We start from the raw sequence: 86,517 nt of genomic DNA, 5'->3' as shown, positions 1-86,517 counted from the left end.
CGAGGGCGAGCAAAGAACTCGCCCTCAGCCTGCGGCTTCGGAGCTCAGACAGCTTTGCTCGACCGCTTCGCGGCAACCCTCGGGCCGCGACGCTGCGCAGGCGGCACAGACGGGGCCCCGTTTTACGAAGTGACCGACGAGCCGGCCTAGGGGCCGGCTACTTCGCCGCATACCGACCCGTCCGTTCGCCCTGAGGTATCGAAGGGCTCCGGTGGTCTGAAGCAGCAGAGCGAGAGAGAGACGACTTGAACCAGCACGACAACACCTACGACTACATCGTCATCGGCGGCGGCACGGCCGGGGCGCTGATGTGCAACCGCCTCAGCCAGGACGCGAACCGGCGCGTCCTGCTGGTGGAGGCGGGCGGGCGCGACAGCCACCCCTGGATCCACGTGCCGGTGGGCTACCTCTACTGCATCGGCAACCCGCGCACCGACTGGCTCTACCAGACCGAGCCCGACGCCGGCCTGAACGGCCGTTCGCTGCGCTACCCGCGCGGCAAGACGCTGGGCGGCTGCTCCAGCATCAACGGCATGATCTACATGCGCGGCCAGGCGCGCGACTACGAGCAGTGGGCGCAGCTCACCGGCGACGACACCTGGCGCTGGAGCCACGTGCTGCCGGCCTTCAAGCAGCACGAGGACCACTACCTCGGGGCCGACGAGCTGCATGGCGCGGGCGGTGAATGGCGGGTGGAGAAGCAGCGCCTGCGCTGGGACATCCTCGACGCGTTCGCGCTGGCTGCGCAGCAGGCCGGCGTGCCGGCCAGCGCCGACTTCAACCGGGGCGACAACGAAGGCGTGGGCTACTTCCAGGTCAACCAGCGCGGCGGCTGGCGCTGGAACTCCGCCAAGGCCTTCCTGCGGCCGACCTGCTATGCGCGGCCGAACTTCACGCTGTGGGTGCATGCCCGCGTGACCCGGCTGCTGTTCGACAGCACCGGCAGCGGCGACGGCCGCCCGCGCTGCACCGGCGTGCGCGTCTGGGACGGCCGGCAGATGGTGGACGCGTTCGCCAGCCGCGAGGTGATCCTGTGCGCCGGCAGCATCGGCTCGCCGCAGATCCTGCAGCTGTCCGGCATCGGCCCCGCGGCGCTGCTGCGCCGCCACGGCATCGGCGTGGTGGCCGACCTGCCCGGCGTCGGCGAGAACCTGCAGGACCACCTGCAGATCCGCGCCGTCTACAAGGTGCAGGGGGCGCCCACGCTGAACGTGCTGGCGTCCTCGATGCTGGGCAAGGCCCGCATTGCGCTCGAATACCTGTGGCGCCGCAGCGGCCCGATGAGCATGGCGCCTTCGCAGCTGGGCGCCTTCACCCGCAGCTCGGCGCAATATGCCTGGCCCAACATCCAGTACCACGTGCAGCCGCTGTCGCTCGACGCCTTCGGCGAGCCGCTGCACCGCTTCCCGGCCTTCACCGCGAGCGTGTGCAACCTCAACCCGACCAGCCGCGGCACGGTGCGCATCCGCAGCCCGCGTTTCGAGGACGCGCCGGCCATCGCACCCAACTACCTGAGCACCGGCGAAGACCGCAAGGTCGCCGCCGACTCGCTGCGGGTGACGCGCCGCATCGCGGCCCAGCCGGCGCTGGCGAGATACCGGCCCGAGGAATGGAAGCCGGGGCCGCAGTACGAAAGCGACGAAGACCTGGCGCGCCTGGCCGGCGACATCGCCACGACCATCTTCCACCCGGTGGGCACCACCAAGATGGGCGCCGACGGCGACCCGATGGCGGTGCTCGATTCACGGCTGCGGGTGCGCGGCGTGTCGGCCTTGCGGGTGGTGGATGCGGGTGCGATGCCCACCATCACCAGCGGCAACACCAACAGCCCGACGCTGATGATGGCGGAGAAGGCCGCCGGCTGGGTGCGTGAGGAGGCCCGCTCAGCGCGCGCCGCGCCGGTTCGGGAACAGGCGTGACGCCTGCCAGACGTGGAACGTCAGCGGCTCGGACACGGCGAGCGTGCGGCCGTCGCGGTCGACCAGCCGGACCTGCAGCGTGTGTTCGCCGCGCTCGACGCCGCCGAGGCTGAAGTCGGTCTGCGCGCCGCGGGCGGCCAGCCGGCCGTCGAGCCAGACCTCGACCGACTCGCCGCGCGCCGGCTCTGGTGCCGCGGCCACCCGCACTTCGACGTTGCCGGCGTTGTCGTGCAGCGTCTCCTGCGCGCCGGGCGTGACGATGCCGATCTGCGCGGCGGCGGCCGCCCCCGCGACCAGCAGCGCCAGCGCGGCCAGCACTGCCGACGCCGCACGCAGAGTGCGTCTGCGACTCGTCGATCGGTGCAAGTGCCGGGCAAACATGGGCGCAAGCCTATGCCGCGCCGGATAGCCCCACCGGCATTGCGCACTTGAGGCGCGCGCTTCGCGGGCTCAGTCGAGCCAGGCCTTGATGCGGCCACCCAGGGCCGTGCGGCTGATGCCGTAGCGGTCGTGCAGCGTCGGCAGGGCGCCGGCATCGAGAAAGGCGTCGGGCAGCCCCGCGAGCTGGAAGCCGGCGGGCTGCACCCGGTGCCGCAGCAGCGTGCTCGCCACCGCCTCGCCCAGGCCGCCCACCACCGAGTGGTTTTCGGCCACCACCACCAGCCGGTGCCTGTAGCGCACCGCCTCGACGATGGCCACCTCGTCCAGCGGCTTGATGGTGGGGCAATGCAGCACGGCGACACCGATGTTGTCGGCCGCCAGGTCCTGCGCCACCTCCAGCGCCCGCATGGTGAGGATGCCGCTGGAAATCACGAGCACGTCGGCGTCGTCGCGCAGCAGCTTCGCCTTGCCGAGCTCGAAGCGGTAGTCGTATTCGTCGAGCACCAGCGGCACGTTGCCGCGCAGCAGGCGCATGTAGACCGGGCCCTTGTGCGCCGCGATCTGCGGCACGGCCTGCTCGGTGTCGAGCGCGTCGCACGGGTCCACGATGGTGAGGTCCGGAATGCCGCGCATCATCGCCAGGTCCTCGGTGGCCTGGTGGCTGGGGCCGTAGCCGGTGGTGAGGCCGGGCAGGGCGCAGCAGATCTTGACGTCGAGGTTCTCCTCGGCGATCACCTGGTGGATGAAGTCGTAGGCGCGGCGCGTGCCGAACACCGCATAGGTGGTGGCAAACGGCACCAGCCCTTCCTTGGCCAGGCCGCCGGCTGCGCCCATCAGCAGCTGCTCGGCCATGCCCATCTGGAAGAAGCGTTCTGGAAAGGCCTGCGCGAACAGGTGCAGGTCGGTGTACTTCGCCAGGTCGGCGGTGAGGCCCACCACCTCGGGGTGCGATGCGGCGTAGTCCACCAGCGCCTTGCCGAACGGCGCCGCCTTCACCCGCTGCCCTTCGGCGGCGATCGAGGCGATCATGGCCGAGGTCCTGAGGCGAGGCTTCTTGTGTGCGACGGCGGTGTTCATGCGTGTGCTCCTTCGGTCTGCCGGGCCCGGTCGAGCACCTCGATGGCCTGCTGCCATTCGGGCGGGTCGACCCGGATGAAGTGGTTCTTCTCGCGCTGCTCCAGGAAGGGCACGCCCTTGCCCATGAGCGTGTCGAACAGGATCACGCGCGGCCTGGCTTCAGGGAGCGAGCGTGCGGTGTCGAAGGCCTGCAGCACGGCCGGCAGGTCGTTGCCGTCCACCCGCTGCACATGCCAGCCGAAGGCGGCCCACTTTTCGGCCAGCGGCTCGAAGCCCAGCACCTTGCTCGAAGGGCCGTCGGCCTGCTGGTTGTTGACGTCCACCAGGCAGACAAGGTTGGAAAGGCCGTGGTGCGCGGCCGCCAGGGCCGCCTCCCAGGTGGAGCCCTCGTCGAGCTCGCCGTCGGACATGGAGTTGTAGACGAAGGCCGGGTTGCCCTTGTGCCGCAGGCCCAGTGCCATGCCCACCGCGATGGGCAGGCCCTGGCCCAGCGAGCCGCCCGAGATTTCCATGCCGGGCGTGTAGGTGGCCATGCCCGACATCGGCAGGCGCGAGTCGTCGCTGCCGTAGGTCTCGAGTTCGCTCTCCGGCACGATGCCCGCCTCGATGAGGGCGGCGTAGAAGGCGATGGCGTAGTGGCCGTGCGACAGCAGGAAGCGGTCGCGGCCTTCCCATGCCGGGTCGTCGGGCCGCAGCTTCAGCGCATGGCCGTAGGCCACGGCCAGCACGTCGGCATAGCCGAGCGCCTGGCCGACATAGCCCTGGCCCTGCACCTCGCCCATGCGCAGCGCCAGGCGCCGGATGCGGTAGGCGCACTGGGCCAGCTCGGCCAGCGCGGCGGGGGTGGTCGTCATGAAGGTTCTCCTGCAACGAAGGGGTTCGCGAGGCGTCAGCGCAGGATGCTGGCGGGCACGTAGGACACGAGTGCCAGCACGCCGAACGCGACGAGATAGAAGGGGCCGAGCTCACGCACCGTCTGCCCGACCTTGACCCGGGCGAGCGCGCTGGTGATGAACAGCGTGGTGCCCACCGGCGGCGTGTACAGGCCGATGGCGAGGTTCACCACCATCATGATCCCGAGCTGGGTCATGTCCATGCCGATGCTCTGGGCCAGCGGCACGAACACCGGCGTGAGCAGCAGCACGGCGGCAGGCAGGTCGATGAACATGCCGAGGAACAGCATCAGCAGGTTCATCAGCAGGATCACCAGCCAGGCGGCATGCACGTTGTCCTGCACCCATCGGGCGATGCCCTGCGGCATCTGGTCGTAGGTGAGCAGCCAGCCGATGGCGGCCGAGGCCATGATGACCAGCAGCACCACGCCGGTGGCGAGGCCAGCATGCTGGATTGCATCGTTCAGCCGCTTCCACGACAGGTCTCGGTACACCAGCGCCGACACCAGTCCGGCATAGAGCGTGGAGAGCACCGCCACCTCGGTCGGCGTGGCGATGCCGAACCGCAGGAACACGATGATGAGCACCGGCAGCAGCACCGCGGGCGACGCATACAGCAGGTGCCGGCGGAAGGCCGAGCCGTCGAACGCCGCCGTGTCGCGCGGGAAGTTGCGGCGCCGGCCGACCCACCAGCACATGGCCATGAAGCCGCCGCACATCAGGAAGCCCGGCAGCACGCCGGCCACGAACAACGACGCGATGGAGGCGTTGGACGTGAGCGCGAACAGGATCATCGGAATCGACGGCGGGATGAGGATGTCGATGGTGGCCGCGGCGGCCAGCGTGGCGGCGGAAAACGCCGCCGGGTAGCCCAGGCGCTTGTGCCAGGGGATGAGCAGCGAGCCGATGGCCGAGGCGTCCGCCACCGCGGAACCCGACACGCCGCCGAACAGGGTGGACGACAGCACGCCCACCTGGGCCGGCCCGCCGTGGAAGCGGCCGATCAGCGTCGACAGCACACCCACCAGCGCCTCGCCGAGCCGGCCGCCCATCATCAGCGTGCCGGTGAGCATGAAGAACGGAATGGCGATGAGCGGGAAGCTCTGCACCTGGGCCACCATCTGCTGCACCAGCAGGTCCAGCGGCACCCGGTCGGTGCTGGCGGCGGCGGCCAGGGCGGCCGCCAGCAGGGCATGGGCGATCGGCATGGCGATGACCGCCGCGCCGAGGAACACGAACAGGATGACGAGGCTCATGGCGATCTCCTGGGGGCGTGGCGTTGCATCACCAGTGGGCGACAGGTACGTGCGGCTCGCCCGGGTGTGTCTCGACCGCAGGCCGCGCGTGCCAGGCGGTCCAGGCCGACTGCAGCGCCAGCACCGCGAGCAGCGCCATGCCGGCCATCACGCAGCCGTAGGTGATGGAGCCGGGCACCTGCAGGATGGGCGACTTCTCGTCGTGCACGATGTCCAGCATGCGGAAGGTGGCCCATGACAGGGTGGCGTACAGGCCCGCCACCACCAGCCAGCCCAGCACCGCTGCGGCTCGACGCAATGCCGCGGGCAGCGCGTCCATCAGGAAGGTGGTGGTGATGTGGGCGCCGTGCGCGGCGGCGAGCACCACGCCGGCCATCACCAGCCAGGGGAACAGCAGCTCGGGCACCTCGTTGGCCCACTGCAGGCTGGTGCCGGTGGCATAGCGCAGCACGGTGTTGGCCGCCAGGATCACGAAGATCACCGCCGTGCTCAGCCACAGCACCATGCGGCACAGGCCGATGACGCAGCGTTCGACAACATTCATGGCAGTCTCCACAGGGCAGGGGCGAGGCAGGCGCTCCTACCTGGCGGCGCCGGCGCGGGCTGCGGCCACGACCTTCTTCACGTACGGGCCGATCGGCAGGGCCAGCCACTTCTCGGTCACCGGGGCGGTGGCCTTCTCGAAGGCGGCCTTGTCCACCGTCGTGACCTGCACCCCCTTGGCCTTGAGGTCGGCGAGCGTCTTGTCGTCCGACTCCTGCGACAGCCTGCGCTGCAGCGTGGTGGCTTCCGCGGCCGCTTCCGTGACCGCCTTGCGGTCGGCGTCGGACAGGCGGTCCCAGCTGCGCTTGCTCATCAGGAAGGGCGTCATCTGGAACATGTGGCTGGTGAGCGCCAGGTGCTTCTGCACCTCGTACAGCTTGCTGGCGTGGATGTTCATCAGCGGGTTCTCCTGCCCGTCGACCACCCCCTGCTGGAGCGCCACGTACAGCTCGGCGAACTTGATCTGCTGCGCCTCGGCGCCCAGCGCCTGCATGATGTCCACCAGCACCGCGTCGGGCGGGGTGCGCATCTTCAGGCCCTTCATGTCCTCCACCTTGGTGATCGGGCGCTTGCTGTTGGTCATGTGGCGGATGCCGTTGTCCCAGTAGCCCAGCACCACGAGGCCCTTGTCGGCCGACTTGTCGGCGAGCTCCTTGCCGAGCGGGCCGTCGAGCAGCCGGAAGGCCTGGGCCGAGTTCGCGAACAGGAAGGGCATGCCGTAGGCGGCGTATTCGGGCACGGCGGCCGACACCGCGCCCTGCGAATTGGCCGACAGGTCGAGTGCGCCGGTGCGCAAGGCGGTGAGCATGGCGGCGTCGTCGCCCAGCTGGGCGGACGGCGCCACCTGCACCTGGATGCGGCCGCCGCTCCTGGCCTTGGCCACCTCGGCGAACTTCAAGGCCGCCTCATGGCGCGGGTTGCCGGGCGCCGCGCCGTGGCCGAGCGTGAGCTTCACCGCCTGCGCCTGCACGGCCAGCGGTAAGAGGGCGCCGGCGGCGAGGGCCAGCACGGCATGGGTGAAGGTCTTGCGTTGCATGTCTCGTCTCCTCTTGGTGTGTGGGTGCGGTGCTCCGGCGGCAGCGGTCAGTGGATCAACATGCCGCCGTTCACGTCGAGCGTGATGCCGGTGCAGTAGGCCGACAGGTCGCTGGCCAGGAACAGGCAGGCGCCGGCCACGTCGCCGGCTTCGCCCAGGCGCGCCAGCGGAATGGTCTGGGCGATCTCGGCCTTGCGCTCCTCGGTGAGCTTGCCTTTGCTGATGTCGGTGGCGATCAGACCCGGCGTGACGGCATTGACGCGGATGGCATCGGCCCCCAGCTCGCGCGCCATGGCACGGGCCAGGCCCAGCACGCCGGCCTTGGCGGCCGAATAGTGCGGACCGCCCAGGATGCCGCCGCCTCTTTGCGCCGACACCGAGGAGATGCAGACGATGGAGCCGCCGCGCTGCGCCTGCATCACCGGGATGACGGCCTGCGACATGAGCAGCGTGCCGCGCAGGCTGACGTCGAGCACCGCGTCGTAGTCCTGCGCGGTGATCTCGACGGTCTTGCGCGGCTGGGTGATGCCGGCGTTGTTGACCAGCACGTCGAGGCGGCCGAAGGCTTTCAGCACCGCGGCGACGGCGGCCTCGCAGGAGGCCTTGTCGGTCACGTCGGCCTCGATCCCCAGGTGGCCGGCACCGAGCTGGGCGGCGGCCTGCGCCGGCTCGGCCCGCGGCAGGTCGAGCACCGCCACGCGCGCTCCGTGGGCCGCCATCAGGCGGGCGGTTGCGAATCCGAGGCCGTTGGGGCCGGCGGCGCCGGTGATCACGGCGACCTTGTCCTTGAGCAGCATGTGGCGGGCTCTCCTGGTGAACGCTTTGCGGCGTTGGGTTCGTGGGTTTCGTGGGGTGCGAGCAGATCTTCGGCGCCGCCCGCCATGACGACAAGCGAAGTCTTCTCAACCTAAGATGACGATCCGTCATCTGACGCGAGGGTTGTCCCCATGGCTTCCGTCCCGCCCATTGCCAACCTGCTGGCCTTCGAAGCGGTGGCACGCCGCCGCAGCTTTGCGCTGGCCGCAGCCGAGCTGCACCTCACCGCCTCGGCCATCAGCCACCAGGTGGCCCGGCTGGAGTCGCAGCTCGGCATGCGGCTGCTCGAGCGCAGCGCTCACGGCGTGAGGCTCAGCGCGGCCGGCGAGCAGTACCTGTCCCGCGTGGGCGGTGCGCTCGCGGCCATCACGGCCGCCACTGAAGACCTGCGCCAGGGCATGAGCAACAGCCTGTACGTGCATTCGGCGCCCAGCATCGCGAGCCTGTGGCTGATGCCGCGCCTGCGCGCGTTCGCCGAGGCCCACCCCGACATCGCGCTGAACCTGTCGGCGGCGCACACGCACAGCGACTTCGCGCTCGGCCAGGCCGACATCGACATCCGCTATGGCGTGCCGCAATGGCCGGACCTCGTGGTCGAGCCGCTGTTCGAGGAGCGCATCGTGCCGCTGGCGAGCCCGGCCTTCATCCGCGAGCACCGGCTGCGGCGCCCCGAACGCCTGCTCGAGGTGCCGCTCATCCAGAGCAACGTGAGCGTGGTGCAGTGGCCCGACTGGTTTGCCGCCTTTTCGGACAGGCGGGCTCCCGAGCGCTTCGCGGTGCGTTTCGACCGGGCGCAGATGTCGCTGGACGCGGCGACGCAGGGCCTGGGCGTGGCCCTCGAAAGCGCCACCATCGCGGGCCGGCACCTGGCCGAGGGCAAGCTCAAGCCGGTGTTCGGCCTCGATCGCGCCATCCGCCTGAAGGCCCACTTCGCGGTGTATCCGGCGCGGCATGCGAGGCGGCCGCCCGTGGAGGCTTTCCTCGCCTGGCTGCACCGAGAGGCGGCCAAGGGTAGCCGGTAAAGTGCGGCGCGCCATCCTTCACTCGAACACCATGCCGCTGTCGCCCTACCTGTCTGCACGCCCCGAAATCGATCCCAGCGTTTTCGTCCACCCCTCGGCCCAGGTCATCGGCGACGTCCACATCGGCGCCGACAGCTCGGTGTGGTGCAACACCGTCCTTCGCGGCGACGTGAATCGCATCGTGATCGGCGAGTGCACCAACATCCAGGACTTCGCGATGGGACACGTGTCCCACAAGCATCTGGGCAAGCCCGAAGGCAGCCCGCTCCTCATCGGCAGCCACGTGACCATCGGGCATTCGGCCATCCTGCACGGCTGCACCATCGGCGACGAATGCCTGATCGGCATGGGCACCATCGTGATGGACGACGTGGTGATCGACGCCCGCGTCATGGTCGGCGCGGGCAGCCTGGTCACGCCGGGCAAGCACCTGAAGAGCGGCTGGCTCTACATGGGCCGGCCGGCGGTCGCGGTGCGCGAACTCACGGCCGACGAGATCGCCTACCTGCGGTACTCGGCGGAACACTATGTGAGGGTGAAGGACAACCACGCGGCCGGCTGACCCATGGCGGCGGCGCAGCTACAAGCGGCTGGCGCCTTCGTCGAAGTTGACCGTGCTCGCATGCCGGTCGAGCAGCTCCGCGATGCGGCGCCGGTGCCGCCAGCCCCTGTATGTCTCGGAGGTGGCCACGGCCGCCAGGAGGGAGAGCGCCCCCGAGGCGAGCAGCCCCCAGGCTAGCCAGCGCACCATCGCGTACACACCGATTCGAGATGCACGGTGAGGGCCCCGAGGTGGGACACCGCCGCCGCGCTGTTGCCGTGTTCCGTGGCCAGCTCCGACAGGCGTGCCACCTGATAGAGCATGCCCACCGCGGCCTTCAGCTCGAGCGAGACGGCCAGGTCGTGTTTCGCCAGGCGCTGGACCACCTCGCGCAACTCGGCGGTGCTGTGCTCCATGACGCGCGTTTCATTGACCGGCCGTGGGGCGCGCGATCGGCGCCTGCCGATCGACGAATCGGCAGGGCGCCGGCGTGTGCGGATGATGGTCGAGCAAGGCATGGCTGTGATTGGGACCCGGGTGCAGCGGCGCCATGGGCGTCGATGCGAAAGCGGGTGCTGCATGACGAACAGCGGCAAATCTACAGAGGAAGCCGCTGCGTGACATGCTCGAGCGGTGACGAAAGCCTGACGCGAAACTCACGAAGCTCGCGCGGGCTTCAGCGAAGCCGTCGCCGCGGTCGCCGCTGCAGCGGGAGCCGAAGAGCCGTCAGGCGTTCGGCATCCGCTCGAAGGCCGGCACCGAGGGATCCATCGCGTCCCACTTCGGCCCGCGGATGCTGTAGGTGAGGGCCTGCGGCGCGAATAGGCCAGGGTCGTCCAGGCTGCCCGCATGCACCGCGATCAGATCGGGCGACGCGGCAAAGCTCAGCAACACCGGCGTGCCGCACACCGGGCAGAAGGCGTGGGACTTCACGTTGCCGCTGTCGGCCGCGATCTCCCAATGGGTGGTCTCGCCGGTGATCGCCATCTCGGCGCGCGCCGGAAAAGTGAGGTAGGAGCCGTGCCCGGTGCCGCTGCGCCGCTGGCAGTCGCGGCACTGGCAATGGTTCTGGAAGATGGGTGCATGCCGGGTGCTGTAGCGGACGGCGCCGCAGGCGCATCCGCCGCTGTAGGTGCGGGTCATGGCAGCTCCCTCAGGCTGCCTGCAAGGCCGACTTGGGCTTGGCGAAGACGTCAATGCCCCGGCCCGTTTCGAGCAGCGACTTCAGGCTCGACAGCACGATCGGCCAGCCCTGCTGGATGCCGCGCGCCATCGGGCTGCCGGCCTGCAGCTCGTCGTGCGTCACGGTAAGCCGCACCATCTCGTCGTAGGCGGTGATGTCGAAGCTCACCCGGCTGTAGCTGGCCGGGTCGTCCGCCTTGGACGGGCTGGCCCAGCTGATGACCAGGCGCGTGGGCGGCGACGACTCGACCACCTTGCCCACCACCTGCACGGTGCGCTGCTCGTCGGCGCGCACATGCTGCCAGGTCGATCCGGGCTGCCAGTCGGACACGTTCTCGTGGCCCCAATAGTGCCGCGCGATCTCGGGTCGGATGAGGGCCTCGAACACCTTCTCGGGCGTCGAGCGGATGTAGGTCACGTAGACGAAGCTGGTCTGCTCTGTGGTCATGGTCACTTTCCTTCCAGTTCCTTCTTCAGGTCGTGCAGCAGGCTGAGCCGCTGACGTTCGAACTTGCGCACCCACCGCTCGTAGACCTCGTGCAGCGGCACCGGGTTGATGAAGTGCAGCTTCTCGCGGCCGCGCCACACGGTGCTCACCAGGTTGGCCGCCTCGAGCAGCCCGAGGTGCTGCGTGGCCGATTGCCGCGCCATGTCGAGGTGCTCGCACAGCTCGCCCAGCGTCTGCCCGTTGCGCTCGTACAGCAGGTCGAGCAGCCGCCTGCGCGTGGGGTCGGCCAGTGCCTTGAAAACCTTGTCTTCGTCCATCTGTCCGGTGAATGCGTGAAGGCATGATATGCAGGCAAATGCCTGCATGTCAAATCGGCCGGCCCATCGAGGGGCCCGGTGTCAGGTCGTGGCCGTCAGGCCAGCCACTGCCGCAGCAGGCGGTACACCTCGGGGCTGGACAAGAGGTCGAGGTGGCCCGTGTCACGAACCACTGCCTGCCGCTGCGGCGCAAAGGCAAGGCGGCGGCCGGGGCTGCGATGGCGGCCCAGCGCACTGGCCACCGAGACCAATCCGTCACCCAGCAGCCGGGACTTCAGGTTGCCGGCCTGCGGGCCGAGGCTCGCCGCGATGGCGAAGCAGCGGGTGCCGGTTGGCAGGCCGACGTGCGGGCATGGATCGCGGCCGTCGTGCGTCGCCGGGCCGCTCACGATGTTGCCTTGCCGAAGGTCCTTGATGCCCGCGCTGCGCACCTTGCCCAGGCGCGCCAGCGGCGCTGCATAAGGCGCGGCGCCGAGCAGCAGGTCGATGCCGTGTCCGGCCCGTTCGAGGGCGGCGCCCTGGTGCGGCGTTCCGAGGCAGACCAGGTCGTTCACGCGGGCCGGCCAGCGCAGCCCGCCGCGCTGGAGCAATGCGCCATGGTGGATGGCGCTGCGTGCGACCAGGCCGCCCATGCTGTGGCCCACCATGACCAGACGCTCCACCTCGACCGGCCAGGCGTCGTACAGCCGCTCCATCAGCTGCGCCAGGATGCGGCCGTTGGTGGATACGCTCAGGCCGCTGTTGTAGTGGAGGTAGACCGGCGTGTAGCCCAGCTCGCGCGCCAGCGCCTCGCCATGGTCGTGGCCCGAGCGCTGCCACTGCAGGTCGTTCATGCACAGGCCGTGGAGCAGCACCAGCAGACGGGGGGATGCACCGCCCAGGCCGGAACGCAGCGCCGGGCGTTCGAGCGGCAAGGGCAGGCCGGCACGCCGGAACGCCATCGTGATGGCCAGCGGGTTGTCAGTGGCGGCGAGGTGGTCGCCCAGCACGCCATTGAGCGCTGCCACCACCGCTTCCCGCTCGGGGCGGGGCGCCTGGCGCGGGTCCGAAGCGAGCAGCACGGGCGCCAGCCAGCCGAGCAAGGCCTCGGCGCTGCCGCCCACCAGACGTGTGACGCCGCGCACCGTCTCGTACACCAGGCCGGTGAGGCCGCGGGTGCGTTCAGCCGCGGGTGCGGCGCCTGCGGAGCCCCGCGGTCGTGGAGGGTTGATGATGCCCGCATGCATCGCCTCGACCAGGCTGGCGAGGCCCGCCACTGCATCGGTGGTCAGGCGCGCGGCGCCTCGCAGATCGGCGGCTTGCAGGAGCGGTTGTGCCATGGGCCAGTGTGGCACAGGGCTGGTGGCAGTCATCCGGTGCGCTTCGCGCGCCCCTTGACCTCTCCGAACAGGTCGAACAGCTGCTGCGCCGCCGGTGACAGGGCGCGCCCCCGCCGGCGGATCAGCCCGACCATGCGGGTGACCACCGGGTCGACCAGCGGCACGCTCACCAGCAGCGGATGCTCCGGCCCGGGCATGGCCATCGCCGGCACGGCGGCCACGCCGAGGCCGGCCTCCACCAGGCCCAGCGTCGTGGTCACGTGCTGCGCCTCGTAGATCGCCTGCGGCCGCCCGGCCAGGCCGGCCAGTGCCTGGTCGAGCAGCACCCGGTTGCCCGACGTGCGGCCCACCGAGATGAAGTCGTGCTGGCTGAGCTGCGCCCAGCTCACCCGGCGCAGCTTCGCCACCGGGTGGTCTCGGCGGCAGGCGGCGACGAAACGCTCCTCGACCAGCGGCTTGAACTCCAGGTCGCCTTCCTGGGCGCCGATGAAGTTGAGCCCGAAGTCGGCCTCGCCGCGCGCCACCGACGCCAGCACCTCGTTGGCGCCGGCGTCGAGCACCTTGACCCGCACCTTCGGGCAGCGCTCGTGGTAGCGGCGGATCACCTCCGAGAGGTAGTAGTACACCGTCGAGGGCACGCAGGCCACCGTGACCTCGCCCATGCGGGTGGCGGCCACGCCGCGGATGCCCAGCAGGGTGGAGTCCAGTTCGTCGAGCAGTTCGCGCACCTTGCGCTCGAAGTCGCGGCCCACCGCGGTCAGCGTGACCCGTCGGGTGGTGCGCTCGAGCAGCCGCACGCCCAGCGCCTGTTCCAGCTTGTCGATGCGGCGGCTGAACGCCGGCTGCGACAGGTGCACCTGCTCGGCAGCCTTGCGGAAGTTGCTCAGCTCGGCCACCGCGCGAAAGGCCAGCAGGTCGTTCAGGTCGAAGTTGATGGCCATGGAGGGCTCCGGTCAATTGATGCTGAGTGTGGATCAATTGATATCAAAGATGCAATTCACAAAGGAAATGCCGGCGCCGAAGATGAAGCCATGACACAAGCCATCCCCTGCGTCCTGATGCGTGCCGGCACCTCCCGTGGCCCGTTCTTCCTGCGCGAATGGTTGCCGCAGGACGAAACCGAGCGGGACCAGGCGCTCATCGGCGCGATCGGCGCCTCCGACCTGCTGCAGGTGGACGGCCTGGGCGGCGGCAGCACGCTGACCAGCAAGGTCGCCATCGTCTCGAAGTCGTCGCAGCCCGGCTGCGATGTGGACTACCTGTTCGCGCAGGTCGGCGTCGGCCAGCAGTCGGTGGACACGCGGCCCAACTGCGGCAACATGCTCTCGGGCGTGGCGCCCTTTGCCATCGAGCAGGGGCTGGTGGCGGCCTGCGATGGCGAAACGACGGTGCGGGTCTTCAACGTCAACACCGGCTCGCGCATCGACGTGACGGTGCAGACGCCGGGCGGGCGCGTCGTGTACGACGGCGACACCGGCATCGACGGCGTTGCCGGCACGGCAGCCGCCATCCGCCTGAACTTCCTCGACGCCTGGGGGGCGGTCACCGGCTCGGTGTTCCCGACCGGGCGCCGCATCGACATCGTGGACGGGCTCGAGGTGACCTGCATCGACGCCGCCATGCCGCTGGTGATCCTGCGGGCGCGCGACCTCGGCCTGACCGGCCGCGAGGCCCCGGCGGCGCTGGACGCCGACCTGCCGCTGATGGCGCGCATCGAGGCCATTCGTTGTGCCGCCGGCCGCGCCATGGGCCTGGGCGACGTGTCCGGCAGCGTGATTCCCAAGCCGGTGATCGCCAGCGACGGCGACGACGACAACAGCATCACCTCCCGCTATTTCACGCCGCGCCGCTGCCATGCCTCGCATGCGGTGACCGGTGCGATCGGCGTGGCCACGGCCTTTGCGCTGCCGGGCACGGTGGTCAGCGGTGCCGAGGCCGCCGGCGGCACGCGTGCCATCTCGGTGCTGCATCCGCAAGGCCGCATCGACGTCGAAGTGACCATCGAAGGTGCCGGTGCCGACGCCCGCATCGAACGCGCCGCGCTGGTTCGCACCGCCCGCAAGATCCTGCAAGGCGAGCTGCACATCCCGCCTTACGTGTTCTCGAAACCGTTGCCGCCGAACCTCCCCGAGGCGACGACGCCCCCCCTGGAAGGAGACAAACCCATGAAGCGCCTGATCGCTCCCGCCGTGGCCGCGGCAATGGCCGCCAGCACTCCCCTGGCAATGGCCTACCCGGACAAGGCCATCACCGTGGTCGTGCCCACCGCCGCCGGCGGCGGCAACGACGCGATGGCACGCACCATTGCCCAGAAGCTGGGCCCGCTGCTCGGTCAGACGATCATCGTCGACAACCGGGCCGGCGCCAACGGAGCGATCGCCAGCGAGTTCGTCGCCCGTGCACCGGCCGACGGCCACACGCTGATGTTCGGCTACATCGCCACCCACGCCATGAATCCGGCGCTGCAGAAGCTGCGCTACGACCCGGTCAACGACTTCGCGCCCATCGGCCTGGTGGGCTATTCGCCGACGCTCATGGTGGCCAACGCGACCGTGCCGGTGAAGGACGTGAAGGACCTGGTGGCGCAGCTGAAGGCCAAGCCCGACAAGTACGCCTACGCCTCGGCCGGCAACGGCACGGCGCCGCACTACGCGGCCGAGCTGTTCAAGCTCAGTGCAGGCGTCGTGATGCTCGGGGCGCCGTACAAGGGCTCGGCGCCGGCCGTCACCGACACCATCAGCGGCCAGACGCAGTTCATGTTCCCGAGCCTGTTCACCGCCCTGCCGCACGTGAAGGCCGGCAAGCTGCGCGCGCTGGCGGTGGCCGGGCCGAAACGCTCGGCGCTGCTGCCCGACGTGCCGACCTTGAAGGAAGCCGGCGTGGAGGGTGTGGAGGTGCAGCAGTGGTATGGCTTCTTCGCGCCGGCCAAGACACCCAAGCCGATCATCGACCAGCTCAACAAGGCCCTGAACCAGGTGCTGGCCGACAAGGACATCGTCAAGCGCATCGAGGACCATGGGGCCGACGTGGAGACCAGCACCCCCGAGCAGTTCGGCGCGCTGGTGAAGAGCGAGATCGCGAAGTGGAAAGGGGTGGTGCAGCGTGCCAGGCTGACGGCCGATTGATCCACCCGGAGTGCGCTGATGAACACCTCCCTCGACGACCTGCAGGCCTGGATCGGCCGCAGCGAGACCGTGCAAGACCACATCGGCGCCACGCCGGTGAAGGCCCTGAACGCGACGCTCGACCATCCGGCCATCGAAGTGCCGGCCGGCACGCCGCTGCCGCCGCTGTGGCACTGGCTGTACTTCCTGCCGCTGCACCGGCAAAGCGACATTGGCGCCGACGGCCACGCCCGGCGCGGCGGTTTCCTGCCGCCGGTGCCCCTGCCGCGGCGCATGTGGGCCGGCAGCCAGTTCGAGTTCCGCGCGCCGGTGCGGGTGGGCGATGCGGTCGAGCGCAGGTCGTGCATCGACGACGTCACCCTCAAGCAGGGCCGCACCGGCCCCCTGGTGTTCGTGAAGGTGCGCCATGAAGTGCGGTGCAATGCAGCCGCGGAGCCGGCCATCGTGGAGTTCCACGACATCGTGTACCGGGAGGCCCGGCGGCCGGGCGACGTCGAGCCACCGCCGCAGCCGGCCGACACCGGCGCGCCCTGGCAGCGCGAGATCGTTCCCGACGACGTGCTGCTGTTCCGCTACTCGGCGCTCACCTTCAACGGCCATCGCATCCACTACGACCGCCGGTACGTGACCGAGGTCGAAGGCTACCCGGGCCTCATCGTGCACGGACCGCTGATTGCCACGCTGCTGATGGACCTGCTGCGCCGCCACCAGCCCGACGCCCAGGTGACGGGCTTCCGGTTCAAGGCGGTGCGGCCCACCTTCGACCTGCACCCGTTGCGTGTCAACGGCCGCCGCGAGGGCTCGCAGGTGAGGCTGTGGGCGCAGGACCATGAAGGCTGGCTGACCATGGACGCCACCGCCACCCTGAAGGACTGAGCCGATGAGACCGCTGCAGGGCATCACCGTCGTCACCCTCGAACATGCGATCGCCGCGCCGTTCTGCACGCGCCAGCTCGCCGACCTGGGCGCGCGCGTCATCAAGATCGAGCGCCCTGGCGTGGGCGACTTCGCGCGCGGCTACGACCAGCGCGTCCGGGGTCTCGCGTCGCATTTCGTGTGGACCAACCGCAGCAAGGAGAGCCTGACGCTGGACGTCAAGCATCCGCAGGCGGCCGAGCTGCTGGTGCGGCTGATCGTCGACAAGGCCGACGTGGTGGTGCAGAACCTCGCGCCGGGCGCGGCGGCGCGCCTCGGGGTTTCGTTCGAGGCGCTGAAGGCGCGCCGGCCCGACCTCATCGTGTGCGACATCTCGGGCTACGGCGACGACGCCGTGAACCCCGGCCCCTACCGCGACAAGAAGGCCTACGACCTGCTGATCCAGAGCGAGTCCGGTTTCGTGTCGATCACCGGCACGCCCGACGAGCCGTGCAAGGCCGGCCTGTCCATCGCCGACATCGCGGCCGGCATGTATGCCTACACCAACATCCTCGCCGCGCTCCTGCAACGCAATATCGACGGCCGCGGCCGCCGCATCGACATCTCGATGCTGGAGGCCATGGGCGAGTGGATGGGCTACCCCATGTACTACGCGTTGGACGGCGCGCCGCCGCCGCCCAGGGCAGGGGCTGCGCACGCCACCATCTACCCTTACGGCCCGTTCCCGGCGGGCGACGGCAAGACGGTGATGCTCGGGCTGCAGAACGAACGCGAATGGCTGCAGTTCTGCACCAAGGTGCTGCGGCGGCCCGAGCTGGCCGATGACGAACGCTTCGCCGGCAATGCGAAGCGCACGGCGCACCGCGAGGCCTTGCGCGCGCTGATCGTGGAGGCCTTTGCATCGCTGTCGGCCGAGCAGGTGCAGCAGCGCATCGAGGAGGCGCAGATCGCCAGCGCGCAGGTCAACGACATGGCGGGGCTCTGGGCGCATGAACAGCTGAAGGCCCGTGGCCGCTGGCGCGAGGTCGACTCGCCGGCCGGGCCGCTGCCGGCGCTGCTGCCGCCCGGCTCCTGGGACGACGGCGACCCGGTGCTCGAGCCGGTGCCGGCACTCGGCGCCCACACCGAGTCGATCCTGGCCGAGCTGGGCGTCGATGCGGCGGGCCTCGCCGCGCTGCGGGAGGCGCAAGCCATATGAACAACGCACCGCGCAGCTACCTGTTCGTGCCTGGCGACCGGCCAGAACGTTTCGGCAAGGCGCTGGAAAGCGGTGCCGACGCGGTGGTGGTCGACCTGGAAGATGCGGTGGCGCCGCCGGCCAAGCAGGCGGCACGCGAGGCGGTCGCGGCACTGCTCGCACAGGCGCAGCAGCCCGAAAGGATCGTGGTTCGCATCAACGACGAGGCGACGCCCTGGTTCGAGGCCGACCTCGCCATGCTGCGCGAAGGTGGCGCCCGGGCGGTGATGCTGCCCAAGGCCGAGCGCGCGGCCAGCCTCGACATCCTGCGTTCGGTTTGCCCCGGCATCGCGGTGCTGCCGCTCATCGAAAGCGCGCGCGGCGTGCTGGCGGCCGAAGCGCTGGCGGCGACGCAGGGCGTGGCGCGGCTGGTCTTCGGCACCGTCGACTTCGCGCTCGACATGGACCTCCAAGGCCCGCTCGCGGCCACCGTTGGCCTCGACTTCGCCGCCGCCAGGATCGCGCTCGCCTCGCGTGCCGCGGGCCTGCTGCCGCCGGTGGCCGGCGTCACGGTGGCCATCGACGACGAGGCCCGGCTGCGCGCCGACATGGAACGCGCCCGGGCGCATGGCTTTGGCGCCAAGTTGTGCATCCACCCGAAGCAGGTCGCGCCTGTGCATGCGCTGCTGGCGCCGAGCGCTGACGAGCTGGCCTGGGCGCACCGGGTGCTGGCCGCGGCCGAGGCGGCGGGCGCCGGGGTAGTGCAGGTCGACGGCCGCATGGTCGACAAGCCGGTCATCGAACGTGCCCGCCGCCTCGTGCTGCGCAGCGCCTGAGCCAGTACCACGCAACCCCGACACACGTCCCGCAAAGGAACAACCATGGCCGCTTCCATCATCGACTCGTCCATCTTCCAGGGCATCTTCACCACCGACGCGATGCGGCATGTGTGGAGCGACGAGAACCGCACCGCCAAGTACGTCGAGATCGAGCGGGCCCTCGCGATCGTGCAGGGGCGGCTCGGCATCATCCCGAAGGAGGCGGCCGAGGAGATCGTGAGCCACTGCCGCATCGAGGAGATCGACATGGCACGGCTGCGCCAGCAGACCGAGCGCATCGGCTACCCCATCCTCGGCGTGGTGACGCAGATCAACCAGCTGTGCCGCGACAAGCTCGGCGAGTTCGTCCACTGGGGCGCCACCACCCAGGACATCACCGACACCGCCACCGTGCTGCAGATCCGCGAGGCGCTGGCGCTGGTGGACGGCGAGCTGGAAGCCATTGCCCGTGCGATGGCCAGGCTGGCGAAGGAGCACCGTCTCACGCCGGTCATCGGCCGCAGCAACCTGCAGCAGGCCATCCCGGTCACCTTCGGCTACAAGATGGCCGGCCTGCTGTCGGCGATCCTGCGGCATCGCGAGCGCCTGGCGCAATTGAAGGAGCGGGTGCTGGTCGGCGAGTTCGCGGGCGCCGCCGGCACGCTGGCCTCGCTGCAAACCGGCGCGATGGAAACGCAGGCCGGCCTGTGCGCCGAACTGGGCCTCCAGCAGCCCACCATCGCCTGGCACACCATCCGCGACAACATCGCCGAGACCGGCGCGCTGCTGGGCCTCATCGGCGGCACGCTCGGCAAGCTCAGCATGGACGTCAAGCTGATGATGCAGACCGAAGTCGCCGAGGTGTTCGAGCCCTACCACCACGGCCGCGGCAGCAGCAGCACCATGCCGCAGAAGCGCAACCCGATCGCCAGCTGCTACATCCACGCCGCCATCAGCGTCGTGCGCCAGCATGCCGCCGCGCTGATGGACGCCATGGTCGCCGACCACGAGCGCTCGACCGGCCCGTGGGAGATCGAGTGGATCGTGCTGCCGGAAGCCTTCTGCCTGATCGCGGGGGCCCTGAAGCAGTCGCGCGCGGTGCTCGAAGGGCTGGAGGTGGATGCGGGCGCGATGATGCGCAACATCGAGATGACCGGCGGCCTGGTGATGAGCGAGGCGGTGATGATGGGCCTGGGCCCCTACATCGGCCGCGAATACGCGCACGACCTGGTGTACGACCTGTGCCGCGAATCGCTGGCGAAGCGCACGCCCCTGATCGACCTGCTGGAAGCGCACCCGGAGATCCGCCGCCACGTCGGCCGGGCCGAGCTCGAACGCATGCTCGACCCGGCCAACTACCTGGGGCAGTCGGGTGTCATGGTCGATCGGGTGCTCGAACGCATGGGCTGAGGCCGGAAGATCGTGCGCGCGCGCCTACGGCTGTGGCCTGCACGGCACGTCCACGTGCTTGCAGCCGATGTCGTAGAGCAGCGGTTCGTCGGCCATGTTCGTGTCGCCGTCGGCAAAGCGGGCCACCAGCCGCATGCGCCGTCCTGGTTCGTCGTAGCTGTACGGCGTGCCGCGCGGCGTGCTGGTCACGGGCTGTTGTTGCGGCGACAGGAAGGGCGACAGCCGCGCAGGCTGGCCGGCCGGCGCCGGGGCGATGTGGAATCCCTGCGTGCCGGTTTCACCTGCATGGCAGCCGGTGCAGCTGCCGAGCGCGAAGCTGTGGACCTGGGCTTCGCTCAGCGACCTTCTCGTGCGCCAGACGCTGGCCGCGGTGAACCGCGCGAACTTGGCCCGCAGCTGCGTGTCGCCGTTGTCGTCCACCTGGTCGTAGGGCAGCCTGCCGCAGATCGCCTTCAGCTCGGCGAGCTCGGCGTCTGCGAGGTTGCGCTCGCCCAGCGTGTAGCGCCATGCCATCGACTGGGTGCTGCTCCACCATTCCTCCGCGATGCGATCGGCGAGCGTGACCGACCGGCTGGCGCAGTCGAACGGTTCGCGCCTGAGCTTGCGGGTGCTCAGCATCCAGTTGTCGTTCAGGTAGAACTCGCGGTACTCGAATTCATCGGTCGGTCCGCCTTGCTGGTCGCCGCCGGCGCCCAGGCCGACGCGGACCCGCTCGCCGGTGCGGAATGCCAGGTTGTGCGAGGCATTGGTGCTGGCATTGATGAGGGCGCGGTCGAATCGCACGCCGTAGGCCGTCCAGCTCAGGATGTTGCGCAGCAGCGCGACGTACTCCGGCGAGTTCAGCGGGTGGGCCGACAGCTCCTGCCACACCTGGGCCCACAACTGGCGGCGCTGGCGCCAGTCCTCTTCATCGACCGGGCCGTTGGCAAACACGAAGCCGTTGTCCAGGGTGATCGCGCCGTTGGCGCCTCTCTTCAGGGCCGGCAGCCGGTATTCCGCCGAGATCGTCATCGGCACCGGCGAGCCGTCGGGCAGCGTGCGGTCCACCGCAAACACGAGGCGTGCCTCGCCGAACCACCGGCGTTCCGCGCCGCCGAGGATGCCGCCGCCGCGCATGTCGAAGTCGCCGGCCAGGTCCAGCCGGTTCACCACCGCGATCAGGCGGAACGGCTCGATGCCCCGGTCGGGGTCGAAGGCGCCGTCGGCCAGGATCATGTTCCGGAAGGTGTTGTAGATGACCGGCACGGTGCCGACCTTGGAGACGTCCGGGTCGTCCGCGCTCAGCGCGTTGTGCGTGTCCACGTCGCGCGCGCCTCCCTTGAACGGGTGCAGGGCGAAGAACTTCGGGTCGCGCTGCTCCTTGCCCCAGTCCGGGTGGTCCAGCGCCAGCTGGTTCAGGTTGCGGCTCACCGCATACAGCAAGGCACCCAGCTTGAAGTCGGGCGCGATCCTGTCGAGCACCTGCCGGTCGGTGATGACGAAGCTGCGCTCGTATGAAACGGCAGGGGCGGATGCGGCGAGCGACTCCTTGGCCTGCTGGGCGCCTGCGGCCTGCGCATGCTCGTCCGGCGATGACCCGCCGCATGCGGCGAGCATCAGGCATGGTGCTGCCCAGGCGCACAGCGCCGCCCTGAATCGCGAGATCCTTCCTGTGGTCATGGCTTCCTCCTGAAGTGCTGTTCGAACTTGGAGGCGACATGGTTGTCGAACCGCGCGGCGGGTGGTGCCGCCAGCCTGGCAGGCTGCAGTGCGGGCCGGTTGAACAGCGGTTTTTCAGGCTTGAACGGTGGCGGCGTTCAACCGCGTGGGGCCGGGCGGGACGGCGCCCGGCCCGCAGGAGCCGGCGTCTTGTGCTGCTCCCAGTCGATCAGCTTCAGCTCCCGCGCCCGCACCACCGCGCCCACGCGCGTGCTCGCGCCCAGCTTGCCGAAGATGTTCTTCACATGCCACTTCACCGTGGTGAGCGAGATCTGGGCGCGGGTGCTGATCTGCTGGTTGGTGAGGCCCTGGGCGAGCAGCATCAGCACTTCGAGTTCGCGCGCGGTCAGTGCGTCGGCCGCGCCGGCGGCGGCCCTGGCGTCGCCACGCCCCAGCGCCGCACCGAACACCCGCAGCACCCGCTCGGGCATGAGCCGCCGCATCTGCGGCACCTCCAGCGCGGCCACCAGCACCTGGTGGAAGCGCGGGTTGTCGTCGAACCAGCTGCGCGAGGGCGCATGCCCGCGCGCCCGCACCAGCGACTGGTGCAGGCAGCGCAGCGCCTCGTCCCGGGCTCCCGCATCCCACAGGCAGCTGGCCAGCGCCGCCTCCACCGCGTGCAGCCGCAGCATGTGGCCGGCGGCCTGGGCGCTGTCGCGCAACTGCTCGAGCACGGCACGCGCCTCGTTGTGCCGCCATTCGTGCGACAGGATGGCCGCCAGCGCCATGCCGCGCCGCTCCCAGGCTTCGTCGTAGGGGCGCGGCTCCGACCATTCCGAGGCGTCGTGCACGCCGAATTCCGCGGCGCAGCGGCGCGCCTGGGCGTGCTCACCCATCGCGAGCCACAGGCGCACCTTGTCGGCGCACACCTGCGCCGCAAAGCGCCGCTCGCGGCTGCCTTCGAGCACCCCATGCAGGAAATCGAGCAGGCGCATCGCGCCTTCATGGTCGCCGTCGGCCGCGCGCACGCGCGCCAGCGTGCGGGTGGCCGTGGCAAGCGTTTCGTAGGTGCCGCCGGCTTCCAGCAGCGGCAGCACCTCCTCGCAAAGGCTGCGGGCCTCGGCCAGGCGGTTGGTTTCGTAGCGCACCAGGGCCAGCGCGGTGGCGGCATTGGCCCAGGCGGCATTGCGCGGGCCGTTGCGGGCGCCGGCCCACAGCTGCTCGACCCGGCGCGCCGCCGAGCCGAAGTCGCCCTTGGCGCGCTCCACCAGGGCCAGCACGCTGCTGGCATAGCCCACCCCGTAGGGGCTCATCGGCGCAAGGATCTCCCTGGCGCGCATGGCCTGGCGCCATGCGGCGTCGAAGCGGTTGCGGCAGAACATGGCATAGGCCCGGCTCACCAGCTGCAGGCCGCGCAGGCCGGCCTCGGCGTCGCCGTCGTCTGCCATCGGGGCGTCCTCGGGCAGGGCGTCGGGGTCGCCGCTCAGCACCTGCAGGATCTGCTGCAGCGTGCGCAGCTGGAAGGCCGATGGCACGCCGGTGCGGCCATGCGCCTGCTCCAGCAGGCGCAGCATCGCGCGGGCCTGGTCGAAGCGGCGGCTCAGGGTCAGGCAGGTGGCATAGCTCAAGCCGAGTGCGGGCCGGGTCGCGAACTGCTCGCGCGGCAGCTTCTCGCACCAGCGCACCACCTCGGCGATGTCGCCCACCTCCTGCCAGCGTTGCGCGGCACGCTCCATCAGCTCGGCGCACCAGCCCGGCCGGCCGCCGGCGAAGGCATGCGGCAGCGCCTCGGCAAAGCGCTGCTGCCCCGCGTACCAGCGGCTCGCGCGCTCGTGCAGCACCCGCTTGCGCGCCGGGTCGGCGGCGAGGCGGCTGCGCAGGAAGTCGTGGAACAGCGGGTGGTAGCGGAAGGCGAGGCCGTGGTTGTCCTGCGCGGTCACGAACAGCTGGGCGCGCTCGAGCTGTTCCAGCACGGCCTGCGAGCCGTCGCGGGCCAGCAGCGCGTCGCACAGCTCGCCGGTCATGAGCTCGACCACGCTGGTGGCCACCAGGAAGTCCTGCAGCCGCGGCGGCTGCTCGCGCAGCACCTCGCCGTCCAGGTAGGTGGCCACCTCCACATGCGCTCCGTCGAAGTCGGCCTCGGGGGCCGCCGGCGCCCCGTGGCGGCGCGCCATCGCCAGCAGGCCGAGCTTCACGCCCGCCGCCCATCCGAGCGTGGTGTCGATCAGGTGCTCGGCCTGGGCCCGGCCGGGCGGCTCGTCCATCAGCTTGCGGCCCAGCTGGACCACCTGTGCGGCATCGAAGGCGAGGTCGCCGCCGTCGAGCACCTCCAGCTGGTCGCGCAGCCGCCATGCCGACAGGTGCAGACCCGGCAGGCAGCGCCCGGCCAGCACCCAGTGCACGCCAGGTGCCGAAGCGGCCAGCAGCGCATCCACCAGCCGCAGGCACTGCGGGTCCTGCACACGATGGAAGTCGTCGATGACGAACAGCAGGTCGCCGCCGCGCTGGGCGAGCAGGGCCGCCAGGGCCTGCTCCGGGCCGTCCTGTGCCGGCAAGCCCGGGGACTGCGGGTCGGCCTCTGCCAGGCCGGCGAGCAGCCGGGCGGCCAGGGCCCTCGGCCCCACCGGCGCTTCCGGCCCTTCCACTGAAAGCCACACCGCCAGCCGGCGCTGCCGGCTGTGGCGGAACCACTGGGTGAGCAGCGTCGTCTTGCCGGAGCCGGCCGGAGCGGCCACCACCACCAGCCGCAGCTTGGAGGCAGCGTCCAGCCGCGCCATCAGGGCAGGGCGCGTGACGCTCGAAAGGGCCAGCAGCGGTGGCTCGGTCTTCATCTCTGCGTCGCGGGCGAGCGGAAGTGCAACCGATCGTGTCCGAGCCGGGAGGCGCAGGGCCGCCGGCCGGGGTGGGGCGCGAGTGTAGCGGAGGCCTGCGGCGGCCACGGCCGCTTGCGCAGACGACCACCGCCGGGCTCGGGCGCACGCGCCGGGCCCCTCCCTTGGGAGGGGGCGCCGCCCGGGGCCCCTCCCTACGATGCCCGCCGGGCAGCCGAGGCGCCATGCGGGCGCCCCGGTCGCACCCCACCACAAGAGAGACAAGGAGACACCATGCACGCGCTACCCACGCCGCGGCGCCGGGGCTTCGCCTCGGTGAACCTGCTGCTGCTTCTGCTTCTGGCCCTGGCCGTTGCGCTCGGGCACGACCGGGCTGCCGCCCAGTCGCCTTCCTTCGTGCAGTTCGAAAGCGGGCCGGTGCGGCCGATGGCCCTGTCGCCCGACCGGAGCCGGCTGTTCGTGGCCAACACGCCCAACAACACGCTGGAGGTGTTCAACATCACAGAGGCCGGACTGCAGCTGGCCGCGCGGGTGCCGGTGGGGCTGGAGCCGGTGGCGGTGGCTGCGCGCAGCAACACCGAGGTGTGGGTGGTGAACCACCTGTCCGACAGCGTGAGCATCGTCGAGCTCGGCGGCACGCCGCGGGTGGTGCGCACGCTGCTGGTGGGCGACGAGCCGCGCGACGTGGTGTTTGCCGGCAGCCCGGAACGGGCCTTCATCACCACCGCGCACCGCGGGCAGCACCGCAGCGACGCGTCGATCGCCGGCGTGCCCGGCGCGGGCGACCCGCAGCTCACCACGCCCGGCGTCGGGCGGGCCGACGTGTGGGTGTTCAACCCGGCGAACCTGGGCGCCGCGGTGGGCGGCGTGCCGCAGCGCATCCTGAGTTTCTTTGCCGACACGCCACGGGCGCTGGCGGTGAGCCCCGACCGCTCGACCGTCTACGTGGCGGCGTTCAAGTCCGGCAACCAGACGACTTCCATCCTGCAGCCGCTGGTGTGCACAGGGTTCAACCCGAACCTGCCCTGCATCGGCGAGAACGGCAAGATCATGCCCGGCGGCAACCCCGGCCCGAAGACCAACTTCGAAGGCAGGAAGGCACCCGAGGTGGCCCTGATCGTCAAGTACAACAAGGCGAGCGGCAAGTGGGAAGACGAGCTGCGGCGCAACTGGAACAACGCGGTGCAGTTCCGCCTGCCCGACCTGGACGTGTTCGCGGTGGACGCCAACTCGCTGGCCACCAAGGCCGCCCACTCGGGCGTGGGCACGGTGCTCTTCAACATGGTGACCAACCCGGTGACCGGCAAGGTGTACGTGTCCAACACCGAGGCGGTGAACGAGGTGCGCTTCGAAGGCCCCGGCACCTATGCCGGCCACACGGTGCAGGGCAAGCTGGCCCAGACGCGCATCACGGTGATCTCGGGCAGCACGGTGGCGCCGCGGCACCTCAACAAGCACATCGACTATTCGAAGCTGCCGGGCAATCCGTCGTTCGACTGGACGATGAAGCAGCATTCGCTGGCCACGCCGCTGGACATGGCGGTCACCGCCGACGGCCGCACGCTTTACGTGGCGGCCTTCGGCTCCAGCCGGATCGGCGTGTTCGACACCGCCGAGCTCGAGAACGACAGCTTCAACCCGCGCACCGCGAGCGCCCGCTACATCGAGCTGGGCGGCGGCGGCCCGAGCGGCCTCGTGCTCGACGAAGCCCGCGGGCGGCTGTACGTGAGCACGCGGTTCGACAACGCGGTGAAGGTGGTGGACCTGGCTTCCCGCGGCACCCTGGCGTCGGTGGCGATGAAGAACCCGGAGCCTGCCTCGGTGGCCGCCGGCCGGCCGTTCCTCTATGACGCGCGGCGCTTCTCGGCCAACGGCGAGGCCTCGTGCGCGAGCTGCCACATCTTCGGCGACATGGACGACCTGGCCTGGGACCTGGGCAACCCGGACGACCGCGTCACCAACAACCCGATCACCAAGAACCTCGCGTCGCCCACCGAGATCGCGCTGGGCAAGATCCTGTTCGGCGTGAAGTCGCCCATCAACGGCAGCGACAACGCCAACGAGTTCCATCCGATGAAGGGGCCCATGACGACGCAGACGCTGCGCGGCATGCGCAACTCCGGCGCGATGCACTGGCGCGGCGACCGGGCCACCGGCCTGTTCGGCAGCAGCGGCACCGACAGCGTGCTGTCGTTCAAGAACTTCGCGGTGGCCTTCGAGGGGCTGCTGGGCGGCACGGCGCCGCTGTCCGAAGCCGAGATGCAGAAGTTCGCCGACTTCCAGATCCCGGTGATGATGCCGCCCAACCCGATCCGCGCGCTCGACAACTCGCTCACCGCGTCGCAGCAGCGGGGCCGCAATTTCTACGTCGGCTCACGGCCTTCGGACGGCATCGACCTCGGGCCGCTGGGCAGCTTCGTGTCGGGGCAGACCGCCTTCAACTGCGAGGGCTGCCACCGGCTCGACCCGGCCAGCGGCTTCTTCGGCACCGGCGGTCGGGCCAGCTTCGAGGGCATCACCCAGATCGTGAAGATCCCGCAGCTGCGCAACATGTACCAGAAGGTCGGCATGTTCGGCTCGCCGAAGGTGAACTTCTTCGGCGCACCCGACACCGGCTTCGTGGGCGACCAGGTGCGAGGCTTCGGCTTCGTGCACGACGGCGCGGTGGACACGCTGTTCCGCTTCTTCACCGCCAAGGTGTTCAACCCGCAGCTCACGGTGGGCTTTCCGATCATCAACCCCGACGGCACCCGGCGCGACGTGGTCGATTTCATGATGGCCTTCGACAGCGACCTGGCGCCCATCGTCGGCCAGCAGGTCACGCTGACGAGCAGCAATGCGGCGGCGGTGTCGGCCCGCATCGACCTGCTGATGCAGCGCGCGCGCACGCCGTTCACGTCGAAGGAGCTGGGCGGGGCGGTGACGGAATGCAGCCTGGTGGCGCGGGTGGTGGAAGGCGGGGTGTCGCGCGGCCTCGTGTACGACGGCGCGCGCCGCGTGTTCGTGGCGGCCGACGGCAGCCAGCGCAGTGAGGCGGCCGTGCGAGCAATGGCATCCACGCCCGGCCAGGAGGTCACCTACACCTGCACGCCGCCCGGCTCGGGTGCACGCATCGCCTTCGATTCCTGAAGGCCGGCATAGGCCCGGCTGCCGCCGTCGCCGCTGCGCGCGGCGGCCGGCCACAGGGCCATCCGCTCGTGATGCACCGGGGCAGCACCTTCCACCACACCGGGGAGGTGCTGCCTCGTTCGCACTTCCTGCAGACACTGTCGAAGAAAAGCCATGGTGCCTCCCACAAGAGCCCGGCTGGACCACGAGACAAACTTAGTCCACCGCTCGGGCGAAGGCTCCCTCCCATCAGGGGGGTGAGATGACTTTCGGTCAGCCGCTTCGAGCAATGCTCCACAGGTTGGCGTCGCGAGGCCCCGAGATGAGGGGCTTTCTGGGGATGCGCAAAACAGGCCGCGACCCCTACATTGGGGGCGGGCGAAGTTCGAAAGGATGACGCCCCCTGCTTTTCCTCCCTGAGCAGGTGCCTCAGCGTGATGACAGCGATGAGGCATTCAGCCTCGGCTTCCTCGTGAAGCCGGGGCTTTTTTGTCGCACCCGGCGGCCGTGCTCAGCGCGAGGCTGCGGCGCCGTTCAGCGCCGCGGCGCCGGCTTGCACCTGCTGCTCGAACCAGCGGGTGAACAGCGGATGCGGCGCGAAACCTTCGCCCAGCTCGAACGACAGTCCTTCGAGGAAACGACGCTCCGGGCCGGTGCCGTTGGTGCGCGCCGGGATCACGATCGCGCGGCCGCCGTCTTTGCCGGCTTCCTGCACCATGTCGCGCACCCGCTGGATCCACGGCGCCCGCTTGTCCGGCCAGTCCTCGCGCCAGGTGGCATGGCGGATGGCGCGGAAGGCCGGCGCGCCGGGGGCGGACTTCATCTGCGCCGCCAACTGCTCCAGGATGCCGACCCACTGCTGGTTGCGCTGGTCGCTGCCGGTGCCGTGAGCCACCAGGATCACGGTTTCCTTGCGCGGATCGCGCGACAGGGCGCGGGCGCGCTCCAGCAGGGTGGCGGCAAACAGCGGGGCGGCTTCCACGCCGCCGACGGTGGTGAGGGCCAGCGGGGTGCTGATGCGTGCGGGCGGGTAGGCGGCATCGTGTGCGCCATGACCATCATGGTCGCCGCCGTGGCCGCCGCCATGGCCGCCATGCCCACCATGGGAATGGCCGGCAGAAGGTGCGGCAGCCGACTCGACGTCGCTGCCGATCATGCGTTCCACGTCGCCCTTGAACGACGACTCGAGCCCGAACACCCGCACGATCACCGCGGCCCGCGCGCCGCGCTTCTCGAGGCGGCGCACGGCCCGCTCGACCAGGGGCTGGTCGGCCATCGAGAACACGTATTCCATCGGGTAGCGCGATTCGAGCGGTGCCACGGCCTGTCGCATCGTCTCGTTCCAGTGGTAGTCGGAGCCGTGCGCGAGCAGGATCACGCCCAGCTCGTTCGCTGCCAGCGTCGCGTGGCGGTTGGCCTCCCGGGCCATCCAGGTGGCGAGCCATTGCTCGGGCCCGCGGCGCGACTGCAGCAGCTCCGCGCCCTTGGGCAGCTCGCTCTTCAGCTCGGCATCGAAGGACATCATGCCGTCGAGCCGGCGGCCGAAGTGGAAGGGCACCACGACCACGCGGCCCGCGCCGCCGGCAGCCGCGGCGTCCTGCAGGGCCTTGCGCGAGGCGGCGCGCAGCGCTTCGCGCTCGCCGCCGCGAGCGTCGGTCCACACCACCGTCTGAACCTGCGCGAAGCCGAATCCTTCGCTGGCCTGCTGCGCAATGCGCTGCCAGTCCTGCGCGACGGCACGCCGGGCCGCGGCATTGGCTTCGGTGGTGTAGCCCACCACCACCACCCGGGCCTGTTGCGGGTGGTGCACGGCGCGCAGTTGTTCGGCCAGCGCCTCGACCGCGAAATAGCTGTCGCCGAAGGGCTGCGCCAGCTCGGCGGGCAGCGGGCCCTTCGCCAGCAGCGGCTTCACCTGCTGCCACTTCGCGTCGGCGCCCGACATGAACACCGGCAGCACCACCAGCCGCTTCGCGCCGCTGGCTGCCAGCCGACCGACGGCCGCGTCGAGCGTGCCCTTGGTGCGGTCGTCGGTGGCGATCACCAGTTCCGCAGGGCGGCCGGCCGCAAAACCGTCGAGCGCGTCGCGGATCTCTTCATTGCCCTGGAAGCCGCGGTCGGCCGCCACCGCGAGGTAGGCGGTGTCCGATGCCGCGGCGCGGGTCGTTGGCGAAGGCTGGGCGTTCACGCCGGCGGTCGCGGTGCACAGGCCGATCGCCAGTGCCGGCAGCCAGCGGGGCCAGCGCAAGGGAGAAGGCAGGTTCATGGGGTGGCTCCTTGTCGTCGTCCAGGGTCAGAAGGTTTGTTCGAGGCGCGCTGCCAGGTTGCGCCCGGGCTGTGAATAGAAGTCCACGCCGGCCGGGCTGCGCGCATCGGCCTGGCGGATGTCGCCCCACAGCCAGTACTTCCTGTCGAACAGGTTGTTCACCGACAGCGAGACGCGCGAGCCCTTCCAGGGCCGCCACCAGGCGCCCAGGTCCACCACGCCGTAGCCGGCCGGGCGGAACCAGGGGGAGGGCGTCGTGCCGCTGTTGTCGTTGACGCGCTTGACCCGTTCGGCCGCGCGCAGGCGCGCCTCGCTGCCCCAGGCAACCGCTTCGTGCGCAAGCCCGAGCGACAGGCGCGCCGGCTCGATGGTGTCCAGCGGCTGACCGGTCTGCTGGTCGCTGCCGCGTGCGATGGCCACCGCACCGTCCAGGCGCCAGCGCGGCGCGAAGTCCCAGGCCAGGCGGGCTTCGGCGCCGTGGATGCGCACCTTCGACAGGTTGACCGACATGAAGGTCGAGCCGAGCCCGGTGATGCAGTTCGGGTCGGCCGGGCAATCGAGGCGGGCGGTGGCGATGAAGTTGCGATACCGGTTGTCGAAGGCGGCCAACTGGCCGCGCAGGTTGTCGGTGCTGAAGCGCAGGCCGAGCTCGACGCTGGTGCTGGTCTCCGGCTCGAGCGCGGGGTTGGGGCTGGTGCCGTAGCTTTGCGCCGGGTTGCGGAAATGCCCGTTCACCTCCTCGTAGCTGGGCGCGCGAAAGCCGCGCACCAGCTGGCCGTAGCCGGCCAGCGCAGGAGTGAATTGCCAGCTGGCGGCGATCTTGGGCGACAGCGCGCTGTCGGTCTGCGACACCGCCTGCTTGCCGATGGCGCCCAGCACCGCCTGCGACAGCGCGTCGCCGATGTCGGGCCGCAGCGCGCGCCAGTCATAGCGCAGGCCCGGCGTGAGCGACAGCGCGCCGCCGGCCAGGCCGTCGATCTCGTCCTGCACGAACAGGCCCACCGTGTCGGTGTGGCCGGGGGCGAAGTCGCGCAGCGGAAAGCTGTCGCCGGCCAGCGTGCTGGTGGTGGTGCCGGTGGTCAGGTTGCGCACGGTGGCGCCGCGCTGCTCCTCGGTGCGCACCCGCATCGCGTCCACGCCCCAGGTGAGCAGCTGCCGCTCCCCCAGCCCGCTGTCGAACTGCAGGCTGGCGCCGGTGGAGCGCTGGCGGAACAGGAAGTCCTGCCCGATGAGGCAGTTGTTGCCGGTGCCGCTGGAAGCGGAGCAGCCGGCCGAGGTGTTGGTGCGGGTCTGCTCGTTGAGGTTGTAGGTCTTCGCGTCCTGCACGAAGAAGCGGGCGTCGAGCCGGTCGTACCAGCTGCCGGCGCCCGGCTTGTGTTCCCACTCGATGCTGGCGCGGGCGCGGCGCGCGCTGTCGGCGCCGGACATCGCGGTCACCTTGGGCAGCGAGGACGCGAGGCGCAGCACCTGGACGTCGGCGTCCTGGTCGCGCGCTTCGGCGGTGAGCACCACGCGGTGGCCGGTCGCCGGGCGCAGCACGAACTTCGCGATCGCTGCGCGGTCGCGCACGTCCTGCGGGTTCGGCGTCGTGCGGCCGGGCGACACGGTGTCGACGTTGCCCTGGTTCTCGAACCCGTGCGCTTCGGTCTGGGTGTAGCCGAGCAGCCATTCGGCCTGTTCGCCGCGCCCCGCGCCCAGCACGGTGCCGGTGCGGCCACGGTTGGCGCCGGTGTAGCCGGCGGCCAGCCTGCCGCCCAGCGAGGCGCCGGCGGCCAGCAGGTCGGTGGGGTCGAGGGTCAGGTAGCCCACCACGCCGCCGATGGCGTCGGAGCCGTAGAGGCTGGACGCCGGGCCGCGCAGCACCTCCACCCGCTTGAGGAACTCGGTCGACGTGCCCAGCGGGGCATTGAGGGTGAAGTTGGTGGGGCCGCCGCCGTTGAAGTAGCTGGGCAGGCGGATGCCGTCCACCAGCTGCAGCACCCGGTTGTCCTCGATGCCGCGGATGTTGGGCCGCGTGGCGCCGAAGCGGCGGGTGTCGCGGGCGAAGGCGAGGTCGGGTTCGTTCTCGAACAGCTCGGTCTCGTCGGCCGGTGCCCGGCGGTCGAGCGATTCGCGGGTGATGCGGGTGATGGTGGCGGGCACCTTGTGCGCATCGGCCTCGTTGCGGGTCGCGGTGACCACGGTCTCGGCCACCGCCTCGGCGGCCTCCACGGCAGGCGCCGGCTGCGCTTGCGCGAGCGCTGAGCCGCCGGCCAGCGCCGCGGCCAGCGCACTGGCATGCAAGGCGCGGCGCGAGGCACGGGCGCGGCGCTGCTGGGCAATGGACAGCGCCAGCCCTGGCTCCAGGTCGGCCAGCAGCAGGCGCAGCATGGCCTGCGGGATGTGCCGCTGCCAGCGGTAGCCGTCATGCGCGCAGCCGACGAAGGCCGGGGCTCCGGCGAGCAGCTGCTCGCGCAGCGAAGGCGCCAGCTCGAAGCGCAGGAAATGCACTGCGCTCGGGCGGCCGAGATGGCGGTCGGGCAGGTCCTCGTTCGCCTGCGCATGGCACCAGCTCTCGCCCTTGCAGCCGACGTACAGGCGGTGCGCCGCCTGGTTGAGCGCGGGCAGCTCGCTGGCACGCCGGGCGGCATCGGGCAGCTCGATGAGCAGCGTGGCCTTCCATTGCCGGCCGTCCGGCAGCAGGTGGGCGTAGGCGGCCGTCTCGTGGGCGATGCCGGCCGCGTCGCTGATGCGCTCGGCGCGCAGCACCTCCTGAATCTGGTGATGCACCGTCCAGGCGTCTTCGAACTGCAGGCGCATCGCCGGCCCGAGCGACAGGCTGCGGGCGCGGCGATGGGCCATCAGCTCGTGGCGTGAAGGCGGCAGCGGTTCAGAGGGAGAAGAAGAGGAGGTCGCGTCCTGCAGGCGGTTTTCCAGCACGGGGGTGGTCCCTTGAAGGGCACGGTGCTGGCTTGCGGCTGGCTGGTGCGTGAACGGAGGAGGGTGATCGGAGCGGCACTTTAATGCGAACAATTCTTGTTTGCAAGAGAGTGCAACAAGCTCAGTGCCACCAGTCGAGCAGCGCATCGCGCGCCTGCAGGCTCCAGTAGAGGCATTGCGCCGCCAGCAGGCCGGCCTTGCCGTACACAGGTTCGAGCCCGTAGGCCCGCAGGCCCGCCGGTATTTCTTCTTCCCGGGTGATGGCGCGGGCCAGCACCTCGCCGCCCAGCGTGGTGGGAGCCACGCCGTGCCCGCCGAAGCCGTAGGCGTACCAGAGGCCGTCTTCGAGCTGGCCGATCTGCGGCATGCTGTGGCGCCCGTAGCTCATGAGGCCGCTCCAGGCATGCGTGACCTTCACGCCCTCGAGCTGCGGGTACACGCGCAGCAGGTCGTGGTAGAGCAGCCGCTCGATCTCGGCCGGGCTGCGCTGGCGGATCGACATGCGCCCGCCCCACAGCAGGCGCGTGTCGGTCAGGGGCCGGTAGTAGTCGAAGGCGAAGCGGGTGTCGAACACCGCGGCGTCGGTGCGTATCGCGTCGGCCAGCCGCGCGCCGAGCGGCTCGGTGGCCATGACGTAGGTGGCGATCGGCAGGGCTGCGCGGGCGAGCGGCCGGCACAGGCCGTCGAGGTAGCCGCCGGCGCAGACCACGACACGGCGGCAGCGCACCGTCGTGACCCCGGTGTCGACTTCCCACTGGCCGCCCGCGCGGCGGATGTCGCGCACATGGGTCATCTCGTGCAGCCGTACGCCGGCGGACAGCAGCACGCGCGCAAGACCGAGCGCGTACTTCAGCGGGTTGAAGTGGAAGGCGCCGGTCTCGTGCAGCCCTGCGTGGTAGCGCCGGGTGCGCAGGCGCTCGCGCAGCTCCTCGCGAGGCAGCCACTGCCAATGCAGGCCGAATTCTTCGCGCATGAGCCGCTGCAGCTCGTGCAGGGAGTGGTCCTCGTCGAACCAGCTGGCCACGATGACGCCGCCGTACACCGCGTCGCAATCGATGGCATGCCGCTCGATGCGGCTGCGGATGCATTGCACCGCGGCCTCCGTCATCCGGTAGAGGCGGCGCGCTTCTTCGCGCCCCACGCGACGGTGCAGCTTCGCCGCATCGAGGCTGAAGCCCCCCGAGACGAAACCGCCGTTGCGCCCCGATGCACCAAAGCCGATGGTGCGTGCCTCCAGCAGCATGCAGTCGCGCACGCCCCGCTCATGCAGGCCCAGGGCGGTGGCCAGGCCGGCGAAGCCGCCGCCCACGATCACCGTGTCGGCCTCGGCCGCAGCTTCGAGCGGCGGCAGGCGCAGACCGGGCGTGGCGGTGGCTTCGTAGTAGGTCGTCATGGCAGGCACCGCGTTTGCTCGGCGACGACATGGACACCCATGACAGACATGCAAGCTTCGACGGGCGCCTGGTGATGCTGGGGTTCGGCAGCATCGGGCAGGCGGTGCTTCCGCTGCTGCTGCGTCACATCGACATGCGGCCCGGGCAGATCGAGATCCTCAAGCCGTCGAAGTCCGGGCTCGATGCCGCCGCCGAGTACGGCGTGCCGCACACCGAGCTGAAACTGAGCCGCGACAACTACGTGGCCGAACTCGAGCGCAGGCTGCACCCGGGCGACTTCCTTCTCAACCTGTCGGTCGACGTGAGCAGCGTTGCATTGATGCAGTGGTGCCGCGAGCATGAGGTGCTGTACCTGGATGCGGCCACCGAGCCCTGGCCGGGCACCTACACCGACCGTTCGATGCCCGCCGCAGAGCGCACCAACTACCACATGCGCGAACAGGCGCTGGCACTGCGCCGGCCGGGTGAGCGACAGCCCACGGCGCTCATCACGCTCGGCGCCAACCCCGGCCTCGTGTCGTTCCTGCTGAAGCAGGCGCTGCTCGACCTTGCCGGCCCGGGCACGTCGGCGCCGGCCGACCGCCAGGCATGGGCCAGGCTCGCGCAGGACCTCGGCGTGCGGGTGATCCACGTGGCCGAGCGGGACGACCAGGTCAGCGCCACCCGCAAGCAGGCCGGCGAATTCGTCAACACCTGGTCGGTGGCGGGTTTCGTCTCCGAGGCCCTGCAGCCGGCCGAGCTCGGCTGGGGCACGCACGAGCGCCACCTGCCGCGCGATGCCGGGCAACACTCGCAGGGCTGCCGGGCAGCCATCTACCTCGAGCGGCCCGGCGCCGCCACGCAGGTGCGCACCTGGACGCCGCTGGCCGGGCCCCAGCACGCCTTCCTGGTCACGCATGCAGAGTCGATCTCGATCGCAGACCACTTCACCCTCGGCGACCCGGCGCGGCCGCAGTACCGCCCGACGGTGCACTACGCCTACCACCCCTGCGACGATGCGGTGCTGTCGCTGCACGAGCTGGCCGGGCGGCAGTGGCGGCTGCAGAAGGACAAGCGGGTGATGCGCGACGAGATCACCAGCGGGCGCGACGAGCTGGGCGTGCTGCTGATGGGACACGAGCGCGGCGCCTACTGGTACGGCTCGCGTCTTTCCACCGACGAGGCCCGCGCCCTGTGCCCCTACAACACCGCCACGTCGCTGCAGGTGGCCGCACCCATCATGGCCGGCGTGGCCTGGGCGCTGAAGCACCCTTCGCAGGGCATTCTCGAGGCCGACGACCTGCCGTTCGACGAGATGCTGGCGATGACGCGCCCCTACCTCGGCGAGGTGGTTGGGGTGTTCTCCGACTGGACGCCGCTCGAACACCGGGAAAGCCTGTTCAGCGAACCGATCGACCCCAGCGACCCGTGGCAGTTCTTGAACTTCAGGGTGGGGTGAGATGGGTTTCTGCAGCTGAGATTTCATGGTCGGACCGGTTGGGGCGCCTGGTCGGTGGCGCGGCAAGTCACGCTCCCAATCCTTCCGCGGCAGCCGCACGCAGGACTTGCTGCCCTGGCGTTCGCCCGGGCTTCCAGCGGGACAGCTGATCGCGCATCGGAGAAGGGGGCGGGCTCCATGGTGACTCGTCCGCAAGCGAAGTGCCGCCGGAGCAGGCAATGCCGCGCACGAGAGCGGGCAAGCGCCTTGCCTGCGCAGTTCGGGCGACCGGGAGGTTGCATGCTCAAGCCAGTCCTGTACCTGTTTCGTGGCAGCAACGCGACCAGCCGCGCCATCGGCACAGTGGGCGGCCTGCTGGTGCTCGCCGTGCTGGCCGGCGCCTTCCTGTCGATCTGGCGCTTGCGGGAAGCGGCGGTCGACTCCACGCGGCAGCAGGTGCAGGAGCGGGCCATGGCCGTGTCTGCCCATGCCTCGCAGGTGCTTTCGACGTCGTGGTTCATGGTGGGCAACCTCGTTGCGGAGATCGAGGGCGGCGGGCCGGCCACGAGCGCTGCACTGCGTGAGCAGCTGTCCGGCACGCACACCTTCGAGCGCCTGCGCGCCCGTGAGCAGAGCTTTTCGGCGATCGACGTGGTGGCGGTGTTCGATGCCGAAGGGCAGCTGGTTGCGTATTCGCGCGGCCATCCGGCACCGGTCATCGACATCCGCGACCGCGAGGCCTACCTCCTTGCCAGCGCGGGCCCGGCCAGGACCTTCATCGCCGCGCCGGTGCGCAACCGGGCCACGGGGCATTGGACCTTCTACGTCGGGCGGCGCCTGCAGAACCGCGCCGGCGAGTTTCTCGGCCTGGCGCTGGTGGGGCTGTCGGCGCAGCACTTCTCGCGCTTCTACGAAGACATCCGCATGGCGGGTGCGGCGTCGCGGGCGGGTGCCGGCGACGAAGGCTCGGCCGTCACCTTGCTGCGCGAAGACCTCGCGGTGCTGGCTCGCGGCCCGTTTCGCGATGCCGCGATGGGCGCGAGGATCGTGCCCAGGCGAGCGATCGACGGCGCGCCGATCGCGCCGGCCTCACCTCAGGCCGTTGCGCTCAAACGCTTCACGCCATGGGATGCCGCCGAGCCGAACGGCGGCGTCATCTCCAGCGCGCGGCGGGTGGACGACTTCCCCGTGCTGGCGGCGGTGGCGGTGCACGAGTCTGTGTACCTCGCCGGCTGGCGGCAGCAGGCCACGGCCATCGCGGTGCTCGCCGGCGTGACGACCCTGTGCCTGGGCCTGGTGTTCCCGTCGCTGGCGCGTTCGCTGCGCCGCCGGGAGACGCAGATGGTCGAGAGCCAGAGGTTGCGCGAACAGGCCGAGGCGGCCAACCGCGCCAAGTCCGAGTTCCTGGCCACCATGAGCCACGAGATCCGCACCCCGATGAACGGCATCCTCGGCACCGCGGACCTGCTGGCACGCACGCCGCTGGACGAGCAGCAGCGGCACCTGACCCGGACGCTGCTGTCGTCCGGCCGGGTGCTGCTGGGCATCATCAACGACATCCTGGACCTGTCCAAGATCGAGGCGGGCGAGCTCCAGCTGGCGCCGGCGCCGTTTTCCCCGGCCGAACTGGCGCGCGGCGTGCGGGACCTGTTCGCCGGCTATGCGCTGAAGAAGGGGCTCGAGCTGCGGTTGGCCTTGCCGGAGGACTTGCCGCCAGTGGAGGGGGATGCAGGCCGGGTGCAGCAGGTGCTGGTCAACCTGGTGAGCAATGCCATCAAGTTCACCGATTCGGGCGGCGTGACGATCTCGATGCGAAGCGAGCCGCGCGAGGCCGCACAGGTGCTGCTGCACGTGGAAGTCACCGATACCGGGGCGGGGGTGCCCGATGCGGCGCGCGCGCGCCTGTTCCAGCCCTTCAGCCAGGCGGACGGCACCGTGGGACGCCGCTTCGGCGGCACCGGCCTGGGCCTGGCCATCTCGCAGCGGCTGACCATGCTGATGGGCGGGCGCATCGACTATGAGAGCACCCCAGGAAGCGGCAGCCGCTTCTGGTTCGAGCTGACGCTGCCCCAGGCCGATGGCGACCCGGCCGGCCTGCCCGTCGGCGAGGACGCGCTGCTGGAGCGGTTCGCCAATTCGGGAGCGGCGCCGTTGTCCCCGTCGCCCGAACGTGGACATGACGGCCGCCACGTGCTGGTGGTGGAGGACGACCCGGTCAACAGCATGATCGCCGAGGCCCAGCTGGCGGCGCTGGGCTGTTCCTGCGACGTGGCCGCCGACGGTGAGGAAGCACTGTCGCGCCTGCGGCAGCAGCGCTACGACCTCGTGCTCATGGACTGCATGCTGCCGGGCTTGTCGGGTTACTCGGTCACCCGGCAATGGCGTGCCGAGGAGGCGGACGGAAAGCTGCGACGCACGCCGATCGTGGCACTTACCGCGAACGCGCTGTCGAGCAACCTGGATCAGTGCTCCCTGGCCGGGATGGACGACTACCTGACCAAGCCGTGTTCGGTGGACAAGCTCGACGCGGTGCTGCAGCGCTGGTTCAGGAGCGCGCCGCTCAAGCAGCGTGATGGCTGAGGAACAGCGCCACCGTCTCGGCCGCCAGCCGGCGCTGCTCGCGCGGCGGCAGCCTGGGCTGGCCCATCGCCACCTGCGGCCAGAAGGCCGCGCCCTTGACCAGGCTCTCGAGCTGCTGCACCGCCAGGGCCGCATCGCACCGCTTGAGGCGACCGTCCTTCTGTGCCGCGCGCACCCAGGCGAGCATCCCGCCTTCCTTCTGGCCGAGCCGGCTGACCATGTCCTTGGCGCGAGCCGGTGAATGGATGGCGGCCGAGATCGCCACGCGCGCGAGGTCGAGGAAGTTGTCGTCGGAAATCAGCGCGATCTTCTGCATGACCAGCTCGAGCAGCTGCTCGTCCAGCGGCGCATCGGGGCGGTAGGGCAGGTCCATCCGGCTGGCGCTGCTTTCCCACAGCACCCGCAGGATCTCGGCGAAGAGCTCGTCCTTGCTGGGGAAGTGGTTGTAGAGCGTGCGCTTGGACACCTCGGCGCGCGCGGCCACCTTGTCGACGCTGGTGGCGTCGAAGCCGTTGGTGCGGAACTCGGCGATGGCCGCCTGGACGATGGCCTCGCGCTTGCGGTCGGTGAGTCGTTGCTGTTCGGTCATTAAGAGAATATTACACCGGTCAGTTTACTTTTTGGCGATCGGTGGCTACACTGCAAAACTACACCGTGCAGTGTAGTTTCTGCGCTTCGAGCACAAGAGCCGAAAGCCCCCCGATGCCCTCGATGAATCGCACGCTCGTCCGCACCCTCTTTGCCGGAGTCCTCGTCACCATGGCCACCGCCTCGCTTTGCGCCTTCAGCCGCACCCCTGTCGCCTCTGCCGACTTGTCGCAGGCGCGCGACGGCAAGTATCACAACGTCGTGCCGCGCCAGGCTCCCGGCTTCACGAAGATGCTCGCCATCGCCTGGCGCGTCCTCACCCGCAAGCCCGACACCACCGTGCCGCGCGGGCCGGTGCCGGTGCAGCCGCTGACCGCCGCCGCGCTCGCCGATGCGCCCGATGCCAGCCTGTTCCGCCTGGGGCATTCGACTCTCCTGCTCAAGCTGCGCGGCGAACTGTGGCTCACCGACCCGGTGTTTTCCGAGCGCGCCTCGCCGTTCCAATGGATGGGCCCGAAGCGCTTCCACGAGTCGCCCATCGGCATCGACGAGTTGCCGCCGATCAAGGGCGTGATCCTGTCGCACGACCACTACGACCACCTCGACCATGCAGCCATCATGAAGCTGGCGCCGAAGGTGGACGTCTTCATCACACCGCTGGGCGTGGGCGACCGCCTCGTCGACTGGGGCGTGGACCCGGCCAAGGTGCGCCAGCTCGACTGGTGGCAGGAGACCTCGGTGGCCGGCGTTCGCCTCGTCGCCGCGCCGGCGCAGCACTTTTCGGGTCGCGGGCTCACCGACGGCGACCGCACCTTGTGGGCGTCGTGGGTGATCCTGGCCGATGGGCTGCGCCTGTTCTTCAGCGGCGACACCGGCTACCACGCCGACTTCGCCACCATCGGCGAAAGGTTCGGCCCCTTCGACGTGACCCTGCTCGAGACCGGTGCCTACGACGAGCAGTGGCCCGACGTGCACATGCAGCCCGAGCAGACCCTGCAGGCGCACCGCGACCTGCGGGGCCGCTGGCTGATGCCGGTGCACAACGGCACCTTCGACCTGGCCATGCATGCCTGGGACGAGCCGTTCGACCGCATCGAGGCGCTGGCAGCAGCTGGCGGCATCGCGCTGGCCACGCCGGCAATGGGCGAGCGCCTGTCGCTGCGGCAGCCGCATGCCGGCCAGCGCTGGTGGCGCGAACTGCAGCCGGCCGCCGCAGAGGTGCCGCCGCAAGCTGCAGCCGAAGCGCGCCTGTAGCCCGCGCGACGGCGGGTAAGAGTCGGGTAAGTCGGAGGCGCGGAGCATCGCGCCTTTCAAACACCCCGACGAGGAACCCCCCCATGCCCGCGTGCCCAGCCGCTGCCCGATCCCGCTCTCGTGTCCCGGCGAGCGCCCCCCATCCGGCCCGTCTCTGCGTGCTCGCAGCCGCACTGGCCGGCGGCGCTTGCGCCTTCGCCCAGCAGCCGGACGGCGACGGCCCCGGGTCCGGTTCGTCCTGGTCGCTCGGCCTGGGCGTGATGAGCGTGCAAAAGCCCTATGCCGGCATCGACCGGGAGAGCAAGGTGTTGCCGCTGCTGCGCTTCGAGAACGAATACCTGGAGATCTTCGGGCCGCAGATCGGCGTCAAGCTGCCGAGCCTCGCCCTCGGGGAATCACAGCGGCTCGAGTTCAGCCTCGTCGGCAAGTACGACGGCAGCGGCTACAAGGCCGACGACGCCCTCATCCTGAGCGGCATGAGCCGGCGCAAGGGCGGCTTCTGGGCCGGCGCCAAGGTGGAGTGGAAGAACGACGTGGCCGACCTGAGCGCCGAATGGCTCGCCGATGCCTCCGGCCACAGCAAGGGCCAGCAGTTCAGCCTCGGGCTGGAGCGCACCTGGCACTTCGGCCGGCACCTGATGCTCACGCCTCGCGTGGCAGCGACCTGGCAGGACAGGAAATACGTCGACTACTACTTCGGCGTGCGCGACAGCGAAGTCGCGCCCGGCCGCCCGGCCTACGCCGGCAAGTCCGGCACCGGTGCCGAGGTCGGCCTGCGGGCGGTCTACCTGTTCGACCGGCAGCACTCCGTGTTCGTCGACGCGGCCGTGTCCAGCCTGCCGAAGGCGGCCAAGGACAGTCCGCTGGTGGATCGCTCGAACGACAATCGGGTGCTGCTCGGATACACCTACCGCTTCTGATGAGCCGAATACTCCTGATCGAGGACCATGAACGGCTCGCGCAGCTGATACGAAAGGGCCTGGTGGCCGCCGGCATTGCCGTCGACGTGAGCAACCGCATGGACGCCGCCTGGGCTGCGGTGCAGCAGATGCCCTACCAGGGCCTGGTGCTCGACCGTGGCCTGCCGGACGGCGACGGGCTCCAACTGCTGCAGAAGCTGCGCCGCGCCGGCTTCCTGGTGCCCTGCCTCGTGCTCACCGCACGCGATGCCTTGCACGACCGCGTGGAAGGCCTCGACGCGGGCGCCGACGACTACCTCCCGAAGCCGTTTGCCATGGACGAGATGGTGGCGCGCGTGCGGGCGCTGCTGCGGCGGCCGGCGGAGGTGCGCCCGCTCGACCCAACGCTTGGCGACCTGGCGCTGCATTCCGCGGCCGGGCTGCTGTGCTGCGGCGAGGAGAAGGTGACGCTGCCGCCCGCGGAGCTGCACATCATGCTGCTGCTCATGCGCAGGCCCGAGGAGGTGGTGCGCCGCAGCGCGCTGGAGGCGGCCGCCTGGGGCCTGAGCGAGGCGGTCACGCCCAACGCGCTCGACGTGGCCTTGCACCGCATTCGCCGCAAGCTGCTCGCCATCGGGTCGCGCCAGCGGATCGTCAACATCAGGGGGCTGGGGTATGCGATTCGCCAAGACGGCCCGGTTCAATAGCCTGCGCCTGAAGATCCTGCTGGCCTACCTGGCCGGCACGATGCTCAGCATCGTGCTGCTGGTGGCGGCCGCTGCCCTGCTGCTGCAGGGCGACATCCTGGCGCGCGTGGACCTGGCGGGTGCCTCCGAGGACCTGGCTGCCATGGTCCGGTTCGACGACCAGGGACGACCGGTCGGGGTGGATTCAGACGAGGACGATTTCGCCTGGGTCTTCGAAAGCCTGCGGCGCGAGGCCGCCTATCGGGTGCTGGACGACACCGGCACGGCGGTGCTCCTGTCGCCTGCCGGCGCGGCGTTCTGGCCGACCAGCGGCGACGGCGTGCGATTGGGCAAGCTGCGCTTCGACTTCGAGCACGACGGCGCGGCCATGTACGGCGCCACCCACCCGTTCCAGCACGGCGGGAGGACCTGGTATTTCCAGATCGCCGGGAGCTCGCGCTTCATGACGCTCCTGCACCGTGTGGCGCTGCCGCTCGTGGTGGCCGGCATCGCGGTGTTCGGGCTGGTGCTGCTGGTCACCTTCGGCCTGTGCGCCTACTTCACCCTGCGCTACACGCTCGCGCCTCTTCGAGAGGTGTCGGAGTCGGCGGCCGCAATTTCGCCTCGCTCGCTGCATGCGCGCCTGAAGACGACGCAGATGCCCGCCGAGATCGCCCCGCTGGTCGACAGCTTCAACCGGGTGCTGGAGCGGCTCGAGCGGGGCTACCGCGTGCAGCAGGAATTCCTCGGCAACGCAGCCCATGAGCTGAAGACGCCGCTGGCGCTGATCCGCGCCCAGATCGAGTTGCAGGACGCCGGCCAGAACGAGCGGGCCTCGCTGTTGAGCGACGTCGGCTACATGAGCCGGCAGGTGCAGCAGCTGCTGCTCCTGGCCGAGGCCAGCGAAGCGCACAACTACAAGATCGCGGCGGTCGGCGTGCGCGAGGTCGTCGAAGAAGCCGCCGCCTACCTGCAGCGCATGGCCGAGTCGGCGGACGTGCGCCTGCGGGTGAGCGCGACGAGCGACAAGGTGGTGTGGAGCGCCGACCGCGGCGCCTTGTTCACGCTGCTGAAGAACCTGCTCGAGAACTCCATCGAGCACGCCCCGAGGGGGAGCGTGGTCGGTGTGGAGGTCGACGGCGGCATGCTCACCGTGCGCGACCGGGGGCCTGGCGTCGATGCCGAGCTGCTGCCGCGGCTCTTCGAGCGCTTCTGGCGCGGCCAGCACCGCCGTGACCGCGGCGCCGGGCTGGGCCTGGCCATCTGCCAGGAGATCGCCCTCGCGCACGGCTGGAGCCTCACCGCCGAGCGGGCCGAGCCGGGGCTGCGGTTCCGGCTGTCGATGACGAAGACGGCCGCGTAGCGTCGCCTCAGCCGACAGGAACTGACGCAGCGTGGCGGCTGCGGCATCGCATCGTCATGGCTTCGTCATGGGTTGGGGTGATGGGCCGGTGGCATATCCCTTGCGGCGGTACGCAGCCAAGCTTCGAGCACAACCATGAACAGAACCTTTCGTTGCGTCCTGGGTGCCACCGCCTTGAGCCTGCTGGCGGCATGCGGCGGCGCAGACGGCAACAACACCACGGCATCGCAGTCGCAGTCGCAGTCGTCTTCGCCGACGCCGACGCCAACGCCAACGCCAACGCCAACGCCAACGCCAACGCCAACGCAGGCGACCCACACCAGCAGCGGAGGCTTCGCCGGCAACGTGACGGGCGGCGCCTCCGCCACGCCGGTGACCGTCACCACCGCAGCGCAGATGCAGGCGGCCATCGACGCCTACTCCGGCACGGGCGGCCTCGTCATCCGCTACAGCGGCAGCTTCGACTTCTCGACCATTCCCGACCCGTGCGCCCAGTGGCAGAAAGCCGCCGGCGCCATCGTGGAAATCAAGAACAAGAGCCACGTCACGATCGAAGGCGCCGACGGCTCGGCCGCGAACTTCGGCCTCGCCATCAAGGCGGAGTCGACGAACATCATCATCCGCAACATGACCATCGGGCTGCTGCCCGGTTCGATCGATGCGATCGGCATCGAAGGGCAGGGCGGCAAGTTCCCGAGCCACATCTGGGTGGACCACAACACGCTGTTCAGCAGCATGCAGGAGTGCTCCGGTGCCGGCGACCTGGAATTCGACGGCCTGGTGGACAACAAGGCGGGTGCGCATCACATCACCTACTCGTACAACCACCTGCACGACCACCACAAGGTCGGCCTCATCGGCTCGAGCGACAGCGACGCCGGCGACCGCTACATCACCTTCCACCACAACGTCTACCAGAACGTCGGCTCCCGGCTGCCGCTACAGCGCGGCGGCTACACCCACCTCTACAACAACCTGTACAGCGGCGTGGCCGCATCGGGCGCGAACATCCGCATGGGCGGCTACTCGCTGATCGAAGGCAACCACTTCGAGAACGCCCAGAACCCGGTGACATCGCGCGACAGCTCGGCGATCGGCTATTGGGAGCTTCGCAACAACAACATCCGGACGCCGGCCGATTTCGCGACCTACGGCATCACCTGGGTAGCCAGTTCCTCGTCGCCGTCGCGCGATGCCACCGACTGGGCGACGACCGCTGCCTTCCCGGTCGCCATCGCGTACGAGTACTCGGTGCAGGCACCGGCCTGCGTGAAGGCGAAGCTGCCGTCCGTGGCCGGAGCCGGGAAGGCCCTGGCCACCCTGAGCTGCGACTGACGACCGGCGTGCCGCCCCGGCGCGCGGCTATGATCCGCCCTTCGAGACCAGGCCGGCGTACGACGCGCCGGTCCGGGCCGAACCAGGGGAACTGTGCATGCGGCTGTCGGATTTCATCCGGAATGACATTGACGCCATCCTGGCCGAGTGGGAAGCGTTCGCTGCCACCTTGCTCCCGGCTGCGGCAGGGTTGAATTCGCTCGCGCTGCGCGATCACGCACCGCACATCCTGGAGGCGGTGGCAAAGGACCTCGACACGCCCCAGACCGCGCTGGAGCAGTCCGAGAAGTCGAAAGGGCGCGCACCCGTGATCGAAGGGGCACCGGAAACGGCCGCCCAGACGCATGCGGTGCTGCGTGCTCGCAGCGGCTTCGACATCAACCAGCTGGTGGCCGAATACCGAGCGCTCCGCGCGAGTGTCCTGCGCCTGTGGATCCACGCCGGGCCGCTGGATGAATCGGGCATGGAGGACGTCATCCGGTTCAACGAGGCGATCGACCAGGCGATCGCCGAGTCCGTGGGGCACTTCCATGCACAGGTGGAGCAGGCCAGGAACCTGCTGCTCGGGATGCTCGGGCACGACATGCGCAGCCCGCTCAGCACGATCGTGGCGACGGCGTCGCACCTCGCCGCCCTGAATGCTGGAGATGCAGTGTCGGCGGCTGCAGCCCGCCTCATCCGAAGCGGCGAGTCGATGCGTGCCCTGGTCGACGACCTGGTGGATTTCAACCGTACGAGGCTCGGCCTGGGCATCAGGATCACGCCGTCGGACGTCGACCTCGCGGTCCCGGTGGCCGACGAACTGGAACAGCTGCGCGGTGCCCACCCGCACCGGGAAATCAGGCTGGCGGTGCAGGGCGACTGTCGCGGCCAGTGGGACGGTTCACGGCTGCAGCAGTCGCTGCGCAACCTGGTCTCGAATGCCATCAAGTACGGCGCGCCCGGCAAACCGATCCAGGTGACGCTCGTCGGTGAAGAGGCCGAGGTCCGGGTGGAGGTCACCAACAGCGGCCTGCCCATCGACCCGGCGACTTCGAAGGAGCTCTTCGATCCGCTCAGGCAAGGTGCGGCGCCGGGAGATCCGAACGAGCCGGGCAGCCTGGGCCTGGGGCTGTTCATCGTGCGCGAGATCTCGCGCGCGCATGGGGGCGACGTCGAGGTGCGCTCCAGCGACGGCGAGACGACCTTCTGCCTGCACCTGCCCCGCCACAGGTCGCCATGAGCGGCACCCCACGGGGCGAGGTGGCTCATCGACAGCCATCTCTCGACCGCTGCCTGAACATCCCTTTCGTCTGAACCCTCCGCGCTTTCCCCTTCAGCTTTCGCTCTCCAGAATGCTCCACCACATCTCGTTTGCCGTGGCCGACCTCGAGGCCAGCGGCGCCTTCTATGACGCTGCCCTCGGTTCGCTGGGATATCGACGCGTGTTCGAAGACGACACGGCGATCGGCTATGGGGTCGAAGACGGCGAGGACCAGTTCTGTCTCAAGCTTCGCTCTCCTGCCGTGGCGCCCGGGCCTGGATTTCATCTCGCCTTTGCGGCACCCAGCCGTGTGGCCGTCGACCGCTTTCACGCCTGCGCGCTGGCCCTCGGCGGTCGAGACAACGGCATGCCGGGCCTGCGACCCGACTACGGTCCGAACTACTACGCAGCCTTCCTCGTCGATCCGGACGGCCATCACATCGAGGCGGTGACCAAGGCCTAGGCTTCACTCGCCTGGCCGGACCTTGCGAAACGCGGCCGGCGGCCGGCCCAGCAGGCGCAGGAACGATCTGCGCATGCGCTCGGTGCTGCCGAAGCCGCATTCGTCTGCGATGCGCTGCACCGAGGGGCTGCCTCCTTCCAGCGCAGCACGTGCGGCCTCCACGCGCAGGCGCTCGACCGTCTGCGCGGGCGTGGCCCCGGTCTCGGTGCGAAAGCAGCGCGCAAAGTGGCGCGGGCTCATGTGGACACGCGCGGCCAGTTCCTCCACCCGATGGTCGTGCCGCAGCTGGCACCTCACGTGGTCGAGCAGGGCGCTGAAGCGGCCTTCCGGGCGCTGCAGGTCCAGCAGCGGCGAGAACTGCGACTGCCCGCCAGGGCGCCTGCGTTCCACCACCAGCTGGCGTGCCGCTTCACGTGCCACCTCTTCGCCGTGGTCGTGTGCCACCAGCGCCAGGCAGAGGTCGATGCCGGCCGTCATGCCGGCGCTCGTCCAGACTTCAGGCAGGCGCTGCGAGTGGCTGCGCACCGCGGGCTCGTGCACGTAGATGCGATCAGGCTGCAGGCGCACGGCGGGAAAGTCGCTTGCGAACTGGCGGCTGCGGGACCAATGGGTCGTGGCGGTGCGGTGGTCGAGCAGTCCGGCGGCCGCCAGCAGGAGGCTGCCGCTGCAGATGCTTGCCACGCGCGCACCCGCCCGGGCGGCGCGCTGCAGCCACCCGACGAGCCGTGCGTCGCGGCATGCCGCATCCACGCCGTCCCCGCCGATCACCATCACGAGGTCCAGGTCGGTCAGCCGGCGCGGCAGCGGCTGCACCGGCCAGGCGACCCCGGCTGAACTGGGCACCGCGGGCGGGTTGCTGGCCGCCAGGCGCCAGGTGTAGCTGCCGGGCCGTTCCAGGCGCGCGACCTCGAAGACCGCCATCGGGCCCGCGAGGTCGAGTTGCTGGAAGCCGGGGAAGAGCACGAATGCGATGCGGCACGCCATGCCTCCACTATGCCGTGTCCGGCTGTCCGACGCCATGGCAGAAAAGGTGGGAACTGCGTCATGGCTGCCAATGCGTGTACAGGGCAAGCTGCAGCCTTCTGAATCAACGCATGGCATGGAGGCCACACCAGCATGAACGTCGGCATCGTGACTTTCGACGAGATGGAGCTGCTCGACATGGCGGGTCCGTACGAGGTCTTCACCACCGCCGCGCGGGTGCACGGGCGCAGCCAGCCGCCGGGAGCGGCGTCGCTGTTCACGGTGTTCACCATCGCGCGCGACGCGCGGCCCGTGCGAGCCCGGGCCGGCCTGCGCATGCAGCCGGACCACCTGCTGCGCGACCACCCGCCGCTGGACTGCGCCATCGTGCCCGGGGGCGTGGTCGACGCCGAACTCGGCCGGTCCGACCTGATGGACTGGATCGCGGGCCAGGCGCGGACCGCGCGCATCCTCGCGTCGGTCTGCACCGGCTCGCTGCTGCTGGCGCAAGCCGGCGTGCTCGACGGCCTGGCGGCCACCACCCACTGGGAGGACGTGGCAGCGCTTCGTGCCCTGCGGCCGGGCCTGCAGGTGCGAGACGACGTGCGCTGGGTCGATACGGGCGCCATCGTCACCTCGGCCGGCATCTCGGCCGGCATCGACATGAGCCTGCACCTGGTGGAGCGCCTGCACAGCCGCGAGCTCGCGGTGCGCACCGCGCGGCAGATGGAATTCGACTGGACGCCGGCGTCATGAGGATCGGCGACCCGGGGCAGCACCTCATCACCATCGCGAGCCGGCCTGACACCGTGTTCGTGGAAGGCCATGGCTCCTGGCTGATCGACGAGGGCGGCAAGCGCTACCTCGATCTCGTGCAGGGCTGGGCGGTCAACAGCCTGGGACACAGCCCGCCGCTGGTGGCGCAGGCGCTGGCAGCGCAGTCGAAGCGGCTGCTGAACCCGGGCCCTGCGTACTTCAACCGCCCGATGCTCGACCTGGCGCAGCGGCTCGTCGAGGTGAGCTGCTTCGACCGCGTCTTCCTGGCCAGCTCAGGCGCCGAGGCCAACGAAGGCGCGGTGAAGCTGGCCCGGCGCTGGGGCAGCCGGATGCGCGGCGGCGCGCACGAGATCATCGGCTTCGAGCACGGCTTCCATGGGCGAACGCTGGCGATGATGAGCGCTTCCGGCAAGCCCGGCTGGAGCGAGCTGTACCCGCCGATGCCGGCGGGCTTCGCGAAGGCGCGGCTCAACGACATCGCCTCGGTGGAGCGGGCCGTCACGCCGCGTTCGGTGGCCGTGATGATCGAGTTCGTGCAGGGCGAGGCCGGCGTGAACCTCGCGGACCCCGGATTCGTGCGGGAGCTGCGTGCGCTGACCCGCGAGCGACAGCTGCTGCTGATCGCCGACGAGGTGCAGACCGGCATCGGCCGCTGCGGCCATGCGTTCGCCTACGAGACGTTCGACGTGGAACCCGACGTGATGACGCTCGCCAAGGGCATCGGCGGCGGCGTGCCGCTGGCGGCACTGCTGTGCAAGGAGCGCTTCAACTGCTTCGAGCCCGGAGACCAGGGCGGCACCTACTGCGGCAACCCGCTGATGGCCGCCGTGGGGCTCGCGGTGGTGAACGAGGTATGTCGCGAGGAGTTCCTGGAGGGTGTTCGCCGGCGCGCAGAGCGGCTCGCCGGCGGCCTGCAGGCCGTCGTCCGCGACCACGGGCTTTCGGGTGAGCGGGGCGCGGGCCTCCTGCGGGCGCTGGTGCTGCCGGCTGACCGGGCCGATCGGGTCGTCGAAGCCGCGCGTGCCCTGCAGCCGGTTGGGCTGCTGCTCAACGCGCCGCGCCCGAACCTGCTGCGCCTCATGCCCGCCTTGACGATCACCGATGCGGAGGTCGACGAGGCGCTGCGGTTGCTTCGCGCAGCGCTGGCGCAGGCCTTGGGGCCGGGCCGTCGCTGACCCCGCTCAGCGTTACTGCTGGCGAATGGAAGCCAGCTGCCGCATCGCACTCGATTCCTGTTCGATCGCCTCGTTGAACCGGTCGAGTCCGATGGTGTTCAGCACGCGCTTGAACTGCGTGACGACGCCGGCCTGCATGGCAGACAGCCTCAGGCAGGCTTCCATGGAAGCCTCTTCCAGTTGCCCCGCCGGCACGGTGGTGTGGATGAGTCCCCATTCGACGGCCTGGCGCGCGCCGAACTCCTCGCCCAGCAGCATCAGCGCCTTCGCGCGGGCGAGGCCGGCCGCTGCCGGCAGCGTGGCCACGAGGCCCGCGGTGACGAAGACGCCAAGAGACGCCTCGGGCAGCTTGAACCTCGTGTCGTCGGCGGCGATCACGAGGTCGGCGTCCATCGTCCACTCGAGTCCGGCGCCCACCGTCCATCCGTGCACGGCGGCCATGACCGGCCGCGGGTGGTTGACGATGGCTGACGCAACGGCTTGAACCAGCTCGAGATCGCGCGCGGTCGGTGCGGCGCTCACGTCTCGTCCGGCGCAGAAGGCCCTGCCATTGCCGCGCAGGCGGATCACCCGGACGGCCGGGTCAACGCAGGCGGCCTGCAGCGCGTCGAGCAGCGCGGCCGCCAGCTCGTTGTCGATGGCGTTGAGCTTCGCCGGCCGGTTCAGGGTCAGCGTGAGCACGCCGTCGCGGAGTGAGGAGAGCAGGGTGGCTTCGGACATGCCGGTAGCGTAGCAGCGGGGCCTGCGGTTGCCGGGCACGCAAAACACCCGGGCAGCCGTTGCTTTCGTCTGATATTTCCATTAGCATCAAAATATGGAAGACAAAGAAGTCGTTCGCTCGCTCGCTGCGCTTGCGCACGGGCACCGCCTGCAGATCTTTCGCGCGCTGGTGGTTGCCGGCGCGCGCGGCATGACGCCGGGGGTCATGGCAGAAGGCTCCGGCATTGCGCCGGCCACGCTGTCCTTCCACCTCAAGGAGCTGATGCATGCCGGGCTGGTGACGCAGGAGCGGCAAAGCCGCAACCTGGTCTACCGGGCCTCGTTCGAGCACATGAACGAGCTCCTGGGGTATCTCACCCAGAACTGCTGCCAGGGCGAAGCCTGTCTCCCCGCGACCTCAACTTCCTGCAAGTGCTGAAGAAGGAATCCACGATGAAACGCTTCCATGTCCATGTGCACGTCGAGGACCTCGCCCAGAGCGTGGTCTTCTACTCCAGGCTCTTCGCAGCGGAGCCGACCCGTCTGGAGAGTGACTACGCCAAGTGGATGCTCGAAGACCCGCGGGTCAACTTTGCGATTTCCACGCGCGGCGGCAAGCCGGGCGTCGACCACCTGGGCTTCCAGACCGACGACGCGCAGGAGCTGGCCGAGCTGAAGGCTCGCGCACAGACCGCCGACATGGCGCTGTTCGATGAAGGCGCGACGACCTGCTGCTACGCGCAAAGCGAGAAGCACTGGGTGACAGACCCGCAGGGCATCGCGTGGGAGCACTTCCACACGCTGGCCGACATTCCGGTGTTCAGCGAACGCGACGCCCCGCCGCGAGCCGCGTCCGGTTCTGCCTGCTGCACGCCCACGACACGAGGCAAGCCCGTCGGCATTGCAGTGACGGCGGCCAAGCCGTCCTCCTCCTGCTGCTAGGGCCCCTGCAATGGCTCAAGGATCTCCCGTGACCACCAACGTCCTCATCCTCTGCACCCACAACTCGGCGCGCAGCGTGCTCAGCGAGGGCATGCTCAATCACTGGGCCGGGCAGCTCGGCAAGGACGTGCGGGCCTTCAGCGCCGGCAGCGCGCCCAGCGGCCGCATCAATCCGTTCGCGCTCGAAGCGCTCCGGAACGCGGGTGTCGACACTGCGGGCTACCGCAGCAAGAGCTGGGACGAGTTCAGCGCCGAGGGTGCGCCGCCGTTGTCGATCGTGATCACCGTGTGCGACAGCGCCGCTGCCGAGCAGTGCCCGGTGTTCTTCGGCGGCCCCGGCGGTCAGCCGGTGAAGGTGCACTGGGGCTACCCCGACCCGTCGAATGCGAGCGGCGGCGACGAAGCCAAGCGCCGGGCATTCGAGCTCACCCGGCAGGCCATCGGCTATCGGATGCTGCAGCTGCTGGCGCTGCCGCTGGCAACGATGGACCGCCCCGCGCTGCAGGCCGCGCTCTCCGCGATCGGCCGCAGTTGAAGGTGCAACAGATGAACACGGCCACCCTGCCTGCGCGCAACGCTGCGGCGTCCATGAGCGTCTTCGAGCGCTACCTCACCGTCTGGGTGTTTCTCTGCATCGTCGTCGGCATCGGGCTGGGCCAGGCGTTGCCGGCACCGTTCCAGGCCATCGGCCGCATGGAAGTGGCCCGGGTGAACATTCCGGTCGGCCTGCTGATCTGGGTGATGGTCATCCCGATGCTGTTGAAGGTGGACTTCGGTTCACTCCACCAGGTGCGCCAGCACTGGCGCGGCATCGGCGTCACCCTCTTCGTGAACTGGGCGGTCAAGCCCTTCTCGATGGCGCTGCTGGGCTGGATCTTCGTGCGGCAGGTGTTTGCGCCCTGGCTGCCGGCTGCCCAGCTCGACAGCTACATCGCCGGCCTGATCCTGCTGGCGGCCGCTCCCTGCACCGCCATGGTGTTCGTGTGGAGCCGGCTCACCAACGGGCATCCGCTGTTCACCTTGAGCCAGGTGGCGCTGAACGACACGATCATGGTGTTCGCCTTCGCGCCCATCGTTGCCTTGCTGCTCGGACTTTCGTCGATCACGGTGCCGTGGGACACGCTGCTCACGTCGGTGGTGCTGTACATCGTGATCCCGGTGTTCATCGCCCAGGTGTGGCGCAAGCTGCTGCTGGCCAGGGGCCAGGCGGCGTTCGACGCGGCACTGGCACGGATCGGCCCGTGGTCGATCACCGCCTTGCTCGCGACGCTGGTGCTGCTGTTCGCCTTCCAGGGCGAGGCCATCCTGAAGCAGCCGCTGGTGATCGCGATGCTGGCTGTGCCCATCCTGATCCAGGTGTTCTTCAACTCGGCGCTGGCCTATTGGCTGAACCGCCGGCTGGGTGAATCGCACAGCGTGGCCTGCCCGTCCGCGCTCATCGGTGCGAGCAACTTCTTCGAGCTGGCGGTGGCCGCCGCCATCAGCCTGTTCGGCTTCGAATCGGGTGCCGCACTCGCCACGGTGGTGGGGGTGCTGATCGAGGTGCCTGTCATGCTGCTGGTGGTGCGGCTGGTGAACCAGAGCAAGGGCTGGTACGAAGCGGGCGCGCGCGGCCACGCTGCGGCAGGGCGCACATGAACCTTTCCTGCGACCCCCCGTCCCCCGGTGCGCTCGAGCCGGCGCTTGCCACGCTGAACAGCGAGCGCCTGAACGCCGAATGCTTCTGCGTCAGCCTCAACGGTGACGCGCTCGAACAGGCCTTGTCGGCAGCTGCCGCGGCGACGACGGGACTCCACGAGCTGCTCCGGCAGCGCTGCCCGCATGTGTTCGCGGCACGCCCGGTGTTCGTCTCCCCGGCGCACAACCAGCGCATCGCGGCATTGATCGAGGCCATCGAATCGGTCGTTGCCTTGCCGGCCTACCGCAAGGAAGTGCTCGAGCGCTCACCGCAGATCGCCCGTCACGACGCCGGCGGCGCGCGCGGCGTCTTTCTCGGCTACGACTTCCATGCCACCGAGGCCGGCGTCGGCCTCATCGAGATCAACACCAATGCCGGCGGTGCCATGCTCAACGCGCTGCTCGCCCGCGCCCAGCGCGCTTGCTGCACGCCGATCCAGCGCCTGCTGCCGCCGGTTGCCCTGGCCGATGCGTTCGAGGCCCGCATCGTCGCGATGTTCCGGCGGGAATGGGCGGCCAGCGGCCGCAGCGGCCCGCTGCGCGGCATCGCCATCGTCGACGAGCGGCCGGCGGATCAGTACCTCTATCCGGAGTTCCTGCTGTTCAAGCAGCTGTTCGAGGCGCACGGCATTGCGGCGGTCATTGCCGATCCGTCGGAGCTCCAGCTGCGAAGCGGCGTGCTGTATGCCGCAGAGCAGCCGATCGACCTCGTCTACAACCGCCTGACGGACTTCTACTTCGAGGCCGAGGGCAGCGCCACCTTGCGCAAGGCCTACGTTGAGCGCGCGGCCGTGGTGACGCCGCATCCGCAAGCGCATGCGCTGTATGCGGACAAGCGCAACCTCGCGTTGCTGACCGACCCGTCGCAACTGCAGCGGCTCGGTGTGCCGCAGCCCACGCAGGCGGCACTGCTGGCCGGCATCCCTCGCACCGAGATCGTCGACGGTGCCAATGCCCCGCGCCTGTGGGCCGGGCGAAAGCGGCTGTTCTTCAAGCCGTATGCGGGTTTCGGCGGCCGGGCGGCCTACCGCGGCGACAAGCTCACCCAGCGCGTGTGGCAGGAGATCCTGGCCGGCGGCTACGTCGCGCAGGCGCTGGTCCCGCCCGGCGAACGCCGGCTGCACGAGGGCGATCCGTCGCAGGTGCTCAAGTTCGACCTGCGCAGCTATGTGTACGAGGGCCAGGTGCAGTGGGCCGCGGCCCGGCTCTATCAAGGCCAGACCACCAACTTCCGCACGCCCGGAGGCGGGTTTGCTCCGGTGTACGAAGCGCCGGACCTCGCCGGCAGCCCATCGGCATCGCTCAGGCAGGAACGCTCACGCGATTCAGGCTCTGCGCAACGTGCCGGCCAAACATGCGCGCGGTCTTGATGTCCCCAGGCACGAACGAGTCCGCGGGCGCCGAGTGCCCGGCCTGAGCCATCAGCCCCGACCAAGAGCCCAGGCGGTTGGCCGCCTCGTCGTAGGGCACGCCGCTGTGCTGCTCGGGCAGGATGGGGTTGCCGACCCACAACATGCCGTGCTGCATGCTGAAGACGAACATGGACAGCAAGGTGGACTGCTTGTCGCCCGCAGGCAGCGACGACACGGTGAAGCCGGCCGCCAGGCGGCCCTTCAGCTGCTGGGTGCGCCACAGCCGGCCGGTCGAGTCCATGAAGCTCTTGAACGGGCCGCTGACGCCGCCCAGGTAGGTCGGCGAGCCGAAGACGAAGCCGTCGTATTCGACGAGCTCGTCAGGCGCTCGGGCGATGTCTTCGGCCTTGAGCAGGCGGGTATCGACCTCCTCGACGTCCTGCGCGCCGAGATGCACGTGTCGGGCAATGTGTTCGGTGTGGCCGTGTGCGCTGTGATAGACGATGGCGAGCTTGCTCATGCGGGGGCTCCGGGAAGGTGAGTGGGTGAGTGCGGGACGCGCGACCTACGCAACGAGGCCGGCAAGTGCTGCGGCCGCCAGGTAGAGACCGGTGCCGAACACCGAGTGGTTGGCCAGGCTGCGCAGGCAGTTCTTCAGGGGCGTGGTCGTCTTCGTGGCGAGGAAGCCGGAACCCATCGCCGGCTGCATCACGAACCAGGGGGCGGCCACCGTCGCGATGCCGACGGCCAGGGCCGGCGCGAACGTCGGCCGCTCGAGCCAGCCGGCACCCTGCAGGGCGACCAGCACGGCGGCGTAGGCGATGCCGACCAGGTAGTGGGTCAGCCAGCCAAGGACGAGCTCGTGGCGAACGGGCGGCGCCTTGGCGATGGCGGCATGAGCGAACCGGCCGCGCGGCATGTGGCCGACCCATCGACCCACCATGGCGAAGCTGGCGGTCGGCACGCCCAGTCGCGACAGGCTGGCGAGCCAGGCGTCCATGAGGGCCGTGGCGCCGATACCGACGAGGGTGACGTGCGCGATGAGCAGGGAAGAGGGCATCAGGACTCCTTGAAACCGTTGACTCGTCGATGTGTTCAAGGCATGGTAGAAGTTGAAGTCAACTTCAAGTCAAGCGGTTTCGCATGGACATCTCGGAAGTCGCAAGGAAGTCGGGGGTGGCGGCCTCCGCGCTGCGCTACTACGAACGCAAGGGCCTCATCCGCTCGCTCGAGTCGGCAGGCGCCCGCCGCAAGTTCTCACCGGCCGTGCTGGACCAGCTCGCCCTCATCGCGCTGGGGCAGGCGGCCGGGTTCTCGCTCGATGAAATCCGCGCGATGTTCACGCCAGGGGGTGAGCCGAACATCGACCGCGCCATGCTGGCGGCCAAGGCCGACGAGCTCGAGCGGATGGTCAAGCGGCTGAAGGCCATGATCGAGGGCTTGCGGCACGCCGCGGCGTGCCCTGCGCCGAGCCACGCGGCGTGCCCGTCGTTCCAGCGGCTTCTGAAGGCGGCTTCTGCCGGGGCGCTGGAGAAGCGGCAGCGGCAACTCGCGCCTTCCGGCCGGAAGCCGTAGCAGGGCCGCGGTGGGGCAGAGCGGTGCGCGGTGTCTTTCGGCGGCTCGGCCCGGCCCCACAGTCGGCGTCAAGCGTGCTCGTCGTCGCTTCCTGCGGAGGACTCGCCGATCCAGCGTGCGCGGGAGGCCTTCAGGTGCGACAGCATCGCCGCCGTGGCCTCCTGCGGGTCGCGTGACTCCAGGGCCTGGCAGATCCGTTCGTGCTCCTGCAGGGCCGATTCCCAGGTCCGCGCCGTCTCCGAGTGGCGTGACATGCGCGAGGAGATGGCGCCATGCCGGCCGTCGAACAGTTCGCCCACCAGTCGAGCGAGGATGGAGTTGCCGGTCAGTTCGGCGATGGCCACGTGAAAGCGGCGGTCTGCGTCCACCGGCGACTGGCCGCGTTGCACCTCGTGCCGCATCGCGTCCAGGCAGGCTCTGACGCGTTCGACACCCTGCCTGTTGGCGCGGGCCGCGGCGAGTGACACGACCGACCCTTCGAGCACTGCACGCGCCTGCATCAGTTCGCTGGGGCTTTCGCCGAGGGACTGCACATCGGTGTTCGATGGTTCCGGCGCCGCGCAGACGTAGACACCCGAGCTCATCCGGATTTCGATCCGGCCCTCGATCTCGAGGGCGATCAGGGCCTCGCGCAGCGACGGCCTGGACACGCCCAGCTGCGAAGCCAGTTCGCGCTCGGGCGGCAGCCGCGATCCGGGCACGAAGCCGTTCTGCTCGATGACGGCCCGGATCTGGTCGGCCACCTGCTGGTAGAGCCGACGCGAGTCGCCGGACTTCGAAGTCGACGCCATGGAAGTCATCCGTTGGGTACAAAAGTGGTCAGGCCAATTCCTCGGCGGAAGGATACCCTCGGCCTGACCAATCCGCGGATTGCCGTCATTCGGGTTTGTCTGGTAAGGCCAAGTCGGTCTCATTGATATATTGGTCTTACCAATTGAGGGGCCCCTCGACCCATGTCTTCTGCCCGACAAGCCGACCCCATGCCTGCGCCGCTGCTGCGGCTGGCCGGCATCCGCAAGGCATTTGCCGGCGTCACCGCGCTCGACCAGGTCGACTTCGACGTCCGGGGTGCAGAAGTGCATGCGGTCTGCGGCGAGAACGGCGCGGGCAAGTCGACGCTGATGAAGGTCATGAGCGGCGTCTACCAGCCCGACGCCGGGACGATCGACTTCGAGGGGCACCGCCAGGTCTTCGCTTCACCGCGCGTGGCCGAAGCGCACGGCGTGGTGATGATCCACCAGGAGCTGAACCTCATACCGCACCTGTCGGTGGCGGAGAACATCTTCCTCGCCCGTGAGCCGAAGCGCGGCTGGTTCATCGACCGCAAGCGCCTGCATGCCGATGCCCGGCGCTGCCTGGCGCGCCTGGGCGTCGAGATCGATCCCCGGCTTCCAGTGCGCGGGCTCCCGGTCGCGCAGCAGCAGATGGTCGAGATCGCCAAGGCGCTGTCCATGAATGCGAAGGTGGTCATCATGGACGAGCCCACCTCCTCGCTGACCGAGGCGGAGACCGGCCGGCTGTTCAAGGTCATCCACGAGCTGAAGCGTTCCGGCGTGGGCATCGTCTACATCTCGCACCGGCTGGACGAGATGGCGGGCATCGTGGACCGGGTCACGGTGCTGCGCGACGGCCTTCGCATCCGCACGATGAATTTCGCGGACACCTCGGTCGACGAGATCGTGTCGCTGATGGTGGGGCGCTCGATGGAGGAGAAGTTCCCGCCGCGGCAGCGCGTGCCGAGCAGCGAGGTCCTCCTGTCGGTGCGCGAGTTGCAGATCAAGGATGTGTTCGGCCCGGTGAGCTTCGAGCTGCGGCGCGGCGAGGTGCTCGGGTTTTCCGGCCTCATCGGCGCCGGCCGCACCGAGGTGGCGCGCGCTGTGTTCGGCGCCGACCCGGTCGATGGCGGCAGCGTGTCGCTGTGCGGCCGCGAACTCGCCATCCGCTCACCGAGGGACGCCATTGCCCACGGCATCGCCTACCTGTCGGAAGACCGCAAGGCGCAGGGCCTGGCCATCGGCATGACGGTGGCGCAGAACATCACCCTGGCCAACACCGGCGCAGTGTGCGGACGCGGCGGGTTCATCCGCTTCGACGAGGAAGCGGCCACCGCCAGGCGTTTCATCGACACGCTGGGCATCCGCACCTCCGGGCCGCATCAGATCGCACGGTTCCTGTCCGGCGGCAACCAGCAGAAGGTGGTCATCGCGAAGTGGCTGTTCCGCGAGGCGCGCGTGATCTTCTTCGACGAGCCCACGCGCGGTATCGACGTGGGCGCCAAGTACGCCATCTACCAGTTGATGGACCAGCTCGCCGCGCAAGGCATCGGCGTGGTGCTGATCAGCTCCGAACTGCCCGAGATCCTGGGCCTCACCGACCGCGTGGCGGTGTTCCACGAAGGGCGCCTGATGCGCGTGCTGCAGACCGCCGACACCACGCAGGAAGAGATCATGCATTTCGCCTCCGGGCGCAACGGCGCGGGGTCCGCGCGGCCCGCTTCCCAAGAACAGACAGCCGTCTCTCCATGACCGACCGCCAGAAAGACCTCTTCCAGAAATTCGCCGCGCTCGCGAGCCTGCTGGCGCTGACCGCGGTGTTCTCCGCCGTCAGCCCGGCGTTCTTCTCGCTCGGCAACGGCATGACGGTGGCGCTGCAGGTCACGTCCATCGCCTACCTGGGGATCGGCGCGACCTGCGTGATCATCACAGGCGGCATCGACCTGTCGGTGGGTGCCGTCCTTGCGCTGTCGGGCGTCGTGGCTGCGCTGCTGGTGAAGGCCGGCATGCCGGTGTGGGCCGGCATGTCCGGCGGCCTGCTGGTGGGCGCGCTGTGCGGCGCGATCAACGGCCTGTGCGTCACCTGGCTCAAGCTGCCGCCCTTCATCGCGACCCTCGGGATGATGCTGGTCGCCCGCGGCGTGGCGCTGCAGATCACCGACGCCAAGGCCATCGGAGGCCTGGGGGACGGCTTCGCCGAACTGGGCAACGGCTCGCTGTGGCGCGTCGCGAAGGTGGGCGACGACGGCTTTCCGGACGTGCTGTTTCCCGGCATCCCGTACCCGGTGCTGCTCATGATCGTGCTGGCGATCGCCGTCGCGGTGCTGCTCAACCGCACGCAGCTGGGTCGGCACCTGTATGCGGTGGGTTCCAACGCGGAGGCGGCGCGGCTGTCCGGCGTGGATGTGCGCGGCGTCACGCTGTTCGCGTATGTGCTGTCGGGCACGCTCGCCGGGCTCACCGGCTGCGTGCTCATGTCGCGCCTCGTCACGGCGCAGCCCAGCGAAGGGCTCATGTACGAGCTCGATGCGATCGCGGCGGCCGTGATCGGCGGCACCTCGCTGTCGGGCGGCGTGGGCAGCATCTCCGGCACGCTCATCGGCGCCTTCGTCATCGGCATCCTGCGCAACGGCCTGAACATGGGTGGCGTGTCGGCCTTCGTGCAGCAAATCATCATCGGCCTGGTGATTCTCCTCACGGTGTGGATCGACCAGATGCGTCATCGGCGATGAACCTCCCCGGCGGGATGACCGGGACTGCGAGACAAGTGTCTTCAACAAGAGGATTCGAGACATGAAAAAGCTTCTGACCACGTGGTTCGCATCGACGCTGCTGCTGGCGGCGGCGTCCGTCACCCCGGCCATGGCCGCCGACAAGGAGATCGCCGTCATCGTGAAGACGGCCAACTCCGACTTCTGGCAGAACGTCAAGAAGGGGGCCAACGACGGCGTCGCCGGACTCAAGGGCTACACCGCCAGCTTCCAGGGCGCGGCGTCGGACACAGACCTCGCGGGCCAGGTCGCGCTGGTGGAGAACGCGGTCAACCGCAAGGTGGCGGCGATCGTGCTCGCGCCCTCCGACCCCGATGCGCTCATCCCCGCGATGAAGAAGGCCTGGGAAGCGAAGATCCCGGTGATCCTCATCGACTCCGCGGCCGGCAAGGCAGGAGAGAGCTATTACCAGTCCTTCCTCGCGACCGACAACGAAAAGGCCGGCGAGCTCTGTGCGCAGGCGCTGATCGCCAAGGTGGGCACCACCGGCAAGATCGCGATCATGTCGTACACGGCGGGCTCGGGTTCCGAGATCGGCCGTGTCGGCGGCTTCCGCAAGTACATCGAGAAGCACTCCAAGCTGCAGGTCCTGGGCCCGTTCTACTCGAACTCCCAGATGGGCACGGCCCTGAACCAGACCACCGACGTGCTCGCCGCCAACGCCGACCTCAAGGGCGTCTTCGGCGCCAACGAGCCGACCGCCATCGGCATGGGCCGCGCGCTGGTCCAGGCCGGCAAGGCGGGCAAGGTGGTGGCCATCGGCTTCGACGGCAACAGCGACCTCCAGGGCTTCGTGAAGGACGGCACCCTCGAGGCAATCGCGGTGCAGAGCGCCTACCAGATGGGCAACCTGGGCGTGAAGACCGCAGTCGAGGTGATCCAGGGCAAGAAGGTGCCGAAGTTCCGCGACACCGGCGTGGTGATGGTCACCAAGAAGAACATCGATTCGCCCGAGGCGAAGAACGTTCTGTACTGAGCAGAGGGGCCACGACCGATGTCTGCCGTGCCGCGCGTCGACGCCCACCAGCACTTCTGGCGCCTGGCCGACCGGCAGGGGCACTGGCCGCCGGCCGAACTGGCCGCCATCCATCGCGACTTCCTGCCGGTCGACCTGGAGCCCTTGCGCCGGCAAGCCGGGATCGACGGCACGGTGCTGGTGCAGACGCTGCCCAGCGAGGACGACACACGCTGGATGCTGGACCTGGCCGACCAGCACCGCTTCATCTGGGGCGTGGTGGGCTGGACCGACCTGAAGGCGGCGGATGCGCCCGAACGCATCGCCGCCCTGGCCGCCCGTTCGAAGCTCAAGGGGCTGCGGCCCATGCTGCAGGACCTGCCGGATGACGACTGGATCGCCGATCGCGCCGTCGACGGCGGCGCCCGCGCGATGGTGCAGCACGGCCTCGTCTTCGACGCGCTGGTGCTCACCCGTCACCTGGAAGCGCTGCACGGCTTCGCGGCACGCCATCCCGGCCTGCGGATCGTGATCGACCACGGCGCCAAGCCTCCCATCGCGAGCGGCGAGCTGGAGCCGTGGCGCAGCCGCATGGCGGCGCTGGCCGCACTGCCGCAGGTGTGCTGCAAGGTCTCGGGTCTGCTCACCGAAGCCGGCCCGCGCCGCAGCGCCGAAGCGCTGCGCCCCTATGTGCATGCCTTGTGGGAGCTGTTCGGCCCGCGGCGCCTGCTGTGGGGGAGCGACTGGCCGGTGCTGCGACTGGCCGGCCACTACCCCGACTGGCTCGAGATGAGCCGGGCCTTGTTCGCGGCCATCGATCCGGCGATGTCGGACGCCGACCGGGCAGACCTGTTCGGCGCCAACGCGATGCGCCTGTACGGGCTGTTCGCCACGCGCTGACGACTGCGCCCGCGTCCTGCCTCATCACCACTCCATCCCATGCTGACCGTCATCTGCGAATCACCGAGAAACCTGCAGGCGCTGGAGCGCCCGCGGCCTGAGCGCGCGCCCGGGGACGTCCTGCTGCGCGTGAAGCGGGTCGGTGTGTGCGGCACCGACCTGCACATCTTCACCGGCCACCAGCCGTACCTCGCCTATCCGCGCGTCATGGGGCACGAACTGTCGGGCGTGGTGGAGGAGGCCGATGCCGACAGCGGCCTGACGCCGGGCGAGCCCGTCTATGTCATGCCCTACCTGTCCTGTGGCCGCTGCGCGGCCTGCCGCCAGGGCAAGACCAACTGCTGCGTGAACATCCAGGTGCTGGGTGTTCACCGCGACGGCGCGTTCACCGAATACCTCACCGTGCCGCGGCGCTTCGTCGGCAAGGCCGAAGGCATCACGCTGGACCAGGCTGCCATGCTCGAGTTTCTTGCCATCGGTGCGCACGCGGTTCGCCGCGGCGAGGTCGCCGCCGGGCAGCGCGTGCTGGTGGTCGGCGCCGGGCCGATCGGCCTGGCGGCGATGATCTTCGCCAGGCTGCGCGGCGCCACGGTGACCGCCATCGACGGCCGACAGCCGCGGCTGGACTTTGCGCTGCGGCACGTGGGCGTGGCCGCCGCCGTCCCGCTGGGGGAGGGCGACGAGGCCGAACTGGCGCGGCTGAGCCAGGGCGAGTTCTTCGACGTGGTGTTCGACGCCACCGGCAACGCCCAGGCCATGGAGCGCGGCTTCCGCTTCGTTGCCCATGGCGGGCGCTACGTGCTGGTGTCCATCGTGCAAGGCGACATCCGCTTCTCGGACCCCGAGTTCCATCGCCGCGAGACCACGCTGCTGAGCAGCCGCAATGCCACCACCGAGGACTTCGAGACGGTGATGCAGGCGATGAAGGCAGGCCTGGTGCCCGATGCCGCGCTGGCCACGCACCGGCTCGCGCTGTCGGAGGTGCCGCAGCGCTTCCAGCGGCTGCTGGATCCGGCCGAAGGCGTGATCAAGGCCATCGTCGAGTGCTGATCGAAGCGGAAGCGATGAGCGCCGGCCATCCCATCCTGCAGTTCGGCACCAGCCGCTTCCTGCAGGCGCATGTCGATCTCTTCGTCAGCGAGGCCGCCGAGCGCGGCGAGGCCCTGGGCGGCATCACCGTCGTCCAGACCACCGGCAACCCGGTCAGCACCCGGCGCACCCAGGCCCTGGCGCGTGCGGAGGGCTTCGAGGTGATCGTGCGCGGCCTGGCGGACGGGCAGCCGGTGGAGATGCGCCGTACCTGCCGCTCGGTGCGCGAAGCCTTTCATGCCGGCGTTGACTGGCAGGCCGTGCGCGAACGCGCCCGCGGGCCGGTGCAGGTGATCGTGTCCAACACCGGCGATGGCGGTTGGGCCCTGTCGGCCGCCGACGGTGCCGCGCTGCTGGACCGTGCGGCGCCGGCACCGGCTGGCTTTCCCGCGAAGCTGCTGGTCCTGCTGCACGACCGCTGGCAGGCACGGCCCGATGCCGGCATGACCCTGCTGCCTTGCGAGCTGGTGTCGCGCAATGGCGCCCGGCTGCGCGAGGTCGTCCTGCAGCTGGCGCGTGACTGGCAATGCGCGCCCGCGTTCATCGACTGGATGGAAGCCCGGGTGGTCTGGGCGAACTCGCTGGTGGACCGCATCGTGTCGGAGGCCCTGGAGCCCGTCGGCGCGGTGGCGGAGCCCTACGCCTTGTGGGCCGTCGAAGCGCAGCCGGGTCTGACGCTGCCTTGCGTGCATCCTGCCGTGGTGGTGACCGCCGACCTCGGGCGTTTCGAGCGGCTCAAGCTCTTCCTGCTCAACCTCGGCCACACGGTGCTGGCCGACCTGTGGATCAAGGGCGGGTTCGGCTCCGACATGACGGTGCTGCAGGCGATGCAGGAGCCGGCACTGCGCCAGCCGCTCGAAGGCGCCTGGCAGCAGGAGGTGCTGCCGGTGTTCGACGCGCTGGGGGAGGGCGACGACGCGCGCCGCTACCTCGCCGGCCTGCGGGACCGCCTGCTCAATCCGTTCCTCGCGCACCGACTGTCCGACATTGCGCAGAACCATGAGCAAAAGAAGGCGCGCCGACTTCAACCCCTGGTCGAGCTGGCGCGCCTGCACCTGCCCGAACTGGCGCAGCCGCGCCTGCAGGCAGCGCTGCTGCCGCCGCACTGAACATGGAGCCTTCGATGCAACGCATGGGCATGGTGATCGGCATCGAGCCGGACCACATCGCCGAATACAAGCGGCTGCACGCCGCCGTATGGCCGGCCGTTCTGGCGCGGCTGGCCGCGTCCAACATCCGCAACTACACCATCTTCCTGCGCGAGCCGGAGAACCTGCTCTTCGGTTACTGGGAATATCACGGCAGCGACTACGAGGCGGACATGGCCGCGATCGCCGCCGACCCGGAAACCCGCCGCTGGTGGACCTTCTGCAGCCCCTGCCAGCGGCCCTTGCCCAGCCGCTCGGCCGGTGAACACTGGGCGTCGATGGAGTGCGTGTTCCATGTCGACTGACCGCCCGCCCGTGCCTGCGCTGATCGTGCTCCACCCTGCTGACAACGTTGCGGTCGCACGCGTCGCACTCGCGCCGGACGCGGACATTGCATCGACCGGCGGCACGACGATTCGAGTGAAGGACCCGATCGAGGCGGGTCACAAGATCGCGCTGCGTCCGATCGCGCGCGGCGAGGCCGTGCTGAAGTACGGTTTGCCCATCGGCATGGCAGCTGCCGACATCCAGCCCGGCGAACACGTGCATGTGCACAACGTGGGCATGGGTCAGTCGCTGCCGCCGCGCGCCGCGGCCGGCGGGCAGGCGGCGCACGTGGCCGCCGGCGAACACGCGAGCTTCGAAGGCTACCTGCGCCCCGATGGCCGCGCCGGAACCCGCAATTACATCGGCGTGGTCTCCTCGGTGAACTGCTCGGCCACGGTGTGCAAGGCGATCGCGCAAGCCTTCAGCGGCCCCGCGCTCGCCACGCTGCCCGGTGTGGACGGCGTGGTGGCCATCACCCATGGCAGCGGCTGCGGCATGAGCGATGGCGAAGGCCTCGAGCTGCTGCGGCGCACGCTGCGCGGCTATGCCGCCCATCCGAACTTCGCCGCGGTGCTGGTGGTGGGGCTGGGCTGCGAGGTCAACCAGGTCGATGCACTGGTCGAAGGCCTGGATGCCACCGCACGCGAGCGCATCCGCATGCTCACCATCCAGGATGCCGGCGGCACGCGCGAGGCGATCGATCTCGGACAGGCGCTGGTGCGCGAACTGGCCGTGCCGGCGGCACTGGCTCGGCGCACACGCCTGCCCGTCTCGCACCTGGTGGTCGGCCTGCAGTGCGGCGGCTCCGACGGCTACTCGGGCATCAGTGCGAATCCGGCGCTGGGCGCGGCAGTCGATCTCCTGGTGCGCCATGGCGGCACGGCCATCCTGTCGGAGACGCCGGAGATCTATGGCGCCGAGCACCTGCTGACCGCGCGCGCCGCATCGCCCGAGGTGGCGCAGCGGCTGATGTCGCGGCTGCAGTGGTGGGAGGACTACGCCGCGCGCAACGGCGCCGAGATGAACAACAACCCCTCGCCGGGCAACAAGGCCGGCGGCATCACCACCATCCTGGAGAAGTCGCTGGGCGCGGTGGCCAAGGGGGGCGGCAGCACGCTGATGGACGTGGTGGAGTACGCGCAGCCCGTGCAAAGCCGCGGCCTGGTGTTCATGGACACGCCGGGCTACGACCCGGTGTCGGCCACCGGCCAGGTGGCCGGCGGCGCGAACCTGATTTGCTTCACCACCGGCCGCGGGTCCACCTACGGCTGCAAGCCCGTGCCGTCGCTCAAGCTCGCCACCAACACCGCGATGTACCGGCGCATGAGCATGGACATGGACTTCAATGCCGGCGAGATCATCGACGGCACCCTTGGCGTGGCCGAGGCGGGCGAGCGTATCTTCCGGCTCATGCTGGCCGTGGCATCGGGCCAGCCCACCCTGAGCGAACAGCACGGACTGGGCGACAACGAGTTCGTGCCCTGGCAGCTGGGGGCGGTGATGTGACCCGGGCGCCCGCGTGAACAAGGGGAAATGAGCAAGCAATGGATCTGCATCTCAAGGACAAGGTGGTCATCGTCACCGGCGGCGGTGCCGGCATTGGCGCCGCGATTTGCCGGCAGCTGGCCCGCGAGCAGGCCATTCCGGTGGTGTTCGACCGGCACGCGCTGGAGCCGGCCATCGAGCAGGAGTTGCGCGTGCTGCAGCCGCGCTTCGCCTTCTTCCGGCTCGAGATGACCGACGAGTCCGCCTGCCGCGACGCGGTGGCGCAGACCGTGGCCCGCTTCCAGGCCATCGACGGGCTGGTGAACAACGCCGGCAGCAACGACGGCGTGGGTCTGGAGGCCGGCTGCGAGGCGTTCCGGCGCTCGCTGGAGGCGAACCTGGTGCACTGCTACCTGATGGCTCACCTGTGCCGCGAGCAGTTGGTCGCACGGCAGGGGGCCATCGTGAACATCGCCTCCAAGACCGCTCTCACCGGCCAGGGCGGCACCAGCGGCTATGTGGCGTCGAAAGCCGGGCTGCTGGGGCTGACGCGTGAATGGGCGGCTGCGCTGGCGGGGCAGGGCGTGCGGGTCAATGCGGTGCTGCCGGCGGAGGTCATGACGCCGATGTACCGGCGCTGGATCTCTTCGCGCCCCGATCCTGAAGCCGCGCTCGCCGGCATCGGGCGCCGGATTCCCCTGGGCCAGCGGATGACCACCGACCAGGAGATCGCCGACCAGGTGGTGTTCCTGCTGTCGGACCGCGCGTCGCACACCACCGGCCAATGGCTGCATCCCGACGGCGGGTACGTGCACCTGGACCGCGCATTGCCGTGACGCCCGACGATTTCCAGGGAGCCCTCCCATGCGCCTGAAAGGCAAGACCCTCCTGATCACCGCCGCCGGCCAGGGCATCGGCCGCGCCAGCGCCATCGCCTGCCTGCGCGAGGGTGCGCAGGTCATCGCCACCGACGTACGCGCCGACCTGCTCGACACGCTGGTCGGCGAGGCACCCGGCATGCGGACGAAGGTGCTCGACGTGCGCGATGCGTCTGCGGTGGAGTCGCTGGCCCGGGACCTGCCGGCGCTGGACGGACTGTTCAACTGCGCCGGCTTCGTGCACGAAGGCACGGTGCTCGACTGCGACGAAGCGGCCTGGGACTTCAGCCTCGATCTCAATGTCAAGAGCATGTACCGCATGACCCGCGCCTTCCTGCCCGGCATGCTCGACAAGGCGGCTGCGGGCAGCTCGCCGGCCATCCTCAACATGGCCTCGATGGCGTCGTCGATCAAGGGCTTCCCGAACCGCTTCGCCTACGGGGTCACCAAGGCGGCGGTGATCGGCCTCACCAAGGCGATCGCGGCAGATTTCGTTGCGCGGGGCCTGCGCTGCAACGCCCTGTGCCCCGGCACGGTCGATACTCCGTCGCTGCGCCAGCGCATCGCCCGTGCACCCGATCCGGTGCGGGCCGAGAAGGACTTCATTGCCCGCCAGCCCATGGGCCGCCTGGCCACCGTCGACGATATCTCGCCGATGGTGGTGTACCTGCTGAGCGACGAGTCGCGCTTCGTCACCGGCCAGGCCGTGCTGGTCGACGGCGGGGTCACCATCTGAACTTGCTGACCTGCTGAACCTGCTGAACTTGCGACTGAAAGGACGCTTCCCTTGAAACTGCTCCGCTACGGCCCCCGGGGCCAGGAAAAGCCCGGCGTGCTCGATGCCGAAGGCCGGGTGCGTGATCTGTCGGCCGTGGTGCCCGACCTTGCCGGCGAGGTGCTCACCGCGCAAGGCCTGGCGCGGCTGCGCGGCATCGACCCGGGCTCGCTGCCGCTGGTGGACGGCATGCCGCAGCAGGACCTGCGGCTGGGCCCGTGCGTGGGGCGCACCGGCAAGTTCATCTGCATCGGCCTCAACTACGCCGACCATGCGGCCGAGTCCAACATGCCCGTGCCCGCGGAGCCGGTGGTCTTCGGCAAGTGGACCAGCGCGATCTGCGGCCCCAACGACGACGTCGAGATTCCGCGCGGTTCCACCCGCACCGACTGGGAGGTGGAGCTCGGCGTGGTGATCGGCGATGGCGGACGCTACATCGACGAAGCCGACGCGATGAACCACGTGGCCGGCTACTGCGTGGTCCACGACGTGTCCGAGCGCGAGATCCAGCTCGAGCGCGGCGGCGGCCAGTGGGACAAAGGCAAGGGCTGCGACACCTTCGGACCGATCGGCCCCTGGCTGGTCACCGCCGACGAGGTGCCCGACCCGCAGCAGCTGGACCTGTGGCTGGAGGTCGACGGCCATCGCTACCAGAACGGCAACACCCGCACGATGGTGTTCGGCGTGCGGCAGCTGGTGAGCTACCTCAGCCGCTTCATGAGCCTGCAGCCCGGCGACATCATCGCCACCGGCACACCGCCCGGCGTGGGCCTGGGGCAGAAGCCGCCCAAATACCTGGTCGCGGGCCAGACGGTGCGCCTGGGCATCCAGGGGCTGGGAGAGCAGCGGCAGCGGACGGTACAGGGCTGAAGTGAACCACCCCCGTAGCGGCTTCGCCGCTCCCCCTCGAGGGGGCGACGCCAGCGGACCGGCGAAGCCGGATCCGCGGCGTCCGCTGGGTTGTGCTGGGTTCGTGCAATCGGGGTGCCGCTTCGGCGCCAGGGAAAACTGAGATGACCACCATCCGCTCGCTGCGCGTCGAGGACGTGCGGTTCCCGACCTCGCGGCTGCTCGATGGTTCGGATGCCATGAACCCCGACCCGGACTACTCCGCCGCCTATGTCGTGCTGGAGACGGACCAGCCGGGGCTCGAAGGCCACGGCCTCACCTTCACCATCGGCCGCGGCAACGAGATCTGCTGTGCCGCCGTCCGCGCGATGGAGCATCTGGTCGTGGGCCTGACGCTGGAGTGGATCGCCGAGGACATGGGCCGCTTCTGGCGCCACGTCACCTCCGACAGCCAGCTGCGCTGGATCGGCCCCGACAAGGGCGCCATGCACCTGGCCACCGGCGCCGTCGTGAACGCGGCCTGGGACCTGTGGGCCAAGGCGGCCGGCAAGCCGGTGTGGCAGCTGGTGGCCGACATGAGCCCGCAGGAGATCGTGCGGCTGCTGGACTTCCGCTACATCACCGACTGCATCACGCCGCAGGAGGCGCTGGCGCTGCTGAACCGGGTGGCGCCCACGCAGACCCGGCGCCGGGCCGAACTGCTGGCCAGCGGCTACCCCTGCTACACCACCTCGGCAGGCTGGCTGGGCTACGACGACGAGAAGCTGCGGCGCCTGGCGCAGCAGGCCGTCGACAGCGGCTTTCGCCACATCAAGCTCAAGGTCGGCCGCGACCTGCATGACGACATCCGTCGCCTGCGCATTGCCCGCGAGGTGCTGGGGCCGGACCGCGAGCTGATGATCGACGCCAACCAGGTGTGGGAGGTGGACCAGGCCATCGAGTGGCTGCAGCACCTGGCCTTCGCGAAGCCCTGGTTCATCGAAGAGCCGACAAGCCCGGACGACGTCGAAGGGCACCGCCGCATCCGCATGGCGATGGACGGGAAGATGCAGGTGGCCACCGGCGAGATGTGCCAGAACCGCATCGTCTTCAAGCAGATGATCATGCGCGGTGCGATCGACGTGGTGCAGATCGATGCCTGCCGCCTGGGTGGTCTCAACGAGGTGCTCGCGGTGATGCTGATGGCGGCCCGGCATGGGCTCAAGGTCTGCCCGCACGCCGGAGGTGTGGGCCTGTGCGAGTACGTGCAGCACCTGTCGATGATCGACTACCTGTGCATATCCGGCAGCAAGCAGGGCCGCGTGATCGAGTACGTGGACCATCTGCACGAGCACTTCATCGACCCTTGCATCGTGCGCGACGCGGCCTACATGCCGCCGCAGCGGCCGGGCTTCTCCATCGAGATGAAGCCGGCTTCCATCGAGCAATACCGCCGGGTCTAGGCCTGCGCCCCCAGGGACCCAAGCGTGAGGCTCCAAATAGCGTTAACAGGCCCTAGTTGGCCGGTGTCCTCAGTTCGTGCCCTCTGCAAAGAGGCGCACGAAGTCCAGCGACGACACGACCCCCTCGAGCTCGTTGTCCCTGGCCACGACCACGTGATGAACGCAGCTGTCCAGCATCATCCGCGCGACCCGTTCGGCAGGGGTGTCCGGCGTGACCACGATGGGCCGGTAGGTGCACAGCTGCCAGGCCCGGGTGTTCCTGGCGTCCTGCCTGCGGACGTGAAACTGGAGGACGTCGGTGCTGCTGATCACGCCGATCACGGCCGTGCCGTTGCCTTCGACCACAGGCACCCAGTGCAGGTCGCGAGCGTTGAGCAAGGTTTCGACCTGCTCGACGGTGTCGTCCATGCTCACGCGCCACACCTGGCGCGTCATCAAGGCGGAAATCGGCTGGCCCATGGTCATGGCTCCTTGTGTTCCTGTGGCGTGGGCGGCGTGCGCGGCGCCCGGCCGAGCCGGGCCTCCACCGCCAGCACATCGCGCGTGGTCCTGAGCAGCGTGTCCGGCGTGACGCTCATGGAGTCGATGCCCAGCTCCACGAGGTATTGCGCCATCTCGGGGTAGTCCGAGGGCGCCTGTCCGCAGATGCCGACGTGCCGTCCGTTGCGCCGGGCACCCTCGATGGCCCAGCGCAGCATGGTCATCACGCCTGCGTCCCGTTCATCGAAGTCGAACGACAGCAGGTCGGAGTCGCGGTCCACGCCGAGCACCAGTTGCGTGAGGTCGTTGGAGCCGATCGAGAAGCCGTCGAACAGCTTCGCAAAGGCGTCGATCTGGACCACGTTGTTCGGGATCTCGCACATCACGTAGATCTCCAGGCCGTTGTCGCCTCGCTTCAGGCCGAGCTCGGCCATCCTCGCCAGCACCCGTTCGGCCTCGTCGACGCGGCGGCAGAACGGGATCATCAGCTTCACGTTGGTGAGGCCCATGTCGTCGCGCACACGCTTCATCGCCGCGCATTCGAGTGCAAAGCCTTCGGCATAGGCGGGGTGCGCATAGCGGGAGGCACCCCGGAAGCCGATCATCGGATTGGCTTCGTCCGGCTCGAACGCCCGGCCGCCCAGCAGACTGGCGTACTCGTTGGTCTTGAAGTCGGACATCCGCACGATCACCGGCTTGGGGTGGAAGGCCGCGGCGATGGTCGCCACCCCCTCGGCCAGCTCGCGCACGAAGTAATCCGCCGGCCGCTCGCAGCCTCGGGTGAGCTGCGCGATCCGGGCACGCACCTGCGCATCGTCGATGCGTTCCGGGTGCACCAACGCCATCGGATGCGCCTGGATGTGCTCGGCAACGATGAACTCCATGCGCGCGAGGCCTACGCCGTCGTTGGGCAGCATCGCCGTCTGGAAGGCGACATCCGGATTGCCGAGGTTCACCATCAGGTGGGTCTGCGGTCGCGCCAGCGTGGTCACGTCGGTGCTGATCCTGCTGAACGGCAGTTCGCCCGCGTACACCCGGCCCTCGTTGCCTTCGGCGCACGAAACGGTCAGGGCATCACCGGTGCGGATGGCGGCCGTGGCGGTGCCGCAACCGACCACCGCCGGAATGCCGAGCTCACGCGCCACGATGGCCGCATGACAGGTGCGGCCGCCGCGGTTGGTCACCACCGCCGCTGCCTTCTTCATCACCGTGCCCCAGTCGGGCATGGTGGTGTCGGCCACCAGCACCTCGCCCGGCTCGAAATCGCCGAGCTGCGACACGTCGGCCACGACGCGCGCACGGCCGGTGGCCACCTTGCCGCCCACCGCGCGCCCGTGCACGACGGGTTTGCCGTGCGGGCCGAGCCTGTATTCGTCCACCAGCCCGAGCGGGCGCTGCGACACCACGGTCTCGGGCCGGGCCTGCACGATGTAGAGCTGGCCGTCCAGTCCGTCCTTGGCCCATTCCACGTCCATCGGCATTGGGCGGCCGGCCTTCGCGCTGTAGTGCGCCTCGATGCGCAGCGTCGCGTCGGCCAGTGCCATCACGTCGGCGTCGGCCAGGCAGTAGCGTTGCTGGTCCTCCAGGGGCGTCGGCACATTGCGCGTGGTCTCGCGCCCGGCCCCCTTGGAATAGACCATGCGGATCTCCTTGCCGCCCAGCCTGCGCCTGAGGACACACCGGCTGCCCTGGCGGAAGGTCGGCTTGAAGACGTAGAACTCGTCCGGGTCCACCGTGCCCTGCACCACGTTCTCGCCAAGGCCCCAGGCGCCTGTGACGAGCACCACGTCGCGGAAGCCGGTTTCGGTGTCGAGCGAGAAGCACACGCCGCTGGCGCCGCGGTCGGCCCGAACCATCTTCATCACACCTACCGACAGGTGCACCTTGAAGTGGTCGAAGCCGTGCTCCACGCGGTAGGCGATCGCCCGGTCCTTGAACAGGCTGGCGAAGCACAGCCGCACCGCATCGAGCAGGCGCGCCTCGCCCGAAACGTTGAGGAAGGTCTCGTGCTGGCCTGCGAAGCTGGCCGTGGGAAGGTCTTCCGCAGTGGCCGAGCTGCGCACGGCCAGGCTGAGCGCATCGCCGTATTCGGCCTTCAGCCGGGCATGGGCGGTCTTGATCTGCTCGACCAGCGCCGGCGGCAACGGTGCGGCATAGACGATCTCGCGCGCCTGCTGCGCGCGACGCGCGAGGTCGTCCACATCCGTCACGTCGAGGCCGTCGAGTGCCGCATGCAGCCGCGGCCAGGCATCGGCCTGGTCCAGCACATGGCGGTAGGCCTCGGCGGTGATGGCAAAGCCATCGGGCACACGCACGCCCTCCCGGGTGAGCTCGCGATACATCTCGCCCAGCGAGGCGTTCTTGCCGCCGACCAGCGGGACGTCGGCCACGCCCAGCTCGGAGAACCAGCGGATGAATGGACGGGGCGTTGCCATGTGGACCCCTAGCCGGCGGTCTTTTCGCGGCGCACCTGGAACCGGCCATCGAGCACTTCCATCAACCGTGTGATGCCGGTGTATTCGAGCTCGCTCATCGGCAGCATCGCGGCACCGACGAAGCCCTGCGCCCGCATGTCCATCGCCTTGGCGGCAACGCGATGGCGCACCTCGTCCCAGAACGGGTGCGCAAAGCAGTCGAGCAGTTCGGTGAGGCGTCCGCCATGCACCGACAGGGCTGCGCAGCTCACCAGCGGCGGGCCGTCGAAATAGCTGGTGCCGGTGTTCTGCGGAACCGGCATCAGCGGCATGTTGTGCGAGCCGCGCATGCCGCCGGCCACGAAGTGCCCGATCGCGAAAGGTGCCAGCACCTCGCCCGTGGCCGGAAAGTTCATCTGCGTGCGCACCAGCATCACCGGGTCGTCCTTGCCGGTGTACTTGCCGGCGATGTTGTGCAGCCGGGAGGTGGCCACGGCCGCCGCCTGCTCGCCCGTCGCGCGCGAATGCACCGACTCCACCACATAGCGTTCCGGGTCGCGAAGGAGCGCGGCGATCTCGTACAGCTGCTGCGGCGCTTCGAGGGTGATCACGCGATCGCCCTCGGTGTGGTTCACGTCCATGATCGTGAAGCGAAAGCCCTGGCTCATGGCCGGCGACAGCAGCAGGCCGGGGGTGGACATCGGATCGGCGAACGCGAGATACAGCGGCAGGTTGAAGGCGCCGGGGTCGGTCTTGTCGGCTGCGAAGAACAGCACCGGCTCGCTCGGCCGCTCGTCCATCTCGATTTCGGCCACGGCCGGGCCCATGCCCTTCACGTTGCCGGAGAACGCGTCCTTCAGCAAGTCCTGGCCTGCGCCGTAAAGACCCTGCTCGCGTGCCACGGCCGTGCCGGCCACGAAGGCGTCCCAGGCCAGCTTGTGGATGCGCGCATCGCCTGCGCCGCATCGGTGCGTCATCAGGATCGCGATGTCGTCGCCGGTGTGGGTCACGCGGTGGTCGACCAGCAGGCCTTCGCCTTGCTGCTTCACCCGGGCGCGCACGCTTTCGAGCAGGGCGTGCGATGGCGCGATGTGCCCGCCGATCGAGCCGATGTCGGCCTTGATGACGGAAAGGGTCATCTTCATGGTGTGTCTCCTGTGCTGTGCCGCGGCCGCGCGCTATGCGTTCTCGCGCGCCTGTTCGCGCTCCACCTGCCGCGGTGCCACGCGCGACAGGGCGGTGAGTTCCTGCCCGAGGAAGGCGCTCACGTCGTCGGCCGTCACGATGCCGATCAGCAACCCATGCACGTCGACCACCGGAAGCCGCCGGATGCCGTGCGTGCGCATGTTCCAGATCACGTCGAAGGCGGTTTCCGAGCCGAAGGCGGTCACCAGGTTCGGCTGCATCATGTCCTCGGCGACGAAGCGTTCCGGATTGAAGCCGTTGGCCATCACCCTCACGGCCAGGTCGCGGTCGGTCACGATGCCCACCGGCCGCACGCCGCCGTCGTGGTCATCCACCACCACCACGTCGCCGACGTGCCGGTCTCGCATCGCCCGCGCCAGTTCGACCGCCGGCGTGCTGCGCCGGCAAGTCACCACCGAGCGTGTGCAGAAGTCGCTCACATGCATGGTTTCCTCCACCAGGGCGGTGTCACCCTTCGACGTTCACTCTAGGAAGCGCGGCCTGCAGCGCGTTGCGCTGGATCAATCGCCCGCCACCGCACGGCCGCGGCCGGCTGCCCCGCGCGTGGGTTGATGCGTGTCAAGCGGGCGGCACATCGCGCGGCGCACGCTGCGGCTTGCAGCAGGAGCCTTCCCATGAGCATTGCCACCTTGTGCCGCCGCGACGTCGTCACGGTCGACCAGCACCTTCCCCTCTCGCAGGCCGCGCAGCTGATGCTCGACAGGCACATCGGCGCGCTCGTGCTGACGGCCGAAGACTCTCCCGGAGGAACGCGGGTGGCCGGTGTCGTGACCGACCGCGACCTTGCGATCGAAGCACTTGCGCGCAAGCTCGATGCGGATACCACCACCGTCGGCCAGCTCAACAGCGGCCGGCCGGTGGCCGTGCCCAGCGACGCCGGTGTCGAGGAGGCCATTGCCACCATGCGCGAAGAAGGCCTGCGACGCCTGCTCGTGACCGACGAGCGCCGCGAGCTGGTGGGTATCGTCACGTTGGACGACCTGGTCGAGGCGCTGGCCGCCCAGCTGTCGGACCTGGCAGCGGCGCTGCGCGAGGGCAGCCGGAAAGAGGCGGCAACCCATGTGCCGCAGTCTTCCCAGGCCGGGACCGTGCCGGCCCTCACGGTGCCGGGCACCGCGCTGGCGAGCCGCTGGCGCCAGATCAGCGAGCCCTGAGCGGCCCGCATCAGCCCCATGGCCTCCGTCAGCCTGCGCAAGCTGTGCAAGCAGTTCGGCAGCAACACGGTGCTGCGCGACGTCGATCTCGAGATCGCCGACGGCGAGTTCGTCGTGATGGTCGGCCCCTCCGGCTGCGGCAAATCCACGGTGCTCAATTGCATCGCCGGGCTGCAGGAGGTGACCAGCGGCGAGGTCTGGATCGGCGGCCGCCTGGTCAACGAAGTGCCACCCAAGGACCGCGACATCGCCATGGTGTTCCAGAGCTATGCGCTGTTTCCCAACATGGACGTGCGCCACAACATCACCTTCGGCATGGAGATGCGCAAGGTGCCCAAGCCCGAGCAGGAAACCCGTCTGGCCAAGGTGGCCCAGCTGCTGCAGATCACCGACCTGCTCGACCGCCGGCCGGCGCAACTGTCGGGCGGGCAGCGCCAGCGGGTGGCGATGGGCCGCGCCATGGTGCGCGAGCCGGCGGTGTTCCTGTTCGACGAGCCGCTGTCGAACCTCGACGCGAAGCTGCGCGTGCAGATGCGCGCCGAGCTCAAGGCGCTGCACCAGCGACTGCGTCAGACGGTGGTCTATGTGACGCACGATCAGGTCGAGGCCATGACGCTGGCCGATCGCATCGTGGTCATGAACGCCGGCCGCGTCGAGCAGGTGGGCACGCCGCTCCAGCTGTACGACAGGCCGGTCAATCAGTTCGTGGCCGGATTCATCGGTTCGCCCGCCATGAACTTCATCGCCGGCACCGTGCAGCGCGCCGGCAGTGACTTGCAGCTGGTCACTCGCGAAGGGGCCCGTTTCCCGCTGCCTCGTGTGGAAGCCTCCGAAGGCTCGCAAGTCACGCTGGGCGTGCGCCCCGAACACCTGGCGCCGGCCGAAGCGGGGCCGGTGAGCCTGAAGGTCGACATCGTCGAGCCCACGGGCGACATGACGAATCTATACGGTCGCGTGGCCGACGAGCTGGTGTGCGTGTGCGTGCACCACCGCCTCGCAGTGACGCCCGGGCAGACCGTGATGCTGCAGTGGCCGCTCGAGCATGTGAGGGTGTTCGATGCACAAGGCCGGCGGCTGCCGGTGCAAGGCGAGTAGCCACAGCCAGCCGATGCCGCACCCCCGACCGCGGCCGTTGCGTGCCGCCGGTCTCGCCGTCAGTCGTGCCGGATCGCCCTGACCGGGTCGAGCGCGGCGGCTCTCGCGGCCGGCACCAGCGACACGAGCACGCTGGCCAGGAACAGCACGATGCCCGGCGGGCCGATGTGTCCGGGAAGCAGCTTGGGATGGACGACGCCGGTGAGGCCGGGAATCGCGGAATAGCCCTGGAAGAAGCCGGACAGGTCGATGCCCACCCCGCCGAACCAGAGCACCAGCGCGGTACCGGCGCCGTAACCGATGAGCGACGCCACCACCATCAGCACCACCGTCTCATAGACCACCATGCGCTCGATCGCCCGCGCAGGCGTGCCGAGCGCCATCATCACGCCGAACTCCCGGGTGCGTTCGGCCACCGCCATGAAGACGGTGTTCATGATGGCGATCGCGATCACGAGGAAGGCGATGGCCAGCACGATGTTGCTGATGACCCGGTTGAGGCGAACCATCTCGTCCACCTGCGGCAGCAGCTCCTGCCATGGCACCAGCTGCAGGGCCGGCAGCGCCAGGCGCTCGCGCAGCGACTGCAGCTGGCCGTCCATCGCCGAGCGGTCGCGAAGTCGCAGGTTGATCGTCGACACGCGCGATCCGAGCCCGAGCAGTGCCTGCGCCGACCCGATCGTGACGAAAGCGATGGCGCCGTCGAACGAGCCGCTTTCGGTGGAGAAGATCCCGCCGATGCGCAGCGCCGCCGTGCCGAGCTCGCCGTCGGCCGCCTGCGCCATGAGGACCACCTTTTCGCCCAGGCGCACACCCAGCTTGTCGGCGAGCTTCCGGCCGATCACGATCTCGCGGTCGGTGCCGGCGGCCAGGGCGCGGCCTTCGACGATGGTGCGGTGGATGAAGGTGACTTCCCGCTCGGCCTGAGGGTCGATGCCCAGCACCAGGACGCCCTCCGACTTTGCCGCGCTGCTGACCAGCGCCTGCGCCTGCACGCGCGGCGCTGCGCCGGCGACCTCGGGCGACGCCCGCAGCGAAGCGAGCACCGCATCGGCATTCCCGATCGCCAGCTCGGGCGCGTGCTCGCGTCGGAACCCCTTGCGCTCCAGCTGGACGTGTCCGGTGAGGTAGCGGGTGGAGTTCTCGACCAGTTCTTCGCCAAAGCCGTCGAAATAGCCGAACAGGAAGACAAAGGCGAGGATGCCGAACGCGGTGCCCCCGGCCGTAATGGCGGTGCGGCGCGGATTGCGCAAGATGTTGCGTGCGGCGATCAGCATGAAGACGGGCCAGGCACGCGACGCCTGCCCGCTGCCATGCGCAGCACGCTGCCTCGGCGTGGCGATGCCCCGGATGGCGGCCACGGGCTCCAGCAGCGCAGCCTTGAACGCAGGGTACAGCGCGCTCAGGCAGGCGGTGGCGAAGACGACCAGCGACACCATCGCGCTGCGGTCCGGCCGAACGACCGGGAACACCACGTTCTCGAGGCCGGGCATGGTGCGCACGGCCGAACCGAAGGCGCCGAGGTCGATGCCGGTTCGCGCGAACAGTGCGCTCACAGAGAGCCCCAGCAGGTTGCCCGCTGCGAGGCCGACGGCACCGAGGATCATCGCCTCGAGGAGCACCATGCGCAGCAGTTGCGAGCGGCCCGTCCCCAGCGCCAGCATGATGCCGAACTCGCGCGTGCGCTCCAGCACCGCCATGAGGACCGGGTTGACGACGGCGGCCGCAACGATCCCGAAGAAGACGGCAAGCACGACGTAGGCCATCACCTCATGGAAGCGCGCGCTGACCGCCACCATCGGCAGCAGCCTTGGCCACGCCAGCACCTCGTAGCGCTCGCCCAGCGAGACGCCGATCCGCTCTCGCACCTGCTCGGCGTCATCCCGGTCTCGCAGGCGCAGCGCAATTGCCGTTGCGCCCTCCGGGGCGGCGTAGAAGCTGCGTGCCGCCGTCAGCGGCAGCACGGCGACCAGGCCGTCGAGGTCGTCGATGTTCGTGCGGAACACGCCGCGCACCGTGAATCGGCCACTCGCGATGGAGCCGTCGTAGGCCTGCCCGACCAACAGCAGCTCGCCGCCCGCGGCCAGGCCGAGCGATTCGGCCAGCTGCTCCCCGATCAGCACGCCGGAGTCGGCCTCGTCGCGAAGCGGCGTGCCGTCGACCACGGCATGGTGCAACCGCGTCACCTGTGTCTCCTCGTGCGGCGCAATGCCCACGAGCATCACGCCGCGCGACTTGTCGCCGCGGCTGGCCAGCGCACGGCCCTCGAGCCGAAGGCTGGCCGCGGCCACCGCCGGGTCGCCACTCACGCGCCGCAGCGCCTCGGAGGCGTCGGCCATGGTGCGCTCCAGCGTCGGGTCGTCGTGGTAGCCCTCGAGGTGCACCTGCAGGTCGCCGGCCAGGTAGCGCGTGGTGTTGTCGATCATCTGCTGGTTCATGCCGTCGATGAACGCCCACACGAAGGTCAGCGCGGCCAGGCCGATGGCGATCGACGCCACCGTGATCGCGGACCGGCGACGGTTGCGCTGGACGTTGCGCCACGCCAGCCGCGCGAGCATCAGCCGGGTCTCCTCTCGTCGGACTCGATGCGGCCGTCACGCAGCCGGATGACTCTGCGCGCGCGCTCGACCACCATCGGATCGTGGGTCGAGAACACGAAGGTCACGCCTTGCTCCTCGTTGAGCCGGCGCATCAGGTCCATCAAGGCGGCGCCGGCCTTCGAATCCAGGTTCGCGGTGGGTTCGTCCGGCAGCACGATGGTCGGCTCGGCGGCAATGGCGCGTGCCACGGCGACACGCTGCTGCTGCCCGCCGGAGAGTTGGGAAGGCCGGCGGTGCTCCAGGCCTTCGAGGCCCAGCGCCTTCAGCAGGGTCATCGAGCGAACCCGGCGCTCGGCCTGCGGTCGCCCCTGCAGCAGCATCACGAACTCCACGTTCTCCAGTGCCGACAGCACCGGAATGAGGTTGAACTCCTGGAACACGAAACCGATGTGACGCAGCCGCATTTCCGAGAGCGCGGCCCGGCGCATGCTTCCGACGTCGATGCCGGCCACCCAGATGCGGCCTGCGGTCGGCGAGTCCAGGCCGCCCATCATGTTGAGCAGAGTCGTCTTGCCGGAGCCCGAGGGGCCGACGAGCACGGCGAAGTCGCCGCGCCGGATCTCGAGGTCGATGCCGTCGAGCGCCTGCACGGTGATGGCGTCCTGGCGGTACTCGCGCGTGAGACCTTCGATGCGCACGATGAGCTCGTCCGTCATCCGCGTGCGGTTGACATCGATCGCGGAGGGTCTGTCCATGCCAGCAAGATAGAAGGTGGCCGGCCTGCCATCCTTGAGCGGCGTCAAGTCAGAAGAACCACTGCAGCTGCAGGTACAGCACGCGCGGCAGGGAGGAGAGCTCGCTGCCCGGGCGGCCGCTGAAGAACTGCGCTCCCACGGTCAGGTCGAGGTTCTCTCGTGGCGACCAGGTGAGCGCGGGCCGGTAGTAGCGGCTGCCGTCCTCCAGGTTGGCCACCAGCTCGTGGTACGTCGTCCACAAGGGTGTGAGCTCGTAGCGCACCGCCACGCCGGCATGGCGCCTGCGATCCGGCACGGCGGCGCCGTCGTTGAACAGCTCGCCGCTGAGGGTCACGGTGTTGGCGAACGCGTGGTCGGCGCCGAGCAGGACACGCGTGCCACCCCCCGGTCCCCAGGCCCGCGTGATCTCCGCGCGCACTCCGGTGGCGCCGATCTGGCCGGCCAGGTCCAGGCCGGCAACCGTGTCGCGACGGAACCGGCCCGCCACCACCGAGAAGTCCAAGCCGCCTCGGTTGTCGTGCCACATTGCGGCGAAGCTGGCATCGCGACGCAGGTGGTGCGGTGCCAGGACGACGGCGGCGCGTGAGACGGCCCCGAGCTTGTGCTCGACCAGGATCGCGTCGACGCCAATGCGCTCCTCGCGCTCGAGGGCCGTGGGAGACGGCGGGTTCAGGATGTCCAGCGGGCTCCAGAAGCGCCCGGTGCCCCAGGCGATGCGCTGGCGGCCGAAGCGCACGTCGGTGTCGCCGAACGACCCAGCGATCGACGCCCGGTGCAGGCGGTGCAGACCGTAGGCGTGCCCGGAGTCGAGGTAGTTCGCCTGGGCGTGCCACCAGGTCGGCGGCTCGCGCTCCTTGGCGGCCCGGAAGTCGCCGGTGCGCAGGTAGTCGCCCAGCAGCAGCTCGTTGTCGTATTGCACATCGACGGAGAGCCTGTCGGAGATCGGCCCCTTCAGCTCCAGGCGCAGGCGGCCCAGCCCGAGCGTGTAGCGATCGTGCGGCGGCACGATGCTGCGCGAATCGATCAGCAGGCTCTTGAAGTACCCGGAGACCGACGGCGGCGCCTCCTGGGCCTGGGCGCCGGCGGCCGCCGCCACAAGCGCAGCCGCCCAGGCGCCGCGTGCGAATCGCTCAGCGGCGCTGCAGGTGACGCTGCGTGAACACTTCATCGTCCAGCGGCGCGTTGAAGACGGCGTCCATGAGCTGCACCGTGGTCGCGTGTCCTGCCTTGGCGACAGGGCGCATTTCCCATCGGGTGGGCAGGCGGCGCCCGCCGACCTCTCGCACGTCGGTGAAGGTCATCACGCGCACGAGCTCCCCGCGTTCGTCGAAGTACTCCTGCCTGAGCGGGATCGAGTCCGACTTGCGCACGAAGTAGACGACGCGCCCCCACACCACGGCCGCATCGGGCCTGGGCGTGGCCACGACCCGGTGCACCGGATGGCCGTCGACCGGCGGCGCATCCGCGATGTCGTGCGTGTAGTCGTCCAGGATGCTGCTTTCCTTCACCAGATCGTCGTTGGTGAAGTCCGAGCCCATCCAGGGCTGCAGCATCATCGACGGCGGGACCTTGATCGTGCGCTCCACGCTCGGCAGGTAATTCCACATCTCGTTGCCGATGCGCAGCGAGCCGATGCCTGCTTCCTTGGCCGGCGCATCGATGCGGATGAACGTGCGCTTCGGGCGGTCCATCCAGACACGCAGCGCCAGCGTGCGCTGCCAGCGCGGCGTGACGATCTGCATTTCGTAGCGCCCCTGCAGCGTGCGGGCCCACAGCAGGTTCTCCACCCGCTCGAGCACCTGCCGCCCGGTGGGCTCGTCGCCCGCCCATGCAGGCAGGCACAAGGGCATGGCAAGCAGCACCGCGGCGATGAAGCGGCGGAGGAAGGGCAGTCGGCACATGAAGTCAGGGTAGGCCCGGCGTCGGTGACGGGGTTGACATGCATCAATGCCGCGGCCGGGAGCATGGCTAGTCTTGAACGCACTTCAGCGACCAAGGAGCCACGACATGAGACTGCAGACGCTGCGACATCGACTGCTCATCGAACTCGCCGCCGTCGCGATATCGGCCATGGCCATCGCATGGTCCGGCTTCGCCCAGGCGCAGGCACCGGCCGCCCAGAGCTCGAGCGAGCGCGGCGTGACGGTGAAGGTCACTCCCAAGGCCATTGGGCCGGGCGCCTCGGAATGGGAGTTCGCCGTCGTACTCGATACCCACAGCGCGGACCTGAGCGACGACCTGGTGAGCACGGCGGTGCTGGTTGTCGATGGCACCGAAGTGCGACCGGTCGCGTGGACCGGCGCCGCACCCGGGGGCCATCACCGCGAGGGCACGCTCAGGTTCCCTGCAGTTCCGCAGGCGCCGCAGGTCATCGAGCTGAGGATCCAGCGACCGGGCGAAGCCTCGGCGCGCGTGTTCCGCTGGGATGGCGCGGCGCTGCGCTGACTCATGAACGCCATCGCTATCGACATCGAGCAATCGGTCGACCCGTGTGCGGGATGACGGCGGCCTGGTCGTCATGCGCGCTGGGGCCTTCCTGAAGGTGGTGGTGTTGGATCGCCACGCCGTGTCCACATCGCAGCCCATCGGCTTGCGCGGCATCAACCCAGTACCTGCGCGCCCCCGCGGCGTCGGCAGCCTTGCATGGCTGCTGCTGCCGTGCCTGGCCAGCGGCTGCGCGAGCCTGCTGCCGCACGGCAGCATCCGCACGGCGTCGCCTTTTGCGAGCTTCGACGAGGCGCGCGCGGCCATCGAGCGGGTGGTGCCGTATCGCACCCGCACGTCCGAGCTGCGCGAGCTGGGCTTCGATCTGCACGACAGCGCCAACATGCGCGAGGTGCCTTACCCGGAGGTGGTGGCCAGGATCGCACCCAACCCCAGCATCCCGCTCGACCTGCTGGATGCCGGCATTCGCGACTGCATCGTTGCCCGGCAGGCCTGCCGGGCCTACGAGTTCAAGCTCAGCGAGCAGACACGCCAGCGCACGGGGGCCTTCCTGCTCGACTTCCTCAACTTCCGGCGCACGACCTTGGTGACGGGCTGGCACTTCGAGGGACTGCTGATCGTGCGGGACGACCTGGTGCTGTTCCGCAACCACGGCGGGGAGCCGCAGGTCCAGCGCACCGAGCAGCAGAGCAACCCGCTCGGGCCGCTGCAGCCGGCCGGGGAAGCCTCGGGCGGGCTGCTGCTGCGGTAGACGGCACCGGCCCGTCCCTGTGAGCGGGTTGCACTGGCGTCACCGGAGGTTTACGCGTTGTTCCACGTTGCTTCGCATCCGTGCGTGGCTGTTTGCAGGCGAGGCCTATGTTGTCTTCATCGAGTCGACGAACATGGAGCCCGCAATGAACGCTTCGACCATGGCTTCGCAAGACGGCCGGCACTACGAGCTGCGGTTCCGCTCGCTGTTCGACGCGGGGCGCGCCTACACCTTCCCGTGCGACGCAAGCGGCCAGGTCACGATGGACGCGCTGAGCGAGCGTGCGCTGTGCAACTACCTCTACGTGCGGGCCATGATCGGCCGAGAGTACCGATTTCCCCAGGTGGAAGCGGTGCTGCAGTAGCGTCTGTCAGGTGCGGTGCAGGCGCACGGGCGGCACCTGCACCGCGCGGCGCCGTCGCACGAGAATCGGTGCGTTGCTTCACATCAAGGTGTGGGTCGGCGCGAGGCACAGACTGCGGCCGAGCGCTGGCTCGCTTCAGGGGCAGGCCATGTTCGACGTGCAGGCAGGCAGATGACCCAACCGTCCCCCTTCGATCCGTGGCTGTGGAGCGCCAGGGCCGGCGAGGTGGCCGGCGCTTGCGCCGGCGGCGCTCGCATGCTCGGGGCGCTGCAGGCCAGGCGCCTGGCAACGCTGGTCGACACGGCTCGTCGCGATTCACCGCTGTTCCGTCGCCTGCTGAGCGGCGTCGACCCGTCGAGGCTGCGGCTCGAGGACTTGCCGGTCACCCGCAAACCGGAGTTGATGAGCTGCTTCGACGAGTGGGTTGCCGACCCGCGACTCACGCTCGACGGCTTGCGGCGTTTCACCGCGGACAGCCGGCGTATTGCGCAGCCGTATCTTGGGCACTACACCGTCTGGCAAAGCTCGGGTAGCACGGGCGAAGCAGGCATCTTCGTACAGGACGGCCTTGCCATGGCGGTGTACGACGCACTGGAAGCGCTGCGCCGGCCATGGTCAGCCAGGCGCTGGCTCGACCCGTGGTATCTCGGAGAGCGCATTGTTTTCGTCGGGGCCACAGAAGGGCATTTCGCTGGCGTCGTTTCGATGCGGCGGCTGCGGCGGCTCAATCCGGCGCTGGCCACCAGGCTGAGCGAGCTTTCGTTCCTGCGGCCGACGCGAGAGATGGTGGCCGAGCTGAACGCCATGGCACCGACCATCCTCGCAACCTATCCGAGTGCGGCCGTGCTGCTGGCAGAGGAGTTCGCGGCAGGTCGCCTGTCGGCGCGACCGCGGGAGGTGTGGACCGGTGGCGAGACCCTCACGCCGACCATGCGCCGGTTCGTCGAGCAGACCTTCGACTGCCCGGTGATCGACAGCTACGGCGCATCGGAGTTTCTGGCGCTGGCGTCGCAGTGCCGCTGCGGCCGGCTCCATCTGAACAGCGACTGGGCCATCCTGGAGTCGGTGGACGAGCACGGCCGCAGCGTGCCTTCGGGCGAGCTGGGCACGACGACATTGCTGACCAATCTGGCCAATCGGGTGCAGCCGCTGCTCCGCTACGACCTGGGCGACCGGATCGCCGTGCATGCAAGCCCCTGTGAATGCGGCTCGCCGCTGCCTGCCATCGACGTGGTCGGGCGGCATGACGAGATGCTGTGCCTGGGCAGCGGGGACAACGTCGTCCGGCTGATGCCGCTGGCTCTGTGTACGGTGCTCGAGGACGACGCGGGACTGTTCGACTTCCAGCTCGAGCAGCTGGGCGCCGCCGAGCTGCAACTGGCCACCGGCGCACAAGGCGAGGCGGCGCTGGCTTCGTTGGGCCGGGCCAAGGCCGTGCTCGGCGGCTACCTGAAGGCCCAGGGACTTCGGCGGGTGCGCATCGTCTGCCGGGCGGGTCATCCGCCCCGGCGAGGCGCAGGCGGAAAGGTGCAGCGCGTGATCGGCCTGGCAGAGCGCGCGCGCAGGTGACGCAGATCAATCCGGCTGGCGCAGTCGCCGCCTACGCTGGCCCCATCACACACCTCACCAGGAGCTGCCCCCATGCTTGCAGGCCATGCCCCATTTGCCATTGCCGTGCTGTCCCTGGCGCTGGCCGGATGCGCCGGCTCGGGTGCGCGCAGCGGCCCGACGCGCGCCGAACTCGGCCGGCAGGAGTTCGACAGGAGCTGCGCCGGATGCCACGGCGTCGACGGCAAGGGGCAGGGAAGCCTGGCAGGGCAGTTGCAGCAGGCTCCACCCGACCTGACCCTGCTCGCGCAGCGCAACCAGGGTCTGCTGCCGGCGCGGCGGCTGTACGAAGTGATCGACGGGCGGGCGACGGTGGCCGCGCACGGTCCGCGCGAGATGCCCGTATGGGGCCAGGCCTACCGGCTCGAAGCGGCCGACGAGTGCCGCGGTCCGAACTGCCGCCCCGAGAGCTACGTGCATGCGCGCATTGCGGCGCTGGTCGACCACGTCGGCCGGCTGCAGGTGAAGAAACCGGCGCGCGAGCTGCGCACCGATTGAAGCGCTGGAGGAGCACTGCCGTGCTCACTCGACCTTCACGGTGCGCAAGCGCAGCGCGTTGCCGATCACGCTCACCGACGACAGCGCCATGGCCGCCGCGGCCACCACCGGCGACAGCAGCAGCCCGAAGAACGGGTACAGCACGCCGGCGGCCAGCGGGATGCCCGCGACGTTGTAGGCGAAGCTCAGCACCAGGTTCTCGCGGATGTTGCGCATGGTGGCGCGCGAGAGGGTGCGCGCGCGAACGATGCCCATCAGGTCGCCCTTGAGCAGCGTGACGCCGGCGCTTTCCATCGCGACGTCGGTGCCGGTTCCCATGGCGATGCCCACCGTGGCCTGGGCCAGTGCCGGTGCATCGTTGACGCCGTCGCCCGCCATCGCGACCACGCGGCCTTCGCCCTGCAGGCGCTTGACCACCGCGGCCTTGTCCTCGGGCAGCACGTCGGCCACCACCTCGGCGATGCCCAGCTGCCGGCCCACCGCCTGCGCGGTGGTGGCGCCGTCGCCGGTGAGCATCACCACCCGCACGCCGGCGGCCGCGAGCGCCCGCAGCGCCTCGGGCGTGGTGGCCTTGATCGGGTCGGCGATCGCGACGAAGCCGGCAAGCCGGCCGCCCACGCCGACGAAGATGACGGTGGCAGCCTTCTGGCGCTGCTGCTCCGCGGCGGCGTCCAGAGCCGACGTAGCGATGGCATGCTCCGCCAGGAACCTCGCGCTGCCCGACACGATGCTCTCGCCGTCGACCGTTCCGACCACTCCCTTGCCGACCGGCGAATCGAAGTCGGTCACCGGCGACAGGGCCAGCCGGCGCTCCTGCGCATCCATCACGATGGCCATCGCCAGCGGATGCTCGCTGGCGCGCTCGACGCTGGCCAGCTTGCGCAGCACCTCGTCGGCCGTGAAGCCGGCGGCGGTCTCGATGTGCACCACCTTCGGACGGCCTTCGGTCAGGGTGCCGGTCTTGTCGACCACCAGGGTGTCGACCTTCTCCATCTTTTCCAGCGCTTCGGCATCGCGGATGAGCACGCCGTGCTGGGCCCCCTTGCCCACGCCCACCATGATCGACATCGGCGTCGCCAGGCCCAGCGCACAGGGGCAGGCGATGATGAGCACCGCCACCGCGGTGATGAGCGCATAGCTGAACGCCGGCGACGGACCCCAGGCCAGCCAGGCGCCGAAGGTCAGCGCGGCCACCAGGATCACCACCGGCACGAACCAGCCGGCGACCTGGTCTGCCATGCGCTGAATCGGCGCGCGGCTGCGCTGTGCGGCCGCCACCATGTGCACGATCTGCGACAGCAGGGTGTCGGCGCCGACCTTCTCGGCGCGCATGACGAAGCCGCCGGTCTGGTTCAGCGTGCCTGCGGTCACCTTCGAACCCACGGCCTTCGCCACCGGGATGGGTTCGCCGGTGACCATCGACTCGTCCACGTTGCCGCGGCCGTCGGTCAGCTCGCCGTCCACGGGCACCTTCTCGCCGGGGCGCACGCGAAGCAGGTCGCCCACCTGGATGGCGTCGACCTGCACCGTCTCGTCGGAGCCGTCGGGCCGGACCCTGACAGCCGTCTTGGGCGCCAGGCCGAGCAGCGCCTTGATGGCGCCGGAGGTCTTTTCCCGGGCCCGCAGTTCCAGCACCTGGCCCAGCAGCACCAGCACGGTGATGACGGCGGCCGCTTCGAAATACACGGCCACCGCGCCGCCGTCGCCGCGCAGCTCGGCCGGGAAGGCGCCCGGTGCGAGCGTCGCCACCAGGCTGTACAGCCAGGCGGCACCGGTGCCGAGCGCGATGAGCGTGAACATGTTGAGGCTGCGGTTTTGCAACGAGGCCAGCGCGCGGGTGAAGAAGGGCCAGCCGGCCCACAGCACCACCGGCGTGCCGAGCAGCAGCTGCACCCAGTTCGAGGTCTGCGGTGCCATGAGGTGGTGGATGTCGAACAGGTGGGCGCCCATCTCGAGGGCGAACACCGGCACGGTGAGTGCGGTGCCGACCCAGAAGCGGCGGGTCATGTCGCGCAGATCGGGGCTCTCGCCCTGGTCGGCGGTGGCCACCACCGGTTCGAGCGCCATGCCGCAGATGGGGCAATGGCCCGGGCCCATCTGCCGCACCTGCGGATGCATCGGGCAGGTGTATTCGACCTGGCCCGCTTCGCCCGCACGCGATGCCGGCTGTGGCGCGGCAGCCGGATGGGCTGCATGGCCGTGGTCGTGGTGGTCGTGGTGGTCGTGGTGGGCAGCATGCCCATGGTGGGCATGCTCGTGGTGCGCATCGGGTGTCGGCATGGGGGCTCCCGTTGTTGTTGTGCTGCAGTCTGGACCTTCACCTTGTGGGAAGGTCAAGGGGATTCCCTGCCGCCGGCCGAGGCATCGGCGCCGATGCCCGGCCGGGAGCGCCGGTTGCTAGGGCCTGTTATTGAGCAGGCGGGTAAATGTCTAACAACCGGTCAGGCTGCCGCGTACCGAACATGAGGCGCTCCAAACAGGTTGGCGAGAACTGCCGGCTGCTTCTGCCGGCGGTGCA

80 protein-coding genes and 1 pseudogene are annotated in these 86,517 nt (G+C 69.7%); 46 read left to right on the top strand and 35 right to left on the bottom strand.

Annotated elements, in window-relative coordinates; all coding sequences use genetic code 11:
* Nucleotides 1-245: 245 nt before the first annotated feature.
* The gene (locus E8D38_RS18410; protein WP_140634188.1) at nt 246-1,919 is read left to right on the top strand and encodes a GMC family oxidoreductase; all 1,674 of its coding nucleotides are present in this window, start codon (nt 246-248) and stop codon (nt 1,917-1,919) included.
* Here E8D38_RS18410 and E8D38_RS18405 read toward each other — a convergent pair.
* The 7 genes from E8D38_RS18405 to E8D38_RS18375 all read right to left on the bottom strand — a co-directional run bounded on the left by E8D38_RS18405 (nt 1,884) and on the right by E8D38_RS18375 (nt 7,902).
* Nucleotides 1,884-2,237 carry a molybdopterin-binding protein gene (locus E8D38_RS18405; RefSeq protein WP_181179234.1) on the bottom strand — a complete coding sequence of 118 codons (354 nt, stop codon included), beginning with the start codon at nt 2,235-2,237 and terminating at the stop codon, nt 1,884-1,886. The genes E8D38_RS18410 and E8D38_RS18405 overlap by 36 nt on opposite strands.
* A 132-nt stretch (nt 2,238-2,369) precedes the next feature.
* Nucleotides 2,370-3,377, bottom strand: coding sequence for a transketolase family protein (locus tag E8D38_RS18400; RefSeq protein WP_140634184.1), 1,008 nt, complete (start codon nt 3,375-3,377; stop codon nt 2,370-2,372).
* Complete coding sequence (locus E8D38_RS18395; protein ID WP_140634182.1) at nt 3,374-4,231, bottom strand: transketolase; 858 nt, start codon at nt 4,229-4,231, stop codon at nt 3,374-3,376. The genes E8D38_RS18400 and E8D38_RS18395 overlap by 4 nt, the downstream gene beginning before the upstream one ends.
* A 35-nt stretch (nt 4,232-4,266) precedes the next feature.
* The gene (locus E8D38_RS18390) at nt 4,267-5,526 is read right to left on the bottom strand and encodes a TRAP transporter large permease (RefSeq protein WP_140634180.1); all 1,260 of its coding nucleotides are present in this window, start codon (nt 5,524-5,526) and stop codon (nt 4,267-4,269) included.
* Between the two features lie 28 nt (nt 5,527-5,554).
* Entirely contained in the window at nt 5,555-6,070 is a 516-nt protein-coding gene (locus tag E8D38_RS18385) for a TRAP transporter small permease (protein WP_140634178.1), read from the bottom strand.
* A gap of 36 nt (nt 6,071-6,106) precedes the next feature.
* Nucleotides 6,107-7,105, bottom strand: a complete 999-nt coding sequence (locus E8D38_RS18380) for a TRAP transporter substrate-binding protein (RefSeq protein WP_140634176.1) — start codon at nt 7,103-7,105, stop codon at nt 6,107-6,109.
* A gap of 47 nt (nt 7,106-7,152) precedes the next feature.
* On the bottom strand, nt 7,153-7,902 hold the full coding sequence (locus E8D38_RS18375) for an SDR family NAD(P)-dependent oxidoreductase (RefSeq protein ID WP_140634174.1): 750 nt from the start codon (nt 7,900-7,902) through the stop codon (nt 7,153-7,155).
* A 150-nt stretch (nt 7,903-8,052) separates the two neighbouring features.
* Here E8D38_RS18375 and E8D38_RS18370 point away from each other — a divergent pair, with 150 nt between their 5' ends.
* Together E8D38_RS18370 and E8D38_RS18365 are read left to right on the top strand one after the other, a co-directional pair.
* Nucleotides 8,053-8,943, top strand: a complete 891-nt coding sequence (locus tag E8D38_RS18370) for a LysR substrate-binding domain-containing protein (protein WP_140634172.1) — start codon at nt 8,053-8,055, stop codon at nt 8,941-8,943.
* Between the two features lie 31 nt (nt 8,944-8,974).
* A complete protein-coding gene (locus E8D38_RS18365; RefSeq protein ID WP_140634170.1) occupies nt 8,975-9,505 on the top strand; it encodes a gamma carbonic anhydrase family protein in 531 nt (176 codons plus the stop codon).
* Nucleotides 9,506-9,523: 18 nt separating this feature from the next.
* Here the strand turns inward: E8D38_RS18365 and E8D38_RS28355 are convergent, their stop codons facing one another.
* The 7 genes from E8D38_RS28355 to E8D38_RS18335 form a co-directional block, all read right to left on the bottom strand.
* A complete protein-coding gene (locus tag E8D38_RS28355) occupies nt 9,524-9,694 on the bottom strand; it encodes a hypothetical protein (RefSeq protein WP_181179232.1) in 171 nt (56 codons plus the stop codon).
* Nucleotides 9,679-9,900: a hypothetical protein gene (locus E8D38_RS18360; RefSeq protein ID WP_140634168.1), complete on the bottom strand. Its 222-nt coding sequence runs from the start codon at nt 9,898-9,900 to the stop codon at nt 9,679-9,681. Before E8D38_RS18360 ends, E8D38_RS28355 begins: the two co-directional genes overlap by 16 nt.
* Nucleotides 9,901-10,210: 310 nt before the next feature.
* Nucleotides 10,211-10,627 (bottom strand): GFA family protein, encoded by a 417-nt coding sequence (locus tag E8D38_RS18355; RefSeq protein ID WP_140634166.1) that lies wholly within the window; start codon nt 10,625-10,627, stop codon nt 10,211-10,213.
* A 10-nt stretch (nt 10,628-10,637) separates the two neighbouring features.
* Nucleotides 10,638-11,114: an SRPBCC family protein gene (locus tag E8D38_RS18350; RefSeq protein ID WP_140634164.1), complete on the bottom strand. Its 477-nt coding sequence runs from the start codon at nt 11,112-11,114 to the stop codon at nt 10,638-10,640.
* 2 nt (nt 11,115-11,116) lie between these two features.
* Nucleotides 11,117-11,431, bottom strand: coding sequence for an ArsR/SmtB family transcription factor (locus E8D38_RS18345; protein ID WP_140634162.1), 315 nt, complete (start codon nt 11,429-11,431; stop codon nt 11,117-11,119).
* A gap of 95 nt (nt 11,432-11,526) precedes the next feature.
* Nucleotides 11,527-12,750: an esterase/lipase family protein gene (locus E8D38_RS18340; RefSeq protein WP_140634160.1), complete on the bottom strand. Its 1,224-nt coding sequence runs from the start codon at nt 12,748-12,750 to the stop codon at nt 11,527-11,529.
* Nucleotides 12,751-12,779: 29 nt separating this feature from the next.
* Nucleotides 12,780-13,691, bottom strand: coding sequence for a LysR family transcriptional regulator (locus tag E8D38_RS18335; RefSeq protein WP_140634158.1), 912 nt, complete (start codon nt 13,689-13,691; stop codon nt 12,780-12,782).
* 90 nt (nt 13,692-13,781) lie between these two features.
* Here E8D38_RS18335 and E8D38_RS29355 point away from each other — a divergent pair.
* From E8D38_RS29355 to E8D38_RS18310, 6 genes and pseudogenes are all read left to right on the top strand, one after another.
* Nucleotides 13,782-14,780: pseudogene (locus E8D38_RS29355) on the top strand (4-oxalomesaconate tautomerase); the annotation flags it as partial.
* Nucleotides 14,781-14,915: 135 nt separating this feature from the next.
* Nucleotides 14,916-15,875, top strand: coding sequence for a tripartite tricarboxylate transporter substrate binding protein (locus E8D38_RS29350; RefSeq protein WP_425462791.1), 960 nt, complete (start codon nt 14,916-14,918; stop codon nt 15,873-15,875).
* 18 nt (nt 15,876-15,893) lie between these two features.
* On the top strand, nt 15,894-16,751 hold the full coding sequence (locus tag E8D38_RS18325) for an HTD2 family dehydratase (protein WP_140634153.1): 858 nt from the start codon (nt 15,894-15,896) through the stop codon (nt 16,749-16,751).
* Nucleotides 16,752-16,755: 4 nt separating this feature from the next.
* A complete protein-coding gene (locus tag E8D38_RS18320; RefSeq protein ID WP_140634151.1) occupies nt 16,756-17,949 on the top strand; it encodes a CaiB/BaiF CoA transferase family protein in 1,194 nt (397 codons plus the stop codon).
* The gene (locus E8D38_RS18315) at nt 17,946-18,764 is read left to right on the top strand and encodes an HpcH/HpaI aldolase/citrate lyase family protein (RefSeq protein WP_140634149.1); all 819 of its coding nucleotides are present in this window, start codon (nt 17,946-17,948) and stop codon (nt 18,762-18,764) included. The genes E8D38_RS18320 and E8D38_RS18315 overlap by 4 nt, the downstream gene beginning before the upstream one ends.
* Before the next feature lie 45 nt (nt 18,765-18,809).
* A complete protein-coding gene (locus E8D38_RS18310; RefSeq protein WP_140634147.1) occupies nt 18,810-20,156 on the top strand; it encodes a class-II fumarase/aspartase family protein in 1,347 nt (448 codons plus the stop codon).
* A gap of 24 nt (nt 20,157-20,180) precedes the next feature.
* Here the strand turns inward: E8D38_RS18310 and E8D38_RS18305 are convergent, their stop codons facing one another.
* Both E8D38_RS18305 and E8D38_RS18300 read right to left on the bottom strand, forming a co-directional pair.
* Nucleotides 20,181-21,815, bottom strand: a complete 1,635-nt coding sequence (locus tag E8D38_RS18305; RefSeq protein WP_140634145.1) for a hypothetical protein — start codon at nt 21,813-21,815, stop codon at nt 20,181-20,183.
* Nucleotides 21,816-21,952: 137 nt separating this feature from the next.
* Entirely contained in the window at nt 21,953-24,625 is a 2,673-nt protein-coding gene (locus E8D38_RS18300) for a winged helix-turn-helix domain-containing protein (protein ID WP_140634143.1), read from the bottom strand.
* Nucleotides 24,626-24,898: 273 nt separating this feature from the next.
* Here E8D38_RS18300 and E8D38_RS18295 point away from each other — a divergent pair, with 273 nt between their 5' ends.
* Complete coding sequence (locus tag E8D38_RS18295; protein ID WP_140634141.1) at nt 24,899-27,754, top strand: YncE family protein; 2,856 nt, start codon at nt 24,899-24,901, stop codon at nt 27,752-27,754.
* Here E8D38_RS18295 and E8D38_RS18290 read toward each other — a convergent pair.
* From E8D38_RS18290 to E8D38_RS18275, 4 genes are all read right to left on the bottom strand, one after another.
* Nucleotides 27,703-27,909: a hypothetical protein gene (locus tag E8D38_RS18290; RefSeq protein ID WP_140634139.1), complete on the bottom strand. Its 207-nt coding sequence runs from the start codon at nt 27,907-27,909 to the stop codon at nt 27,703-27,705. The genes E8D38_RS18295 and E8D38_RS18290 overlap by 52 nt on opposite strands.
* A gap of 335 nt (nt 27,910-28,244) precedes the next feature.
* Nucleotides 28,245-29,996 (bottom strand): CbiX/SirB N-terminal domain-containing protein, encoded by a 1,752-nt coding sequence (locus E8D38_RS18285; protein WP_140634137.1) that lies wholly within the window; start codon nt 29,994-29,996, stop codon nt 28,245-28,247.
* 27 nt (nt 29,997-30,023) lie between these two features.
* Nucleotides 30,024-32,915: a TonB-dependent hemoglobin/transferrin/lactoferrin family receptor gene (locus E8D38_RS18280; protein ID WP_181179229.1), complete on the bottom strand. Its 2,892-nt coding sequence runs from the start codon at nt 32,913-32,915 to the stop codon at nt 30,024-30,026.
* Between the two features lie 121 nt (nt 32,916-33,036).
* Nucleotides 33,037-34,308, bottom strand: a complete 1,272-nt coding sequence (locus E8D38_RS18275; RefSeq protein ID WP_140634133.1) for an NAD(P)/FAD-dependent oxidoreductase — start codon at nt 34,306-34,308, stop codon at nt 33,037-33,039.
* Nucleotides 34,309-34,337: 29 nt separating this feature from the next.
* On the opposite strand from E8D38_RS18275, the gene E8D38_RS18270 reads away from it, so the two are divergent.
* Together E8D38_RS18270 and E8D38_RS18265 are read left to right on the top strand one after the other, a co-directional pair.
* A complete protein-coding gene (locus tag E8D38_RS18270) occupies nt 34,338-35,747 on the top strand; it encodes a homospermidine synthase (protein WP_140634131.1) in 1,410 nt (469 codons plus the stop codon).
* Between the two features lie 279 nt (nt 35,748-36,026).
* Nucleotides 36,027-38,306, top strand: a complete 2,280-nt coding sequence (locus E8D38_RS18265; RefSeq protein WP_181179228.1) for a hybrid sensor histidine kinase/response regulator — start codon at nt 36,027-36,029, stop codon at nt 38,304-38,306.
* On the opposite strand, the gene E8D38_RS18260 is transcribed toward E8D38_RS18265, so the two are convergent.
* Nucleotides 38,287-38,895, bottom strand: coding sequence for a TetR/AcrR family transcriptional regulator (locus E8D38_RS18260; RefSeq protein ID WP_140634127.1), 609 nt, complete (start codon nt 38,893-38,895; stop codon nt 38,287-38,289). The genes E8D38_RS18265 and E8D38_RS18260 overlap by 20 nt on opposite strands.
* Before the next feature lie 122 nt (nt 38,896-39,017).
* Between E8D38_RS18260 and E8D38_RS18255 the strand changes: the two genes are divergently transcribed.
* The 7 genes from E8D38_RS18255 (at nt 39,018) to E8D38_RS18225 (ending at nt 46,137) form a co-directional block, all read left to right on the top strand.
* A complete protein-coding gene (locus tag E8D38_RS18255; protein ID WP_140634125.1) occupies nt 39,018-40,148 on the top strand; it encodes an MBL fold metallo-hydrolase in 1,131 nt (376 codons plus the stop codon).
* 158 nt (nt 40,149-40,306) lie between these two features.
* Nucleotides 40,307-41,068, top strand: a complete 762-nt coding sequence (locus E8D38_RS18250; RefSeq protein WP_246099554.1) for a MipA/OmpV family protein — start codon at nt 40,307-40,309, stop codon at nt 41,066-41,068.
* On the top strand, nt 41,068-41,754 hold the full coding sequence (locus tag E8D38_RS18245; protein WP_140634120.1) for a response regulator transcription factor: 687 nt from the start codon (nt 41,068-41,070) through the stop codon (nt 41,752-41,754). Before E8D38_RS18250 ends, E8D38_RS18245 begins: the two co-directional genes overlap by 1 nt.
* Complete coding sequence (locus E8D38_RS18240; protein ID WP_140634118.1) at nt 41,723-43,096, top strand: sensor histidine kinase; 1,374 nt, start codon at nt 41,723-41,725, stop codon at nt 43,094-43,096. Before E8D38_RS18245 ends, E8D38_RS18240 begins: the two co-directional genes overlap by 32 nt.
* 135 nt (nt 43,097-43,231) lie before the next feature.
* Nucleotides 43,232-44,431, top strand: coding sequence for a pectate lyase family protein (locus E8D38_RS18235; protein ID WP_219851789.1), 1,200 nt, complete (start codon nt 43,232-43,234; stop codon nt 44,429-44,431).
* 97 nt (nt 44,432-44,528) lie between these two features.
* Nucleotides 44,529-45,653: a sensor histidine kinase gene (locus E8D38_RS18230; RefSeq protein ID WP_140634114.1), complete on the top strand. Its 1,125-nt coding sequence runs from the start codon at nt 44,529-44,531 to the stop codon at nt 45,651-45,653.
* A 112-nt stretch (nt 45,654-45,765) separates the two neighbouring features.
* The gene (locus E8D38_RS18225) at nt 45,766-46,137 is read left to right on the top strand and encodes a VOC family protein (protein WP_140634112.1); all 372 of its coding nucleotides are present in this window, start codon (nt 45,766-45,768) and stop codon (nt 46,135-46,137) included.
* 3 nt (nt 46,138-46,140) lie between these two features.
* Here the strand turns inward: E8D38_RS18225 and E8D38_RS18220 are convergent, their stop codons facing one another.
* The gene (locus E8D38_RS18220) at nt 46,141-47,121 is read right to left on the bottom strand and encodes a GlxA family transcriptional regulator (protein ID WP_140634110.1); all 981 of its coding nucleotides are present in this window, start codon (nt 47,119-47,121) and stop codon (nt 46,141-46,143) included.
* A gap of 132 nt (nt 47,122-47,253) precedes the next feature.
* Here E8D38_RS18220 and E8D38_RS18215 point away from each other — a divergent pair, with 132 nt between their 5' ends.
* Together E8D38_RS18215 and E8D38_RS18210 are read left to right on the top strand one after the other, a co-directional pair.
* Nucleotides 47,254-47,856: a DJ-1/PfpI family protein gene (locus E8D38_RS18215; RefSeq protein WP_140634108.1), complete on the top strand. Its 603-nt coding sequence runs from the start codon at nt 47,254-47,256 to the stop codon at nt 47,854-47,856.
* Nucleotides 47,853-49,052 (top strand): acetylornithine transaminase, encoded by a 1,200-nt coding sequence (locus tag E8D38_RS18210; protein ID WP_140634106.1) that lies wholly within the window; start codon nt 47,853-47,855, stop codon nt 49,050-49,052. The genes E8D38_RS18215 and E8D38_RS18210 overlap by 4 nt, the downstream gene beginning before the upstream one ends.
* 12 nt (nt 49,053-49,064) lie before the next feature.
* Here the strand turns inward: E8D38_RS18210 and E8D38_RS18205 are convergent, their stop codons facing one another.
* Nucleotides 49,065-49,772, bottom strand: coding sequence for an enoyl-CoA hydratase/isomerase family protein (locus E8D38_RS18205; protein ID WP_140634104.1), 708 nt, complete (start codon nt 49,770-49,772; stop codon nt 49,065-49,067).
* Between the two features lie 94 nt (nt 49,773-49,866).
* Between E8D38_RS18205 and E8D38_RS18200 the strand changes: the two genes are divergently transcribed.
* From E8D38_RS18200 to E8D38_RS18180, 5 genes are read left to right on the top strand one after another with little or no spacing between them, the layout of a single operon-like run.
* Nucleotides 49,867-50,190, top strand: coding sequence for an ArsR/SmtB family transcription factor (locus E8D38_RS18200; RefSeq protein ID WP_140634101.1), 324 nt, complete (start codon nt 49,867-49,869; stop codon nt 50,188-50,190).
* A gap of 14 nt (nt 50,191-50,204) precedes the next feature.
* The gene (locus E8D38_RS18195) at nt 50,205-50,693 is read left to right on the top strand and encodes an ArsI/CadI family heavy metal resistance metalloenzyme (RefSeq protein WP_140634099.1); all 489 of its coding nucleotides are present in this window, start codon (nt 50,205-50,207) and stop codon (nt 50,691-50,693) included.
* Between the two features lie 28 nt (nt 50,694-50,721).
* A complete protein-coding gene (locus E8D38_RS18190) occupies nt 50,722-51,228 on the top strand; it encodes an arsenate reductase ArsC (RefSeq protein WP_140634097.1) in 507 nt (168 codons plus the stop codon).
* Nucleotides 51,229-51,239: 11 nt separating this feature from the next.
* A complete protein-coding gene (arsB, locus tag E8D38_RS18185) occupies nt 51,240-52,331 on the top strand; it encodes an ACR3 family arsenite efflux transporter (RefSeq protein ID WP_140634095.1) in 1,092 nt (363 codons plus the stop codon).
* Complete coding sequence (locus E8D38_RS18180; RefSeq protein ID WP_181179226.1) at nt 52,328-53,740, top strand: hypothetical protein; 1,413 nt, start codon at nt 52,328-52,330, stop codon at nt 53,738-53,740. The genes arsB and E8D38_RS18180 overlap by 4 nt, the downstream gene beginning before the upstream one ends.
* Here E8D38_RS18180 and E8D38_RS18175 read toward each other — a convergent pair.
* Both E8D38_RS18175 and E8D38_RS18170 read right to left on the bottom strand, forming a co-directional pair.
* The gene (locus E8D38_RS18175) at nt 53,673-54,242 is read right to left on the bottom strand and encodes a flavodoxin family protein (RefSeq protein ID WP_140634092.1); all 570 of its coding nucleotides are present in this window, start codon (nt 54,240-54,242) and stop codon (nt 53,673-53,675) included. The genes E8D38_RS18180 and E8D38_RS18175 overlap by 68 nt on opposite strands.
* Nucleotides 54,243-54,287: 45 nt before the next feature.
* Nucleotides 54,288-54,782 carry a DUF2938 domain-containing protein gene (locus E8D38_RS18170; protein WP_140634090.1) on the bottom strand — a complete coding sequence of 165 codons (495 nt, stop codon included), beginning with the start codon at nt 54,780-54,782 and terminating at the stop codon, nt 54,288-54,290.
* 83 nt (nt 54,783-54,865) lie between these two features.
* Here E8D38_RS18170 and E8D38_RS18165 point away from each other — a divergent pair, with 83 nt between their 5' ends.
* Nucleotides 54,866-55,297, top strand: a complete 432-nt coding sequence (locus E8D38_RS18165; RefSeq protein WP_140634088.1) for a helix-turn-helix domain-containing protein — start codon at nt 54,866-54,868, stop codon at nt 55,295-55,297.
* 68 nt (nt 55,298-55,365) lie between these two features.
* Here E8D38_RS18165 and E8D38_RS18160 read toward each other — a convergent pair whose 3' ends face one another.
* On the bottom strand, nt 55,366-56,088 hold the full coding sequence (locus E8D38_RS18160) for a FadR/GntR family transcriptional regulator (RefSeq protein WP_140634086.1): 723 nt from the start codon (nt 56,086-56,088) through the stop codon (nt 55,366-55,368).
* A 189-nt stretch (nt 56,089-56,277) separates the two neighbouring features.
* Here E8D38_RS18160 and E8D38_RS18155 point away from each other — a divergent pair, with 189 nt between their 5' ends.
* The 12 genes from E8D38_RS18155 (at nt 56,278) to E8D38_RS18100 (ending at nt 68,689) form a co-directional block, all read left to right on the top strand.
* Nucleotides 56,278-57,822, top strand: coding sequence for a sugar ABC transporter ATP-binding protein (locus E8D38_RS18155; RefSeq protein ID WP_246099553.1), 1,545 nt, complete (start codon nt 56,278-56,280; stop codon nt 57,820-57,822).
* Nucleotides 57,819-58,802: an ABC transporter permease gene (locus E8D38_RS18150; protein WP_140634082.1), complete on the top strand. Its 984-nt coding sequence runs from the start codon at nt 57,819-57,821 to the stop codon at nt 58,800-58,802. The genes E8D38_RS18155 and E8D38_RS18150 overlap by 4 nt, the downstream gene beginning before the upstream one ends.
* Before the next feature lie 61 nt (nt 58,803-58,863).
* Complete coding sequence (locus tag E8D38_RS18145; RefSeq protein WP_140634080.1) at nt 58,864-59,817, top strand: ABC transporter substrate-binding protein; 954 nt, start codon at nt 58,864-58,866, stop codon at nt 59,815-59,817.
* A gap of 18 nt (nt 59,818-59,835) precedes the next feature.
* Entirely contained in the window at nt 59,836-60,696 is an 861-nt protein-coding gene (locus E8D38_RS18140; protein WP_140634078.1) for an amidohydrolase family protein, read from the top strand.
* A gap of 39 nt (nt 60,697-60,735) precedes the next feature.
* The gene (locus tag E8D38_RS18135) at nt 60,736-61,746 is read left to right on the top strand and encodes a zinc-binding alcohol dehydrogenase family protein (protein ID WP_140634076.1); all 1,011 of its coding nucleotides are present in this window, start codon (nt 60,736-60,738) and stop codon (nt 61,744-61,746) included.
* A gap of 14 nt (nt 61,747-61,760) precedes the next feature.
* Nucleotides 61,761-62,894 carry a mannitol dehydrogenase family protein gene (locus E8D38_RS18130; protein WP_140634074.1) on the top strand — a complete coding sequence of 378 codons (1,134 nt, stop codon included), beginning with the start codon at nt 61,761-61,763 and terminating at the stop codon, nt 62,892-62,894.
* 14 nt (nt 62,895-62,908) lie between these two features.
* Nucleotides 62,909-63,238 carry an L-rhamnose mutarotase gene (locus tag E8D38_RS18125; RefSeq protein ID WP_140634072.1) on the top strand — a complete coding sequence of 110 codons (330 nt, stop codon included), beginning with the start codon at nt 62,909-62,911 and terminating at the stop codon, nt 63,236-63,238.
* Nucleotides 63,228-64,766, top strand: a complete 1,539-nt coding sequence (locus E8D38_RS18120) for a UxaA family hydrolase (protein ID WP_140634070.1) — start codon at nt 63,228-63,230, stop codon at nt 64,764-64,766. Before E8D38_RS18125 ends, E8D38_RS18120 begins: the two co-directional genes overlap by 11 nt.
* A gap of 38 nt (nt 64,767-64,804) precedes the next feature.
* Nucleotides 64,805-65,581, top strand: a complete 777-nt coding sequence (locus tag E8D38_RS18115) for an L-fucose dehydrogenase (protein ID WP_140634068.1) — start codon at nt 64,805-64,807, stop codon at nt 65,579-65,581.
* A 28-nt stretch (nt 65,582-65,609) separates the two neighbouring features.
* Nucleotides 65,610-66,359 (top strand): SDR family oxidoreductase, encoded by a 750-nt coding sequence (locus E8D38_RS18110; RefSeq protein WP_140634066.1) that lies wholly within the window; start codon nt 65,610-65,612, stop codon nt 66,357-66,359.
* A gap of 51 nt (nt 66,360-66,410) precedes the next feature.
* Nucleotides 66,411-67,268, top strand: coding sequence for an ureidoglycolate lyase (locus E8D38_RS18105; protein ID WP_140634064.1), 858 nt, complete (start codon nt 66,411-66,413; stop codon nt 67,266-67,268).
* A 143-nt stretch (nt 67,269-67,411) separates the two neighbouring features.
* Nucleotides 67,412-68,689: an L-fuconate dehydratase gene (locus tag E8D38_RS18100; RefSeq protein WP_140634062.1), complete on the top strand. Its 1,278-nt coding sequence runs from the start codon at nt 67,412-67,414 to the stop codon at nt 68,687-68,689.
* Between the two features lie 69 nt (nt 68,690-68,758).
* On the opposite strand, the gene E8D38_RS18095 is transcribed toward E8D38_RS18100, so the two are convergent.
* The 4 genes from E8D38_RS18095 to E8D38_RS18080 are packed head-to-tail and all read right to left on the bottom strand — an operon-like array spanning nt 68,759 to nt 73,214.
* Complete coding sequence (locus tag E8D38_RS18095) at nt 68,759-69,148, bottom strand: CBS domain-containing protein (protein WP_140634060.1); 390 nt, start codon at nt 69,146-69,148, stop codon at nt 68,759-68,761.
* A gap of 2 nt (nt 69,149-69,150) precedes the next feature.
* On the bottom strand, nt 69,151-71,604 hold the full coding sequence (gene ppsA, locus E8D38_RS18090; RefSeq protein ID WP_140634058.1) for a phosphoenolpyruvate synthase: 2,454 nt from the start codon (nt 71,602-71,604) through the stop codon (nt 69,151-69,153).
* 8 nt (nt 71,605-71,612) lie between these two features.
* Nucleotides 71,613-72,728, bottom strand: coding sequence for a fructose-1,6-bisphosphate aldolase/phosphatase (gene fbp, locus E8D38_RS18085; protein WP_140634056.1), 1,116 nt, complete (start codon nt 72,726-72,728; stop codon nt 71,613-71,615).
* Nucleotides 72,729-72,761: 33 nt separating this feature from the next.
* Nucleotides 72,762-73,214 carry a CBS domain-containing protein gene (locus E8D38_RS18080; RefSeq protein WP_140634054.1) on the bottom strand — a complete coding sequence of 151 codons (453 nt, stop codon included), beginning with the start codon at nt 73,212-73,214 and terminating at the stop codon, nt 72,762-72,764.
* 189 nt (nt 73,215-73,403) lie between these two features.
* Here E8D38_RS18080 and E8D38_RS18075 point away from each other — a divergent pair, with 189 nt between their 5' ends.
* Together E8D38_RS18075 and E8D38_RS18070 are read left to right on the top strand one after the other, a co-directional pair.
* On the top strand, nt 73,404-73,943 hold the full coding sequence (locus E8D38_RS18075; RefSeq protein WP_181179224.1) for a CBS domain-containing protein: 540 nt from the start codon (nt 73,404-73,406) through the stop codon (nt 73,941-73,943).
* 18 nt (nt 73,944-73,961) lie between these two features.
* Entirely contained in the window at nt 73,962-75,038 is a 1,077-nt protein-coding gene (locus E8D38_RS18070; RefSeq protein WP_140634050.1) for an ABC transporter ATP-binding protein, read from the top strand.
* A gap of 59 nt (nt 75,039-75,097) precedes the next feature.
* Here the strand turns inward: E8D38_RS18070 and E8D38_RS18065 are convergent, their stop codons facing one another.
* The 4 genes from E8D38_RS18065 to E8D38_RS18050 all read right to left on the bottom strand — a co-directional run bounded on the left by E8D38_RS18065 (nt 75,098) and on the right by E8D38_RS18050 (nt 80,234).
* Nucleotides 75,098-77,596 (bottom strand): ABC transporter permease, encoded by a 2,499-nt coding sequence (locus E8D38_RS18065; protein ID WP_246099552.1) that lies wholly within the window; start codon nt 77,594-77,596, stop codon nt 75,098-75,100.
* Nucleotides 77,596-78,294, bottom strand: coding sequence for an ABC transporter ATP-binding protein (locus tag E8D38_RS18060; protein ID WP_140634193.1), 699 nt, complete (start codon nt 78,292-78,294; stop codon nt 77,596-77,598). Before E8D38_RS18060 ends, E8D38_RS18065 begins: the two co-directional genes overlap by 1 nt.
* Nucleotides 78,295-78,382: 88 nt before the next feature.
* On the bottom strand, nt 78,383-79,501 hold the full coding sequence (locus tag E8D38_RS18055; RefSeq protein ID WP_140634046.1) for a hypothetical protein: 1,119 nt from the start codon (nt 79,499-79,501) through the stop codon (nt 78,383-78,385).
* On the bottom strand, nt 79,464-80,234 hold the full coding sequence (locus E8D38_RS18050) for an outer membrane lipoprotein-sorting protein (RefSeq protein WP_140634044.1): 771 nt from the start codon (nt 80,232-80,234) through the stop codon (nt 79,464-79,466). The genes E8D38_RS18055 and E8D38_RS18050 overlap by 38 nt, the downstream gene beginning before the upstream one ends.
* 106 nt (nt 80,235-80,340) lie before the next feature.
* Here E8D38_RS18050 and E8D38_RS18045 point away from each other — a divergent pair, with 106 nt between their 5' ends.
* The 5 genes from E8D38_RS18045 (at nt 80,341) to E8D38_RS18025 (ending at nt 83,999) form a co-directional block, all read left to right on the top strand.
* The gene (locus E8D38_RS18045; RefSeq protein ID WP_140634042.1) at nt 80,341-80,778 is read left to right on the top strand and encodes a hypothetical protein; all 438 of its coding nucleotides are present in this window, start codon (nt 80,341-80,343) and stop codon (nt 80,776-80,778) included.
* 121 nt (nt 80,779-80,899) lie between these two features.
* Nucleotides 80,900-81,529, top strand: coding sequence for a hypothetical protein (locus E8D38_RS18040; protein WP_181179222.1), 630 nt, complete (start codon nt 80,900-80,902; stop codon nt 81,527-81,529).
* A 145-nt stretch (nt 81,530-81,674) separates the two neighbouring features.
* Nucleotides 81,675-81,893 (top strand): hypothetical protein, encoded by a 219-nt coding sequence (locus tag E8D38_RS18035; protein ID WP_140634038.1) that lies wholly within the window; start codon nt 81,675-81,677, stop codon nt 81,891-81,893.
* 255 nt (nt 81,894-82,148) lie between these two features.
* Nucleotides 82,149-83,462, top strand: a complete 1,314-nt coding sequence (locus E8D38_RS18030; protein WP_246099550.1) for a phenylacetate--CoA ligase family protein — start codon at nt 82,149-82,151, stop codon at nt 83,460-83,462.
* Nucleotides 83,463-83,534: 72 nt separating this feature from the next.
* Nucleotides 83,535-83,999, top strand: coding sequence for a c-type cytochrome (locus tag E8D38_RS18025; protein WP_140634036.1), 465 nt, complete (start codon nt 83,535-83,537; stop codon nt 83,997-83,999).
* Nucleotides 84,000-84,023: 24 nt separating this feature from the next.
* On the opposite strand, the gene E8D38_RS18020 is transcribed toward E8D38_RS18025, so the two are convergent.
* The gene (locus E8D38_RS18020) at nt 84,024-86,279 is read right to left on the bottom strand and encodes a copper-transporting P-type ATPase (protein ID WP_140634034.1); all 2,256 of its coding nucleotides are present in this window, start codon (nt 86,277-86,279) and stop codon (nt 84,024-84,026) included.
* Nucleotides 86,280-86,517: the final 238 nt, after the last annotated feature.

This window comes from Methylibium rhizosphaerae (assembly GCF_006386545.1).
Taxonomy (GTDB): Bacteria; Pseudomonadota; Gammaproteobacteria; order Burkholderiales; family Burkholderiaceae_C; genus Pseudorivibacter; species Pseudorivibacter rhizosphaerae.
Note: the sequence above shows the minus strand (reverse complement) of the source record. Positions and strands in the feature narration are given on the sequence as shown.

Coding starts and splice junctions, on each gene's coding strand:
- E8D38_RS18245 (WP_140634120.1), top strand. CDS start 41,068: ATGAGCCGAATACTCCTGATCGAGGACCATGAACGGCTCGCGCAGCTG.
- E8D38_RS18400 (WP_140634184.1), bottom strand. CDS start 3,377: ATGAACACCGCCGTCGCACACAAGAAGCCTCGCCTCAGGACCTCGGCC.
- E8D38_RS18210 (WP_140634106.1), top strand. CDS start 47,853: ATGAGGATCGGCGACCCGGGGCAGCACCTCATCACCATCGCGAGCCGG.
- E8D38_RS18380 (WP_140634176.1), bottom strand. CDS start 7,105: ATGCAACGCAAGACCTTCACCCATGCCGTGCTGGCCCTCGCCGCCGGC.
- E8D38_RS18340 (WP_140634160.1), bottom strand. CDS start 12,750: ATGGCACAACCGCTCCTGCAAGCCGCCGATCTGCGAGGCGCCGCGCGC.
- E8D38_RS18315 (WP_140634149.1), top strand. CDS start 17,946: ATGAACAACGCACCGCGCAGCTACCTGTTCGTGCCTGGCGACCGGCCA.
- fbp (WP_140634056.1), bottom strand. CDS start 72,728: ATGAAGATGACCCTTTCCGTCATCAAGGCCGACATCGGCTCGATCGGC.
- E8D38_RS18075 (WP_181179224.1), top strand. CDS start 73,404: ATGAGCATTGCCACCTTGTGCCGCCGCGACGTCGTCACGGTCGACCAG.
- E8D38_RS18030 (WP_246099550.1), top strand. CDS start 82,149: ATGCTCGGGGCGCTGCAGGCCAGGCGCCTGGCAACGCTGGTCGACACG.
- E8D38_RS18285 (WP_140634137.1), bottom strand. CDS start 29,996: ATGAACCTGCCTTCTCCCTTGCGCTGGCCCCGCTGGCTGCCGGCACTG.
- E8D38_RS18355 (WP_140634166.1), bottom strand. CDS start 10,627: ATGACCCGCACCTACAGCGGCGGATGCGCCTGCGGCGCCGTCCGCTAC.
- E8D38_RS18160 (WP_140634086.1), bottom strand. CDS start 56,088: ATGGCGTCGACTTCGAAGTCCGGCGACTCGCGTCGGCTCTACCAGCAG.
- E8D38_RS18025 (WP_140634036.1), top strand. CDS start 83,535: ATGCTTGCAGGCCATGCCCCATTTGCCATTGCCGTGCTGTCCCTGGCG.
- E8D38_RS18305 (WP_140634145.1), bottom strand. CDS start 21,815: ATGACCACAGGAAGGATCTCGCGATTCAGGGCGGCGCTGTGCGCCTGG.
- E8D38_RS18325 (WP_140634153.1), top strand. CDS start 15,894: ATGAACACCTCCCTCGACGACCTGCAGGCCTGGATCGGCCGCAGCGAG.
- E8D38_RS18110 (WP_140634066.1), top strand. CDS start 65,610: ATGCGCCTGAAAGGCAAGACCCTCCTGATCACCGCCGCCGGCCAGGGC.
- E8D38_RS18055 (WP_140634046.1), bottom strand. CDS start 79,501: ATGAAGTGTTCACGCAGCGTCACCTGCAGCGCCGCTGAGCGATTCGCA.
- E8D38_RS18320 (WP_140634151.1), top strand. CDS start 16,756: ATGAGACCGCTGCAGGGCATCACCGTCGTCACCCTCGAACATGCGATC.
- E8D38_RS18050 (WP_140634044.1), bottom strand. CDS start 80,234: ATGTGCCGACTGCCCTTCCTCCGCCGCTTCATCGCCGCGGTGCTGCTT.
- E8D38_RS18395 (WP_140634182.1), bottom strand. CDS start 4,231: ATGACGACCACCCCCGCCGCGCTGGCCGAGCTGGCCCAGTGCGCCTAC.
- E8D38_RS18235 (WP_219851789.1), top strand. CDS start 43,232: ATGAACAGAACCTTTCGTTGCGTCCTGGGTGCCACCGCCTTGAGCCTG.
- E8D38_RS18265 (WP_181179228.1), top strand. CDS start 36,027: ATGCTCAAGCCAGTCCTGTACCTGTTTCGTGGCAGCAACGCGACCAGC.
- E8D38_RS18020 (WP_140634034.1), bottom strand. CDS start 86,279: ATGCCGACACCCGATGCGCACCACGAGCATGCCCACCATGGGCATGCT.
- E8D38_RS18145 (WP_140634080.1), top strand. CDS start 58,864: ATGAAAAAGCTTCTGACCACGTGGTTCGCATCGACGCTGCTGCTGGCG.
- E8D38_RS18375 (WP_140634174.1), bottom strand. CDS start 7,902: ATGCTGCTCAAGGACAAGGTCGCCGTGATCACCGGCGCCGCCGGCCCC.
- E8D38_RS18125 (WP_140634072.1), top strand. CDS start 62,909: ATGCAACGCATGGGCATGGTGATCGGCATCGAGCCGGACCACATCGCC.
- E8D38_RS18345 (WP_140634162.1), bottom strand. CDS start 11,431: ATGGACGAAGACAAGGTTTTCAAGGCACTGGCCGACCCCACGCGCAGG.
- E8D38_RS18205 (WP_140634104.1), bottom strand. CDS start 49,772: ATGTCCGAAGCCACCCTGCTCTCCTCACTCCGCGACGGCGTGCTCACG.
- E8D38_RS18100 (WP_140634062.1), top strand. CDS start 67,412: ATGACCACCATCCGCTCGCTGCGCGTCGAGGACGTGCGGTTCCCGACC.
- E8D38_RS18300 (WP_140634143.1), bottom strand. CDS start 24,625: ATGAAGACCGAGCCACCGCTGCTGGCCCTTTCGAGCGTCACGCGCCCT.
- E8D38_RS18165 (WP_140634088.1), top strand. CDS start 54,866: ATGGACATCTCGGAAGTCGCAAGGAAGTCGGGGGTGGCGGCCTCCGCG.
- E8D38_RS18290 (WP_140634139.1), bottom strand. CDS start 27,909: ATGGCTTTTCTTCGACAGTGTCTGCAGGAAGTGCGAACGAGGCAGCAC.
- E8D38_RS18390 (WP_140634180.1), bottom strand. CDS start 5,526: ATGAGCCTCGTCATCCTGTTCGTGTTCCTCGGCGCGGCGGTCATCGCC.
- E8D38_RS18215 (WP_140634108.1), top strand. CDS start 47,254: ATGAACGTCGGCATCGTGACTTTCGACGAGATGGAGCTGCTCGACATG.
- E8D38_RS18240 (WP_140634118.1), top strand. CDS start 41,723: ATGCGATTCGCCAAGACGGCCCGGTTCAATAGCCTGCGCCTGAAGATC.
- E8D38_RS18360 (WP_140634168.1), bottom strand. CDS start 9,900: ATGGAGCACAGCACCGCCGAGTTGCGCGAGGTGGTCCAGCGCCTGGCG.
- E8D38_RS18080 (WP_140634054.1), bottom strand. CDS start 73,214: ATGCATGTGAGCGACTTCTGCACACGCTCGGTGGTGACTTGCCGGCGC.
- E8D38_RS18195 (WP_140634099.1), top strand. CDS start 50,205: ATGAAACGCTTCCATGTCCATGTGCACGTCGAGGACCTCGCCCAGAGC.
- E8D38_RS18115 (WP_140634068.1), top strand. CDS start 64,805: ATGGATCTGCATCTCAAGGACAAGGTGGTCATCGTCACCGGCGGCGGT.
- E8D38_RS28355 (WP_181179232.1), bottom strand. CDS start 9,694: ATGGTGCGCTGGCTAGCCTGGGGGCTGCTCGCCTCGGGGGCGCTCTCC.
- E8D38_RS18120 (WP_140634070.1), top strand. CDS start 63,228: ATGTCGACTGACCGCCCGCCCGTGCCTGCGCTGATCGTGCTCCACCCT.
- ppsA (WP_140634058.1), bottom strand. CDS start 71,604: ATGGCAACGCCCCGTCCATTCATCCGCTGGTTCTCCGAGCTGGGCGTG.
- E8D38_RS18045 (WP_140634042.1), top strand. CDS start 80,341: ATGAGACTGCAGACGCTGCGACATCGACTGCTCATCGAACTCGCCGCC.
- E8D38_RS18275 (WP_140634133.1), bottom strand. CDS start 34,308: ATGACGACCTACTACGAAGCCACCGCCACGCCCGGTCTGCGCCTGCCG.
- E8D38_RS18255 (WP_140634125.1), top strand. CDS start 39,018: ATGAATCGCACGCTCGTCCGCACCCTCTTTGCCGGAGTCCTCGTCACC.
- E8D38_RS18260 (WP_140634127.1), bottom strand. CDS start 38,895: ATGACCGAACAGCAACGACTCACCGACCGCAAGCGCGAGGCCATCGTC.
- E8D38_RS18385 (WP_140634178.1), bottom strand. CDS start 6,070: ATGAATGTTGTCGAACGCTGCGTCATCGGCCTGTGCCGCATGGTGCTG.
- E8D38_RS18350 (WP_140634164.1), bottom strand. CDS start 11,114: ATGACCACAGAGCAGACCAGCTTCGTCTACGTGACCTACATCCGCTCG.
- E8D38_RS18060 (WP_140634193.1), bottom strand. CDS start 78,294: ATGACGGACGAGCTCATCGTGCGCATCGAAGGTCTCACGCGCGAGTAC.
- E8D38_RS18065 (WP_246099552.1), bottom strand. CDS start 77,596: ATGCTCGCGCGGCTGGCGTGGCGCAACGTCCAGCGCAACCGTCGCCGG.
- E8D38_RS18180 (WP_181179226.1), top strand. CDS start 52,328: ATGAACCTTTCCTGCGACCCCCCGTCCCCCGGTGCGCTCGAGCCGGCG.
- E8D38_RS18035 (WP_140634038.1), top strand. CDS start 81,675: ATGAACGCTTCGACCATGGCTTCGCAAGACGGCCGGCACTACGAGCTG.
- E8D38_RS18370 (WP_140634172.1), top strand. CDS start 8,053: ATGGCTTCCGTCCCGCCCATTGCCAACCTGCTGGCCTTCGAAGCGGTG.
- E8D38_RS18225 (WP_140634112.1), top strand. CDS start 45,766: ATGCTCCACCACATCTCGTTTGCCGTGGCCGACCTCGAGGCCAGCGGC.
- E8D38_RS18230 (WP_140634114.1), top strand. CDS start 44,529: ATGCGGCTGTCGGATTTCATCCGGAATGACATTGACGCCATCCTGGCC.
- E8D38_RS18220 (WP_140634110.1), bottom strand. CDS start 47,121: ATGGCGTGCCGCATCGCATTCGTGCTCTTCCCCGGCTTCCAGCAACTC.
- E8D38_RS18130 (WP_140634074.1), top strand. CDS start 61,761: ATGAGCGCCGGCCATCCCATCCTGCAGTTCGGCACCAGCCGCTTCCTG.
- E8D38_RS29350 (WP_425462791.1), top strand. CDS start 14,916: ATGAAGCGCCTGATCGCTCCCGCCGTGGCCGCGGCAATGGCCGCCAGC.
- E8D38_RS18270 (WP_140634131.1), top strand. CDS start 34,338: ATGGACACCCATGACAGACATGCAAGCTTCGACGGGCGCCTGGTGATG.
- E8D38_RS18365 (WP_140634170.1), top strand. CDS start 8,975: ATGCCGCTGTCGCCCTACCTGTCTGCACGCCCCGAAATCGATCCCAGC.
- E8D38_RS18155 (WP_246099553.1), top strand. CDS start 56,278: ATGCCTGCGCCGCTGCTGCGGCTGGCCGGCATCCGCAAGGCATTTGCC.
- E8D38_RS18200 (WP_140634101.1), top strand. CDS start 49,867: ATGGAAGACAAAGAAGTCGTTCGCTCGCTCGCTGCGCTTGCGCACGGG.
- E8D38_RS18170 (WP_140634090.1), bottom strand. CDS start 54,782: ATGCCCTCTTCCCTGCTCATCGCGCACGTCACCCTCGTCGGTATCGGC.
- E8D38_RS18175 (WP_140634092.1), bottom strand. CDS start 54,242: ATGAGCAAGCTCGCCATCGTCTATCACAGCGCACACGGCCACACCGAA.
- E8D38_RS18310 (WP_140634147.1), top strand. CDS start 18,810: ATGGCCGCTTCCATCATCGACTCGTCCATCTTCCAGGGCATCTTCACC.
- E8D38_RS18135 (WP_140634076.1), top strand. CDS start 60,736: ATGCTGACCGTCATCTGCGAATCACCGAGAAACCTGCAGGCGCTGGAG.
- E8D38_RS18295 (WP_140634141.1), top strand. CDS start 24,899: ATGCACGCGCTACCCACGCCGCGGCGCCGGGGCTTCGCCTCGGTGAAC.
- E8D38_RS18140 (WP_140634078.1), top strand. CDS start 59,836: ATGTCTGCCGTGCCGCGCGTCGACGCCCACCAGCACTTCTGGCGCCTG.
- E8D38_RS18335 (WP_140634158.1), bottom strand. CDS start 13,691: ATGGCCATCAACTTCGACCTGAACGACCTGCTGGCCTTTCGCGCGGTG.
- E8D38_RS18095 (WP_140634060.1), bottom strand. CDS start 69,148: ATGGGCCAGCCGATTTCCGCCTTGATGACGCGCCAGGTGTGGCGCGTG.
- arsB (WP_140634095.1), top strand. CDS start 51,240: ATGAACACGGCCACCCTGCCTGCGCGCAACGCTGCGGCGTCCATGAGC.
- E8D38_RS18070 (WP_140634050.1), top strand. CDS start 73,962: ATGGCCTCCGTCAGCCTGCGCAAGCTGTGCAAGCAGTTCGGCAGCAAC.
- E8D38_RS18150 (WP_140634082.1), top strand. CDS start 57,819: ATGACCGACCGCCAGAAAGACCTCTTCCAGAAATTCGCCGCGCTCGCG.